We start from the raw sequence: 113,521 nt of genomic DNA on the forward strand, positions 1-113,521 counted from the left end.
CGCAACGCCGCCCAGACGGAGCTGGAGCCCGCGCTGTACAACGACACCAGCCCCACCGGCCTGCGGGCCCGCCTGGAGGCCATCGGGCACTCCTTCAAGCTGAACCCCGAGATCGGCGCGGCGACGGGCGTGCAGCGGCTGCCGAACGGCAAGTGGCTGGCCGCCGCCGAGACCGTACGGCGCGGTGGCGGCTCGGCGCAGGTGGTCCGCCCGGCGCCGTAGGGCTCAGAGCTCGGCGGTGGGGACGGGCGGCTGCGTACGGAACGCGAGCCGCCCGTCCTCGACGTCCACCGTGATCCGGTCGCCCTGCGCGACCCGCCCGTCGAGCAGCAGCCGGGAGAGCTGGTTGTCGACCTCGCGCTGGATCGTGCGGCGCAGCGGCCGGGCCCCGTACTCGGGCTGGTAGCCGCGCTCGGCGAGCCAGTCGACGGCCGCACCGGTGAACTCGGCCGTGATGCCCTGCGCCTGCACCAGCCGGCGCGTCCTCTCCAGCAACAGGTCGGTGATCTGCCGCAGTTGCTCGCTCGTGAGCTGGCGGAAGACGACGATCTCGTCGATCCGGTTGAGGAACTCCGGCCGGAAGTGCTCGCGCAACGGGCGCAGGATCTGCTCGCGCCGCGCCTCCTCGTCGGCGTCCGCGCCGCCCGGGCCGAAGCCGATGCCGGCGCCGCGCCGGGTGATCGCCTCCGAGCCCAGGTTGCTGGTCATCACGATGACCGTGTTGGTGAAGTCCACCGTGCGGCCCTGGGAGTCGGTGAGCCGCCCGTCGTCGAGGACCTGCAGCAGGATGTTGAAGACGTCCGGGTGCGCCTTCTCCACCTCGTCCAGCAGGAGCAGGGAGTAGGGGTGCCGGCGGACGACCTCCGTCAGCTGTCCCGCCTCCTCGTGGCCGACGTAGCCGGGCGGGGCGCCCACCAGGCGGCTGACGGTGTGCCGTTCCTGGTACTCGCTCATGTCGAGACGGACCATGCGCTCCTCGCTGCCGAACAGCACCTCGGCGAGCGCGCGGGCCAGTTCCGTCTTGCCCACGCCGGTCGGGCCGAGGAACAGGAAGCCGCCGATCGGCCGGTCCGGGCTGGCGAGCCCCGCACGCGAGCGCAGCACCGCGTCCGCGACGACCCGCACGGCCTCCTCCTGGCCGACGACCCGCTCGTGCAGGTGTTCCTCGAGGCCTAGCAGCCGGTCCTTCTCCTCCTGCGTGAGGCTCGCGACCGGGATGCCGGTCTGCCGGGACACCACCTCGGCGATCGCCTCCGCGGTGACCTCGAGATGCCGGCCCTCGTCGGCCGCCTCCTCGCCGCTCGCCTCCGCGATGCGCTGCCGCAACTCGACGATCCGGTCCCGCAGCCGGGTGGCCTCCTCGTACTGCTCGTCCGCGGCCGCCTGGTCCTTGTCACGCGCGAGCTGCTCCACCTCGCGCTCCATGGCCCGTACGTCGGTGCCCTTCGTGCGGGCGCCGAGCCGCACCCGGGCGCCCGCCTGGTCGATCAGGTCGATCGCCTTGTCGGGCAGGCGGCGGTCGGTGAGATAGCGGTCGGACAGTTCCACCGCCGCGTGGAGGGCCTCGTCGGTGTAGCGGACCTGGTGGTGGGCCTCGTACCGGTCGCGCAGTCCGCGCAGGATCTCCAGCGCGTCCGCGACGGACGGCTCCGGGACGAGGATCGGCTGGAAACGGCGGGCGAGCGCGGCGTCCTTCTCGATCCGCCGGTACTCCTCCAGCGTGGTCGCGCCCACCACGTGCAGCTCGCCGCGCGCCAGCGCCGGCTTGAGGATGTTGCCGGCGTCCATCGAGCCGCCTTCGCCGCCTCCGCCCGCGCCGACGACCGTGTGCAGTTCGTCGATGAAGACGATCAGCCGGTCGGAGTGGGAGCGGATCTCGTCGACGATGGTGTTCAGCCGCTCCTCGAAGTCGCCGCGGTAGCGGGTGCCCGCGACCACGCCCGTCAGGTCCAGGGCGACCACGCGCCGCGCGACGAGCACGTCGGGGACATCGCCGTCCGCGATCCGCTGGGCCAGTCCCTCCACGATGGCGGTCTTGCCGACCCCCGCGTCGCCGATCAGCACCGGGTTGTTCTTGCCGCGACGGGACAGGACCTCGATGGTCTGCTCGATCTCGTCGTCCCGCCCGATCACGGGGTCGATCCGGCCCTGGCGGGCCAGTTCGGTGAGATCGCGCCCGTAGTTGTCCAGAGTGGGCGTGCCGGTGGACCGCTGCCGGTCCGCCGCGCGGGCCCCCGCCGAGGTGTCCGCGGGCTCGGGCGGCATGCCCGTCGAGGCGAAGCGGGCCGCGTTGAGGATGTGCCCGGCCGCGGAGTCCGGGTTCGAGGCGAGGGCGCTGAGCACGTGCTCCGGGCCGATGTGCCCCGCGCCGCGGGAGCGGGCCAGGTCGTGCGCGTCCAGCAGGGCGCGTTTGGCGGCCGGTGTCAGCGACAGCGAGGTGGGCGGCGGCGTCTCGCCCGGCGGGTGCTGGACCGGCCCCGAGCGTTCGTCGATCTCCGTCGCCAGGGAGTCGGGGTCGGCGCCCGCCCGGCTGAGCAGGGTGCGGGTCGGCTCCGCCGTGAGAGCCGCGCGCAGCAGGTGCTCGGTGTCCAGGTCCCGGCTGCCGTGCTCGACCGCGTACTGGGCGGCGCCCCGCACGAGGTCCCTCGCGGGCTGACTGAGGAGCTGGCCTATGTTGATCTGCCGGGGGCCGGGACGGGGCCCGCCGAAGAAACGGGCCAGGAACTCGCCGAAGGGGTCTCCGTAGTCGCCGTAGCCCTCCGGGCCGTTGAAGCCGCTGGTCATGGCGTTCCGTTCGATGGACGTGCGTTGCGCTGCCGGGCGCCCTCGGCTGGGGCGGATACACCCACCTTCGCACGGTCGCTCACCGGGGGCATGCGCAGGAACGCCGCCGGGCCGGCGGCGGCCGCGGCCCGGCGGCTGCGCTCGCTCGCCCACCCCGCGTGGCGCGGCCGCGGATCGGTCCGGCCGCGCGCCCCGGGCCGGTCCGTCTACCGCCTCTGCGTCAGCACCCTCGGTCCGCTCTCGGTGATCGCCACCGTGTGCTCCGTGTGGGCCGCTCTCGAGCCGTCGTTCGTGCGCAGGGTCCAGCCGTCGGGAGCGACGTGGTAGTCGTCCTCGCCGCCCGCGATCAGCATCGGCTCGATCGCGATGACCATGCCGTGGCGCAGCGGCAGGCCCCGGCCGGGGCGGCCCTCGTTCGGGATCGCGGGGTCCTCGTGCATGTGGCGGCCCACGCCGTGGCCCCCGAAGTCGTCCATGATCCCGTAGCCGGCCGACCGGCACACCGTTCCGATGGCGTGCCCGATGTCGCCGACGCGGTTGCCGACGACCGCCGCCCCGACGCCGGCCGCGAGGGCGCGCTCGGCGGTCTCGATCAGCCGGACGTCCGCCGGCCGGGCCCGGCCCACGGTGAAGCTGATCGCGGAGTCGCCCACCCAGCCGTCGCGCTCCGCGCCGCAGTCGATCGAGACCAGGTCGCCGTCGCGCAGCCGGTAGCCGGTCGGGATGCCGTGCACGATCGCGTCGTTCACGGACGCGCAGATCACCGCGGGGAAGGGCGTCGGCGCGAAGGACGGGCGGTAGCCGAGGAAGGGCGACGTCGCCCCCGCCTCCCGCAGCACGTCGTGGGCCACCTCGTCCAGCTCCAGCAGGGAGACGCCCACCTCGGCGGCGTTGCGCACGGCCGTCAGGGCCCGTGCGACGACCTGGCCGGCCTCGTACATGGCGTCGATCGATGTGTCTGTCTTCAGCTCCACCATTCCAATTACTATACCGGTATTAGAATGGTCTCATGGTGCGTACCCCCTTGACCCCCGAAGAGCGCGAGCGCGGCGAGCGGCTCGGACGACTGCTGCGCGAGGCCCGCGGCGGCCGGAGCATGACCGAGATCGCGGCGAGCGCGGGCATCTCCGCCGAGACCCTTCGCAAGATCGAGACCGGACGCGCGCCGACCCCGGCGTTCTTCACCGTCGCCGCGCTCGCCCGCGTCCTCGGCCTGTCCATGGACGAGCTGGCGGGGCTGTGCGCGCTCGCCCCCGCCTGATCGTCGGGGCCCGCCGTGCGGGGGCCGGTCGAGATCTGGCCATCCTGTCACCGGGTCCGCTTCGAAAACTCCCCGTAGCCCCGCTGTAACACAACTGGTGTTTTCTACGAACCGGAGTGTTCCGGTCGGGGCGGGAGTCGAGGGATGACTGTGGATCAACTCCCGGGCCGGGTACGGGAGTTCTTGAACTACCTGAACGGACTTCTGGCGCGCCTCGACCAGGGGGCCGGCTGGTGTGCGGTGTTCTGGCAGCGCGACCCCGACGGTATGCAGGCCTGCCTCGACGGACGTGAGGTGCCGCCCTGGGACGTGGTGGAGGCGGTGCTCCAGGACCTCGCCGCCGACCACGGCGCCGAGGCCGCCGCACGGGAGGCGGACCGGGTCCGGCCCCTGCACGCCGCCGCACTCGCCGCCCACGACGCCCGGCCCGGCGGCCGCGACGCCCTCGGGGACCGGCTGGACGTCATGCTCCGCGAACAGCGCTACGCCGCCGAACGGCTGACCGACCTGGGCCGCCGGCTCACCTCCGCGACCACCCACGAGCAGGCCGACGCCATCCGCCTCGACCTCGCCTGGGCCCGCGACGACCACGAACGGGCCACCGCACGGTGCGCCGAACTCCGTTACCGCATGGCCCATTTGGACCGCCTCCCGGCCCCCGGCGCCGACCCCGGGCCCACCCGCCGGCCGACGACAGCCGCAACCGGACACCACGCCCCCGCGAGCCACGACACCCGGGCCGGACACGGGACTCCGGAGTCCCCGACGGGCCCCGGTGACGACGTCTTCGGCGCCGGGCCCGGCCCCGGTGCCACCTCTGGACACTCCCGACAGCCGAGCGCAGGGACCGCACACGACACGGGTCGTCCTCGGGCCGGGTACGGGGATGCGGGGTCCGGGACGGGTTCCCGGAGTGACACCTTCGGCGGGGGGTCCGGGGGCGACTTCTTCAACCATGGGGGCGGTGGCGGGGGCGGTGCGGGCTCCGGGCGCGCCGGGCAGCCGGCCGCCGGATTCGACGCCGGGGCCGGGTTCCAGGCTGCGGAGGCCGGGGCGGGGCGGCACACGGTCGACGTGTTCGCCGTGGAGGTCCCCTCGGCCGCCGAGTCCGCCTCTCGACCGGCGCCGGAGGAGGCCGCACCCGCCCCGGCGCCCGTGTCCAAGCAGCGCAAGCGCCGCCGCGGCGGCGCCCGCTTCGCGGGCATGGCCGAGGAGGAGGACGCGACGCCCGTCGTCGTACCGCCCGTCGTCGAACCGTCGGCGCCCGCGCCGGCCGCGCCCGCGCGCCGCACCCTGCGCGGCGCCCGCTTCGCCGGAGCCGACGCCGAGCGCGTGGAGCGGCCCGCCGAGCCGCAGCGCGAGCCGCTGGACCCCGCCGCCCGGCGGGAGACCGTCGAGGCGGTGGAGCACCTGGTGCGGCTGCGTGCCGAGGGCCGCAGCGGTGAGGCGCACGCCCTGCTGGTGGAACTCGCCTACTGGCCCGCGGCCCGCATCCCGCTGCTCGCGGCCGAACTGCAGCGCACAGGGCTCAGCGCCGACTGGACCACCCTGCTCTGGGAGGCCGCCTCCCTCCCCTCCGACCGGTTGGTCGCCGCGGCCGACGCCCTGGTCGCCGTGGGCCGCACCGCCGACGGCGAGCAGATCCTGCGCCAGGGCGTCGCCCGGCCCGCCGCCGAGATCGGGCAGGCCGTCCTCGCCCTGGTGGGGGACGGCAGGCTGCGCGAGGCCCGCGCGCTGCTCGACGCCTACGTCCGGGTCCGCACCCCGGAGGAGGCCGCCCGCAGCGCCGCCCCGGACCCGCAGACCCTCGTCCCGCTGCTGCTGCAGGCGGCCCGCACCGTCTCCGAGGAACGCCGCTGGGACCTGGTGCACGCGCTCAGGGTCGCCGGCTTCACCGCCTGAGCCGGACCGCGCCCCATTACGCCGGACGCGTGCGACTCACCCACAGGAGTGTGAAACGCGATCGACTCCGCGGGTTAACGACGATGGTCTTGGCAAGCCCGTCCCGGAGGCTTACGTTCGTCCCTCTACGACCTTCGTCTACGGGCGTAGAGGCTCTGACGTCCCGTCGAAGGAGCAGCTCATGGCCAACGTCGTACGTGCCGCACTGGTCCAGGCCACCTGGACCGGCGACACCGAGTCCATGGTGGCGAAACACGAGGAGCACGCCCGCGAGGCGGCCCGCCGGGGCGCGAAGATCATCGGTTTCCAGGAGGTCTTCAACGCTCCCTACTTCTGCCAGGTCCAGGAGCCGGAGCACTACCGCTGGGCCGAGCCCGTCCCCGACGGGCCCACCGTGCGTCGTATGCAGGCGCTCGCGCGCGAGACGGGCATGGTGGTCGTCGTGCCGGTCTTCGAGGTCGAGCAGTCCGGCTTCTACTACAACACCGCCGCCGTGATCGACGCGGACGGTTCCTACCTCGGCAAGTACCGCAAGCACCACATCCCGCAGGTGAAGGGTTTCTGGGAGAAGTACTACTTCAAGCCCGGCAACATCGGCTGGCCCGTCTTCGAGACGGCCGTCGGCAGGGTCGGCGTCTACATCTGCTACGACCGCCACTTCCCGGAGGGCTGGCGGCAACTCGGTCTCAACGGCGCCCAGCTGGTCTACAACCCGTCCGCCACCCACCGCGGCCTCTCCGCCCACCTCTGGCAGCTGGAGCAGCCCGCCGCCGCGGTCGCCAACGAGTACTTCGTCGCCGCGATCAACCGGGTCGGCGTCGAGGAGTACGGCGACAACGACTTCTACGGCACGTCCTACTTCGTGGACCCGCGCGGGCAGTTCGTCGGCGACGTCGCGAGCGACAAGGACGAGGAACTCGTGGTCCGCGACCTGGACTTCGACCTGGTCGATCAGGTCCGTCAGCAGTGGGCCTTCTACCGGGACCGCCGCCCCGACGCCTACGACGGGCTGGTGCAGCCGTGAGCGAACTCCACGCCCGCCATCGCAGGGTCCTGCCGGACTGGCTCGCCCTCTACTACCAGGACCCGCTGGAGATCACCCACGGCGAGGGCCGCCACGTGTGGGACGCCGAGGGCAACAAGTACCTCGACTTCTTCGGCGGCATCCTCACCACGATGACCGCGCACGCGCTGCCCGAGGTGACCAAGGCGGTGAGCGAGCAGGCCGGACGGATCATCCACTCGTCGACGCTCTACCTGAACCGGCCCATGGTGGAGCTCGCCGAGCGCATCGCCCACGTCAGCGGCATCCCCGACGCGCGCGTCTTCTTCACCACCTCCGGCACCGAGGCCAACGACACGGCGCTGCTGCTCGCCACGACCTACCGGCGCAGCAACACCGTCCTGGCGATGCGCAACAGTTACCACGGCCGTTCCTTCAGCGCGGTGGGGATCACCGGCAACCGCGGCTGGTCGCCCACCTCGCTGTCCCCGCTGCAGACGCTGTACGTGCACGGCGGGGTGCGGGGACGCGGTCCCTTCGCCGACCTCGACGACGCCGCCTTCGTCGAGGCCTGCGTCGCCGACCTGAAGGACCTGCTCGGACACACCCGGGCGCCCGCCGCCCTGATCGCCGAGCCCGTCCAGGGCGTCGGCGGCTTCACCTCGCCGCCGGACGGGCTGTACGCGGCGTTCCGCGAGGTGCTGGACGCGCACGGGATCCTGTGGATCGCCGACGAGGTGCAGACCGGCTGGGGCCGCACCGGCGAGCACTTCTGGGGCTGGCAGGCGCACGCGCGCAACGGTCCGCCGGACATCGTCACCTTCGCCAAGGGCATCGGCAACGGCATGTCCATCGGCGGTGTCATCGCCCGCTCCGAGATCATGAACTGCCTGGACGCCAACAGCATCTCCACCTTCGGCGGCACCCAGGTCACCATGGCGGCCGGCCTGGCCAACCTGTCCTACCTGCTGGAACACGATCTCCAGGGCAACGCCCGGCGGGTCGGCGGGCTGCTCATCGAGCGACTGCGGGCCGTCGCCGCGCAGGACCGGGGGGTACGGGAGGTACGCGGGCGCGGGCTGATGATCGGCGTCGAGATGACCCGGCCCGGCACCGACCTGGCCGACCCGGACCGTGCGGCCGCCGTCCTGGAGGCCGCCCGCACCGAGGGTCTGCTGATCGGCAAGGGCGGCGGCCACGACACCAGCGCCCTGCGCATCGCCCCGCCGCTGTCCCTGACCGTGGCGGAGGCCGAGGAGGGCGCCGCGATCCTCGAAAGCGCGCTGAGGAGCACGCAGTAGCGCAGGCCTGAGCAAGGGAACACATCGCCATGACCATCGCCTTGGAGCCCTGGGGGCCCGTGGAGCCGCTGGAACCCGCCCTGTCGGTCCGTCAGGTCCTGTCCCTGGAAAGGGTGCTGGCCGGCGAGCCGGAGGTGGTGGCCGGCGCGGGCCACCTCGACCGGCCGGTGCGCTGGGTGCACGTCGCCGAGGCGCCCGACGTCGGCGTGATGCTCAGCGGCGGTGAGATGGTCCTCACCACCGGAGTCCTGCTCGCCGGGGACGAGGACGCGCAGACCGAGTACATCCAGTCCCTGCACCGGGCGGAGGCCGCCGCCGTGGTGCTGGGCCTGGGCCGGGCCTTCCCCGCCCCGCCGGACGTCATGCGGCGCGCTGCCGAGCGGTGCGGGCTGCCCATGGTGGTGCTCCATCGGCCGTTCCCCTTCGCCGAGTTGACCGAGGAGGTCCAGTCCCGGCTGGTACGGCGCAAGTTCGCCGCCGTCAGCCTGTCCGAGGCCGTGCGGACCGCGCTGACGGGACTGATCACCGCGGGCGCCCCCCTGCAGCTGCTGCTCGACGTGATCGCCCAGCACGCCGCCTGTCCCGTCGTCGTCACCAACCTCGCCCACCGGGTCCTGGCGACGGCGGGGGAGCGGTCGGCGGTCGACGACGTGCTGCGGGACTGGGAGCGCATCGCCCGCCAGGCCGGCGGCAGCGAGGGCGACGGCTGGATCCGCGCCGAGCTCGGCGGACGCGGCGAACGGTGGGGGCAGATCATGCTCTGCGGTCATCGCGGCGACACCGCGGGCGGGCGGCTGCTCGCCGACCGGGCCGCCGAGGCCCTCGTCCTGCACCGCATGCTCGGCGGCGCCTCCGCCCACACCTGGGAGGAGCAGTCCGCGCAGAGTCTGCTCACCGACCTGATCTCCGGCGTCGTGCCGGCCCGCCAGCTGCTGCCCCGGGCCCGGGCGGCGGGCCTGCCCGTCAACCGGCGCACCTTCGTGCCGCTCGTCGTGCGGGACGGCGATCCGGCCCGCCTCGACCGGGTGCTCAGGCTGCTGGGGCTTCCGGGACTGGTCGCCGAGCTCGCCGACGGGGCCACCGCCGTGCTGCTCAGCCTCGCCCGGGACCAGGACGCCGAGGCGCTCGCCGCCCACTTCGCCGCGCGGCTGCGCACCGAGTCGGGGCAGACCCGCACCGCGGTCGCGGCGGCCGACCCGCGCATCGTCTGGGACGACGTGCCCGCCGGGCTGCGCGAGGCCCAGCACGTCGCGGACGCCGTGGCCGACTCCTCCGCCGCCCTCGACCTCCCGGCCGTCGTCCGTCTCAAGGACGTCCACCTGCGCGGCCTGATCCGGCTGCTGCGGGACGACCCGCATGTGCAGTCGTTCGCGGAGCGGGAGCTCGACGGACTGCTGTGCGCGGCCGGCGACGACCTGCTCGCCGTTCTGCGCACCTACCTGGCCACCGGCCGCAACAAGTCCCGCACCGCGCAGCTCCACCACGTCTCGCGGCCCGCGCTGTACCGGCGGCTGGAGGCCATAGAGGGCCGCCTGGGCGTGGACCTCGACGACTTCGAGCAGGCCGCCTCGGTGCACATAGCGCTCCTCGCGCACGACGCGCAACAGGGCTGACGGCGCGGGCCGGGCAACCGCCCGGAAACATGGAACGACCTGGGAAAACGGTGGTGAAACATGGGTCGGCGAAGACGTGACACGGTGGCACGCCGGACGGCCTCAGGCGTGACAGCGTGCAACTCTAAGCGGGCCGGTCGGCTTCCTAGGCTCCTCGTACACCGAGCGACCGGAGGTCCCGATGAGCAGAGTGATCCGTGCCGCCGTCTTCCAGACGGCCTGGACCGGCGACAAGGAATCGATGATCCAGGTGCACGAGCAGGCGGTCCGCGACGCGGCCGCCCAGGGTGCTCAGGTCCTGTGTTTCCAGGAGCTGTTCTACGGACCGTACTTCTGCCAGGTCCAGGACCCGCAGTTCTACGAGTACGCCGAGCAGATCCCCGACGGGCCGATCGTCAGGCGTTTCCAGGCGCTCGCCGCGGAGCACGGCATCGTCCTGGTGCTGCCGATGTACGAGGAGGAGCAGCCGGGCGTCCTCTACAACACCGCCGCCGTCATCGACGCGGACGGCTCGTACCTCGGCAAGTACCGCAAGCACCACATCCCGCAGGTGAAGGGCTTCTGGGAGAAGTTCTACTTCCGCCCGGGGAACGTCGGCTGGCCGGTGTTCGACACGGCCGTCGGCAGGATCGGCGTCTACATCTGTTACGACCGCCACTTCCCGGAAGGGTGGCGGGCGCTGGGGCTGGAGGGCGCCGAGATCGTCTTCAACCCCTCGGCGACCTCGCGCGGGCTGTCGGCCTACCTGTGGCAGCTGGAGCAGCCGGCGGCCGCCGTCGCCAACGAGTACTTCGTCGGTGCGATCAACCGCGTGGGCGTCGAGGAACTCGGCGACAACGACTTCTACGGGACCTCGTACTTCGTGGACCCGGAGGCCCAGTTCGTCGGCGAGGTGGCCAGCGACAAGGAGAGCGAACTCGTCGTCCGCGACCTGGACATGGCCAAGCTGCGCGAGGTCCGCGACCGCTGGCAGTTCTACCGGGACCGCCGTCCCGACGCCTACCCCCCGCTGACCGCTCCGTAGCCGGCCGCAGCCGACGCCGGTCCGGTGCACGGGGGCCGGACCGGCGGCACCCCCCAGGCACGACCTCAGTGTTGAACACGGCAGGAGAGGGAGTATGAGCAGCCGTACCGTCATCCGGGGTGGCCTCGTCATCACCGCGTCCGACGAGATCCATGCCGACGTCCTGATCGAGGACGGCCGTGTCGCCGCCCTCGCCGCTACCGGCACCACGGCCGCCGAGGCCTGGAGTGCCGAGCGGGTCATCGACGCGACCGGGAAGTACGTCATCCCGGGCGGGGTCGACGTCCACACCCACATGGAGCTGCCGTTCGGCGGCACCTTCGCCTCCGACACCTTCGAGACCGGCACCCGGGCCGCCGCCTGGGGCGGCACGACGACCATCGTCGACTTCGCCGTGCAGAGCGTGGGGCACAGCCTGCGCGAGGGCCTGGACGCCTGGCACGCCAAGGCCGAGGGCAACTGCGCGATCGACTACGGCTTCCACATGATCGTCTCCGACGTGAACCAGGACACGCTCAAGGAGATGGACCTGCTGGTGGAGGAGGGCGTCACCTCCTTCAAGCAGTTCATGGCCTATCCGGGCGTCTTCTACAGCGACGACGGCCAGATCCTGCGGGCCATGCAGCGCTCCGCCGAGAACGGCGGACTGATCATGATGCACGCGGAGAACGGCATCGCCATCGACGTCCTGGTCGAACAGGCCCTGGCGCGCGGCGAGACGGACCCGAGGTACCACGGCGAGGTCCGCAAGGCCCTCCTGGAGGCCGAGGCCACCCACCGCGCCATCAGGCTCGCGCAGGTCGCCGGGGCGCCGCTGTACGTGGTCCACGTATCGGCGATGGAAGCGGTCGCGGAACTGGCCCGGGCGCGCGACGAGGGACTGAACGTCTTCGGTGAGACGTGTCCGCAGTATCTGTTCCTGTCGACGGACAACCTCGCCGAGCCCGACTTCGAGGGCTCCAAGTACGTGTGCAGCACACCGCTGCGGCCCAGGGAGCACCAGGCCAAACTGTGGCAGGGGCTGCGCACGAACGACCTCCAGGTCGTCTCCACCGACCACTGCCCCTTCTGCTTCGTGGGCCAGAAGGAGCTCGGCCGGGGCGACTTCTCGAAGATCCCCAACGGTCTGCCGGGCGTCGAGAACCGCATGGACCTGCTCCACCAGGCCGTCGTCGACGGTCACATCAGCCGCCGCCGCTGGATCGAGATCGCCTGCGCCACCCCGGCCCGGATGTTCGGCATGTACCCCAAGAAGGGCACCATCGCCCCGGGCGCCGACGCCGACGTCGTGATCTACGACCCGCACGCCGAGCAGATCGTCTCCGCCGAGACCCACCACATGAACGTCGACTACTCGGCGTACGAGGGCAAGCGCCTCACCGGCCGCGTCGAGACGGTCCTGTCGCGCGGCGAACTCGTCATCACCGAGCGGGAGTACACCGGACACGCCGGTCACGGCGTCTACACCCCGCGCTCCACCTGCCAGTACCTCAACTAGGAGCAGCGCACATGGACTTCGGACTCGTCCTGCAGACCGACCCGCCGGCCTCGAAGGTCGTCAGCCTGATGCAGCGCGCCGAGCGCAACGGCTTCACCCACGGCTGGACCTTCGACTCCGCCGTGCTCTGGCAGGAACCGTTCGTGATCTACAGTCAGATCCTGGCGAACACCAGCACGTTGACCATCGGTCCGATGGTGACGAACCCCGGGACCCGCACCTGGGAGGTCACCGCCTCCACCTTCGCCACCCTCAACGACATGTTCGGCAACCGCACCGTGTGCGGCATCGGCCGCGGCGACTCCGCGATGCGCGTCGCGGGCCGCCCCCCGAACACGCTCGCCCGGATCAGCCAGGCCATGAAGGTCATCCGCGCGCTCGGCTCCGGCCAGGAGGCCGACCTCGGCGGCACGGTCGTCAGGTTCCCCTGGATCAAGGAGGACGCGCGGCTGCCGGTCTGGATGGCCGCCTACGGGCCCAAGGCGCTGAAGATGACCGGCGAGGAGGCCGACGGATTCATCCTCCAGCTGGCCGACCTCTACCTCACCGAGTTCATGGTGAAGTCCGTCAAGGACGCCGCCGTGGCGGCCGGCCGCGACCCCGCCGAGGTGAAGATCTGCGTCGCGGCCCCGGCGTACGTCACCGAGGACGACTCGCCCGAGGCGCTCGCCCACGCCCGTGAGCAGTGCCGCTGGTTCGGCGGCATGGTCGGCAACCACGTCGCCGACCTCGTGTCCAAGTACGGCGAGCACTCCGCCGCGGTGCCGGACGAGCTCACCGACTACATCAAGGCCCGCGAGGGCTACGACTACTCCCACCACGGGCGCGCCGACAACCCCGACACCGCCTTCGTGCCCGACGAGATCGTCGACCGGTTCTGCCTCATCGGACCGGCCGAGAAGCACATCGAGAAGCTGACCGCGCTGCGTGAGCTGGGCGTCGACCAGTTCGCCGTCTACGACATGCACGACGCGCAGGAGGCCACCATCGACGCGTACGGCACGACGGTGATCCCGGCCCTCAACGGCTGACGCGCGGCCGTCCCAGGAAGGCCCGCCCCGCCCGTCCCAGGAGCAGCTCGACTCCCCATCCCCCCACTCCAGTTCTCCCCTCCTCCACCGTCCGGGGAGGAGGGGGCCCGGAGACCCGCACGGCCTTTCCGGATCCGCCCCTCGTTTGATTGGCCTGCCCATGACCGACACCGCTCCCACGGCCATATCGCCGACCTCTCAAGTCACCCTGGCCGACGGCCGGGTGGAGATCGCCCCCGGTTCGCCGCAGCCCAGCGGCCCCTACGCCAACGAGGACCTGCTGCCGGTCCCCGTGGAGAAGCGCACCTGGACCACGTACAACTTCTCCGCGCTGTGGGTCGGCATGGCCCACAACACGGCGTCGTGGACGCTGGCCTCCGGTCTGATCGCCGTCGGCATGGACTGGAAGCAGGCGGTGCTCACCATCGCCCTGGCCAACGTCATCGTGCTGGTGCCGATGCTGCTCACCGGCCACGCGGGACCGAAGTACGGCATCCCCTTCCCGGTCTTCGCCCGCGCCTCCTTCGGCATCCGCGGCGCCAACCTCCCCGCTGTCGTACGGGCGTTGGTGGCCTGCGGCTGGTTCGGCATCCAGACCTGGATCGGCGGCGAGGCGATCTACTTCCTCGCCGGGAAACTGATCGGCAACGGCTGGTCCGACGCCGGGAGGATCGGCGGCTACGCCTGGACCATGTGGCTGTCGTTCGCGATCTTCTGGGCGATCCAGGTCGCGATCATCTACCGGGGCATGGAGACGATCCGGCGCTTCGAGAACTGGGCGGCGCCCTTCGTCCTCGTCGGCGCGGTGGTAATGCTGATCTGGATGAGCAACAAGGCCGGCGGTTTCGGCCCGCTCCTCGACCAGCCCTCCAAGCTGGGCTGGGGCGGCGACTTCTGGAAGCTGTTCTGGCCGTCCCTGATGGGCATGATCGGCTTCTGGTCCACGCTGTCGCTGAACATCCCCGACTTCACCCGCTACGGCAGGTCGCAGAAGGCGCAGACCTGGGGACAGGCTCTTGGTCTTCCCACGACCATGACGCTGTTCGCGCTGCTGTCGGTGCTGGTCACCTCCGGTTCGCAGGCCGTGTACGGCGAGACGATCTGGGACCCGGTACAGCTCGCCGCCAAGACGGACAACGTCTTCGGTCTGCTCTTCGCGCTGGTGACCGTGCTGGTGGCGACCCTGTCGGTGAACATCGCGGCCAACCTGGTCTCCCCGGCCTTCGACTTCTCCAACATCGCGCCGCGGAGGATCAGTTTCCGCACCGGCGCGCTGGCCACCTGCGTCCTGGGCGTGCTGATCTTCCCGTGGAAGCTGTACTCCGACCCGCAGGGCTACATCTTCACCTGGCTCGGCCTGGTGGGCGGCCTGCTGGGCACCGTCGCCGGCATCCTCATCGCCGACTACTGGATCCTGCGCCGCGGCAAGCTCGACCTGACCGACCTGTACCGCGCGGGCGGCCGCTACTGGTACGACGGCGGCTGGAACTGGCGGGCCGTCGTCGCGTTCGTGGCGGGCGGTGTCCTCGCCGTCGGGGGCGCCAGCTTCAAGCCGCTGATCGACGGCCGGCCCGTCCCGGCGCTGGAGCCCCTCGCCGACTACGGCTGGGCGGTCGGCCTCGGCACCTCGACCGTCGTCTACCTGGCCCTGATGCTGCTGCGCGGACGTCAGGAGGAGACCGCCGCCTGACGCGTGGTGGAGGACGAGAAAAAGACAGCCGGAGGAGCGCTCGCGCCCCTCCGGCCGTTCCGTGTCGTGCTCGGCTCAGCTCTTGCGGCCGTTCTGCAGAGCGGCCACCGCTTCCTTGGCCGCCTTGATCGCACCCTTGTTGATCTCGTCGGTGCCGGGCGCCTTCTTCGACTCGAAGTCGCTGCCGTTGTAGTTGACGACGACCAGCGCGTTGGACACCTGGGCGATGACGACGCCCTCACGGGTCTGCTGCTTGTCCTCCGTCGTCAGATTGACCACGGAGTAGGCCGCGTTGCCGAGCCCCGGCACCGCCCCGCCGCCGCTCTTCTCACCGATCCGCTGCTTGTACGAACTCTGTGCCGCCTCGTCCGAATCCGTGATCTCGAAGGAGATGTCGAGCCAGCGGTAGTCGTACCCCTTGAGCGCGTTCCACGAACAGGTGCGGCGCAGCGCGGTGTCGGTGGAGGGGATCTCCTTGCCCGCCGTCTTCGCCCCCGGCACGAGCGAGGAGACCGTCTTCACGGCCACGCTGGTGCAGGGTGCGGGCGCGGCGGAGTACGTCTTGGACACCGCCGTGGAGGACGGGCCGGACGCCTTCTCGGACTGGGTCTTCTGCGTGTCCTTGGCCGCGGTGTCCTGCTTTTCGGTGGGCGGGCCGGACGACATCGCCCAGCCCGCGCAGGCGAGCACGACCACGGGGGTCAGGCGCGCGGTGAGGGCGAGCGGCAGTGGGAGAGAGCGCACGGCGCACTTTCGTGGGGGACGGTGCGGACGGAGTCCGCAGTGCGGACAGGGAAGCCAGTGTCACACGACTCCCTGTGGGGCGGAAGTGCGAACTCGCTCCGTGCCCGTGCGGTGACGAAGGGGCTTGCTCCTACCGGGACATCGCCTGCCGGTATGGGACAAAGCGGCGGCGAGTTCGAGGGCGCCGACGGCGCTCCGGAGGGCGGACCGTCCGATCGGTAGCCTGCTGTGCGATCGAGGTCGACCGGAAACGAGCCGAGACTCCCCGGAAACTCCCGGGCGCGGCCGCGGAGCACTGGTGGGAACGGCTGCCGCACGCACACACCGAGGTGAGACATGCAGTTCACCACCCGCCCGACCCTCCAGGGCACCTTCGGCATGGTGTCCGCCACGCACTGGCTGGCCTCGCAGTCGGCGATGGCCGTCCTGGAGGACGGCGGCAACGCCTACGACGCGGCCGTGGCCGGCGCCTTCGTGCTGCACGTCGTCGAACCGCACCTCAACGGGCCCGCCGGAGAGGCGCCGATCCTCCTCGCCCCGGCGGGCGGCGAGGTGCGGGTGCTGTGCGGGCAGGGCGTGGCGCCCGCCGGCGCCACGGTCGCGCACTACCGGGAACTGGGCCTGGACCTCGTGCCCGGAACGGGACCGCTCGCCGCCGCGGTCCCCGGCGCGTTCGACGCGTGGATGCTCCTGCTGCGCGACCACGGCACCAAGTCCCTCGACGACGTCCTGAAGTACGCCATCGGGTACGCCGAGCACGGCCACGCGCCGGTGGAGAACGTCGGCGCGACCGTCGAGACGGTACGAGAGCTCTTCGAGACGGAGTGGACCTCGTCGGCAGAGGTCTACCTGCCGGGCGGCCGCCCTCCGCTCCCCGGTCGGCTGCTGCGCAACCCCGCCCTCGCCGCCACCTGGAAGCGGCTGCTCGCCGAGACCGCGGGAACGGGCTGCCGGGAGGCCCGGATCGACGCCGCCCGGCAGGTGTGGCGGACCGGGTTCGTCGCGGAGGCACTCGTGCGGCAGGCCGCCCGCCCCACCCTCGACACCAGCGGCGAGCGCCACACCGGAACTCTCACGGCCGCCGATCTGGCCGCCTGGTCCGCGACGTACGAGGCGCCGGCGACCTACGAGTGGAACGGCTGGACCGTCTGCAAGGCCGGCCCCTGGAGCCAGGGCCCGGCCCTTCTCCAGCAGCTCGCCCTGCTCCCGCCCGAACTGCCGGCGTACGGCTCGGCCGACTACGTCCACCTTCTGATCGAGGGCTGCAAACTCGCCATGGCCGACCGCGAGGCCTGGTACGGCGACGCGGCCGAGGTCCCGCTGGCCGACCTGCTCGACGACGGCTACAACGCGCGGCGACGGCAGCTGATCGGGGACGAGGCGTCGTACGAGCTGCGGCCCGGCAGCCCCGGCGGACGCGCCCCGCGGCTGAGCGGACACGCGCACGTGGTGGCCTGCGACGACCCCGGCTTCAGTCCCCTGGGCGCCGGCGAGCCGACGTTCGCCAAGGGCCCGACGTCCCCCGTGCCGGGCGAGCCCGAGGTCACCGCGCGCGGAGCCACCCGCGGGGACACCTGTCACCTCGACGTCGTCGACCGCTGGGGCAACATGGTCGCCGCCACGCCCAGCGGCGGCTGGCTGCAGTCCAACCCGGTCGTGCCCGAGCTGGGCTTCCCGCTCGGCACCCGGCTGCAGATGACCTGGCTGGAGGAGGGCCTGCCGAACTCGCTGACGCCCGGCCGCCGGCCCCGCACCACGCTCACCCCCTCGATCGCCCTGCGCGACGGGGTGCCGGTGCTGGCCTTCGGCACGCCGGGCGGCGACCAGCAGGACCAGTGGCAACTGCACTTCCTGCTGGCCGTCGCCCTGCGCGCACGGGTGCGGGGCGGCCTGGACCTCCAGGGCGCGATAGACGCCCCGAACTGGCACAACGACGGCTTCCCCGGCTCCTTCTACCCGCGCGGGATGCGGCCGGGCAGCGTCACCGTGGAGTCCCGCATGCCGGCGTCGGTGGTGGAGGAGCTGCGGCGGCGCGGCCACGACGTGAGGCTCGGCGACCCGTGGTCCGAGGGCCGGCTGTGCGCGGTCGCCCGCGACCCGGAGACCGGGATCCTGTCGGCGGCCGCGAACCCGCGCGGGATGCAGGGGTACGCGGTGGGCCGCTGACCCGGCCCGGCGGGGCGGCAGGAGGGAGTACGAGATCGGAGCGAACGGGGGGAAAAATCGGAGCCTGCGGGGCAAAAGGGGTGCGGGATCGAGGGTGGCGGGGAGTGCGGGGGCGCGGGCGACGGGCGGCGCGTCCTCGTTCTTCATCCCGATTCCACCCGTGATGCACCGGGCGGGTGGGGATTGTCAGTGGGCCGTGCTCTCATGGAGGCATGATCGAAGACACGGAAACCATCGACGAGTTTCTCGTTCGCCACTCGGCCGACGTGGAGGAAGCGGTCCGCAAGGCCGCCGCGGCCGAGATCATGCCTCGCTTCCGGCAGCTCGAGGCGCACGAGGTCGTCCAGAAGAACGGCCCGCACGACCTGGTGACGGACGCCGACCGCAACGCCGAGCTGTTCCTCACCAAGGCCCTCGGCGCCCTGCTGCCCGGCTCGGTCGTCGTCGGCGAAGAGGCGGTGCACGCCAACCCGGCCACGTACGCGGCGATACAGGGCGACGCACCCGTGTGGATCGTCGACCCGGTCGACGGAACACGCCAGTTCGTGCACGGCGACGACGGCTTCTGCACGCTGGTCGCGCTCGTCCGGCACGGCGTCCTGCACGCCTCCTGGACCTACGCCCCGGCCCGCGACCAGCTGGCCACGGCCGTCCGCGGCGGCGGTGCCTTCCTCGACGGAGAACGGCTGTTCGCCGGGCCGCCCGCGCCCGGCCGCGACCTGACGGTGGCCACCTCGCACCCCGACTACACGACCGACCAGGAAAAGCGCGCCCTGCTGTCCCTGTGGACGGACGGCGTCGCCCCCCGGCCGTGCGGCTCGGCCGGCCTCGAGTACCTCGCCGTCGCCCGGGGCGAGTTGGACGCCACCGCCTTCTCCTGGGAGGCGGCATGGGACCACGCGGCCGGACTGCTCCTGGTCGAGGAGGCCGGCGGCGCCCACCTCACCCTCACCGGCGAGCCGTTCCGCGTCACCGGCGGCAACTCCCTGCCGTTCACGGCGGCCCGGGACGCGGCGACGGCCCGGCGCGTGGCCGCACTGCTCTCCGGCGGCGGGACCGGCCGGAACTCCGCCTGAACGCGCCCTGCCCGCAGCCGGCGCCCTGGCCGGGTGCGGGGCCGGTGCCCCGGATCCGGGGCGTGCCCGAGCCCCGTGCCGCGGATGGCCTGGCCGGGCCGGGCCGGGGATGCCCCGGCCGGTTGCTGGGCCGGTGCCCCGGATCCGGGCCGTGCCCGAGCCCCGCGCCGCGGATGGCCTGGCCGGGCCGGGTCTCCGAGCCGGGCCGCGGATGCCCCGGCCGGTTGCTGGGCCGGTGCCCCAGGTCCGGGCCGTGCCCGAGCCCCGTGCCGCGGATGGCCTGGCCGGGCCGGGTCTCCGAGCCGGGCCGCGGATGCCCCGGCCGGTTGCTGGGCCGGTGCCCCAGGTCCGGGCCGTGCCCGAGCCCCGCGCCGCGGATGCCCAAGCCGGGCCGGGCCCACGGATCTGCGAGCCGCGCCGCGCATCTCCCGGCCGGGTCGGGGCCCCGCGCCGCAGGGGTTGTCGTACCCCCGGCATATCCTGATTGCGGGGGCCACCAATCTACGGGGGCCACCGGCTGACGAAGGGGTCGAAGTGCCGTCGATGCTCGATGCGGTCGTGGTGGGAGCGGGGCCCAACGGGCTGACCGCGGCGGTGGAGCTGGCCAGGCGCGGCTTCTCCGTGGCGCTGTTCGAGGCGCAGGGCACCGTGGGCGGGGGAGCGCGCACCGAGGAACTCACCTTGCCCGGCTTCCTGCACGACCCGTGCTCCGCCGCGCACCCCCTGGGCGTCAACTCGCCCGCTTTCCGTGCCCTGCCCCTGGAGCGTTACGGCCTGGAGTGGCTGCACGCCGAGCTGCCCATGGCACACCCCTTCCTCGACGGCAGCGCCGCCGTGTTGTCCCGGTCGGTCGCCGAGACGGCCGCCTCCTTCGGGCCGCGTGACGCGGGCGCGTACCGCCGCCTGGTCGAACCCTTCCTCTCCAAGTGGGACACCCTGGCCCGCGACTTCATGTCGTTGCCGCTGACCGCGCTCCCGCGCGACCCGGTCACCCTGGCCCGGTTCGGCCTGGTCGGCCTGCCCCCGTCCAGCTGGCTGACGCGCCGTTTCCGCGACGAGCCGGCCAAGACCCTCTTCGCCGGCCTCGTCGCCCATGTCATGGCCCCGCTGAGCGGGTTCGCCACCGGCGCCGTCGGCCTGGTCTTCGCCCTCGCCGCGCACGCCCGCGGCTGGCCGGTGGCCCGCGGCGGCTCCCAGTCCATCTCGGACGCGCTGGCCGCATACCTGCGGGACCTCGGCGGCAGCATCCACACCGACTACGAGGTCAAACGCCTGGACGACCTGCCGCCGGCCCGCGCCTACGTCTTCGACACCTCGCCCACCGCCCTGGCCCGCATCGCGGGCTTCGGCAACTACTACGACGGCTACAAGTACGGACCCGGCGTCTTCAAGATCGACTATGCGCTGGACGGCCCGGTCCCGTGGACCGCGAAGGAGGCCCGGGCCGCCGGCACCGTGCAGATCGGCGCGGACAGCGCGGAGATCGGCGCCGCCCTGCGAGCGCCCTCCCGCGAGGGCCGGGCGCCCGACCGGCCCTTCCTGATCACGGTGCAGCCCAGCGTGGTGGACCCCACCCGCGCTCCGGCCGGCAAACACGTCTTCTGGGCCTACGGCCATGTGCCCAGCGGCTGGAACGGCGACCTCACCGAGACCATGGAACGTCAACTGGAGCGCTTCGCGCCGGGGTTCCGCGACCGCGTCCTCGCCCGCGCCACGGCCGGTCCCGCCGAACTCTTCGCCCGCAACGCCAACTACGTCGGCGGGGACATCGCCTCCGGAGCGGTCTCCGGGCTCCAGATCCTGCTGCGCCCCAAGCTGACCGCCTTCCCCTACGCCACCCCGCATCCGGCCGTCTTCCTCTGTTCGTCGGCCACTCCTCCCGGCCCGGGCGTGCACGGCATGTCGGGCCACAACGCGGCGAAGGCCGTGTGGCGGAGGCTGCGCCGGCAAATCTGACGGGCCGACCGGTTCCGCTTGGTATACACAGACATGACCACGATCACCCTCGTCCTGGGCGACATCACCCGGCAGTCCGTGGACGCCATCGTCAACGCGGCCAACTCCTCGCTTCTCGGCGGAGGGGGCGTCGACGGCGCCGTCCACCGCCGGGGCGGCCCGGCGATCCTCGCCGACTGCCGCCGTCTGCGGGCCTCCAGGTACGGCAAGGGCCTGCCCACCGGCCGCGCGGTCGCCACGACCGCGGGCGACCTGGACGCGCGCTGGGTGATCCACACCGTGGGGCCCGTGTACAGCGCGAACGAGGACCGTTCGGAGCTGCTGGAGTCCTGCTACCGGGAGTCGTTGCGCGTGGCGGACGAACTGGGCGCCCGTACCGTCGCCTTCCCGGCGGTGTCCGCGGGCATCTACGGCTGGCCGATGGACGACGCCGCCCGCGTCGCGGTGCGGACCGTGCGGGCGACGCGCACGGACGTGGAGGAGGTCAGGTTCGTGCTCTTCGACGAGCAGGCGTACGCGGCCTTCGCCGCGCAGACCGGCTGACGGCGGCGCCGCGCGGGTGACGCCGGACGCCGTCGGGCGACGTCGCCCGCCGTGAACCCGCGCACCGGTGAACCGATGCCTCCGCATCGGCGCACCGGTGCGCGGTGGCCGCGACGGATCAGCCGTCGATGCGGTGCGTGGTCCAGAAGGACGTCAGGTCCGTGGTCGTGGCGGCCTGGGCGGCCGCCTTGAACTCGGCCGTGGTCGAGACGCCGTACCAGTGCGCGGTGGCGTAGTCCTTCAGCAGCTTGGCCATCGCCGTGTCGCCGATGAGCCGACGCAGGTCGTGCAGGGCGCACTTGCCGTAGCCGTAGACCACCGTGGAGTACCGGGAGGAGTGGGCGTCCCAGTAGGCCATCGAGTTGGTGATCTTCTCCGCCGACGACGCCCAGGAGACGCTGCTCCAGCAGCTCGCGCCGGTCTTGCCCAGCGCCAGGTCGGTGGCGTAGTCGGTGAACGACTCGTCCAGCCACGGGTTGTTGTACTCGTCGTCGCCGACGATCCCGTACCACCACTGGTGGCCGATCTCATGGGTCAGCGCCGTGGTGCTGACCAGGTCGAGGACGAACCCGGGGTACTCCATGCCGCCGAACCAGAAGTTGTTGTCGATGACGGCGTCCAGTTCGCCGTACGGATAGGCGCCGAAGCGGGCGGAGTGGGCGTCCACGGCGGTCTTGGCGGTGGTGAGCATCGACTGGGCGTTGGCCGAGCTGATGCCGGAGACGGAGTACACGTTGATCGGGGTCCCGGCCGCCGAGGTGCCGGAGATCTTGCTGAACGGGCCCGCCGCCCAGGCGAAGTCACGGACCTTGGAAGCGGTCGCCGTGGTGACGGTGCGTCCGCTGGAGCCGGCGGTGTCGACCGAGGCGCCGGTGGCCGGTACCAGCAGCCCCGTCGGGTGGTCGAGGGTCACCCGGAAGTCGGCGGCCAGCGAGTAGAAGGACTCGCCGTTGTTCGTGTACGGGTCCAGGTGCCAGCCGGTCCCGTCCCTGACCGCCAGTACGGGCAGCGCGTTGCCGATGAAACTGAACGCCCCGTCATGGCCGAAGCGGTCGGCGCCGCTGGGCACGGTGATGCCCAGGTCGAAGCCGATCGTGGTGCTCTGCCCCTGGGCGAGGGGGGCGGCGAGGGTGATCTGGAGGGCCGTGCAGCCGACCGAGAGGGCGCCCGCGGCGCCGCCGGTGACGTTGCCGACCGTGATCGGCATCGACGTGCAGGTGCCGTGGTAGTTGTCCCACAGCCGCAGGTACACCTCGGTGAGCGCGGTCGCGGACGCGTTGGTGAACGTCGCGCTCTCGTGCCCGGTCCAGACCGTGCCGGCCGTGTCGCTGGTGAGGCTGACGGTGTACGACGGCGCGGCAGGGGTGCGGGTGGAGTCGGCGGGCGGCGGGGTGTCACCCGACGTATCGAGGGCGATGTCGTCGAGGACGAAGCTCGTCCGGAGACTGGAGTCCTCGGTTCCGGTGAAGGCGAGGGTCACGGTCTGGCCCGCGAAGGCCGACACGTCGAACGATTTGCGCAGGTAGCCGGTGTTCTTGTCGAGGTTCGAGTACGTGGCCAGCGTCGTCGTGCCGATCTTGGCCGTCAGCTTGTCGTACGCGGTGGACGAGGTCGTCTCGGCGGTGTCGATGTGCAGCCAGAACGTGAGGGTGGCGGCCGCGCACCCGGAGGGGATCGTGACGCTCTGCGAGAGCGTGTCGGTGTGGGTGCTGCCGACGCCGTCCAGCCAGGCGAAGGCGGTGCCGCCGTGAGCGGTCTGACCCGTGCGGCTGGTGATCACGCCGGTCGAGGACTGGGTCCACGGCGAGACGCCGCTCTCGAAGCCTCCGTTGACCACCGCCTGGGCCGGCGTGCAGGCGGCGGCCGCCGAGGCCGCCTTCCGGGACGCCCGGCCGCCCGCGGCGGCGGGGACGGCGTCCGCGGGCGCGGCGGCTGCCGCGGACATGTCCTTCCCGTGCGTGGTGGCAGTGCCCGGCGCGGCTGCCACGGGGCCTGCGGGAAGCGAGACGGCGGCCATCGCGGCGAGGGCGAGTGCGCTCGCGGCGAGGGTCTTGCGGGGCGTGGGTCTCACACATGGCTCCTTTGCGGCGGCCGGGTTTCCGGCCTGCTCGGTTGCTGTCCCTGACGGCGGGGGTGTGCCGGAGGGCGGTGCGCGACGGCTGTCGGAAGCGTGACAGATTTGACGCGGCCATGCCATCAGGGGTTGGCAAAGGAGCTCCCCGGAAGAAGCGGCCGGGCGGGGGTTCGGGTTCCGCTTCTGGGGCGGCCGGGCACGCGGGGAGCGGGCCCGAAAGGGTGGTGCTCGGCGCGGACGGTCTGCCCGGCCGTGGGGGCGGAATCCGGCGCTCACATCCGCCCGCCCTGCGCTGTGCGCCGGGCTTAACCCCCGGCTGCCGGTCCGGGAGACACCTGTGTAATGCACTCTTCGTACGGTCACAGAGGCTTGCAGAGGCTCTCACCAGGCCGATCGTCAGAAGGAAAGGGGCGCCCGTGACCGTGCCGGACCCGCGGACCGACAGCGCGACGGACACAAAGGTGCGCACGGTCTGCTCGTACTGCGGTGTCGGCTGCGGCATGGTCCTCGACATCGGCTTCGGACCGGACGGCCGCCGTACGGTCCTGAAGGCGTCCGGCGACAAGCAGCACCCGGCGAACTTCGGCCGGCTGTGCACCAAGGGCGCCACCACCGCCGACATGCTCGCCGCGCCCGGCCGGCTGACCACCGCCCTCGTCCGCCCGGACCGCGGCGAGGAGCCCGAGCCCGCCCCCGTGGAGGCCGCGATCGCCGAGACGGCGCGCCGGCTGCGGAAGATCGTCGACGAGCACGGGCCGGACGCGGTCGCCCTCTACGTGTCGGGCCAGATGAGCCTCGAAGCGCAGTACCTGGCGAACAAGCTCGCGAAGGGCTACCTGCGCACCAACCAGATCGAGTCGAATTCCCGGCTGTGCATGGCCAGCGCCGGAACCGGCTACAAGCTGTCCCTCGGCGCGGACGGCCCGCCCGGCTCCTACGACGACCTCGACAAGGCGGACGTCTTCCTGGTCATCGGCTCCAACATGGCCGACTGCCACCCCATCCTCTTCCTGCGGATGATGGACCGGGTGAAGGCGGGCGCGAAACTGATCGTCGTCGACCCGCGCCGCACCGCCACCGCCGCGAAGGCGGACCTGTTCCTCCAGGTCAGGCCGGGCGCCGACCTCGCCCTCCTCAACGGTCTGCTCCACCTTCTGCACGAGAACGGCCACACCGACCCCGAGTTCGTCGCCGCGTACACCGAGGGCTGGGAGGCGATGCCGGAGTTCCTCGCCGACTACCCGCCCGCCACCGTCGCGGAGCTCACCGGCGTCCCCGAGGCCGACCTGCGCGAGGCCGCCCGGCTGATCGGCGAGGCGGGGGAGTGGACGAGTTGCTGGACCATGGGCCTCAACCAGTCCACGCACGGCACCTGGAACACCAACGCCCTGGTGAACCTGCATCTCGCGACCGGTGCGATCTGCCGCCCGGGCAGCGGGCCCTTCTCCCTCACCGGTCAGCCCAACGCCATGGGCGGGCGGGAAATGGGCTACATGGGTCCGGGGCTGCCCGGCCAGCGCTCCGTCCTGGTCGACGCCGACCGGGCCTTCGTCGAGGAGATGTGGGGGCTCGAGCCGGGCACGATCAGGGCCGACGGCGTCGGCAAGGGCACCGTCGAGATGTTCCGCAGGATGGCCGACGGCGACATCAAGGCCTGCTGGATCATCTGCACCAACCCGGTCGCCTCCGTCGCCAACCGCAGGACGGTCATCGAAGGACTGGAGGCCGCCGAGTTCGTCGTCACACAGGACGTCTTCGCCGACACCGAGACCAATGCCTACGCCGACGTCGTCCTGCCCGGCGCGCTGTGGACCGAGACCGAGGGCGTCCTCATCAACAGCGAGCGCAACCTCACCCTGGCCCGGGCCGCCGCCGACGCGCCCGGTGAGGCCATGGCCGACTGGCGGCTCATCGCGGCCGTGGCCCGCGCGATGGGCTACGAGAGCGGCTTCACCTACGACAGCGCCGAGCAGATCTTCGAGGAGATCAAGCAGGCCCACAACCCGGGAACCGGTTACGACCTGCGCGGAGTGACGTACGACCGGCTGCGTTCCGCCCCCGTGCAGTGGCCGGCCGCCACCGCGGACGGCCCCGACCGCAATCCGGTCCGGTACGTGAACGGCGACGGCACGCTCACCTTCCCGACCGTTTCCGGCCGTGCCGTCTTCCACCCGCGTCCGCACGTCCCGCCGGCCGAGATGCCCGACGACGACTACCCGTTCGTCCTGAACACCGGCCGCCTCCAGCACCAGTGGCACACCCTGACCAAGACCGCGAAGGTGGCCAAGCTCAACAAGCTCGATCCCGGCCCTTTCGTCGAGGTGCACCCCGAGGACGCGGCCGCGCTCGGCCTCGCCGACGGCGACTCCGTCGAGGTCGCCTCGCGGCGCGGGCGGGCCGTGCTGCCGGCCGTCGTCACCGACCGGGTGCTGCCCGGCTCCTGCTTCGCGCCGTTCCACTGGAACGACCTGTTCGGCGAGTACCTCAGCGTCAACGCGGTCACCAGCGACGCCGTCGACCCGCTGTCCTTCCAGCCCGAGCTGAAGGTGTGCGCGGTGTCCCTGACGAAGGTGTCGACACCGGTCGCCGTGCAGTTCCCGGCGACCGAGGCGCCGGCCGCCGACACCTCGACGCTTCCCACGGGCACGGGGGCTCCCGCCCACGGCGCGGCCCCCGCTCCCGCCCACGACGGCGGTCCGACGCCGGTCCCCGGCGGGGCCCTCGTGCCGGCCGCGGTCCAGCCCTCCGCGGCCGCCGTCTTCGGTCTGGATCCCGCCCCGCCGCCCGTCCTGACCGAGCTGGAACGGCGTTACCTGGTCGGGTTCCTCGCGGGCATCCCGGCCGGCGCCCCGGGCGTACCGGTCCTGCCGCCGGACGCGCCCTTCAGTCCCGAACACGCGGTGTGGGTCAACGGCACGCTCGCCGGCATGTACTCGCGCACCGCCGCGGCGCCCCCGCCCGCCCCGGTGCGGCAGGTCGTGATCCTGTGGGCCTCGCAGACCGGCAACGCCGAGGACTTCGCCGCCGCCACCGCCGCACGGCTGAGCGAGGGCGGTCACGCCGCCTCCCTGCTCGCCATGGACGAGGCCGATCCCGCGGCCCTGCCCTCCGACGCGGACCTGCTGCTGATCACCAGCACCTTCGGCGACGGCGACGCCCCCGACAACGGCGCCGGGTTCTGGGACGGCCTCGCCGCGCTGGGCACCGGCCGCCTGGAGGGCCGCCGCTACGCCGTCCTCGCCTTCGGGGACTCCTCCTACGACGACTTCTGCGGGCACGGGCGACGCCTGGACCGCCGGATGGACGAGCTCGGCGCGGTCCGGCTGGCCCCGCGCACCGACTGCGAACCGGACTACGAGACGGAGGCGGAGGCCTGGCTGGACGAGGTGGTCACCGCCCTGAAGGAGGCCACGGAACCGCGGCCCCCGACCCTCGACGAGACCCCCTCCCCGGGGCCGGCAACGAGGGTGAAGGCCCTTCCCGCCGCCGTTGCCGCGCCCCCGCCCACCGCCGTCGCGTCCACCGCCCCCCGGCCCGCCGACGCCCCGGCCGCCCCCGCGCCCCGCTCCCGGCGGCCCGCCCCCGTGATCGCCCGTCTGACCGGCAACCGCCTGCTGAGCCTTCCGGGCTCCGGCAAGGAGGTCCGGCGCTTCACCTTCGACACCCGCGACAGCGAGACCCCCCTTCTCTACGAGGCGGGCGACGCGCTCGGCGTACGGCCCCTCAACTCACCCGACCTGGTGTCGGAGTGGCTGACCGTCACCGGTCTCGACCCGCACACGAGCGTGCGGGTGAACGGCGTCGGCGAGGCACCGCTCGGCGAGGCGCTGCTGCGCCATCTCGACATCACCCGGATCACCCCGGCCCTGCTCCGGTTCACCGCCGACCGCACCCGTGACCCGCGCGAGCTGCGCAAGCTGCTGCGCCCCGACAACAAGGACGAGCTCGCCAAGTGGTCCTGGGGCCGCCAAGCCGTGGACGTGGCGGCCGAGTTCGGGGTCCGCGCCGACGCCCAGGAGTGGGCCGAGCTGCTCGGACGGCTGCAACCGCGGCTGTACTCCATATCCTCCAGCCCGCTCACCGACCCCCACCTGGTCTCGCTCACCGTGTCCGTCGTGCGGTACGAGAACCTGGCCGGCCGCCCCCGGCAGGGCGTCTGCTCGCCCTTCCTCGCCGACGCCGAACCCGGCGCCGAGGTCCCGGTGCACGTGCAGCGCTCCCCGCACTTCCGGCCGCCCGCCGACCCGGCGACCCCGATGGTGATGGTCGGACCGGGCACGGGCGTCGCGCCCTTCGTCGGATTTCTCGAGGAGCGCCGGGCGCGCGGGCACCGGGCTCCCAACTGGCTGTTCTTCGGCGAGCAGCGCCGGGCGACGGACTTCTACTACGAGGAGGAGCTGACCGCTCTGCTGGCCGACGGCGCCCTCGCCCGTCTCGACACGGCCTTCTCCCGCGACCAGCGCGCCAAGGTCTACGTCCAGGACCGGATCCGCGAGCACGGCTCCCACCTGTGGTCGTGGCTCCAGGACGGCGCCCACTTCTACGTCTGCGGCGACGCCTCCCGCATGGCGAAGGACGTGGACCAGGCCCTGCGCGACGTCGCGGTCGTCCACGGCGGCCTGAGCGAGGCGGAGGCGGCGGCCTATGTGAAGCAACTCGCCTCCGACAAGAGGTACGTGCGGGACGTCTACTGACGGGAATTCACCAGAGAAACCCGTGGCGACCGAGTGCACCAAGTGGCGTTGCGCCGAAGAGAGTTGATATCAGGCCATCGCGGCGAGTCTATGTTCGTTTTTTCAACAGGAGTGGACAAGATCTGACGCACCCCTCCGTCCGTGCAGAGCCGCACGGTTCGCCTTGAGGAAGGTCGTGGTCATGACCCACCCGCACGAGTCGTCCATGGACCGGCCGGACCGCCCCCAGTGGGCGGCGCCGCACATTCCGCAGCGCACCCTCGTCAGCCGCCGCCGTCTGCTCGAAGGATCGGCCGCCCTCCTCGGCGCGCTCACCCTGTCCGCGCCGTCCGTCGCCCACCGGGCCGCCGCGGCCGACGCCGCCCCCGAGTGGAACGGCCGCATCGACGTCTTCCGCCTCGGCGCCGAGGCCCCGCACACCACCCTCATGCCGTACGCGGACCTCGCCCAGGCCCTCGCCGCCGACCGGACCCGCTCTCCGTACCGGCTGAGCCTCGACGGGGCCTGGCGGTTCGCGTACGCCGACCGCCCCGACGACCGCGACGTCGACTTCCACCGCACCGACCTCGACGACAGCGACTGGGACACCATCCCCGTCCCCTCCGTCTGGCAGCTGCACGGGTACGACCGCCCGATCTACATCAACATCACCTACCCGTGGTGGGGCCCCAACGGCCTGGGCGAGGAGGCGCAGCCGCCGGGCGCCCCCACCCGCTACAACCCCGTGGGCCAGTACCGCCGCACCTTCACGGTCCCGCGCGGCTGGACGGGGCGGCGCACGTTCCTCCACTTCGAGGGGGTCAAGTCGGCCCACTACGTGTGGATCAACGGCGAGTTGGTCGGTTACCACGAGGACTCCTACGACCCCGCCGAGTACGACATCACCGAGCACCTCAGGCCGGGCGCCAACCAGATCGCGGTGGAGGTCTACCGCTACTCCGACGGCGACTGGCTGGAGGACCAGGACATGATCCGGCTGAGCGGCATCTTCCGCTCGGTCTACCTGTACTCCACGCCGTCCGTACACCTGCGCGACTTCCGGCTGGACACCCCGCTGAGCGAGGACTACCGGGCGGCCGAGCTGTCGGTCACCGCGAGCGTGCGCGACTACGGTGGACACGGCGCCGGCCGGTACTCCGTCGAGACCCAGCTCTACGACGCCGACGGACACCCGGTGTGGCCCCGGCCGCTGCAGCAACCCGTGACACTCGGCGCCGGCGAGGAGAGGACCGTCGAGGCCGCCAGGGCCGTGCCCGAGCCACGCCTGTGGTCGGCCGAACGCCCCGAGCTCTACACCGCCGTCCTGCGCCTGCGGGACCCGGCCGGAAGGGTGACCGAAACCCTGTCCCACCGGGTCGGTCTGCGCGAGTTCGCGCTCAGGGACGGGCTGATGCGGATCAACGGCAGGCCGGTCTCGCTGCGGGGGACCAACCGCCACGAGATGCACCCCACCCGGGGCTCGGCCCTCAGCCGCGCCGACCTGGTGGAGGACATCGGCATCATCAAGCGGCTGAACATCAACACCGTCCGCACCTCGCACTACCCCAACAACCCGCTGTGGCTCGAGCTCGCCGACGAGTACGGCCTGTACCTGGTGGACGAGACCAACCTCGAGACCCACGGCATCCGGAGCGAGTACCCCGGCGACCACGCAGAGTGGACGGCGGCGTGCGTGGCGCGCGCCCAGAGCATGGTCCACCGCGACAAGAACCACGCCTCGGTCGTCATCTGGTCCCTCGGCAACGAGGCCGGCGGCGGCAGCACCTTCAACGCCATGCACGACTGGATCCGCTCCTACGACACCACCCGCGTCATCCAGTACGAGGGCGACGACCGCCCCGGGATCAGCGACATCCGCTCCGAGATGTACGACAGCCCCGCCCGCGTCGAGGCACGCGCGAAGGACACGGCCGACACCCGGCCGTACGTGATGATCGAGTACTCCCACGCCATGGGGAACTCCAGCGGAAACTTCAAGAAGTACTGGGACCTCGTCCGCCGCCACGACGTGCTCCAGGGCGGCTGGATCTGGGACTTCGTCGACCAGGCACTCGACTGGCCCACCCCCACCCGCAAGCTGTTCACCGAGACCGGACCGGGCGCGCTGCACGGTGAGATCATGGCCCCCAGCGGCGCGTTCACCCGTGGCGAGGGCGTCTCCGGCGGCACCGTCTTCGCCCGCGACGCGCGCCTCGACCTCACCGGCTCCCTCACTCTGGAAGCCTGGGTAACCCCGCACGTCACCGGATACCACCAGCCCATCCTCGCCAAGGGCGACACCCAGTACGCCCTGAAACAGACCAACAGGACCCTGGAGTTCTTCATCTACGGCAGCGGCCAGTGGGCCGCCGTGAGCTGGGCGCTGCCGGACGGCTGGACCGGCACGGAACACCACGTCGCGGGTGTCTTCGACGCGGCCGCGGGCACCCTGACCCTCCACGTCGACGGCGTGGTCCGGGCCACCCGGACCACCGCCGTGCGCCCCGCCGTCAACACCGCCCCCCTGTCGCTGGCCACCGACGTCGACAACCCGACCCGGGAGTTCAGCGGCACCGTACGGCGGGCGCGCGTCTACGCCCGCGCGCTGAGCGCCGCGGAACTGGCCTCGCCCGGCCGCGGCCCCGGCGACGACGGCGTGCGGTTCTGGTTCGACGCGGCCACCGTCGGCTTCACCCGGAAACGGCCCCGCGACGAGACGTTCTACGCCTACGGCGGCGACTGGGGCGACAACCCCAACGACGGCGCCTTCTCCGGCGACGGCATCGTCACCGCCGACCGCGGGCCGACCGGCAAGTCCGCCGAGGTGAAGCGGATCTACCAGGCGATCGGCGCCGCACCCGCGGCCGGCCGCCCGCTCACCCCCGGAGTGCCGATCACCCTCACCAACGAGTACCTCTTCACCGGCCTCAAGGAGTTCGACGCACGGTGGGAACTCGTCGCCGACGGCACAACGGTGCAGCGCGGCCGGCTGACCCGAGCCCAGCTGGACGTGGCGCCGCTGTCGAGCAAGGACGTCACCGTGCCGTTCGGGCTGCCGCGCGACCTCGCGCCGGGCGCGGAGTACTTCCTGCAGCTGTCGTTCACCCTCAAGGAGAGCACGAAGTGGGCGAAGGCCGGCCACGAGGTGGCCCGGCATCAGCTCGCCGTCGACGCCGGCAGCCCCGCCGTCACCCCCGTGCCGCTGGCTGCCGTCCCGGCGCTCGGCCATGAGGACGGCGAGGCCGCGGTCACGGTCACGGGCAGGGACTTCTCGGTCACCGTCGACAAGAAGACCGGCGTCATCACCTCGTACCGGGCCGCCGGCGTCCGGCTGCTCTCCTCCGGGCCCGCCCCGAACTTCTGGCGCGCCCCCACCGACAACGACCGGGGCAACGGCCAGCACACCCGCAACCAGACCTGGCGCGACGCCGGCGCGAACCGCACGGTCACCGAGGTGGGCGTACGGGCGCTGGGCGACCGCGCCGTCGAGGTCAAGGTCGCCGGCACCCTGCCCACCACGACGCCGTCGGCGTACACCACCACCTACACCGTTTTCGGAAACGGCGAGATCAAGGTCGACAACACGCTGCACCCGGGCGCCCCGAACCTGCCGTACATCCCGGAGGTGGGCACGCTGCTGTTCCTGCCCGCGCGCCTGGAGCACCTGCACTACTACGGCCGCGGCCCCGAGGAGAACCACTGGGACCGCAACGACGCCACCGACGTGGGCCTGTACTCCGGCACCGTCACCGGCCAGTGGACCTCCTACCTGCGCCCACAGGAGAACGGCAACAAGACCGACGTCCGCTGGGCAGCCCTGACCGACGACGACGGCGTCGGCCTGCTCGTGGCCGGCGAGCCGCTCCTTGAGGTCAACGCCTCGCACTTCACCCCCGAGGACCTGTCGGTAGGGGCCCGCCACGACTATCAGCTCACCCCACGCAAGGAGGTCGTACTGCGCCTGAACCACCGGCAGATGGGCGTCGGCGGCGACAACAGCTGGGGCGCGCACACCCACGACGAGTACAAGCTCTTCGCCGACCGCGACTACGCCTACACCTACCGGCTGCGGCCGCTGAAGGACGTCACCGAGGCGACGAAGGCCTCACGACGGCCCACGGCGACGTCGTAGCAATCGCTTTCGGCGAGGGAACGCGGGCACGGTCGGCGCTCGGGCGGCGACCGTGCCCGCACCGCCGTTCCGTGTGCCTCTTCCTCGCGTCACACCGGTGTTCGATCACTCGTGCATTCTCCCCGTCGGCACGGAACAATCGGACGGGAACGACGCATCACCCGTCACGCACTCCACGGAAAAGGAAACCTCCCATGCCCGAGCAGGACGAACGCTTCGACGTCGTGGTCCTCGGTGCCGGACCCGGCGGCTATGTCGCCGCGGTCCGCGCCGCCCAGCTGGGCAAGCGCGTCGCCGTCGTCGAGGAGAAGTACTGGGGCGGCGTCTGCCTCAACGTGGGCTGCATCCCCACCAAGGCACTGCTGCGCAACGCCGAACTCGCCCATATCTTCACCCGCGAGGCGAAGACCTTCGGCATCAAGGCCGACGGCCAGGTGACGTTCGACTACGGCGAGGCGTACCGCCGCAGCCGCAAGGTCGCCGACGGCCGGGTCAAGGGCGTCCACTACCTGATGAAGAAGAACAAGATCACCGAGTTCGACGGCCGCGGCGACTTCGTCGACGACCACACCCTGCGGGTGACCGGTTACGACGGGGAGACCCGCACCCTCGGCTTCGACCACTGCATCATCGCCACCGGCGCCACTCCCAAGCTGCTCCCCGGCACCAAGCGCACCGCGCGCGTGGTGACGTACGAGGAGCAGATCCTCGCCGAGGACCTCCCGCAGTCGATCATCGTCGCGGGCGCCGGCGCCATCGGCATCGAGTTCGCGTACGTCCTGCACAACTACGGCGTGAAGGTGACGATCGTCGAGTTCCTGGACCGGGTCGCGCCCCTGGAGGACGCCGAGGTCTCCGCCGAACTGGCCAAGCAGTACCGGAAGCTGGGCATCGACGTGCTCACCTCCACCCGGGTGGAGTCCATCGACGAGTCCGGCCCGCAGGTACGCGTCACCGTCACCGGCAAGGACGGCGCCCAGCAGGTCCTGGAGGCGGACAAGGTCCTGCAGGCGATCGGCTTCGCCCCGAACGTGACCGGTTACGGCCTGGAGAACACCGGCGTGGCGGTCACCGAGCGCGGCGCGATCGACGTCGACGGCCGCTGCCGCACCTCCGTGCCGCACATCTACGCCATCGGCGACGTCACCGCGAAGCTCATGCTCGCGCACACCGCCGAGGCGATGGGCGTGATCGCCGCGGAGACGATCGCGGACGCGGAGACCATGGAGCTGGACTACGTGATGATCCCGCGCGCGACCTACTGCCAGCCCCAGATCGCCAGCTTCGGCTACACCGAGGCCCAGGCCCGCGAGCTCGGCCACGACGTCAAGGTCGCCAAGTTCCCCTTCACCGCGAACGGCAAGGCGCACGGCCTCGGCGACGCCACCGGCTTCGTGAAGCTGATCAGCGACGCCAAGTACGGCGAACTCCTCGGCGGCCATCTCATCGGCCCCGACGTCACCGAGCTCCTCCCCGAACTGACCCTCGCCCAGCAGTGGGACCTCACCGTCCACGAGGTCGCCCGCAACGTGCACGCCCACCCCACCCTGGGCGAGGCCGTCAAGGAGGCCGTGCACGGTCTGGCCGGCCACATGATCAACATGTAGTTCCCGCACACCGCGCCCGGCGGGGCCGCCGTTCACCCGGACGGCCCCGCCGGGCGCGCCGTCGTCGTGGCTCCGGGATGTGCTGGCATCCACCGGACCGAAATCCGGGCCGGACCGGACCGACGGCGAGGGAGCCTCATGCCGGACAGCGGTGGCCCCGTCGGCGGCGCCCTCGACGGCGGCACACCCGACGAGGGGCGTCCGGTCGGCGGGAAGGCGGGCGACGGGCAGGACGAGGGGCGTCCGGGCGGCGGGAAGGCGGGCGACGGGCAGGACGACGGGCGATCGGGTGGCGGGAAGGCGGGCGACGGGACGTCGGGCGGCGCCGAGGTGGACGCCCTGCGGGCCCGTGTCGCGGAACTGGAGGCCGAGCGCGCCCGGCTCCGCCCCGCCCACCACCGGATCCGCTCGCTCGTGGCGGTCGTCCTCATCGTCCTCGGCTGCGTCCTGGCCCCGCCGGGCGTGCTCGCCGCCTGGACCGCCGACATCGTGGGCGACACCGACCGCTACGTCGACACCGTCCGCCCGCTCGCCTCCGATCGAGACGTGCAGAACGCCGCCGCGAGCCGTGTCACCGCCGCCGTGATGGACCACCTCGACCTGAAGGCACTGCTGCAGGACGTGGCGCCGGCGCAACGCCCGCTGGTCCAGCAGGCGTTGCGCCGGCTCGGGCCCTCCATCGAGGGCGCCGTGCGCAGCTTCGTGCACGACAAGGCGCAGGCCGTGGTGGCCTCCGACGCCTTCCGGCGGATCTGGGCCGACGCCAACCGCCGTGTCCACAGCACCATGGTCAAGGCCCTCACCGGCAGCGGCGGCGGCGCCGTGAAGATCGAGAACGACACGGTGACCGTGGACCTCGCCCCGGTCGTCGACGAGGTCAAGCAGCGGCTGGTCGACTCCGGCATGACGGCCGCCGACAGGATCCCCGAGGTCCACACCGATCTGACGGTCGTCGAATCCGAGGACATCGGCCGGGTCAGGACCTACTTCCGGCTGCTGCAGCTGGCCGGCCTCTGGCTGCCCGTCGTCGCGGTGCTGCTGCTGGCGTCCGGTGTGCTGCTGTCGACCCACCGCCGGCGCGTCCTGATCGTCTCCGCGCTCTGCTTCGCGTTCGCCGCCTTCCTGCTGAGCGTCGCGCTGACCGTGTTCCGGGTCGTCTATCTGGACGCTCTCCCGGCCGGCATCTCCCAGCCAGCCGCCGGATCCGTCTACGACACGCTCACCCGCTTCCTGCGCACCTCCGTGCGTGCGGTGGTGGCCCTCGGCGTGGTGGTCGCCCTGGCCGCCTGGCTGACCGGGCCGGGGCGCCGGGCCGCCCTCGTCCGGGGGCTGTGGCACTCGGGCATCGGGGCGGTGCGCACCACCGCCGACCACGCCGGACTGCGCACCGGGCCCGTCGGCCCGTTCGTGCACCGCTCTCGCACCGCGATCACCTGGATCCTGGCGGCGGCGGCCGTCCTGGCCTACCTGCTGTGGCCCTACCCGACCGGCTGGGTCGTCGTCGGCCTCGCCCTCGCCCTGCTCTTCGCGCTGGGCGTCGTCGACTTCCTCGCGGTCCGGCCCCGCCGAAAGGACACCCCCGCATGAGCTCGACCTCCCGGCCCGGCGACCCGCCCGGCGAGATCGGCACCGCCTGGTCCGTCCCGCGCGGGGGACCGCGGCGGACCGCCCCACCCCAGGGCGACGGCGTCCTCTTCGCCGGCGTCCTGATGCTGTGCGGCGGGGTGCTCGCCGTCCTCCAGGGCATCGCGGCCGTCGCCGGGGACGACGTCCACGCCCGCGTCGGCTCCTACGTCTACGCGTTCAGTCTCACCGGCTGGGGCTGGATCCACCTCGTCCTCGGCGCCCTCGCGGCCGCGACCGGCGCGGCCCTGCTCAAGGGCATGACCGGGGCCCGCTACCCGGGCGTCCTCCTCGCCGCCCTGAGCCTCGTCGCCCAGTTCCTGTTCCTGCCGTACGAGCCGCTCCGGTCGGTCGTCGTCATGGCGATCGACACGTTCGTGATCCTCTCCCTGGCGGTGTGGCGCCAGCGGACGGTCTGAAACCTCGTTCGGCGCGGACCGCCCCCGTCCCGCAGGGACGACCGGGCCCGGCCCCCGGGGGTGTGGCAGGCTTGCGCGCATGGGGGAACAGCCAGCGGCGCAGGTCGAGTTCGGCACGACGGCGGGCCGGGTCCGCGGCCGGCGATCATCCGACGGCGTCGTCGCCGTCCTCGGGATCCCCTACGCCGCCGCCCCCTTCGGCCCCCGCCGGTTCCGCGCCCCGCAACCGGTTCCCGGCTGGAGCGCGTGGCGCGACTGCACGGCGTTCGGACCCGTCGCACCGCAGTCCGCGAAGCTGCCCGGCGCGCCGGTATGGCGCCCCGGCGACGAGGACGTGCTCACCGTCAACGTGTGGGTGCGGCCCGAGCCGGACCGCGGCTCGCTGCCGGTGCTCCTGTGGATCCACGGCGGCGCCTACACCTTCGGCTCCTCCGCCCAGCCCGACTTCGACGGCGCGGCGCTGGCCCGCGGCGGACTGGTCGTCGTCAGCTGCAACTACCGGGTCGGGTTCGAGGGCTTCGGCCATGTGCCGGGCTTTCCCGACAACCGCGGGCTGCTCGACCAGGCGGCCGCTCTGCGCTGGGTGCGCGAGAACATCGCCGCGTTCGGCGGCGATCCCGGCAACGTCACGGTCGCCGGGCATTCCGCCGGAGCGGGCTCCGCCGTCTGCCTGATGGCCGTGGAAGCGGCGCGTGGCGCGTTCCGGAGAGTCGTCGCGCACAGCGTGCCCGACGCCTTCTGCACCGTCGGCGCCGCCGCCGCGACCACGGCGCGGATCGCGGCCGCGACCGGCGTCGCCGCGACGGGCGACGGGCTGCTCTCCGCCTCGCCCCAGGAACTGGTGGCCGCCTCCGACAAGGTCGCCGAAGAGTGCGCCGACGATCCCGTGACGGCGCTCCAGGCATTCGAACCGGTGCTCTTCCAGCCCGTCGTCGACGGCGACGTGCTGCCCACGGATCCGCTCTCCGCGCTGGCCCGGGGCGGCTCCCGCGACGTGGACCTGCTGGTGTGCCACACCCTGGAGGAGTACTGGTTCCTGCACGAGGTCGGCGCGGTGCGCGGGGCCGCCGCCGAGTCGGACCTCGTGGAGCTCGCCGCTGCCCTCGGCCTGCCCGCCCGTCTGGTCGACGGATACCGCGCGCTGATGCCCGGCGCTCCGGTGCTCGACCGGTATCTGGCGATGTTCGGCGACGCGCAGTTCGGCGAGTACGGCAGCCGGCTCGCCGAGCAGCACGCACGTGCCGGCGGCAGGGCGTTCCTGTCGCGTTTCGCCCGCCGGCGCGGGCCCGCGGGCGGCCCGGTCCGGCCCTGGCACACCGCCGACATCCCTTTCGCGTTCGGCAACCTGGACGCGGTGGGAGCCGAGTTCCTCATCGGCGGCGCGCCCGACGCACAGGACCGGGCCCTGTCCCGGCGCATGCTCCGCGCCTGGCGCGACTTCGCCGCCTGCGGCGATCCCGGATGGCCCGCGGTCACCGCCGGGGCCACCACCGCGAAGATCTGGGCCGTCCCCGAGGACTCACTGTCCGACGCCGACTCCGCCCTCCGCGCGCTGTGGCGGGACGTCGTCCCCATGCAGGACACGCGAGGTTGATGTCGGATTCTCGCCAGCGACGGGAGGGCCGCTGGCCGATGCTGGACGCATGCAGAACGGGATGTACACCGATCGAGAGCGTTGTGTGCGCGCCGTGCAGTCCAAGGACGCCCGGTTCGACGGCTGGTTCTTCACGGCGGTCCTGACCACCGGCATCTACTGCCGGCCCAGCTGCCCGGTCGTGCCGCCCAAGCCGCAGAACATGGTCTTCCACCCGAGCGCCGCCGCCTGCCAGCAGGCCGGCTTCCGCGCCTGCAAGCGCTGCCGGCCCGACACCACCCCCGGCTCGCCGGAGTGGAACCAGCGCGCCGACCTGGTCGCCCGCGCCATGCGGCTGATCGCGGACGGCGTCGTCGACCGCGACGGCGTGCCCGGCCTCGCCGCCCGCCTCGGCTACAGCACCCGTCAGGTGGAACGCCAACTCCTCGCCGAACTCGGTGCGGGACCCCTGGCGCTGGCCCGCGCCCAGCGCGCCCAGGCCGCCCGCCTCCTCATCGAGACGACCGAACTGCCCATGGCCGAAGCGGCGTTCGCCGCCGGGTTCGCCTCCATCCGCACCTTCAACGACACCGTCCGCGAGGTCTTCGCCCTCTCGCCGAGCGAACTGCGCGCCCGCGTCCCGCGCAAGAGCCCCTCGAACCATCCGGCCACCCCGGGCACGCTCGTCCTGCGCCTGCCCTTCCGCGTCCCCCTCAACCCGGACAACCTCTTCGGGCACCTGGCCGCGACCGGCGTCCCGGGAGTGGAGGAGTGGCGGGACGGCGCGTTCCGGCGCACACTGCGGCTGCCCTACGGGCACGGCATCGTGGCGCTCACCCCGCACCCCGACCACATCGGCTGCCGCATCACCCTCAGCGACCTGCGCGACCTCACCGTCGCGATCAGCCGCTGCCGGCGCATGCTCGACCTGGACGCCGACCCGGTCGCCGTCGACGACCGGCTGCGCGCGGACCCGCTGCTCGCGCCGCTCGTGGACAAGGCCCCCGGCCGCCGCGTGCCGCGCACCGTCGACGAGGCGGAGTTCGCCGTACGCGCCGTGCTGGGCCAGCAGGTCTCCACCGCGGCCGCCCGCACCCACGCGGCGCGCCTGGTCACCGCCCACGGCGACCCGGTCGACGATCCGGAAGGCGGCCTCACCCACCTCTTCCCCACCCCCGAGGCGCTCGCCGCCGTCGACCCCGAGTCCCTGGCGATGCCCCGCACCCGGCGCACCACCTTCACCGGCCTCGTCGCTCAACTGGCCGACGGCACACTCCACCTGGGGGTGGACAGCGACTGGTCGCACGCCCGCGACCGGCTCCTGGCGCTGCCCGGCTTCGGGCCGTGGACGGTGGACGTCATCGCGATGCGCGCCCTCGGCGACCCCGACGCGTTCCTCCCCACCGACCTCGGCATCCGCCGCGTCGCACGGGAGTTGGGGCTGCCCTCCACCCCGGCGGCGCTCACCTCCCGTGCGGCCGCCTGGCGGCCCTGGCGCGCGTACGCCGTCCAGTACCTCTGGGCCACCGACAGCCACCCGGTCAACTTCCTTCCGGTGTGAGCCCCGTACCAAGCCCGTACACGCCCGTACCCGCCCACACACGCCTGCAAAGGACTTCAGTGAAGCAGCACACCGTCATCGACAGCCCCTACGGCGCCCTGACCCTCGTCGCCGACGACGGCGTCCTGTGCGGCCTCTACATGACCGGACAGCGCCACCGCCCGCCCGAGGAGAACTTCGGCCCCCGGGACGACACCCTCCTCACGGACGCCTCGGACCAGCTGAAGGCCTATTTCGCAGGGAAGTCGACGGAGTTCACCCTCGAACTCCGCCTGCACGGAACGCCGTTCCAGCGCAGTGTCTGGGCCGAGCTGCGGAAGATCCCGTACGGCGAGACCCGCTCCTACGGAGAGCTCGCGGACGCCGTCGGCAACCCGGGCGCCTCCCGCGCGGTGGGCCTGGCCAACGGCAAGAACCCCATCGGGATCATCGTGCCCTGCCATCGCGTGATCGGCGCCGGCGGCAGCCTCACCGGCTACGGCGGCGGCCTGGACCGCAAGCAACGCCTGCTGGCGTTCGAGAGCGGCGCCGCCCCCGGCGGGACGACCCTCTTCTAGGCCGGGCCCGCGAGGAGCCCGGCCCTCCGGCTCAGACCGCGCCGGAGACGGCGAGCTCCCGCAGCAGCCTCGGCAGTGACGTCCCGATCGGCTCCCGGACGACCTCGTCGGCCATCTCGTCGTACGGCGTCGGCTCGGCGTTGACGACGACCAGCCGGGCCCCGTGCTCGGCGGCGACGCCGGCCAGCCCGGCGGCGGGCTGCACCTGGAGGCTGGTGCCGACCGCCAGGAACACCTGGCACGCCTTGGCGACGGCGACGGCCCGGCCCAGCACCACCGGGTCGAGGCGCTCGCCGAACATCACGGTCGCCGACTTCAGGATCCCGCCGCACACCCGGCACGGCGGGTCCTCCTCACCGGCCTCGACCCGCGCCAGCGCGTCCTGCATCGGACCCCTGGCGTGGCACTTCGTGCACACCACGGTCCGGACGGTGCCGTGCAGTTCGAGCACCTTGCGCGCCGGCAGCCCGGCGAGCTGGTGCAGCCCGTCCACGTTCTGCGTGATCACCCGCACCGGCACCCCGGAACGCTCCAGGTCGACGACGGCCCGATGCGCCGCGTTCGGCTCGGCCGCCAGGGCCTGGGTGCGGCGGCGCATCTGCCAGGACCGCCGCCGGATCTCCGGGTCGCCCATGTAGTACTCGTACGTGACGAGCTTCTCCGCCTCCGGATCGCGCCGCCACAGCCCGTTGGGGCCGCGGTAGTCGGGAATGCCGGAGTCGGTGGAGACACCGGCCCCGGTGAGGATGGCGACAAGGGGCTTGCTCATGTGTTCGAGCGTAGGGCGGGGCATCAGCCGGCCGCGAGCGGATAAACGCCCGCCGCCGGCCGGTCGGTGCTACCTTCCCCGCATGGCCAAGGCAGCTCTCTCGCTCGACGCCGAACTCGTCGTCGAGGTCATGGTGCTCACCGGCGTGGGCAGCCCCCAGGACGCCGTCGAGGTCGTCCTGCGCGACTACATCGAGCGCGGCCACCGCACGGAGGCCCGCACGGCCGTCCGCGACGAGGCGCTGCGCGAGGTCGACGCCAAGCCGCGCGACGTGGAGGGCTGACCGCCCGGCCCGACGGATCCCCGGCGGAGCGCTCGGCCCACCCGACCGCCCGGCTCACCGGGACCGGTCAGCGCACCGGACGGCCGTTCTCCAGCTCGGCCGTCACCGAGCCGTCCGCCAGGGCGTCCAGCGCGGCCAGCACCCGGTGGCCCAGTGCGCCCAGCAGATAGTCGGTGATCTCCTCGGGCGCGACCAGCCGCCAGGACAGCAGCTCCTCCTCCTGCAGCCGGATCGCCCCCAGGGTGTCCTCGTCGAGGACACCGCCGTCGTAGACGTACGCCACGAGCGGCGGACGGTCCGGTCCGAGCACCCAGTCCACCGCGAGCAGCCGACCGAGCTCACGGTCGAGACCGATCTCCTCCAGCGTCTCGCGGCGCGCCCCCTGCCGGGGGCTCTCGCCCCCGTCGGACTCGATGGTGCCGCCCGGAAGGGCCCAGCCCGCGCGGTAGTTGGGCTCGACGAGCAGAACGCGTCCCTCGGCGTCACGGAAGAGCGCGGCGGCGCCGGCCAGGACACGGGGCAGGGAGGCGACATACGCGGCGAAGTCGGGTTTGCTGGAAGTGGTCACCAAGGCAGGGTAGTCGGCGCTTCGCCGACGGTTTCCTCATCCGGCCGGATCTGCTCGGAGCGCCCCCGTTCCTCGGCCAGCCGTACGGTTCGCCGCGCCAGCTCGCTGATGCGCGCGCCGTCGAAACCGAACACCGCGCTGCGCACGGTGTCCTCCAACGGCAGAGTCCATTGCGGCGGGATCGCGGCGGCGCCGGTCAGGACGCCGGCCACCGAACCGGCCGTCGCCCCGTTCGAGTCGGTGTCCAGGCCGCCGCGCACGGTGAGCGCGACGGTGCGGGTGAAGTCGCCGTCGCCGTACAGCAGGCCCGCGGTGAGGACGGCGACGTTCGGGACGGTGTGGATCCAGCCCAGGCCCGCCGTCTCCTGCGTCACCGTCGCGAGGGTGTCCTCCCAGGTCATCCGAGTGGCGTGGAGGGAGGCGACCCGGCGCACGGTGCGCGCGAGGCGGCTGCTCGCCGGGACGACGGTCAACGCTTCCTCCAGCGCGCGGCGCACCGTGGGCGCGGTGAACGCCGACGAGATCAGCGCCGCCGCGAACATCGCGCCGTACACGCCGTTGCCGGTGTGCGAGAGCACCGCGTCCCGGCGGGCCAGCAGGGCGGCGCGGCGGGGGAGGCCCGGGCAGGTCCAGCCGTAGACGTCGGCGCGGATCAGGGCGCCGATCCACTCCTGGTAGGGGTTGTCGTACGTCGCCGTCAGCGGCGGTTTCATACCTGCCGTGAGGTTGCGGTAGACGGCCCGTTCGGCGGTGAACGTCTGCAGATAGGGCAGCCGCAGCAGCCACAGGTCGCCGACCTGCTCGGTGGTGAAGCCGAAGCCGTGGGTCTCCAGCAGGTCGAGGCCGAGGATCGCGTAGTCCACGTCGTCGTCGCGGCAGCTGCCGTGCACGCGGCCACGCACACAGCTTCGCCACTCCGGGCGCAGCTGCCGTGCCTCCTCCGTGTCGGCGGGCTCGGGCAGGTAGTCGGTGAGCGGCAGGGCGTCGGCCCGCCGCAGATAGCGGTCGATGCGTTCGCGCGTCCACAGATCGCCCTGCTCGACCGGTTTGCCGAGCATGTTGCCCGCGATCCGGCCCAGCCAGCCTCCGAGGACGCGGTCGGCGAGCTCCGGTCCGCCGCCCACAGCAGTCATGCCTCCGGTCTACCCGATCCGGGGCGCCCCCGCGCGGGCTTCGACGCGCCGGGGGCGACGGTGCCACGGCGCCGGGGGCCGGACAGCGCATGACGGCGGGGGCGTCCGGCGGTTAAGGTCGCAGCGGCGCGACTGGCCCTGACGTGCGACGCGGGGCCCGGAGAGCAAGGGGATCGCAAGGTGGCGGACGCTGCAGCGCAGGGCACCCGACGGGTGCTCGTGGCCGCGGACAAGTTCAAGGGCTCGCTGACGGCCGTGGAGGTCGCCGAGCGGGTGACGGCGGGACTGCGCCGGGCCGTACCGGACGTCGAGGTTGCGGCCCTGCCCGTCGCCGACGGCGGTGACGGCACCGTGGCCGCGGCGGTCGCCGCCGGCTTCGAACGCCGTGAGGTGCGGGTCGCCGGGCCCCTCGGGCACGAGGTCACCGCGGCGTTCGCGGTGCGCGGCGACACGGCGGTCGTGGAGATGGCCGAGGCGAGCGGGCTGCAACGGCTCCCGGCCGGCGTCTTCGCACCGCTCACGGCGTCGACGTACGGCTCCGGGGAGCTGCTGCGTGCCGCGCTGGACGAGGGCGTGCGGACGATCGTGTTCGGGGTCGGCGGCAGCGCGACCACCGACGGCGGCGCGGGCATGCTGTCCGCGCTGGGCGCGCGGTTCCTCGACGAGGACGGCGAGCCCGTGGCGCCGGGCGGCGGCGGCCTCGCGGGAGTGGCGCGCGTAAACCTGTCGGGGCTGGACCCTCGCCTCGCGACCGTGGAACTGGTCCTGGCGAGCGACGTCGACAACCCGCTGACCGGCCCGAAGGGCGCGCCGGCGGTGTACGGGCCGCAGAAGGGCGCCTCACCGGACGACGTCGAGGCCCTGGACGCGGCGCTCGCGCACTTCGCGACGGTGCTGGAGACGGCGGTCGGCCCGAAGGCGGCCGAGTACGCCGGCGCGCCGGGCGCGGGGGCCGCCGGCGGCATCGGCTTCGGCGCGCTGCTCCTCGGCGCCCGCTTCCGCGCCGGCATCGACGTCATGCTCGACGTGCTGGGCTTCGCACCGGCGCTCGAACGGGCGGAGCTGGTGATCACCGGCGAGGGCTCGCTGGACGAGCAGACCCTGCACGGCAAGGCCCCCGCGGGAGTCGCCGCGGCGGCCCGGGCGGCCGGCAAGGAGGTCGTCGCGGTCTGCGGGCGGCTGGCGCTTCCGCCCGAGGCGCTGGGACGGGCCGGGATCCGCCGGGCGTACCCGCTGACGGAGGTCGAGCCGGACGTGGCGACCTGCATCTCGGACGCCGGCCCGATCCTGGAACGGGTCGCGGAGCAGATCGGCCGGGACTTCCTGCTGTAGGCAAGGTCCGACCCCGCACGGCAGACGAGCGGACCTGACCCGCGGACGCGTCCTGGCGGACGTGGGCTGGCAGACGTGGGCCGGCGGACCTGGCCTGCGGATGTGGGCTGGCGGATGTGGGCCGGTTTCGGACCTGGCCTGCGGACGTGGGCCGGCAGACGTGGGCCGGCGGACCCGGCCCGGCGGACGTGGCCTGGCAGACGCGGCCTGGCGGACGTGGCCTGGCAAACGTGGGCCCGGCGGACCCGGCCTGGCGGACCTGGGCTGGCAAACCTGGCCCAGCGACCCTGGCCTACCGGTCCCGGCCCGTCGGCCTTGGCCCAGCTGGACGCGAAAACGGGCGTGGCCCGAGCCTTGAGGGGCTCGGGCCACGCCCGTCGGCGTGCGGAGGGATCAGGGCAGCTGTGCTGCCCGCGCCTCGCGCCGGTTGTCGCGGAAGTTGTTCACCCGGCGCGCCGTGGCGAACAGCGGGATGACCGCGCCCATGACCAGCTGCAGCGCGCAGCCCGTCTGCAGGAGCAGCTGACCGCCGGGCGCGTCGAACGCCCAGGCCGCCAGCAGGCCCATCGACAGGACGATCCACGCGAGCATCGCGCCGGCGAGGCGGCCTCGGGGCTTCGGGTACTCGACCCGGCTCACCATCAGCCAGGCGGTGCCCAGGATGGCCATCAGCGTCGCCTCGAAGGGCAGCTCCAGCAGCACGATCGAGACGACGGTCAGCGCGCCGAACGGCGACGGCATGCCCTGGAAGGTGCCGTCCTTCACCGTCACGCACGAGAACCGGGCAAGCCTCAGCACCACCGCCAGCAGCACCATGATCGCCCCGACCGCCGCCACCCGCTGGTGGGCGTCGTTGGCGACCATGCCGTAGACGAGGACGAAGTACGCCGGGGCCAGACCGAAGCTGATGAGGTCCGAGAGGTTGTCCAGCTCCGCGCCCATCGGGGAGGAGCGCAGCTTGCGCGCGACCAGGCCGTCGAAGAGGTCGAAGACCGCCGCGCAGAGCATCAGGATGACCGCCGTGGCCGCGCTGTGGCGGGCCATGCCGGATTCCTGGCTGCCGGTGAGGTGCGGGATCAGGATGCCGGTGGTGGTGAAGTACACCGCCATGAAGCCGCACGTGGCGTTGCCGAGGGTGAGGGTGTCCGCTATCGACAGACGCAGAGAGAGGGGCATCTCCTCCTCGTCGTCCACCTCGTCCGCCTCGGGCACCCAGCCCGCCTGGGTCTCCGGGTCAATCACGGTCAATGCGAGTCACCCCTGCCACGGTCTTCTGCCCCACCTCGACCGCGACGTCCACGCCCTCGGGCAGGTAGATGTCGACGCGCGAGCCGAAGCGGATCAGGCCGATGCGCTCGCCCTGCTCGACCTTCGTGCCCTCGGGGATGTAGGGGACGATGCGGCGGGCGACGGCTCCGGCGATCTGGATCATCTCGATGTCACCGAGCTCGGTGTCGAAGTGCCAGACGACGCGCTCGTTGTTCTCGCTCTCCTTGTTGAACGCCGGCACGAACCCGCCGGGGATGTGCTCGACCGACGTCACGGTGCCGGCCAGCGGCGCGCGGTTGACGTGGACGTTGAGCGGGCTCATGAAGATCGCGACCCGGGTGCGCCCGTCCTTCCACGGCATGATGCTCTGCACCACACCGTCGGCGGGGGAGATGACCCGGCCCGGGGCGATCTCACGCTCGGGGTCGCGGAAGAACCACAGCATGCCCGCCGCGAGAGCGGTGGCGGGCACGGCGACGGCCTTGGCGGCACCCGAGCGGCGGGCCCGCAGCAGGCTGACGGCTGCGGTGGCGACGGTCGGCAGGAGCCACGGCGATGCTCCGCGCGCGAGGCGTGCGCCTACCAGGCTGTCGCGGTGTGCAGAGGTTTGGCTGTGGGGCATGGATGACCTTCGTAGCGGATGATGCCGCGCTTCGACGGGGGGACGGCGGCTTTCCGCGATCGTAGCGGTTCGGGGCCACAACTGGGTAAGCAAGGAAGCCGAGTCGACAGGCGACAGAAGTTGACGGGGTGTGATCTTCTTCTCGAAGAAAACACCCCCAACTCGGACAATCAGCCCTGGAACCGGTACTCCTCGAGCAACCTGCGCCCGATGATCATTTTCTGGATTTCGGCGGTGCCTTCACCGATCAGCAACATCGGGGCCTCACGGTAGAGGCGCTCGATCTCGTACTCCTTGGAGAACCCGTAGCCGCCATGGATACGGAAGGAGTCCTCCACGACCTCCTTGCAGTACTCGGATGCGAGGTACTTCGCCATCCCTGCCTCGAGGTCGTTTCGTTCTCCGGAGTCCTTTTTGCGTGCGGCGTTCACCATCATCGCATGGGCGGCCTCGACCTTGGTAGCCATCTCGGCCAGCTTGAACTGGATCGCCTGGTGCTGGGCGATCGGCTTGCCGAACGTGTGGCGCTGCTGGGCGTACTGCACGCCCAGCTCGAAGGCACGCTGGGCGACGCCGCAACCACGCGCCGCGACATTCACGCGGCCCACCTCGACGCCGTCCATCATTTGGTAAAAACCTCGGCCGGTGACCCCGCCGAGCACCCGGTCGGCGGAAAGCCGCAGGCCATCCATGATGAGCTCGGTGGTGTCGACACCCTTGTAGCCCATCTTGTCGATCTTGCCCGGGATGGTCAGGCCGGGGCGGACCTCGCCGAAGCCGGGCTCCTTCTCGATCAGGAACGTCGTCATCGACTTGTGGGGCGCCGTGCCCTCGGGGTGTCCTTCGTCACTTCGCACCAGAACGGCCACCAGAGACGACGTTCCGCCGTTCGTCAGCCACATCTTCTGGCCGTTGAGGACGTACTCGTCGCCGTCCCTGACGGCCTTGGACGTGATGGCCGACACGTCCGAGCCCAGGCCCGGCTCCGACATCGAGAACGCGCCCCGGATGTCGCCGGCCGCCATGCGCGGCAGGTAGTGGTCCTTCTGCTCCTGCGTGCCGTGCTGCTTGAGCATGTACGCCACGATGAAGTGGGTGTTGATGATGCCCGAGACGGACATCCAGCCGCGGGCGATCTCCTCCACGCACAGCGCGTAGGTGAGGAGCGACTCGCCCAGACCGCCGTACTCCTCGGGGATCATCAGACCGAACAGGCCCAACTCCTTGAGGCCGTCGACGATCTGCTGCGGGTACTCGTCGCGGTGCTCCAGCTCGGTCGCGACCGGGATGATCTCCTTGTCCACGAAGCCGCGGACGGTGGAGAGGATCTCCTGCTGGACATCGGTCAGACCGGCGGTCTGGGCGAGGCGCGCCATGGCTACTTCTCCGTCTTTTCCGAAGGGTCGTTCAGCTCCGGGCGGCCGGGCTGCTCGCCGCCGCGCTCCTTGATGTACGTCTCGGTCGGCACCATCACCTTGCGGCGGAACACGCAGACCAGCGTGCCGTCCTGCTTGTAGCCCTTGGTCTCGACGTGGACGATGCCGCGGTCGTTCTTCGACTTCGACGGCCACTTGTCGAGCACGGTCGTCTGACCGTAGATCGTGTCGCCGTGGAAGGTCGGCGCGACATGCCTGAGCGACTCGATCTCCAGGTTGGCGATCGCCTTGCCGGACACGTCCGGCACCGACATGCCGAGCAGGAGCGAGTAGACGTAGTTGCCCACGACGACGTTCTTGCCGAAGTCGGTCGTCTTCTCCGCATAGTTCGTGTCCATGTGGAGGGGGTGGTGGTTCATGGTGAGGAGACAGAACAGGTGGTCGTCGTACTCCGTGACCGTCTTTCCCGGCCAGTGCTTGTACGTCGCCCCGACCTCGAACTCCTCGTACGTGCGCCCGAACTGCATCGCCTCAGGCCTCCGGGATCTCGAACTTGCTGGTGCGCTGCATGCCGGCGGCGCGTCCCTTGCCGGAGATGACCAGGGCCATCTTGCGGCTGGCCTCGTCGATCATCTCGTCGCCGAGCATCGCCGAGCCCTTCTTGCCGCCCGCCTCGGACGTGTAGTAGTCGTACGCGTCCAGGATCAGCTCGGCGTGGTCGTAGTCCTCCTGGGAGGGCGAGAAGATCTCGTTCGACGCCTCGACCTGACCCGGGTGCAACACCCACTTGCCGTCGAAGCCGAGCGCGGCGGCGCGCTGCGCGACCGCGCGGTAGCCCTCGACGTTGCGGATCTGCAGGTAGGGGCCGTCGATCGCCTGGAGGTCGTTGGCGCGGGCCGCCATCAGGATCTTCATCAGGATGTAGTGGTAGGCGTCCGCCGGGTAACCGGGCGGCTGCTCGCCCACGACCAGCGACTTCATGTTGATCGACGCCATGAAGTCGGCCGGGCCGAAGATGATCGTCTCGACGCGCGGCGAGGCCTGCGCGATCTCGTTGACGTTGTTCAGGCCCTGCGCGTTCTCGATCTGCGCCTCGATGCCGATACGGCCGACCTCGAAGCCCATGGTCTTCTCGATCTGCGTCAGCAGCAGGTCCAGGGCGACGACCTGCTGGGCGCTCTGCACCTTGGGCAGCATGATGCAGTCGAGGTTCGGGCCGGCTCCCTCGACCACCGTCACGACGTCGCGGTACGTCCACTCGGTCGTCCAGTCGTTGACGCGCACGACCCTGGTCTTGCCGGTCCAGTCGCCCTCGTTGAGGAACTTGACGATGGTGTGCCGCGCCTCGGGCTTGGCGAGCGGCGCGCACGCGTCCTCGAGGTCGAGGAAGACCTGGTCCGCCGGGAGTCCCTGCGCCTTCTCCAGGAAGCGGGGGTTGCTGCCCGGGACCGCGAGACACGAGCGGCGCGGACGCAGACGGTTGACGGTCATGCGGGGACCTCCAGGGGGTCGAGCTTGTTCGCTTTGCGGATCTCGTCGACGATGCGGCCGATGATTCCGGTGATGTCGAAGTCCTTCGGGGTGAAGACCGCGGCCACGCCCGCAGCCCTGAGCTGCTCCGCGTCACCATTCGGGATGATGCCACCGGCGATCACCGGGATGTCTGTGGCACCGGCCACACGGAGCCGTTCGAGGACGTCCGGCACCAGTTGGGCGTGCGAGCCGGAGAGGATGGACAGGCCCACGGCGTGCACGTCCTCCTCCAGCGCGGCGTCCACGATCTGCTCGGGCGTCAGCCGTATGCCCTGGTAGACCACCTCGAAGCCGGCGTCGCGGGCCCGCACGGCGATCTGCTCGGCGCCGTTGGAGTGCCCGTCCAGGCCCGGCTTGCCGACCAGGAAGCGCAGCTTGCCCACGCCCATGTCCTTCGCGGTCACGTCGACCCTGCGGCGGACGTCGGCCATGGCCGAGCCCTCCTCCGCGGGGACCGCGACCGGCGCCGAGGAGACGCCGGTCGGCGCGCGGAACTCGCCGAACACCTCGCGCAGCGCCCCGGCCCACTCGCCGGTCGTGACCCCGGCGCGGGCGCACTCCAGGGTGGCCTCCATGAGGTTGGCGGTGCCCTTGGCGGCCTCCTTCAGCTTCTCCAGCGCCTTGCACGGACGCGGGTGGTTGAAGGGCGGCTGGTACCGCGTGTCGCGCCAGTTCTGCAGGGAGGCGATGACACGGGCCTCGACCGCCGGGTCGACCGTCTGGATCGCCGTGTCGAGGTCGGCGGTCAGCGGGTTGGGCTCGGTCGTCTCGAAGATGTTGACCCCGACGATCTTCTCCTGCCCGGACTCGATGCGGGCGCGGCGCTCGGCGTGCGAGGACACCAGCTGCGACTTGAGGTAGCCGGACTCGACGGCGGCCATCGCGCCGCCCATCTCCTGGATGCGCTCGATCTCCGCGAGGGACGCCTCGACCAGCTCCGCCACCTTCGCCTCGACGACGTGCGAGCCCTCGAAGATGTCCTCGTACTCCAGCAGGTCGCTCTCGTGGGCGAGGACCTGCTGGATGCGCAGGCTCCACTGCTGGTCCCAGGGCCGGGGCAGACCCAGCGCCTCGTTCCAGGCGGGCAGCTGCACGGCACGCGCGCGTGCGTCCTTCGACAGCGTGACGGCGAGCATCTCCAGCACGATCCGCTGGACGTTGTTCTCCGGCTGTGCCTCCGTCAGGCCCAGGGAGTTGACCTGGACGCCGTAGCGGAAGCGGCGCTGCTTGGGGTTCTCGATGCCGTAGCGCTCGCGGGTGACCTGGTCCCAGATGCGGCCGAAGGCGCGCATCTTGCACATCTCCTCGACGAAGCGGACGCCCGCGTTCACGAAGAAGGAGATGCGCGCGACGACGTCGCCGAACTTCTCGGCCGGCACCTGCCCGGAGTCGCGGACGGCGTCCAGCACGGCGATCGCCGTGGACATCGCGTACGCGATCTCCTGCACCGGCGTGGCCCCGGCCTCCTGCAGGTGGTAGCTGCAGATGTTGATCGGGTTCCACTTCGGGATGTGGGACACCGTGTACGCGATCATGTCCGTCGTCAGCCGGAGGCTGGGCCCCGGGGGAAAGACGTGCGTCCCCCGGGACAGGTACTCCTTGACGATGTCGTTCTGGGTCGTGCCCTGGAGCCGGGTGACGTCAGCGCCCTGCTCCTCGGCGACGACCTGGTAGAGCGCCAGCAGCCACATGGCGGTGGCGTTGATCGTCATCGAGGTGTTCATCTGCTCCAGGGGGATGTCCTGGAACAGCCTGCGCATGTCGCCGAGATGGGCCACCGGGACGCCGACCCGGCCGACCTCGCCGCGGGCGAGGACATGGTCGGAGTCGTAGCCGGTCTGGGTGGGCAGGTCGAACGCGACCGACAGACCCGTCTGGCCCTTGGCGAGGTTGCGCCGGTACAGCTCGTTGGACGCCTCGGCCGTGGAGTGACCGGCGTACGTGCGCATGAGCCACGGCCGGTCCTTCTCCCGCTTTCCTTCGGCGGACTGACGCTCAGTCATCTATGACCTCGGGTGTCTCAGATGTTGCGGAAGCGGTTGATGGCGTCGATGTGCTGGGCGCGCTTCTCGTGGTCGCGCACGCCGAGGCCCTCCTCGGGGGCCAGCGCGAGGACGCCGACCTTGCCCTGGTGGAGGTTGCGGTGCACGTCGTAGGCGGCCTGGCCGGTCTCCTCCAGGGAGTAGACCTTCGACAGCGTCGGGTGGATCTTGCCCTTCGCGATGAGCCGGTTGGCCTCCCAGGCCTCGCGGTAGTTGGCGAAGTGCGAGCCGATGATCCGCTTCAGCGACATCCACAGGTAGCGGTTGTCGTACTGGTGCATGTAGCCCGAGGTCGAGGCGCAGGTGGTGATGGTGCCGCCCTTGCGGGTGACGTACACGGAGGCGCCGAAGGTCTCGCGGCCGGGGTGCTCGAAGACGATGTCGATGTCCTCGCCGCCGGTGAGCTCGCGGATGCGCTTGCCGAAGCGCTTCCACTCCTTGGGGTCCTGGGTGTTCTCGTCCTTCCAGAACTTGTAGTCCTCGGCGTTGCGGTCGATGATCGCCTCGGCGCCCATGGCCCGGCAGATCTCCGCCTTCTGCGGCGAGGAGACGACGCAGATCGGGTTGGCGCCGCCGGCCAGCGCGAACTGCGTGGCGTAGCTGCCCAGACCGCCGCTCGCGCCCCAGATCAGGACGTTGTCGCCCTGCTTCATGCCGGCGCCGTTGCGGGAGACCAGCTGACGGTAGGCGGTGGAGTTGACGAGGCCGGGGGCCGCCGCCTCCTCCCAGCTCAGGTGGTCCGGCTTCGGCATCAGCTGGTTGGACTTGACCAGAGCGATCTCCGCCAGGCCGCCGAAGTTGGTCTCGAAGCCCCAGATGCGCTGCTCGGGGTCGAGCATCGTGTCGTTGTGGCCGTCCGAGGACTCCAGCTCGACGGACAGGCAGTGCGCGACGACCTCGTCGCCCGGCTTCCAGGAGTTGACGCCCGGGCCGGTGCGCAGGACGACGCCCGCGAGGTCGGAGCCGATGATGTGGTACGGCAGGTCGTGCCGCTTGGTGAGCTCGCTGAGGCGGCCGTAGCGCTCCAGGAAGGAGAACGTCGACACCGGCTCGAAGATCGACGTCCACACGGAGTTGTAGTTGACCGAGGAGGCCATGACGGCCACCAGGGCCTCGCCCGGGCCGAGCTCGGGCAGTGCCACCTCGTCCAGGTGGAGCGACTTGCGCGGGTCCTTGTCGCGGGTCTCCAGGCCCGCGAACATCTCCGTCTCGTCCTTGTGCACGGTGATCGCGCGGTACGACTCGGGGAGCTGAAGAGCGGCGAAGTCGGCCGGCGTCGAGTCCGGCGACTGGATCGCGTCGAGGATGTCCTTCACGGTCACGGTGTTGCCTCCGGCGGTGTGCGCCCTGAGGGAGGGGCGCTGAGGGTTACGTCGGTGCTGCTGAGGGTTGGGTGGGAAATGCCGTCGGTTCGGCGGCGGTGCTGTTCGGCAGCGCTTTGTGGCGCGGGAGGTTGCCTGTGACGCAGGCGTCCGGGCGCGCAGACCTGGAGGTTGCGGGGACAGCCGACGTACGAGAGGTCTCTGCACGCCGGCCGCCCGGACTCCTTCAACGTATGACACCGCGTGTCACCTCGCAAGGCACTGAGTGCCAGAACTTCCACTCAGCTGAAATCTTTACGTAACAAATGAGCGATGATCGATCGAACGGGCTCTGAAATCCGCGCGAAAAGGTGCTCTGACATGCCAAAACGGCCACCCGGTGGGGTGGCCGTCATCACAGCGCGGAAGGGGACCGCGGAGGGTCTCAGCGCTCCTTGAGCGCCTGTTCGATGGTGCGCATGACCTCGTCCAGCGAGGCGTCGGTCCGGGCGACCGTGACCAGGACCTCGCCCTGCGCGGAGATCGCCGCCGGGGCCGGCCGCGGGCCGTCGGCGCCGCTGCGGCCGGCTCCGATGCCCGTCCCGAAGGTCTTGCGGACGATCGCGAAGGCGTGGTCGAGCTGGGCCTCCACGTCGCCCTGACCGCCGGCTCTCAGCCAGCGCCGCAGGACGTGGTTGTGGGCGGTGACCACGGCGGAGGCGGCGACCTCGGCGAGCAGCGGGTCGTCGTTGGCGTCGTCGTCGTGCGCGTGCTCGTCGAAGTGACCGAGGAGGTAGCGGGTGAAGAGGCGCTCGTAGCGGGCCACCGAAGCGATCTCGGCCTCGCGCAGGGTGGGCACCTCGCGCGTCAGCTTGTAGCGGGCGACCGAGATCTCCGGCCGGGCCGCGTACATCTTCATGACCTCCTTGATGCCGCGGCACACCGTGTCGAGCGGATGCTCGTGCGCCGGGGCCGCGTTGAGCACCGCCTCCGCCCGGATCAACGTGTCGTCGTGGTCGGGGAAGATCGCCTCTTCCTTGGAGCGGAAGTGACGGAAGAAGGTGCGGCGGGCGACCCCCGCCGCGGCCGCGATCTCGTCGACGGTGGTCGCCTCGTACCCCTTGGTCGAGAACAGCTCCATGGCCGCGGCCGCCAGTTCTCGGCGCATCTTGAGTCGCTGGGCGGCCGCGCGGCTGCCTGCGGTGCTCTCGGGCGCGTCGGGCGCGGCTGGTGTACGTGAGGACCTGGCGGGCTGGGACATGACCCGAACGTACTGCATGTGCGCAGCTCGGTGCGCGTGCCCGGGGTTTCCCCCGCCCTGGGCGGGCGGGGGCGCGCCGGCGGGGTCGAGCAGCCCGCCCCAGTCCTCGTTCGCTCCGAACCAGTCGCCGACGCCGTCAGCGGCGGGCATATTCGCGGAAGCCGCGGCCGGTCTTGCGGCCGAGGCAGCCCGCGGCCACCAGGTGCTCCAGGAGCGGGGCCGGAGCCAGGCCCGGGTCGCGGAACTCGCGGTGCAGGACCTTCTCGATCGCGAGGGAGACGTCGAGTCCGACGACGTCCAGCAGCTCGAAGGGGCCCATCGGGTAGCCGCCGCCCAGCTTCATCGCCGCGTCGATGTCGTCGAGGGTCGCGTAGTGCTCCTGCACCATCTTGATCGCGTTGTTGAGGTACGGGAACAGCAGCGCGTTCACGATGAACCCGGCCCGGTCCCCGCAGTCGACGGCGTGCTTCTTGATGCGGGCGCACACCTCGCGGACCGTGGCGTGGACGTCCTCGGCCGTCAGCACCGTGCGGACGACCTCGACCAGCTTCATCGCCGGCGCCGGGTTGAAGAAGTGCATCCCGATCACGTCCTGCGGGCGCGAGGTGGCGCGGGCGCAGGCGACGACGGGCAGCGAGGAGGTCGTCGTGGCGAGGACCGCGCCGGGCTTGCAGACCTTGTCCAGGGTCGCGAACAGCTGCTGCTTGATCTCCAGGTCCTCGGCGACCGCCTCGAGCGCCAGATCGACGTCGGCGAAGGCTTCGTAGGAGCCGGCCGGGGTGATCCGGTCCAGGATCTGGGCGGCGGCCTCCGCGGTCAGCCGGCCCTTGTCGACGGAGCGGGAGAGCGACTTGCCGATCCGGGCCTTGGCGACCTGCGCCTTCTCCTCGCTGCGGGCGGCGAGGACGACGTCGTAGCCGGCCTTGGCGAACACCTCGGCGATGCCGGAGGCCATGGTGCCGGAGCCGGCGACGCCGACCGAACTCACCGTGCGGCCGGGGATCCCGGCCGTGCCGGAGAGGGGCGTCAGCGCGTCCGGGACGACCGTCGCGCTGCCGGGGGCCTCGTAGGTGTAGAAGCCGCGGCCCGACTTACGGCCCGTCAGACCGGCCTCGCTGAGCTGCTTGAGGATCGGGGCGGGGGCGTGCAGCCGGTCGTGGGACTCGGCGTACATGGCCTCCAGGACGGTACGGGCGGTGTCGACGCCGATCAGGTCGAGCAGCGCGAGCGGGCCCATCGGCAGTCCGCAGCCCAGCCGCATCGCGGCGTCGATGTCCTCGCGGGAGGCGTAGCGCGCCTCGTACATCGCGGCGGCCTGGTTGAGGTAGCCGAACAGCAGGCCGTCGGCGACGAAGCCGGGCCGGTCGCCGACCGCGACGGGCTCCTTGCCCAGGTCGAGCGCGAGGTCGGTGACGGCGGTGACGGCGGCCGGCGCGGTCAGCACCGAGGAGACGACCTCGACCAGCTTCATCGCCGGCGCCGGGTTGAAGAAGTGCAGTCCCAGCACCCGCTCGGGGTGGGCCGAGTCGGCGGCGAGGCGTGTGACGGAGAGCGCGTTGGTGCCGGTCGCGAGGATGGTCCCGGGGCGCACGATCCCGTCCAGCTCGCGGAAGATCTGCTGCTTGATCTCGTACGACTCCGGCGCCACCTCGATCACGAGGTCGGCGTCGGCGGCCGTGCGCAGGTCGGTGGAGACCTGGACGCGGGCCAGGACGGCCGTGCGCTCCTGCTCGGTGAGCCGGCCGCGCTGCACGGCGCGGGCGGTGGAGGCCTCCAGCGCGGCGAGGGACCGCGCGGTCTGGGCCTCGCTGACGTCGACGCCGATCACCTTGCGGCCGGCCTTGGCCAGGACCTCGGCGATGCCGGTGCCCATGGTGCCGAGGCCGATGACGGCGATCGTGTCGAGGGGGGACAGAGGGGTGTCGGACAGGGGAGCGGCCATCGCGGGACTCCAGGAATGAGGGTGACGACTGGGAACGCGCCCGGGTGCGCCGGAGGGACCTCTGCGAGGCCCGGGCGCACCGGGTGCCGAAATGGAGTGCGGGTGTTGCCGGGCTACTGGCGCACACGCCCGGTGCGGTCGTCACGGGCGTGCACACGCCCGAGGACGAACGGCAGATCCGACCGGCCCTGTCCCGTGGCCGGGTCGTACAGCGGCACACGTGGTGCCGAACCGACTTCTCGCGGCGACTGCGTCACCAGGCCGCCACGAGAGGGTGAAGCGAGTGGGTGACTCGCTCGTATGAGCTTAACCGGTGGGTAACGAGCGCGCCAGCCCCCATTTCTGTGACGTGTCCGGCGTCAGCCGGCCTCGCCTCGGGCGACGTCGCGGCGCAGGTGCAGATACACCGTCACGCAGACCCCGAGGCCGGCCACGCACACCGAGGCCAGCCCGACGTACACGCCCGCGAGGACGGGACGGGCGGGCAACTGCCACACGGCCACGCCGACGGAGGCGAGGCAGCCGGCGACGAGGGCGTGGATGACCGTCCTCAGGACGAGGAGCCGTCGGCGTTCCGCCCGGCCGTCGCGGGCCTCGTGCGCGGAGCTCTCCTCCGCAGGGGTGCCGTGAGTCGCCATCGTCGTGCGTGTTCCGTTCTCGGGCGGGTGCGGGTGCGGGGCGTGCGTCGGGTGTCGGGTGCCGCCGCTCCCCGGGCCGGGGCCGGGAAGCGGCGGCGGTCGTCAGGGCGTCAGCGGGCCAGCGCCTCCGCGCCCTCCAACTGCGCGACGATGGGCCGGCCGCCGCGAGCGGGCGGGCTGACGCTGCCCTCCTTGCGGCGGACGCGCCCGTCCTGTGCGTGCCGCTCGTTCTCCTGCTGCCGTTCCGCCGCGGACGCGGTCCCGTGGCGGCTGCTCTCCCCGTGGAGCGTCCGGCCCAGCAGGACCAGGCGGGCTACCGCCTCGTCGGACAGGTGCCGCAGGGCGAGCAGGGCGCGTCCGGTGGCGGACCCGGCACGGGACGTCGCGTCGAAATAGAGCGGCGACGCCCAGGGGGCCGCGTCGGGATCGCCGCCCGAGGCCCGCCGGCCGATCTCGGCCGTGATGTCGTCCAAGTACCGGGCATCGTGCTCCGCCCACTCCTGGGGAGTGGGCGGAGCGGCATGGTCGATCAGACGCGCCTTGCGGCGGTACGCCGTCGGATGGGTCATGGCTTCTCCTTCCTTCTGTGGATCTCCACGTCGAAGAAGCCCCTCTGGAGCTCCTCCACACAGACGCCGGCGGAAGTCAGGCGGACCCTGGCCCGGCTCATGAGCTTGCTGGTCCAGCCCTCCGAGCGACCCAGCACCTCGGCGGTCCTGGCGTTGGTCCACCCGTGGAAGGCGATGAGTCGGTAGACCGCCCGCTCGGGCAGCGGGAGGTCGTCGACCGCGGCCAGCCACGGCCGGAACTCGTCGTCCACCTCGCCGATCCTGAAGCCGTACAGGGAGACGAGCGGGATCAGGTGCACCTCGCACGGGCCGCAGCCGTTCCGACGGCTCCTCAGGCAGTCGGCCGCGAGCTGCATGCTCACGTCCATCAGCCGCTCGTACGCCTCCTCCACGCCGACGCCGGGAGGCAGGAGGGGCAGTGTCCTGGTGAACGCCTCCTGGGTGACGGCCTTGACGTTGCAGCGAGGGTCGTCGTAGGCCTCGAACGTGTCGAACTGCACCTTGTGGAACAGGCTTCGTATCAGTTCCGCGTGGTGGGACGGATCGAGTGTCAAAGTAGGACTCATTTTGTTCAGGGCCCTTCGGACAAAACGATGGCGCCGCCGGCGCCTCGGTGCAGGAGCTCATCGGCTCGCATCGATGGGTCACATCATCAGGGGGGTGGCCGAAGACCCTTTCCTGGCGGGTCCGGCGTCACCTGACGACGCGTTACTTATCAGTAGCAACGTTCGCCGCCGCACTGTTGAACGGGGATAGTACTGACGCTCGGGGACACCCCTTTCCGCCGCCGAGATTCGCCAGTGCGAACGAACTTGATTCGAAACCGGCCGAACCCGCCCTTCGGTGACCGCAGTTGTGCGGCGGGGCAGCCCCAAGCGACCGCGACACGGGCCGTCGCCGCACGTCATGGGTCGCGAAGCGAACGGCGCGGGGTCCCAAGGACGCGCCTGCGGGCCGAACCAGGAGCGGGTTTGCGCGGGTTTTCGAACGCCGTCGCCGTCACGGGGCATGCGCCCGGTTGTGCTCCCGTGCGCCGCTGCGCGCCGTACGCCGCCGGAGCCTGTCCTAGGCTCGGCACATGGACGAAGAGTTGCGATCCCTCACGGAGCGCTTACGGCGCGAGTCCGGCGCGAGTCCGGTGTACGAGCGGCTGGCGGCCACCGCGGACCACGACGCACTGGCGGACGTGCTCACCGAGCCGGGCCGGCCCCTGTGGGCCCGCGAGCTGGCCGCGTTCCGGCTGGGGCTCGCCGGGGACCGGCGCGCCTTCGAGACGCTCGTCCTGCTGCTCAACCACCGGGACCCGCCGCGCTGCGCCTCCGCCGCCCACGCGCTGGCCCGCCTCAAGGACCCCCGCACCGCCCGGGCGGCGGCCGCCCTGGCCACCAACGAACTGCGCGTCGCCTACGCCCTGCATCCCGTCCGGCTGCTGGTGGAACTGCGCGCGCCCGAGTCCGTGCCCGCGCTGATCACGACGCTGCAGCGGCGACTGCGGCCGCACGACCCCTACCGGCGGGTGGCCCTCGCCTGTGTGGAGGGCCTCGGCAGCCTCGGGGACGGCCGCGCCCGCCCGGTGTTGAACGACGCCCTCGCCCACCCGGTGCTCGCGCAGGCGGCCGTGCACGCGCTGGCGCGGATCCCCCGGCAGCGCTGAGGCAGCGTCATGAGGAACCCTCACAGGGGCAGGTGTCCGACGTGGCGCACCTCGGGCACCGCGACGCCCGCCACCTCGAAGGGCTCCTCGGCGCCGTCCGCGTGGAACCCGGCCCGCTCGTAGAAACGGCGGGCCGGGACGTTGTCCCTGAGGACCCAGAGGTACATGCGGGCGTGTCCGAGATCCCCGGCCCGCCGTGCGGCCTCCTGCAGCAGGGCGCGTCCGACGCCCGTGCCGAGGTGCTCGGCGGTCACGTAGAGCGCGTACAACTCGGCGTCGCCGGTGCGCACTTCGCCGTCCCGGTAGGCACCGTGGGCGGCCCATCCCACCACCTGCCCGGCCGCTCCGCGACCAGGTCGACCACGTCGGAGCCGCCGTGCCCGAAGCGGGCGCGGCGGCGCCCGGCGTCCTCGGCGACGCACAGCGCGTCCAGGTACGACTGCGGCATCATGCCCCGGTAGGCCCGCTGCCAGCCGCGGACGCGGATCTCGGAGACACGGTCGACATCGGCGAGTGTCATCTCCCGTACGAGCAGGGCCGGCGCGCCCGTCACCCGCCCACCACGGCGAACGCCTCGATCTCCATCAGGAACTCCGGGCGGACCAGCGCGGCGACCTGCACGGCCGAGGCGGCGGGCAGGCGGTCGTCGGGTATGTGCGCGGCCCGGGCCTCGCGGATCGCGGGCAGGTGGGCCATGTCCGTGACGAAGTAGGTGAGTTTGACGACGTCGTCGAAGCCGGCCCCGGCAGCGGCCAGGCAGCGCCGCAGGTTCTCGAAGACCTGACGGGCCTGCGCCCGCGGGTCGTCCTCGCCGACCACCCCGCCGTGCTCGTCGAGCGGCAGCTGGCCGGAGACGGCCACGAAACGGCCGGCGGCCGTCACCACGTGCGCGTACTGGGCCGCCGGGGCGACTCCGTCGGGGGCGGGGATCCTGGTCGGTTCGCTCATGCGTCCATGGTGGACCACGGGTCCGACGGCGCCCCCGACGGACCTGCGGTCAGCCGCGGAAGCCCAGCAGCCCGTGCAGCGCCGAGCCGCGCGCCGCAGCCGGTCCGGTCTTCGCGCCCAGCGGCTCGGGGTCGGGCTGCGCGGGGCACACCGCGTCGGCCCCGCCGCTTCCGCGCGGCACGGCCCCGTCGGTCAGATACGCGGCCAGGTGCTTGTCCAGACAGGCGTTCCCGCTCAGCGTGACGCCGTGGTTCTGTCCGCCCTCCTCGACCACCAGGCTGGAACCGCGCAGCAGCGCGTGGACCGTGGCGCCGCCTTCGTACGGGGTGGCCGCGTCGTCCGTCGCCTGGAACAGCAGGGCCGGCGGCAGCTCGCCGTTGAGGAGGTTCACCGGCGGCAGCGGCCGGGTCGGCCAGAACGCGCACGGCGCGTTGTACCAGGCGTTGCTCCAGGTCATGAAGGGCGCCTTGGCGTACGTCGACCAGTTGTCCGTCCGCCACTCGTCCCAGTCGCCGGGCCAGGAGGCGTCCCGGCACTGCACCGCGGTGTAGACGCTGTAGCCGTTGTCCCCCGCGGCGTCGACCGCGACGAAGTTCTCGTACGCCTCGACCAGCGGGGCGGGGTCCGACTCGTTCACGTACGCCGCGAACGCCTTGGCGAGGCGGGGCCAGTAACCGTTGTAGTAACCGCCGGGCAGGAAGGTGTCCTCCACTTCCGAGGCGCCCACCTTGCCGCCGGCCGGCTTCTTCGCGAGCGCCGCCCGCATCGCGTACCACTTCGCCTCGATCCGTTCCGGGTCGGCACCCAGCCGGTAGGTCTTGTCGTACTTGGCGATCCAGGCCATGAGGGCGCGATGGCGGTCGTTGAACGCGAGGTCCTGCGTGAGGTTGTCCTCGTACCAGACGCCGGTGGGGTCGACGATCGAGTCGAGCACCAGACGGCGCACCCGCTGAGGGTAGAGCTTGGCGTACACCGCGCCCAGATAGGTGCCGTACGAGTAGCCGAAGTAGTTCAGCTTCGGCGCGCCGACCGCGGCGCGGATGGCGTCCATGTCCCGGACGACGCTGAGCGTGTCGATGTACGGCAGGACGTCGGCGTACTTCTTGCCGCAGGCCTCGGCGAAGGACCGGGCACGGTCCAGGTTCGCCCGCTCGACCGCCTCGGTGAGCGGCACCGAGTCCGGGCGGACCGGTGCGAAGTGGCCGGGCCTGCAGTTCAGGGCCGGGGTGCTCTTGCCCACCCCGCGCGGGTCGAAGCCGATGACGTCGTACTGCGCCGAGACCGCCTTGGGCAGCGCCGAGGCGACGAACCCGGCGAGGCTCAGGCCCCCGCCGCCCGGGCCGCCGGGGTTGACCAGCAGAGGGCCCTGATAGGCCTTCGCGGTGTGCGGGACGCGGGAGAGCGCCAGCGTGATCTGCTTCCCGCTCGGCCGGGCGTGGTCGAGCGGCACCTTCAGGGACGCGCACTGCAGCGTCGGCCGGCCGGTGGTGCCGCACTTCTTCCAGGCGAGCTTCGCCGCGGGGGCGGGCGCCGCTGAGGGCGACGGGCTGGCGCCGGCGGGCACGGCCGTGACCGTCCCGGCCACGACTGCGGCGGCGGCGCACAGCACGGCTGCGCGTTTGTTCATGGAGTGCTCCCGGGACGAAGGGGCCAGGCGTCGGACCGTGCAGGTCACGGCCCTGGCCGCATCGTCCCGGAAAGATCGTCCGGAAATACCTGTTCTGGGGTCGATTGACCCGTTCGGGTAGCCGGATGCGCTCGAACGCGCTCAGATCAGCGTGAGTTGGGTGGGCCCGGACCCGGCGGGCTCCTCGGCCGGTTCGGGCTGCGGGATCCGGCGGGGCATGCCCGCGCGCGTGGGGCCGATGCCGTACTCCTCGGCCAGTTCGTGCACCTGGCGGGTGATCCGGCGCTGGTACCACTTCGGGGCGTAGGCGCCGTCCGCGTACAGCCGCTCGTAGCGGCGCACCAGATGGGGATGGTGCTGGGCGAGCCAGGCCATGAACCACTCGCGGGCGCCGGGGCGCAGATGCAGTGCGAGCGGGGTGACGGAGGTGGCCCCGGCGGCGGCGATCGCCCGCACGGTGGCCCGCAGTTGGGCCGGCTCGTCGCCCAGGAAGGGGATCACCGGCGCCATGAGCACCCCGCAGCCGATGCCGTGGTCGGTGAGGGTCCGCACGACGTCCAGGCGGCGCTGCGGCGCCGGGGTGCCCGGCTCCACGGTGCGCCACAGTTCGGTGTCGGTGAAGCCGACCGAGACCGAGACGCCGACGTCGGTCACCTCGGCGGCCTGCCGCAACAGGTCGAGGTCGCGCAGGATCAGGGTGCCCTTCGTCAGGATCGAGAAGGGGTTCGCCCGGTCGCGCAGGGCGGACAGGATGCCCGGCATCAGCCGGTAGCGGCCCTCGGCGCGCTGATAGCAGTCGACGTTCGTGCCCATCGCGACGTGATCCCCGTGCCAGCGGGGTGAGGCCAGTTGCCGGCGCAGCAGTTCCGGCGCGTTCACCTTGACGACGATCTGGGTGTCGAAGCCGATCCCGGTGTCGAGATCGAGATAGCTGTGCGTCTTGCGGGCGAAGCAGTAGACGCACGCGTGCGTGCAGCCGCGGTAGGGGTTCACCGTCCATTCGAACGGCATCCGGGAGGCGCCCGGCACCCGGTTGAGGATGGAGCGGGCCCGGATCTCGTGGAAGGTGATGCCGGCGAACTCGGGCGTGTCGAACGTCCTGGTCGTGACCGCGTCCGCGCCGAACAGCGCGGCGTCCGCCGGCCGGTCGTGGCGGGTCTCCACGGTGAGGTTCTCCCAGCGCATGACACCTCCTCGGTAGCACTGCCCCCACAATAGAACACATGTTCCCATGATCGTGCGACGGACCTTTCGGGCGCTCTTTTCGATCGCCCGGCGATCGCTTCGGCGACCCCGATTTGGGCGGCCGCGGACCGGGGTGGTTGGCTTGCCCCGAACGTGAGGCACCCTGAGCAACCCTGAGCAACACGGACCTGGAGGAACCCCCATGGCGCAGGTCGAGGCCACCACCGAGCGGGTCGTCGCTGCGGACCCGGAGCAGGTGTTCGACACGATCGCCGACTACAGCGGCACGCGCGGGAAGCTGCTGACCGAGCACTTCAGCGAGTACGAGGTGCGCGAGGGCGGCGACGGCGAGGGCAGCCTCGTCCACTGGAAGCTCCAGGCCACCAGCAAGCGCGTCCGCGACTGCCTCCTGGAGGTCGCCGAACCGACCGACGGCGAACTCGTCGAGAAGGACCGCAACTCCTCGATGGTCACCGTCTGGCGCGTCACCCCGGCCGGCGAGGGCGCCTCCCGCGTGGTGGTCACCACCACGTGGAACGGAGCCGGCGGCATCGGCGGCTTCTTCGAGAGGACCTTCGCCCCCAAGGGGCTCGGCCGGATCTACGACCAGGTCCTCGCCAACCTCGCCGCCGAGGTCGAGAAGTAGTCCGACTCCCGCACGCTCCCCAGGTGCCGATCACCGTCACCGGAACGGGTGGTTCTCCCGTGTGACCGGGACGGCGCCGTGACGCGTCGCGCCTGCCCGTGGTTGTCGCTTCTGCGCGGCAACCGCGAAGCAGGTGCGACGAGGGGAGCGGCACATGGGCGGGACCACTGTGATGCAGGGCGAGCCGGTCACGGCGACCGCCCCGCAAGCCCCGTCTCCGGCGCCGGCCGACGGGAGCGGACCGGCCGGACGCCGGGTGCGTCCGGTCCTCTCCGTCCTCGTGCTCGCGCTGCTCCTCGCGGCGCTGGAGCAGATGACCGCCGCCACCGCCCTGCCGAGGACCGCGGGACCCGACGCCGGGTTCCGCCTCGCCGACCTGTCCCGGGGCGAGCACACCGTCGTAGCCCCCGGCCGTCCGCCGGTCGTGACCGTCCGTCAGGGGGCGGGCGGCGGTCGTACGGAGCCCGAACCGCAGCTCCGTCACGAGGACTGACACCCCCGCGCAACGACTCCGGAGGTGCGGCGTACCCCGGCGCACCCCGGTGAAACCAATTCCGTCATTGCGGCACATGCCGACGGTGTGCGCCGTACGGTGGTGGCTGCGGGACAGATCTTGCACAGCTCTGGGGAGAGAGGGTCTGGGCCATGGACCGTGGCACCGAGAGGGACGCACCTCCCAGCCGCGGAACGAGCGAGGCGGCGAGCGCAGCGGGAGAGGGGTCTGCCGGTCCGGCGGCCGGGGAAGGGCTCGCCGACGCCGGGCGCGTTCCCCTGGCCGTGATCGTGGTCGACCGCGAGGGTCTCGTCTCCCACTGGAGCGCCGGCGCACGCCGTATCTTCGGCGTCGCCAAGAACGAGGCGATCGGACAGCCTGCGATCGACCTGCTTCCCGTCTCCGGCGCGCTCCCCGAACTCGACGACGACTTCACCGCGGACGCATACGGCGCATACGCCCCCTGCGACGGCCTCGGGCCCGGGCTGGGCTCCTCCCTGGACCGCGGGCTCGGCTATCCGGCCGCCGGACGGGCCCGGCTGACCGCGCCCGGCGGGGACCGCGGCCGCGTCGACGTGCTGTGGTGGGCCTACCCGCTGGTCGGGCCCGGGGCGGAACGGCTGCTGGTGCTGGCCGCCGACGCGACGGTCCTGTGCCGGGAGCAGCCGTCGGACCCGTCGGCCGTCGAGCGCATCGCACCCGGCTTCGCGCTGCACACCGACTTCCCCGGCGCCGAGGAACTCGCCGGCCGGCTGCCCGAGATCCTGCCCAGCATGAGCGTCGGCGAAAGCGCCCGCATCGTCGCGCAGGTCCTCGAACTCGGCTATCCGGTCCTGGAGTTCAGCCAGAACGACCGGGTCCCCGTCACCCCCGACTGGGGCGTGGCCCGGCGCGTCGAACGCAGAGCGCGCCGGGAGCGGGCCGCCCGCGCCGCCGCCGAAGGGCGGCCCGCGCCACAGGAACCGGACGACGAGGGCGAGGACCTCGAATACGTCGCCGTCCGCGAACGGCTGGAGTTCCTCAACGAGGTCAGCGGGAAGATCGGCACCTCCCTCGACCTCTCCCGCACCATCGTCGAGGTCAGCAGAGCGGTCGTCCCGCGCTTCACCGACGTCGCCGGCACCTATCTGCGCGAACAGGTCGTCGCCGGCGAGGGCTTCCCCGAGGGCGTGCCGGACACGACGACCATGTGGCACCGGGTCGCCGTCGAGCACACCGACGAACCCGGCCGCTGGGACGACGTCGTGCCCGTGGGCGAGGCCATGCCCTTCCCCGCGCACACCCCGTTCTTCCAGTGCATGACCACGGGCGAGCCGGTCCTGGTGCCCCGCATCAGCGAGCAGATGGGCCACGCCATCGCCTCGCAGTTCGAAAAGCGCGACATCCGGCCCCTGATCACCGGCCGCTCCATGCTCGTCGTCCCGCTCAAGGCCCGTAACGTCGTCCTCGGCTTCATGATCCTGCTGCGCCACCCCGAGCGCGCCGTCTTCAACGACATGGACCGGGTCACCGGCGCCGAACTCGCCGCCCGCGCAGGTCTCGTGCTCGACAACGCGCGCATGTACACCTACCAGGAGAGCGTCGCCGAGACCCTCCAGGACAGCATGCTGCCGCACATCCCGCGGCGCATGGCGGGCTGCGACATCGCCACCCGCTACCTTCCGGGCACGCTGCTCGGGCGGGTCGGCGGGGACTGGTTCGACTCGGTGAAACTGCCCGGCGCCCGCACCGCGCTCGTCGTCGGCGACGTCATGGGCCACGGTCTGCACTCCGCCGCCATGATGGGCCAGTTGCGCACGGCCGTGCAGACCATGGCCGCCCTCGACCTGCCGCCCGCGCGACTCCTGCGCAATCTCGACGACCTGGCGCAGCGGCTGGGCGACACCTACCTGGCGACCTGCCTGTACGCCGTCTACGACCCGATCGGGGGCGAGCTGCACCTCGCCAACGCGGGCCACATCCCGCCCGTGCTGGTGCGGGCCGCCGACGGCCGCAGCGAGCTGCTCGACCTGCCCACCGGCGCGCCCGTCGGCGTCGGCGGGGTGCCCTTCGAGGCGGTCCGCGTGCGTGTGGAGCCGGGGGACCGGCTGGTGATGTGCACCGACGGGCTGGTGGAGATGCGCGGCGAGGACATCGGCGTGGGCCTGGCGACCCTGTGCGAGTCCGCCGCCCACCCGGCCGCGTCCATGGACGACGCCTGCGACACCATCATCCGCGCGCTCGCCGCGACCTTCTCGGAAACGGGCCGGGGCGGCCGCAAGGACGACGTCGCCCTGCTCATGGCCCGCCTCGGCGGCATCGAACCCGACGACGTCGCCGAATGGCGCCTGGCGCTCGACCCGGCCGAGGCCCGCCGGGCGCGCGCCGCGGTCCGCGAACAGCTCCACACATGGGGGCTGGCGGACCTCGCCGACACCGCCGAGCTCATGGTGAGCGAGCTCGTCACCAACGCCGTACGGCACTCCCACCGGCGCCCCGTGGCCCTGCGTCTCGTACGCGGCGACACGCTGCTGTGCGAGGTCGAGGACGACGATCACGAACTGCCGACGCTGCTGAGCGCCGGACCCGGCGACGAGGCCGGCCGGGGGCTGCGCGTGGTGAGCACCCTGGCCCGCGAGTGGGGCGCCAGCCGCAGCGGCGAGGGGAAGTCGGTGTGGTTCGAGCTGACGTCGCCACGCCGCTGAGCACCGTGGACCGCCGGTGTGGAACGGCGTGCGGATCGCGCACGCGGCGTGAAGGAAACCGCGCCGCGCTTGTAGCGGCAACCGGGGAGCGATAGACCGTACTCGCCCGTCACTTACGGCGGATCGGCCTTGCATCCTGGGGAGTTGGGCATGAGCGTGGCGAGTCGGTACCGCGAGGCGTGGGAAGGCTTCTGGCGGGAGGCTCCGCAGGAGCCCGGCGGTGTGTTCTGGGACGCGGACCCGAAGGTGACCGCCGCCCTCCACCTCGCCCTCTTCGAACCCCATCTCACCGATCCAGGGCTGGCGTTGGTCGACCTCGGCTGCGGCAACGGCACCCAGACCCGGTACTTCGCCGAGCGCTTCCCGCACGTCGTCGGCGCCGATCTGTCCGCCGCGGCCCTCGACCACGCCCGCCGCGCCGACCGCGCCGGACAGGCCGCGTACCGGCTGCTGGACGCGGCGGACAAGGGCGAGGCCGAGGCGCTGCACGCCGAACTGGGCGACGCCAACGTCTACATGAGGGGCGTCCTGCACCAGTGCGAGCCCGCGGACCGGCAGTCGCTGGTGAACGGGATCGCCGCGCTGGTGGGCCGGCACGGGCGGGCCTTCCTCGTCGAACTGTCGGAGGCCGCCCGGCCCGTCCTCGGCTCTCTGGCGCAGAGTCCTGCCGGCCCGCCGCCGAAGCTCGCGCCGATCTTCCGGCACGGCATCGCGCCCGGCGAGGTCGCCGACGACGCGGTGCCCGGATATCTGCGGGCCGCCGGGCTCACGGTCCTCGCCTCCGGCGAACTGCCCCTCACCACCACCGAGTTCACTGGCGACGGCATCCGGATCGAGCTGCCGTCGAAGTGGTTCGTGACCACCGGGGCGGCCATGTGACCGCCCTCACATCGGAGGGAGCGCCGTCGGCTGTCACACTTCCGCGCCGGGGCGTGTCAGGGGGGTGAAGCAACGCACGGAACCCCCTGATGAGGAGCTGCCGGCATGTCCACTACCTACGTCGTCGTCACCGTGATCGGAGCCGTCATGGCGGCCTTCTCGGCCGCCTCGGTCTTCCTCCGCGCCGAGTGGACGGTGAAGCCGCTCGCCGACTACGGAGTGCCGCGCTCGTGGTGGCCGTGGCTCGGCGCCGCGAAGGCCGCCGGCGCGGCCGGTCTGCTGGCCGGGCTGTTCGTCCCCGTGATCGGCGTGCTCGCCGCGGTCGGTCTGATCCTGTACTTCCTGGGGGCCGCCGTCACCGTGCTGCGGGCCCGCTGGTTCTCGCACGTGCCGTTCCCGCTGGTCTACGCGGCGCCGGTGGTGGCCTCGCTGGTGCTGGCGCTCTGACGAGGCGACGGGTGGGGGTGGGGGGACGACCGGAACGCTCCGGCCGTCCCCCCACCCGTCGTGTCCGCAGTCGGCGCCTCGCGTCAGTCGCCGGTCCCGGCCGTGCCGCCCTCGGCGTCGCCGGTCCCGACGGCGTCGAGCACGGCCACCTCGATCCGGTCCAGCCGTTCGCGATCCGCGACGACGTCGATCCCGGTGACCGCGCCCTCCGCGACCGTGAAGAGGAGGACCAGCCGCAGACGGCCCTGCGGCGCCATCGCGAGGCCGACCCGGCCGTCGAGCAGGGCGAGGCCGGTGAAGCGCGCCCGGCCGGTCGCCGCCATCGCGCCCTCGGCCACGGGGCGTGCGCCGCTGACCGTGACCGGCTCCGCAGTGGGAATGACGAACCGGTCGGCGGTGAGCACCACGTCCGGATGCAGCAGCGAGAGCAACGCCTCGAAGTCGCCGCCGCGCGTCGCGGCCAGGAACGCGTCGACGACCTCGCGCTGCCGGGCCCGGTCGGCGGCGGGCACGGGCGCCGCGGAGCCGGGGACGCCGGGACGGCCGCAGCCGTCGGAGCCGCCCGCCGCGCCGCCGCCCCGAACGCGGCGGCGGGCCCGGCTGGCCAGTTGGCGGGCGGCGGCCGGGGTGCGCTCGATCATCGGGGCGATGTCGTCGAACGGCACGGCGAACAGGTCGTGCAGGACGAACGCCAGCCGCTCCGCCGGGGCGAGGGCGTCCAGGACGACCAGAAGCGCCACCCCGACCGAGTCGGCGAGCAGTGCCTCCTCCTCGGGGTCGCCGCCCTCCCGCGGGCCGACGGCGGGTTCGGCGATCCGGTCGTCGAGCGGCACCTCGGGCCGCGTTCTGCGGGAACGCAGCATGTTGAGGCAGACCCGGCCCACCACCGTGGTCAGCCAGCCGCTGAGGTTGTCCACCTCGGTGACGTCCGCCCGGCTCGCCCTGAGCCAGGTCTCCTGCACGGCGTCCTCGGCCTCGCTGAGCGAACCGAGCATGCGGTAGGCGACGGCGCGCAGATGAGGCCGGTCGGCCTCGAAGCGTTCCGGTGGCAGGGTGGTGCAAGTGGTCATGACAGGTCCCCGTTCGTGTCGCCGCTGTGCCGACGTGTGCGCTGAGATCACAACACGCCCCCGGTCGGGGGCGCCATCGTCCGGCGCCCGAAGTCGCCGTCGGCGGCGGCCGGTTGCGCGGGAGCCGGGCCGGCGGCGCGGCCCCGCCCCGGGCGCCGGGCGCTCCGAAAGGGGCGCCGCCCCTGCCTGCCGCCCGCCCTCGTGGCCGCCGCGACACCCCGGGCGCTCCGGGGCGCGCGGCGGGGCAGGTCCCCCGTGCGTCGCTTCCGAGGGGCGGGGGCCACGGCCGGTTAGGCTCGGGCCTCCTGGAGAGGACGAGGGGGCCGGACGTGAAAATCCTCATCAGCGCCGACATGGAGGGCGCCACGGGCGTCACCTGGCCCGCCGACGTGCTGCCCGGCACCCCGCAGTGGGAGCGCTGCCGCTCGATGTTCACCTCGGACGTCAACGCCGCCGCGCTGGGCTTCTTCGACGGCGGGGCGGACGAGGTCCTGATCAACGAGGCCCACTGGACCATGCGCAATCTGCTGCTCGAACAGCTGGACGAGCGGACGGAGATGCTCACCGGCCGGCACAAGGCCCTCTCCATGGTGGAAGGCGTCCAGCACGGCGACGTGGACGGCATCGCGTTCGTCGGCTACCACGCGGGCGCCGGGTCGGAGGGCGTCCTCGCCCACACCTACCTCGCCAACTCGATCACCGGCGTCTGGCTGAACGACAGACGGGCCAGCGAGGGGCTGCTCAACGCGCACGTCGTCGCGGAGTACGGCGTGCCGGTCGTTCTGGTCACCGGCGACGACGTGGCCTGCGAGGACGCGCTCGGCTACGCGCCGGAGGCGCTGAAGGTCGCGGTGAAGGACCACGTCTCGCGGTACGCCGCCGTGTGCCGCACGCCCGCCCGCACCGCCGCCGACATCCGGGCCGCGGCGAAGGCGGCGGCACGTCTGGCGGTGCGTCAGGAGCCCGTGCAGGCAGGTCCGTTCACCATTGCGGTGGAGTTCGACGCCGAGCACCTCGCGCTGGCGGCCACCGTCGTGCCGGGCGTCTCCCGCATCGGCGAGCGGAAGGTGGCGTACACCGGCGGCACCATGTACGAGGGCATCCGCACGTTCAAGGCGGTCACCACGATCGTCTCGGCCGCGATCGAGGAGCAGTATGGGTGAGCGGCAGGGGCAGCGGGAGCGGCAGGGACGGGGGCGGCATGGCTGACGCGCAGGCGCGGGACGAGGTCGTCCGGTTCACCTCCGACCTCATCCGCATCGACACCACCAACCGGGGCGGCGGCGACTGCCGGGAGCGGCCCGCCGCCGAGTACGCCGCCGCGCTGCTGGCCGAGGCGGGCATCGAGCCCACGCTGCTCGAACGCGCCCCGGGCCGCACCAACGTCGTCGCCCGCGTCGAGGGCGACGACCCGAGCGCCGACGCGCTGCTCGTCCACGGCCACCTGGACGTCGTCCCCGCCGAGGCCGCCGACTGGAGCGTGCACCCGTTCTCCGGGGAGGTGCGCGACGGGGTGGTGTGGGGGCGCGGCGCGGTCGACATGAAGAACATGGACGCGATGATCCTTGCCGTGCTGCGGGCCTGGGCCCGCCAGGGCGTACGGCCCCGGCGCGATCTCGTCATCGCCCTCACCGCGGACGAGGAGGCCAGCGCCGAGGACGGCTCCGGGTTCCTCGCCGACCGGCACCCGGGGCTGTTCGAGGGCTGCACCGAGGCCATCGGCGAATCGGGCGCGTTCACCTTCCACGACGGCTCCGGACGCGAGCTCTACCCCGTCGCCGCCGGCGAGCGCGGCACCGGCTGGCTGAAGCTCACCGCGCGCGGCCGCGCCGGACACGGCTCCAAGGTCAACCGGCAGAATGCGGTGACCCGGCTGGCGGCGGCGGTCACCCGTATCGGCGAGCACACCTGGCCGGTGCGGCTCACCCCGACCGTCCGCGCCGCCCTCACCGAACTCGCCGCCCTGTACGGCGTCGAGACCGACCTGCGTGACGTGGACGGCCTGCTGGAGAAGCTCGGGCCGGCCGCCGCCCTCGTCGAGGCGACCGTGCGCAACAGCGCCAACCCCACCATGCTGGACGCCGGTTACAAGGTCAACGTGATCCCGGGCGAGGCCGTGGCGCATGTCGACGGCCGGTTTCTGGCGGGCTGCGAGGACGAGTTCCGCGCCACCCTCGACGAACTCACCGGCCCCGACGTCGACTGGGAGTTCCAGCACCGCGAAGTCGCCCTCCAGGCACCGGTGGACGCGCCCCTCTTCGCCCGGATGCGTGCCGCCGTCGAGGAGTTCGCCCCCGACGGACACGTGGTGCCGTACTGCATGTCCGGCGGCACGGACGCCAAGCAGTTCTCGCGGATCGGGATCACCGGCTACGGGTTCGCGCCGCTGAAGCTCCCCGAGGGCTTCGACTACCAGGCGCTGTTCCACGGCGTGGACGAACGCGTTCCGGTCGAGGCGCTGCACTTCGGCGTCCGCGTGCTGGACCGGTTCCTGCGGACGGCCTAGCCCGGGAGGGGAAGAACGTGCAGGTCCTGCCGTACGGTTCGTGGCCGTCGCCGATCGACGCGGCCCTCGCCGCCGCCCACGACGGGCGCCCCGAGTACGTCGGCTTCGTCGGCGACGAGGTGTGGTGGACCGCGCCCCGGCCCACCGAGGACGGCCGTCGCACCCTGATGAGGCGACGCGCGGACGGCACGCAGGAGTCCGTCCTGCCCGCACCCTGGAACGTGCGCAGCAGAGTCGTCGAGTACGGCGGGCAGCCCTGGGCCGGCGCCGTCCGGGGAGGCCGGGTCCTGGTGGTCTTCGCGCACTTCCCCGACCAGCGGCTGTACGTGTACGAGCCCGACGGCGGTGAGCCGCGCCCGATCACTCCCGTGTCGCCCGTGGGCGGCGGACTGCGCTGGGCGGAGCCGCAGTTGCTGCCGGACCGGGGCGACGCGGGCGAAGTCTGGTGCGTGCTGGAGGAGTTCACCGGCGAGGCGCCCACCGACGTCCGCCGGGTCCTGGCCGCCGTGCCGCTGGACGGCTCCGCCGCCCGCGACCGCGCAGCCGTACGCGAACTCACCGACGACTCCCGCCGGTTCGTCACCGGACCCCGCCTCTCGCCCGACGGCCGCCGGGCGGCCTGGCTGGCCTGGGACCATCCGCTGATGCCCTGGGAGGGGACGGACGTCGTCGTCGCCGACGTCACGCCCGACGGCGCCCTGAGCGGCGCGCGCGTGGTGGCCGGGGGGCCGGGGGAGTCGATCGCGCAGGTCGACTGGATGCGACCGGCCGGCGCCCGGGCACGGCCGGCGGACCACGGGACACGGTCCCCGGCCGACGGGACGCGGTCGGCGGGCGACGGGGCAGGGGCGGCCGACGGTGACGGAGGGCGGCTGGGAGGAGGCGACCGACTGCTGTACGCGAGCGACCGCAGCGGCTGGTGGAACCTCTACCGCGACCACGAACCGCTCTGCCCGCGCGCCGAGGAGTTCGGCGGCGCCCTGTGGAAGCTCGGGCACCGCTGGTTCGCGCCGCTGGAGAACGGTCTCGTCGCCGTCGTCCACGGCCGGGGAGCCACGGCGCTCGGCGTCCTCGATCCGGAGACCGGCGAACTCGTGGACGCGGCGGGACCGTGGACCGAGTTCGCGTCCACCCTCGCGGTGCACGGCGACCGGGTCGTAGCCGTCGCGGCCAGTCCACGCAGCGCCTACGAGGTGGTGGAACTCGACGCCCGCACCGGCCGGGCCCGGGTGATCGGCGCCGCCCACGACGACGTGGTGGACCCGGCCCACTACCCCGAGCCCCGGATCCGCACCTTCACCGGCCCCGACGGCCGTGACGTCCACGCGCACGTCTACCCGCCCCACCACCCCGGCGTCGCCGCCCCCGGCCACGAACTGCCGCCGTACGTCGTGTGGGCGCACGGCGGGCCCACCGACCGCGCGCCGCTGGTCCTGGATCTGGAGATCGCCTACTTCACCTCCCGGGGCATCGGGGTCGCCGAGGTCGACTACGGCGGCTCGACCGGGTACGGGAGGGAGTACCGGGAGCGGCTGCGCGAGCAGTGGGGCGTGGTCGACGTCGAGGACTGCGCCGCCGTCGCCCTGGCCCTCGCCGACGAGGGCACCGCCGACCGCGGACGGCTCGCGATCCGGGGCGGCAGCGCGGGCGGCTGGACCGCCGCCGCCTCGCTGGCCGGCACCGACGTCTACGCTTGCGGCACGATGCGCTATCCCGTGCTGGACCTGGTGGGCTGGGCCACGGGGGAGACCCACGACTTCGAGTCGCGCTACCCGGACACTCTCGTCGGTCCCCTCGCCGACGTGCCCGCCCGCTACGCGCAGCGCTCGCCCCTCGAGCACGCCGACCGGATCACCGTGCCGTTCCTGCTTCTGCAGGGCCTGGACGACGTGATCTGCCCGCCGGCCCAGTGCGAACGGTTCCTCGCCCGGCTCGCCGGGAGACCGGTGCCGCACGCCTGTCTCGCGTTCGAAGGGGAGGGACACGGGTTCCGTCAGGCGGCGACGGTGGCGCGCGCCCTGGAGGCCGAGCTCTCGCTGTACGCTCAGGTGTTCGGGCTGCGTCCGCCCGGCGTCCCCAGGTTGGAGCTCGTGCAGTGAAGGAACTCGTGCGGCCGTCCCGGCTGGCCGCAGGCGCCCGGGTGGCGATCGTCGCGCCCAGCGGGCCGGTGGCGGAGGAGCGGCTGCAGGCCGGTCTCGACCTGCTGCGCGGCTGGGACCTCGACCCGGTGGTGGCGCCCCACGTGCTGGACCGGCACGGTCGCCTGCCCCATCTGGCGGGGGCCGACGCCGACCGGGCGGCCGATCTGCAGGGCGCGTGGTGCGATCCGGCCGTCGACGCCGTCCTGTGCGCACGGGGCGGATACGGCGCCCAGCGCGTCGTCGACCTGCTCGACTGGGACGCGATGCGGGCGGCCGGGCCGAAGGTGTTCGTCGGCTTCAGCGACTCCACCACCCTGCACGAGGCGTTCGCCGTCCGCCTGGGCCTGGTCACGCTGTACGGGCCGGTGGCCGCGGGCATCGACTTCATCAAGAACGCCCGCGCCCAGGACCACCTGCGGGCCACCCTGTTCGCCCCCGAGACCGTGCGTACGCTCGCCTCCGCCGGCGTTGCGCTGGCGCCGGGACGGGCGCGGGGCGTCACTCTGGGCGGCTGTCTGACGCTGCTCGCCACCGGCTACGGCACGCCGCACACCCGGACGGGCGCACGCGGCGGGCTCCTGCTGATCGAGGACGTGGGCGAGCCGCCGTACAGCGTCGACCGGGCGCTGACCCAACTCCTGCGCACCGGCTGGCTGGACGGCGTCGCGGGCGTGGCGCTCGGCTCCTGGGACAGGTGCGGCCCCTACGAGGAGCTGCGTCCGGTCCTCGCCGACCGGCTCGGCGGTCTCGGCGTCCCCGTCGTCGAGGAGCTCGGCTTCGGGCACTGCGAGGGGGCGTCGACCGTGCCCTTCGGCGTGCGCGCCGCACTCGACGCGGACGAGGGCACACTCACCCTCGACGCCCCGGCCCTGCGCTGACGCCCGCCCCCGCGGCCGCGTCACCCGCGGAGCAGCCCTCACCGTGCGTGAGGAGGGCGACGGCCGCACGCTGGTCGCATGAGCCCGAAGACCTCGAAGACCTCGAAGACCCCCGCGAGCGGCGGGAAGGGCGGCGGCCGGGCGCCGATGACGCCCGGCCGGATCGCCGTCCTGGTGCTCGCCGTCCTCGCCCTGATCTTCATCTTCGAGAACACCCAAGACACCAGGATCCGGCTGCTGGTCCCCGTGGTGACCATGCCGCTGTGGACGGCCCTGCTCGCCACGGGGATCATCGGCGCGCTCTGCGGGGCGTACGCCATGAGAAGACGCCCGTAGCTGCCCCGGGGCCCGGCGGTCGTCGTACGCTGGCCTGATGCCGCACACCGCATCCCCCTACCTCGCCGAAGGGCCCCGCGTGGGGCTGCGCCACTTCACCTACGAGGACGGGCCGGAGTTCACCGCCAGGGTGCGCGAGAGCAAGGACCTGCACCACCCGTGGCTGTTCCCGCCGGCCACCGCCGACGCGTACACGTCCTACGCGAGCCGGCTGATCGAGGACCCGTCGAAGGCCGGCTTCCTGGTGTGCACCCGCGAGGACGGGGACGTCGCCGGGTTCGTCAACATCAACAACATCGTGGAGGGCGCGTTCCAGTGCGGCGCGCTCGGTTACGGCGCCTTCGCGCACGCGGCCGGGCGCGGGCTGATGCGCGAGGCGCTCGGCCTGGTGGTGGGCCACGCCTTCGGGCCGCTGCGGCTGCACCGGCTGGAGATCAACGTGCAGCCCGGCAACACGGCCTCGATCGCCCTCGCCCGCGCCTGCGGTTTCCGGCTGGAGGGGTTCTCCCCGAAGATGATCTACATCGACGGGGAGTGGCGGGACCACGAGCGGTGGGCGATCACCGCCGAGATGCGGGCTTCCGGTTGATCTTCATGGTGTCGAGGTCGGTGACCGTCGACCGCAGTCCGGTGAAGCCGTGGCCCAGCTTCCGCAGCGTCGCCTCGGCGCGCTCCTCGGCGAGCGCGCCGGCCATCTCCTCGCCGTCCGCCGCGTCCGAGACCACCACGTAGCGCATGGAGAAGTGCTTCAGCGGCGACGGCTCGTAGGTCAGCGTCCCCTCCTCGGTGAACCGCATGCTCGTCAGGCCGTGGCCGGCCGCTTCGGCGAGCAGCCGGGCACGGCCCTCCTCGGTGAGGCCGTCCCACGTGCCCCGGACGATCACCCGGTAGGTGTGCTGCTCACTCACTGTCGCTCCCTCAGGCCTGTGGTCTCGAAGGCGCCGACTCTACGTGCGGGGGCCGCCGCGCACCCGGAATTTCCGTCGTGCGCCCAGTGCTTCACTGCCCGCGCCGGTCCGCGTACTCGTACACCGCACCGTCCGGGTGCCGGACGATCAGGTTGCGGCCCACCGGCGTCGGCACCGGGCCGGCGATGACGTCCGCGCCCAGCTCCGTGAGGATCTTGAGGGCCTCGTCGACGTCCGAGACGGCGATCGTCGCCGCCACCTTGCGCAGCACCTCGAGCTCGGCCGGCGGCCCGCTCATCAACAGGAAGCAGCCCACCGCGGCCACCCGCACCCCGCCCCGCTCGAAGCGGAGCGCGGGGGTGCCCGCCAAGCGCTCGTAGAAGGCGACCGAGGCGTCCAGATCGTCGACGCAGACACGCAGTGTGGCTCCCAGAATGTCCATGCGCACGAGCCTAGTTGGGGCGGCCGCGGCCGGCTGATCCTTCACCCGATCCCTCCACGGTCCGCTCGCCGGCCCCGCCTCGCGCGCCGCGGCCCGGCGTTCGGACGCCGGCCGGGCGGGTACCCGCAGGCCATGGAGCGCATGGAGCACCTGGAGCATCTGGACAAGCATCTCGTCGATGAACTGGCGCAGGTGGCGCGCGAGACGATCCGCGAGGAACTGCGGGAGCAGACCCGCAAGCAGCGCCGCACGGCGATGCTGTACGCAGCCTCCGGCGCCGTCGCCCTCTACGCCGGCGCCGCCGTCGCCCTCGCGGTCGGCCTGGCCCTCGACATCGGCCTGCCGGACTGGGCCGCGGCCCTGATCACCGCCGCGATCCTCGGCGTCGCGGCGTACCTGCTGCGCAACGCGGCCAAGCCGCACGGCGCCCGGCAGGGCGGCGTCCACGGACAGGCCGTCGGCGGCCCGCCGCCTGCCGCGCCGCCCTACCCGCCGATGCCGCCGGTCGCGCCCGGCGCCCGCGTACCGGAGCCGGGCGAGGCGCCGCGTGCGGAGGGCATCGACCCCGAGAACCCGCACCACCGGGGGTGACCCGGGGTGTTCGCCCGGCCGGGGAGAAACCGGGCCCCGGGCGGGGTGACCCGCACGCGAGCGGTCCAGGCCCCGCGGCACACACTGCCGCGGGGCCGCTCGCAGGTCCGGGCCGTACATCGGGAGGGGGACCGGTCCCGGTCTGCGGGGGACGCGTCTCACGGCAGGCGGGGCAGCACCTTCGTCCGGTAGAAGTCGAAGAAGCCGCGCTGGTCGGGTCCGATCTGGTTGACGTAGACCCGGTCGAAGCCGGCGTCGGCGAACGCGGTGAGGGCGGCGACGTGCTCGTCCACGTCGTCCCCGCAGACCGTGTTCTCGCCGACCATCTCCTCGCTGACCAGCGGCTCCAACTGCTCGAAGTGGCTCGGCGTGGGCAGGATCTGGCCCATTTCGCCGGGCAGCAGCTGGTTCGACCACAGCCGGTGGACCGTACGCACGGCTTCGTCGCGGTCGGCGCCGTAGCAGACCTTCGTGCCTCCGCTGACGAGCTTGGAGCCGCCGCCGCCCTTGCGGAACTGCTCGACCATCGGCTCCTCGGGCATCATCGTGATGTAGCCGTCGCCCACGCGGGACGCCAGCGAGGTCGCCTTGGGCCCGAAGCCGGAGATGTCGATCGGGACCGGTTCGTCGGGGACGGTGTACAGGCGGGCGTTCTCCACCTTGTAGTGCGTGCCGTAGTGGCTGACCTCCTCGCCGGTGAACAGCCGGCGCATGACCTGGACCGCCTCCTCCAGCATCTCCAGGCGTACGCTCGCGGGCGGCCACGCGTCGCCGAGGATGTGCTCGTTCAGCGCCTCGCCCGAACCGACGCCGAGCCGGAAGCGGCCGTTCGTCATCACCGCGGCCGTGGCTGCGGCCTGCGCCACCACGGCCGGATGCATCCGCACGGTCGGACACGTCACGGCCGTCTCGATCGGCAGCGACACCGCTTCCGACAGCGCGCCGATCACCGACCAGACGAACGGGCTCTGGCCCTGTGCGTCGTTCCACGGGTGGTAGTGGTCGGAAATCCACAGGGCCTGGAAACCTGCCTGCTCGGCCATGCGCGCCTGTTCCACCAGGTCCGCTGGGCCGAACTCCTCGCAGGACAGGAAGTAGCCGTACTCGGGCATGGGGGTACCTCCAGGACGGGGCGGCTCACGTTCGCGCACCGAGTACCCGGGGCCCGGGCCGGAAACCGGCGCACGTTTGGCCGCCCCTGCCAGGGGGACGCGGAAACCCTCGTACGACAACCGTCCGCACCCCGCCGGAGGCCAACCGTGAGTCGACCCCGCATCGTGATCGTCGGAGCCGGCTTCGCCGGTTACCGGGCGGCCCGCACCCTTGCCGGGGCGGCTCGGGGCCGGGTCGACATCACCGTCCTCAACCCGACCGACTACTTCCTGTACCTGCCCCTGCTGCCCCAGGTGGCGGCGGGCATCCTCGAACCGCGCCGGGTCACGGTGTCGCTGTCCGGCACCCTGCGCGAGGTGCGGCTGGTGCTCGGTGAGGCCGACCGCGTGGACCTCGACGCCCGCACCGTCCACTACACCAACCCCGAGGGCGACAGGGGCGTGCTCGCCTACGACCGGCTGGTGCTCGCCGCCGGCAGCGTCAACAAGCTGCTGCCCATCCCCGGGGTCGCCGAGCACGCGCACGGCTTCCGCGGCCTGCCCGAGGCGCTCTATCTGCGCGATCACATCACCCGGCAGGTGGAGTTGGCCGCGTCCGGCGACAACGCGCCCGACTGCGTGGCGCGTTGCACGTTCGTCGTGGTCGGCGCGGGATACACGGGCACCGAAGTCGCCGCGCAGGGGCAGCTGTTCACCGACGCCCTGGTGCGGTCCCATCCGCTGCGCAAGGGCATGCGGCCGCGCTGGCTGCTCCTCGACGTCGCCGAGCGCGTCCTGCCCGAACTGGACGAGCGGCTCTCCCGCACCGCCGACCGGGTCCTGCGCGACCGGGGCGTCGAGGTGCGCATGGGGACCTCCGTGAAGGAGGCCACGCGTGAGGGCGTCCTGCTGACCGACGGCGAGTTCGTCGACAGCCGCACCCTGGTGTGGTGCGTGGGCGTCCGGCCGGATCCGCTCGCGGAGTCGCTCGGACTGCCCCTGGAACGAGGTCGGCTGCTCGTCGAACCCACGCTCCAGGTGCCGGGCCGGCCCGAAGTGTTCGCCTGCGGTGACGCGGCCGCCGTACCCGATCTGGAGAAGCCCGGCGAGTACACCCCGATGACCGCCCAGCACGCCTGGCGGCAGGGAAAGGTGGCCGGGCGCAACATCGCCGCCTCACTCGGCGGCCGAGGCGCACTGCGGCCGTACCGGCACAAGGACATGGGGTTCGTCGTCGACCTGGGCGGGGTCCAGGCGGCCGCCAACCCGCTCGGCGTCCACCTCTCCGGCCCCGCGGCCGGCGCGGTGACCCGCGGCTACCACCTCGCCGCCATGCCCGGCAACCGTGTCCGCGTCGCCGCCGACTGGCTGCTGGACGCCGTGCTCCCGCGCCAGTCGGTCCAGCTGGGCCTCGTCCGGTCCTGGTCGGTGCCGCTGGACACGGCGTCGCCCGAGCTGGCCCGGCTGCCGGACGGCCGGAAACGCGCGTCGGCGGCCTCCGGTCCCGGCGCGGCCACCTCGGCGGACGTGGACGCCGGCGACGGCGCGGACGACTCACACGACGACAACACGGACGACAGGAATGAGAGGGACGACGTGAACGACGTCAACCAGACGGCCGGCGGATCCGGCGAGCGGCACCCCTCCCCGGAGGACGGCTCCCAGTCGATCACCTCGCCGACACCGGAGGTGGGACAGCACTCGGGCGACGAGGACGAGGCGCACACGGAGGGCCGGTCGTCGCCGGAGGACGGCTCCCAGTCGATCACCTCGCCGACACCGGAGGTCGGGCAGCACAGTTCCGGACCGGCGGCCCCGCACGGCGGCAGCACCACCGCCGAGCCCGCCGAGGCCCGGCCGGGCGGCGAGCCCGCGAGGAACCAGCCCGGGGGTGAGCCCGCGAGGAACCAGCCCGGCGGCGAGCCCGCGAGGAACCAGCCCGGCGGCGAGCCCGCAAGGAACCAGCCCGGGCCGGCCCCCGGCCCCGTCAAGCGCGGCGACGACCGCGCAGAAGGAGACCAGTAGCTCGATGGACACCGCCGAACTCACCGAACTCGGACAGCAGTTGAGGGTCGACAGCGTGCGTGCCGCCGCGGCCGCGGGGTCGGGGCATCCGACGTCCTCGATGTCGGCCGCGGACCTGATGGCCGTGCTGCTCGCGAACCACCTCCGCTACGACTTCGACCGCCCCGCCCACCCGGGCAACGACCGCTTCGTCCTCTCCAAGGGCCACGCCTCCCCGCTGCTGTACTCCGCCTACAAGGCCGCCGGGGCCGTCGACGACGAGGAACTCCTGACCTTCCGCAAGCTCGGCAGCCGGCTCGAGGGGCACCCCACCCCGCGGCGGCTGCCGTGGGTCGAGACGGCCACCGGTTCGCTCGGTCAGGGGCTCCCGGTGGGCGTCGGCATCGCGCTGGCCGGGAAGCGGCTGGACCGCACCGGCTACCGGGTGTGGGTGCTGTGCGGGGACAGCGAGCTCGCCGAGGGCTCGGTGTGGGAGGCCGCCGAGCACGCGGGCCACGAGCACCTCGACAACCTCACGGCGATCGTCGACGTCAACCGGCTCGGCCAGCGCGGCCCCACCCGGCACGGCCACGACCTCGACGCCTACGCCCGCCGCTTCCAGGCCTTCGGCTGGCACACGGTCGAGATCGACGGGCACGACGTGGACGCGATCGACCGCGCCTACGGTGAGGCGATCTCCACCAAGGGGCAGCCCACCGCCATCCTCGCCCGCACCCTCAAGGGGCGGGGCGTTGAGTCCGTCCAGGACCGCGAGGGGCTGCACGGCAAGCCGCTGCCCGACGCCGACGAGGCGATCGAGGAACTGGGGGGCGTCCGTGACCTGCGGGTCCGGGTCCACGAACCGGCCGACACCCGCATGCTGCACTCCGTCCCGACCGGCCGTCTCGACCTCCCGCGCTGGGACGAGGGCGAGGAGGCGGCGACCAGGGACGCCTACGGCCAGGCGCTCGCCGCGCTCGGCGCCGCCCGCGCCGACGTCGTCGCCCTCGACGGCGAGGTGAGCGACTCCACCCGCGCCGAGGTCTTCGCCAAGCAGCACCCCGACCGGTTCTTCGAGTGCTACATCGCCGAACAGCAGCTCGTCGCCGCCGCGGTCGGCCTCGCGACGCGCGGCTGGGTCCCCTACGCCTCCACCTTCGCGGCCTTCCTGACCCGGGCGCACGACTTCGTCCGCATGGCCTCGATCAGCGGCGCCGGGATCAACCTGGTCGGCTCGCACGCCGGGTCGGCCATCGGGCAGGACGGACCCTCGCAGATGGGCCTGGAGGACCTGGCGATGTTCCGGGCCGTGCACGACTCCACCGTGCTCTACCCCTGCGACCCCAACCAGACCGCGCGGCTCGTCGCCGCCATGGCCGGCCTCGACGGCATCCGCTACCTGCGCACCTCTCGCGGTGCGGCCCCGGCGCTCTACGGACCGGACGAGGAGTTCCCGGTCGGCGGCAGCAAGGTGCTGCGCTCCTCCGACCGGGACCGGATGACGATCGTCGCGGCCGGTGTCACCGTGCACGAGGCGCTGAAGGCCGCCGAGGCGCTCGACGGCGAGGGCATCGCGGTGCGGGTGATCGACCTGTACTCGGTCAAGCCCGTGGACCGGGCCACACTGCGGCGGGCCGCCGAGGAGACCGGCTGTCTGCTGACCGTGGAGGACCACCACGAACAGGGCGGCATCGGGGACGCGGTCCTCGACGCCTTCCTCGACGGGCGGCCGGTGCCCCGTCTGGTGCGGCTCGCCGTCCGCACGATGCCCGGTTCGGCGAGCCCGGCCGAGCAGCTGCACGCCGCCGGCATCGACGCCGAGTCGATCGCCGCGTCCGCCCGCCTGCTGGTGGAGCAGGCGATCGCGCCGTGAGCGCCGGCGCGGGCGGCGGCGACGTGCGGACGGTGCGCGCGGGCCGCCGTGGCGTCGAGGTCCACCGGCCGGACAAGGTGCTCTTCCCGGGCGGTGAGGGGGCGAAGGAGTACACGAAGGCCGACCTCGTCGCGTACTACCGGTCGGTAGCCCCGTTCATGCTGCCGCAGCTGCGCGGCCGCCCGCTGATGCTGGAACGGCATCCGGACGGGATCGACGGCCCCCGCTTCATGCAGAAGAACACCCCCGAGCACTATCCGGAGTGGATCACGCGGGTGGAGGTGGCCAAGGAGGACGGCACGGTGTGCCACACCGTCTGCGACGACACCGCCACCCTCGTCCACCTGGCCGACCAGGCCTGCCTCACCCTGCACCGCTGGCTGTCGCGGGCGGACCGGATCGACCGCCCGGACCTGATGGTGTTCGACCTCGACCCGGCCGACGGATCGCCCTTCGCGGCCGTCCGCGAGGCCGCCGCATGGCTGGGCGAGCTCCTCGGCGAGCTGCGGCTGCCCTCGGGACTGATGACCACCGGCTCGCGCGGCCTGCACGTCGTCGTCCCCGTCGACGGACGCCACGACTTCGACGAGGTGCGCGGCTTCGCCAGGAACGTCGCCGAGCTGCTCGCCGCCGACCACCCCGACCGGCTCACCACCGCCGCCCGCAAGAAGGACCGCGGCGACCGGCTCTACCTGGACGTGCAGCGCAACGCCTACGCGCAGACCGCCGTCGCCCCCTTCACGGTGCGGGCGCTGCCCGGCGCGCCCGTCGCCGTCCCGATCACCTGGGAGCAGCTCGACGATCCGGAGCTCGGCCCGCGTCGCTGGAGCATCGCCGACGCCGTGGAACAGGCCCGTGCCCGACCGTGGTCCGCGATGACCGGCCGTGGGCGTTCTCTGGACGCGGCCCGGCGCCGGCTCGACGCACTCGGCGGCTCGTGAAGGTTTGGCCAAGAGCCTTCAGGCCACACGGAAGAAGAGGTGGCCATGTCGAACACAAGAAGCACATCGGATTCCACAGAGAACACATCGGATGCGCGTCCTTCACCAAATGCCCGGAAGAGCAGGCCCGAGCATCGCAGGCCGCGGCGCGACAGGCCCGAGCCCTCCAGGGACGAGCACGACAGCGACGAGAAAGGCAGGGACCACACCGTGGCGGACGACCGGCCGAGCCCCATGGCGGTGCTGCGCGAGGCGCGTGCCCAGCTGGCCGAGCTCACCGGCATGACCGCCGAGAGCGTCTCGTCCTTCGCGCAGACGGAGGACGGCTGGTCCCTCGAGGTCGAAGTCCTCGAACTGGAACGGGTCCCCGACACCATGAGCCTCATGGCGACCTATGAGGTCGAACTCGATCCGGAGGGCCAGCTCACCGGCTACCGGCGCGTTCGCCGCTACGAGCGCGGGCGGGCCGACGCACACAGGGCCGGCGGCCGCTAGGCCGCCCGGCGACAGAACTTCTCGATCATCATCCACGAGGCAAGGAGGTGCGGTCGGCATGACCGTAGTCCCGACACAGCAGTCCGGTGGCGGAGGCGGTTCCAGCGGTCTCTACGACGTCCTGGAACTCGTCCTCGACAGGGGGCTCGTCATCGACGCGTTCGTGCGGGTCTCCCTGGTCGGCATCGAGATCCTCAAGATCGACGTGCGTGTCGTCGTGGCCAGCGTCGACACGTATCTGCGCTTCGCCGAGGCGTGCAACCGCCTCGACCTGGAGGCAGGGCCCCGCAAGAGCCCGGGCCTGCCCGAGATCGTCGGCGAGGTCACGGAGTCCGGCGCGCGCGGCAAGTCCAAGGGCGCGCTCTCCGGCGCCGCCGAAACCATCTCCGACGCCTTCAAGCAGGCTCGTGACGACGGTTCCACGGAGGAGCGGGCGTCCCGGCCGCGTGCCCGCAAGAGCACGGCTTCGCGTCGGAAGGAGGAGCAGGAGTGAGCACCTACGTCTACGGCATCACCGCGAGTTCACACCCCGACCTTCCGGAGGGTCTGGGCGGCGTCGGCGACCCGCCGATGCCGGTGCGGGTGCTGAAGGAGGGGGAACTCGCGGCGGTCGTGAGCGACGCGCCCGAGGGGCTGCGCCCCAAGCGCCGCGAGCTCCTGGCCCACCAGACCGTGCTCGCCGAGGCGGGCGCCGGGGGCTGTGTGCTGCCGATGCGGTTCGGCAGCGTCGCCCCCGAGGACAGCGCCGTCACCGGCGTGCTCGCCGAGCGCGCCGAGCACTACAAGGAGCGGCTGAGGGCCCTCGACGGCAAGGTCGAGTACAACGTCAAGGCCACGCACATCGAGGAAGCCGTCCTGCACCACGTGATGGCCGGCAACCCCGAGCTGCGTGCCCTCGCCGAGGCCAACCGGAAGGCGGGTGGCGGCAGTTACGAACAGAAGCTGCAGCTCGGCGAGATGGTCGCCGCCGCCGTCAAGGCCCAGGAGGCCGAGGACGCGGGTCTCGTGCAGCAGGCTCTGGAGCCGCTCGCCGCCGCCGTCGGCGTGGGCCCGGAGTCCACCGGGTGGCTGGCCAACGTGTCGTTCCTGGTCGACCGGGACTCGGCCGCGGGCTTCGCCGAGGCGGTGGATCAGCTCCGCCAGGAGCATCCGCACCTCGACGTGCGCCTCAACGGGCCGCTTCCGCCGTACAGCTTCGTCGAGCCCGGACCGTCCGAGCCCGCGGAGACGATCACCGGGGAGTAGGTGCGCCGTGGGACTCATCGGAGAAGTGCTGCTGTTGCCGTTCGCACCCGTGCGCGGCAGCGGATGGGTGATCAAGCAGGTGGTGAAGGAAGCCGAGCGGATCTATTACGACCCATCCACGATCCGGGCCGAACTCTCCCGTCTCGAGCAGCAGTTGGAGGCCGGTGAGATCACGGAGGAGGAGTTCGACCGACAGGAGGACGAACTCCTCGACCGGCTGGAGATCGCGAACCGCGGCAACACGCAATCGGACGACGGGACAGCAAGATGAACCGAATGGGACTGGGCCTCGCGGTCGGGGCCGGATACCTTCTCGGCCGCACCAAGAAACTGAAGATGGCGATGGCCATCGGCTCGCTGGTGGCCGGCAAGCGGCTCAACCTGACCCCCAAGGGCATCGCTGACCTGGTCTCCCAGCAACTGCGGGACAATCCGCAGTTCAAGGAGATCGGCGACCAGCTGCGCCAGGATCTGCGCGGGGTCGGCAAGGCCGCCTCCGGCGCCATGGTCGAGCGGCAGATGGACGCGCTCGCCGACCGGCTGCACGGCCGCACCTCCCAGGTGCGCGACCAGCTCGAAGGCGTCGTGCCCGGCAAGGGCGAGGACCGCGACGAGGAGCCGGAGGACGAGGCCGAAGAGGAGTACGAGGAGCCTCAGGACGCCTCGGAGGAGGAAGAGGACGAAGAGGAGCCCCAGGGCGCCTCCGACGAGGACGAGGAAGAGGACGAAGAAGAGCCTCAGGCCGCCTCCGACGAGGACGAGGAAGAGGACGAAGAGGAGCCTCAGGACGCGTCCGAGGAGGAAGAGGAGGAAGAGGAGGAAGAGGAGCCGCCGAGGAAGACGGCGGCGAAGAAGGCGCCGGCGAAGAAGGCGGCCAAGAAGGCCCCCGCACAGAAGGCTCCCGCGAGGAAGGCCCCCGCCAAGAAGGCGCCCGCCAAGAAGGCCCCGGCCCGCAAGACGGCCGCGAAGAAGACCGCGTCGGCCGGGAAGCCGGCCGCGAGGACGTCGTCCAGGTCCGCTTCCGGCGGTGGCTCCGGCGCCCGGCGCCAGAAGGGAGGCGGTGACCGATGACCGAGACCCTCGGATCCGCCAAGTCCGCGACCTCCGCCGCAGGAAAGTCGAACGGCGGAAACCCCCTCTCGGGCCTGGCCCAGAGCGAGGCCGCCGACCGGCTCAAGGGAGAGGTGCAGGAGTACCTCACCGCACAGGCCACGCGGCTGCTGACCGGCGTCGGCAACAAGCTCGGCGAGACCACGAACAAGCTCAACGACATCGCCGAGGGCAACAGCCCGGGATTCGCCAAGCTGGCCCTCGACGGCGGCAGGAAGATAGCTGAGGGCAAGGGGCCGCTGCGCACCGCCCTGGAGCTCGGTGCCTCGCGCGCCAAGGACAAGGTGACCGGGGCCTTCAAGAACCTCGGCGGCGGGAAGGGCGGCAAGGGCAAGAAGAGCTCGGGCAACAAGCCGACCGTGATCATGGAGTCGATCGACGTCGGCGTGCCGCTGCGCACCGCCTACGACCAGTGGACGCAGTACAAGGACTTCAGCACCTTCGCCAAGGGCGTCAAGAGCGCGAATCGCGCCGACGACACCACCAGCGACTGGCAGGCGAAGATCTTCTGGTCCAGCCGCAGCTGGAAGGGCAAGACCACCGAACAGGTGCCGGACGACCGGATCGCCTGGACGTCGGAGGGCGCCAAGGGCACCACGAAGGGCGTCGTCTCCTTCCACGAGCTGGCCGAGAACCTCACCCGTGTCGTGCTGGTCATCGAGTACTACCCCTCGGGCCTGTTCGAGAAGACCGGCAACATCTGGCGCGCCCAGGGCCGCCGCGTCCGCCTCGACCTGAAGAACTTCGCCCGCTTCGTCACCATCAAGGGGGAGGCGGAGGACAGCTGGCGCGGTGAGATCCGCGACGGCGAGGTCGTCCGCTCCCACGACGACGCGGTCGCCGAAGAGGAAGAGGAGAACGAGGAGAACGGCGAGCCCGAGGAGGACGCCGAGGCGCGGGATGCCGGAAACGGTGGCCGGGAGGACGATGAGGAGTACGAGGCCGAGGACGAGGAAGACGGCCCGTATGCCGAGGACACCGAGGAAGAGGAGCCCGCGGAAGAGGAGCCCGAGGGCGAGTACGAGGACGAAGAGGAGGAGGGTGAGCCGGAGGACGCCGAGGGCGAGTACGAGGAGTACGACGAGGAGGAGCCCGAGGACGAGGACGCGAAGGGCGGGAGCCGGCGATGAGCATGTCGAGCAGGATGCCGGAGCCGTACGGCCGCGACAGCAGTGCCAACCTTGCCGACATTCTGGAACGCGTCCTCGACAAGGGCATCGTCATCGCGGGCGACATCCGGATCAACCTGCTCGACATCGAACTGCTCACCATCAAGCTCCGCCTCATCGTGGCCTCCGTCGACAAGGCGAAGGAGATGGGCATCGACTGGTGGGAGACCGACCCGGCGCTGTCCTCCGGTGCCCGCCGCGACGAACTCGCGCGTGAGAACGCCGAGTTGCGGGAGCGGCTGGCCCGGCTGGAGGAACTGGAAGCGGGCCGGACCGGGAAGGACGTCCTGGAGCCGGAACCTCGTGACGTGAGGAAGGAGTCGCCATGACGGGACTGCGGTACGTCTACGCCGTCTGCCGGCCCCTCGGTGCGCCTCTGCAGACCTCCCTGCAGGGGGTGGCTGGCGATCCGCCCAGGCTGCTCAGCCACCACGGGCTGATCGCCGTCGTCAGTCACGTCCCCGAGCGGGACTTCGCCGAGGCGCCCCTGCACCGGCACCTGGAGGACCTCGACTGGCTTTCCGAGACCGCCCGCGCCCATCAGCAGGTGATCGACGCGCTCACGGCCGTCACCACCCCGCTGCCGCTCCGGCTCGCCACGGTGTTCCGGGACGACAGCGGCGTGCGCGTGATGATGGAGGAGCGCGAGGCGGACTTCCGGCGCACCCTGGACCGGCTCGAGGGCCGGGTCGAGTGGGGTGTGAAGGTCTACGTCGAGCCCGAGCCCGCCGCCGGCCCCGAGGTGACGAAGCCCGCCTCGGGCCGGGACTACCTGCGCCAGCGGCGGATGCAGAGCAGGGCGCACGAGGACAGCTGGCAGCGGGCGGAGCGGTTCGCCGGCCGGCTGCACGCCACGCTGTCCGCGCACGCCGACGCGGCCCGTCTGCACGCGCCGCAGAACTCCGCCCTTTCCAAGGCGCCCGGGCAGAACGTTCTGAACGCCGCTTATCTGGTGCCGCGCGCGGAATCCGAGGAATTCGTGGAACTCGTGGACCGAACCAAGGGCGAGGAGCCCGGAATGCGTGTCGAACTCACCGGTCCCTGGGCGGCCTATTCCTTCGTGGAGAACGCCGTCGACACGGTCGGGGAGTCCGCACCGCCACGGGCCGGCGTGGAAATCGGCGAGGGGGGTAAATGACCGTCGTGGAGCGTCGTGAGGTCGCTCTCGTGGACCTGCTCGACCGGCTGCTGGCCGGGGGAGTCGTCATCACGGGGGACATCACGCTGCGCATCGCGGACGTCGACCTCGTCCGCATCGACCTGAACGCTTTGATCAGCTCCGTGAACGCGCAGGTGCCGTCGCCCTGGCCCTTGGGGGAATCGCTGTGACCGCCGCCCGACGCAAGCGTCTCGATCTCGAGCCCGACACCGTCGAGCGCGACCTGGTCAAACTCGTCCTGACCGTCGTGGAGTTGCTGCGGCAGCTGATGGAACGGCAGGCGCTGCGCCGCTTCGACCAGGGTGACCTGAGCGAGGAGCAGGAGGAGCGGATCGGGCTCACCCTGATGCTGCTCGACGACCGGATGACCGAACTGCGCGAGCGCTACGGACTGCGGCCCGAGGACCTGAATCTGGACCTCGGGCCGCTCGGACCGCTGCTTCCCCGGGAGTGAGTCCCGCCCGGGGGAGCCGTCGTCCCTTCCCGGCTCGGCCGGGCATCACCTCGTCACTACTCGGGTCACCACCTGTACCAGCGGCCCCTGCCTCCCGAGGCGGTGGTTCCGCGCGCCAGGAATCCGATGAGCCAGAGGACCAGAACCGCGAGTGCGATCCACCAGAGCAACTTCACCGCGAATCCGGCACCGAAAAGAATCAGCACCAGCAGCAGTACCAGCAGGACGGGAACCATAGTCTCAACCTCCTGCTGTGCGAGTTTCCCGGATTCCGTGAATCATTCGCGCTTCAATCTCATTTAGGTCACGGATCAGGCGCCCTTTCGGCACAGAATCTCTCCGTGCAGGACGCTGAACCAGCCGTCCTCGCACCGCCCCCACTCCCGCCAGGCCTCCGACACGGCGCCCAGCCGCTCCGCCGTGGCGTGTCCGCCCCGCGTGGCGACCTCCGCGTACGCCGAGGCCAGGGTGCGGTCGGCCCACAGGCCGCTCCACCAGGCCCGCTCCTCGGGCGTGCTGAAGGTCCAGGTGGCGGAGGTCGCCGTGATGTCGGTGAACCCGGCGGCCAGCGCCCAGGACTTCAGCCGTCGCCCGGCGTCCGGCTCGCCGCCGTTGGCGCGGGCGACCCGCCGGTACAGGTCCAGCCACTCGTCCATGCCGGTTGAGGCCGGGTACCAGGTCATGGCCGCGTAGTCCGAGTCGCGGACCGCCACGTAGCCGCCGGGCCTGGTCACTCGCAGCATCTCGCGCAGTGCCTGTACGGGGTCGCCGACGTGCTGGAGCACCTGGTGGGCGTGGACGACGCAGAACGTGTCGTCGGGATGATCCAGGGCGTGCACGTCGGCGACCGCGAAGTCGACGTTGGCCAGCCCTCGCGCCCCGGCCGTGGCCCGGGCCTGTTCCAGGACGTCCGGCGCGTGGTCGACGCCGGTGACGTGGCCGTCGGGCACCAGGGCGGCCAGGTCGGCGGTGATGGTGCCCGGCCCGCAGCCGATGTCGAGGATCTTCATGTGGGGCTTGAGAGAACCGAGCAGGTAGGCCGCGGAGTTGGCCGCGGTCCGCCAGGTGTGCGAACGCAGCACCGACTCGTGGTGTCCGTGCGTGTAGACGGCGGTCTCCCGCGCTTTCGGCATGGCTCTGCCCCTTCTCGACGGACCGGGTACGAACCGGTCTTCGGTGTCCCCACGGTACGCCCCCCGCCGTATGGTGAGACAGATCGTCCTGAAATATGGACTGACGGTCTCTCAGTTCCAATGGATTTCGGGTGTCGTCTCGGCTGCCGTCCCGTCCGGCAGGGGCCGGTACACCGTCAGCGCCGTGGGCAGCTTCTCCAGCGTCACCTCGCCCTGGACCTCGGTGACTTCGCCGTCGTGGGCGAGGAGCGTGCCGGGGGCGACGCCGGACAGGCGCAGCCGGCCGACCTGGACCGCCGCGTGCGCGGGCGACCGGGTCAGCGGCCCCGCCACCGCGGCGCCGAGCAGTCGCAGGGCGGGCCTGCGGCCCCCGTGCACGATCCGCACGTCCAGGCGCCCGTCGGCCAGGTCGACGCGGCGGCCCGAGGCGACGCCCATCCGGTGATAGGTGCCGTTGCCCGCGAACAGCAGCCACAACGGGTGCGGCCGGCCGCCGAGTTCGGCCTCCAGCGGATGCCGGTCCGCGCGCAGCACCCGCCAGGCCGCCAGCACCCCGGCCGGCCAGGTGCCGATCCGGGGCGCGAAGCGCTCCCGCTCGCGCACCAGCTCCGGATAGACCCCCAGACTGCACGTGTTGAGGAAGACGCCCTCCCGGTCGCCGCAGACGAACCGCCCCACGTCCACCCGCACGGCCTCGCCGCCGCGCACCGCCCGGCTCAGACCGCGGGCGTCCTCCACGCCCAGGTCGTACGCGAAATGGTTGAGCGTGCCGCCCGGAAGCACCGCCAGGGGCAGCCCGTGCCGCAGCGCGACCTCGGCGGCCGTGTTCACGGTGCCGTCGCCGCCGCACACGCCGAGAACCCGGGCGCGGGCCGCAGCCTTCTCCAACTCCCCGCGCACATCACCCGGTTCGCACAGGACGACGTCCGCCTGCGGCAGCGCCTCCCGCAGCGCCCGGACCCGGTCGGAGCTGCCGGAGGCCGTGTTGGCCACCACCACCAGCCCCGCCCCGTCGGGCAGCGCCGGAGCGGCGGTGCGCGGCCTGGCCGGCACCACGACCTGCGCGCGGGTGGGCACCAGGGCCCGGACGGCGAACGCGGCGCCCACCCCGAGCGCCACGCCCGCGACCACGTCGCTGGGGAAGTGGACACCGGTGTAGACGCGGGACATCACCACCGAGAACGCCGGCGGAGCCACCGCCGCGCCCCACCCCGGCGACTCCAGCGCGACCCCGGCCGCGAAGGCCGCGGCCGACGCGGCGTGCCCCGACGGGAAGGACGTCGTGATCGGCTGCCGCTTCAGCCGCCGCACCAGCGGCACCGGATCCAGCTCGGGCCGGGTCCGGCGCACCGAGCGCTTGCCGAGCGTGTTGATCGCGAGCGAGGCCAGGCTGAGCGAGACGAGCCCGCGTGCCGCGGCGCGACGGGCCCGGGGCGTACGGCTCGCCGCCAGCGCCGCCGCCGTCGCGAACCACAGCACGCCGTGGTTGGCGCTGCGGCTCAGCCGCGGCAGCACCGGCTCGGCGGCCGGCCAATGGCGCTCCGCGGCGAACTCGAACAGCCGGTGGTCGAGGGAGAGCAGCCGGTCGCGCAGGCCGTGACGACCGGGCCTCAAGACGGTGAGATCGACATCTGCAATCATGCGCTGCGGGTACCCTGAAGTGGCCGTTTCCTGTGCGGAGACGGCTTTCGACACACCGGAGGGTCACCGTATGCGCCTGCTGCTCGTCCGCCACGGCCAGACCCCCGCGAACGTGAACTACCTCCTCGACACCGCCGTCCCCGGTCCCGGTCTCACCGAACTCGGCGAGCGGCAGGCCGCCGCCCTGCCGCAGGCCCTCGCCGACGAGGACGTCGAGGCGCTGTACGCCTCCACGCTCGTGCGCACCCAGCTCACGGCCGCCCCGCTGGCCGCCGCCCGCGGCCTCGACGTCCTCGTCCGCGACGGGATCAGGGAGATCTCCGCGGGCGACCTGGAGATGCTGCCCGGCGACTCGCCGCACGGCGAGCTGTACATGCGGACGGTCTTCGCGTGGGCGGCGGGCGAGGTGGACCTGCGCGTGCCGGGCGGGGAGAACGGCGTCGAGTTCCTCGCGCGTTACGACGCCGTGGTCGCCGAGGCCGCGGCGAGCGGCGCGCAGACCGTCGCCCTGGTCAGCCACGGCGCCGCGATCCGCACCTGGGCGGCCGCCCGCGTCGGCAACGTCGACGTCCCCTTCGCCGCTTCCCACCGTCTCGCCAACACCGGCACGGTCGTCCTGGAGGGCTCGCCCACGGACGGCTGGAAGGCCCTGTCCTGGGCCGGCGCGACGGTCGTGCCCGCCGGTGAGGGCGGGCCGGCCGGGCAGCCGGTCACCGGCGGATGACCGGAGCGACCGGCCGCCTCCCCGGCCTGCGCCGATAACGGTTTGCCGCATCCCGCGGGCGGCCCGCACAATGCGTCCTCATGGGACATCTGGAAGCCGCACACCTCGAGTACTACCTCCCCGACGGGAGGGCGCTGCTCGGCGACGTGTCCTTCCGGGTGGGCGAAGGGGCCGTGGTGGCGCTGGTCGGGCCCAACGGCGCCGGCAAGACGACCCTGCTGCGGCTGATCTCGGGCGAGCTGAAGCCGCACGGCGGGACCGTCACCGTGAGCGGGGGCCTGGGCGTGATGCGCCAGTTCGTCGGTTCCGTACGCGACGAGACCACCGTCCGCGACCTGCTGGTGTCCGTCGCCCCGCCCCGCATCCGCGAGGTGGCGCGGGCCGTCGACAAGGCCGAGCACGCGATCATGACCGTCGACGACGAGGCGGCACAGCTCCAGTACGCGCAGGCCCTGTCCGACTGGGCGGAGGTGCGCGGCTACGAGGCCGAGACGCTGTGGGACATGTGCACCACGGCCGCCCTCGGCGTTCCGTACGACAAGGCCCAGTTCCGCCTCGTGCGCACGCTGTCCGGCGGCGAGCAGAAGCGGCTCGTGCTGGAGGCGCTGCTGCGCGGCAACGACGAGGTGCTGCTGCTCGACGAGCCGGACAACTACCTCGACGTCCCCGGCAAGCGGTGGCTGGAGGAGCGGCTGAAGGAGACCCGCAAGACGGTCCTGTTCGTCTCCCACGACCGTGAACTCCTCTCCCGCGCCGCGGAGAAGATCGTCTCCGTCGAGCCCTCGCCCACCGGGGCCGACGCCTGGGTGCACGGCGGCGGGTTCGCCACTTATCACGAGGCCCGGCGCGAGCGCTTCGCCCGCTTCGAGGAACTGCGCCGCCGCTGGGACGAGAAGCACGCCCAGCTGAAGAAGCTCGTCCTGAACCTCCGTCAGGCCGCCTCCATCAGCCATGAGCTGGCCTCCCGCTACCAGGCGGCCCAGACCAGGCTGCGCAAGTTCGAGGAGGCCGGACCGCCGCCGGAGCCGCCGCGCGAGCAGGACATCACGATGCGCCTCAAGGGCGGCCGCACCGGGGTGAGGGCCGTCACCTGTCAGGGACTCGAACTCACGGGCCTGATGAAACCCTTCGACCTGGAGGTCTTCTACGGCGAGCGGGTCGCCGTGCTCGGCTCCAACGGCTCGGGCAAGTCGCACTTCCTGCGGCTGCTGGCCGGTGACACCGTGGCGCACACGGGGGAGTGGAAGCTCGGCGCGCGCGTGGTGCCCGGGCACTTCGCCCAGACCCACGCCCACCCCGAGCTGCTCGGCCGCACCCTCCTGGACATCCTGTGGAGCGAACACTCCCAGGACCGCGGCGCGGCCATGTCCCGGCTGCGCCGCTACGAGCTGACCCAGCAGGCCGAGCAGACCTTCGACCGGCTCTCCGGCGGCCAGCAGGCCCGCTTCCAGATCCTGCTGCTCGAACTGGAAGGCGTCACGGCCCTGCTCCTCGACGAGCCGACCGACAACCTCGACCTGGAGTCCGCCGAAGCCCTCCAGGAGGGCCTGGAGGCCTTCGAGGGTACGGTCCTCGCCGTCACCCACGACCGCTGGTTCGCCCGCGCCTTCGACCGGTACCTGGTCTTCGGCAGCGACGGCCGGGTCCGGGAGACCGCGGAGCCGGTCTGGGACGAAAGGCGAGTGGAGCGGGCCAGGTAACCCCGCTCCCGGACGCCGTGGGGGCGGGCGGCCGGGGGCCGGCAGCTCCGCAGCGGGGCTGCCGGCCGCGCCCGGCCGGTCACTTCCAGCGCAGCAGGGCGCCGAGTCCGCCCACCGGTGCGTCCTCCTCGGCCGGGGGCACCACGAGCGCGGGCGCGTCCGTGGCGACGGCCGACCGGATCAGCGCGTCGTCCGCGCGGGCCGCCCACGAGTTCTGCTCGCCGAGCGTCTTCAGCTCCGTACGGCGCACCGCCACCTGGTCGGCGTCCTCGCCGATCCACACCTCGCGGTGGGCGTCCGGGCCGTCGGTGCGGATCAGCAGCTCGTCGATGCGGTGCTCGCGCGCCGCCTCGACCAGCGCGGGCACGCCCTCCACGGCCGCGGCGCGCCCCTCGGCGTCCGGCGCGAGAGCGGCGAGGAAGCGTTCGAGTTCGGCCTCGGTCCGCCGACGCGAGTGCTCGGCGCGGGCCGCCTCCACGTCCTCGTCCAGCAGCCGGCTGCCCTTGCCGTGCGGCGCCTCGACCACGCGGTCGCGCAGACGCTGCGGCAGCCGGTCGTGCACGGCCCGCCGCTCCCGGTCGTCGCCGACCAGGACCACCAGATCGGCACGGGTCTCCTCCTGGCAGCCGGCGAGCGCCTCGGCGATCTCCCCGGCGTTGTGCTCCCAGGTGTTCTCCACCTTCAGCTGGAAGTGCCGCTCGGACCAGTCCGCGGTCGACGTGCGGTGCATCGGATACTGCCGGCCGGCGACCGAGCCCGCCCCCTCCCGGCCCAGAGCGCTGCGCAGCTCGAACGCCGCGCCCTTGCGGTCGACGTACGCCACCACGCACACCGGGTCCTGACCGGCGAGCTCCAGCAGCGGCGCGACCCGCGGCAGGGGGGCCCACTCGGCCCGGTCGCCCTGCGGGGCGCGGGCCAGCGGCGGGTCGAGGACGACCTTCCCGGCGCGGGCGAACAGCGCCCGGCCGTGCGGCTCGGAGGAGTGCCGCAGATCGTCGACGGCCTGACCGACGGCCTGGCAGGTGGCGTCGTCGGCGCCCTGCCGGGCCAGCTCGCGGGCCATCGCGGCGGCCGTGAGGTGACGCTCGTGAGGCGTGTTCTCCGTGTGGCGGGAGGTGTCGACGTACACGGAGGCCCAGGGGCCGGAATGTTCGTACAGTGGATGCAGAAACGCGAGATCCATGGCTCCCTCCCGGATGCTGCTCGGGGGTAGTGCTGGTAGTGATTTCCCGGGCGGGTACCCGAACCGTATGAACGAACACGACGAGCGGGGCACCACCATGACCGGAGTCGACCCGGGCCGGCTGGACGACCAGCAGCTGATGAGAGAGCTGGAGACGATCCACCGCACGCGCCACGACACCCTGCTGCACGGCTCGAACGACGCCCTGCGCGCCCACAACGACCGCATGGCCCAGCTGGAGGGGGAGTACCTGCGCCGCAACCCCCGCCGTTTCGTCTCCCCGGGCCGCACCCGCGAGGGGGCCAGGGAGCGGGCGGCCGGGGAGAACGGGGGCCGGGCCCGTCAGAGTCCGGCCGGGCTGCGGACCGCGGGCGCGGAGGGCACGCCGGTCGGCAAGTGGGGGCCGGGAACGGCGAACGGCCCCGGCGGGGCGTGAGCCCACCGGAGCCGTGTCTGTCGTGGCCGTGCCTGCCGGAGCCGCGTCACCGGAGCCGAGCCTGCCGAAGAAGCACCTCAGGCGACCTCGGCGGCGAACACCTTCAGGTACGCCTCGCAGAACGCCGCCAGATCGTCCGGCTTGCGGCTGGTGACGAGCTTGTTGGGGCCGTGGTCGCAGATCCTCACCTGCTCGTCGACCCAGCTGCCGCCGGCGTTGCGGATGTCGGTCCGCAGACTGGGCCACGAGGTCAGCACGCGGCCCCGTACGACGTCCGCCTCGACGAGGGTCCACGGGGCGTGGCAGATCGCGGCGACCGGACGGCCCTGCTCGAAGAAAGCCCTGACGAACGCCACCGCCCGGTCGTCGGTGCGCAGGAAGTCGGGGTTCGCGACCCCGCCCGGCAGGACCAGCCCGCCGAACGACTCCGCGGACGCCTCGCCGACGACCTCGTCCACCACGAACGTGTCGGCCTTGTCGAGATGGTTGAAGGCCTGGATCTTGCCCGAGTCGGTCGAGACCAGGACGGGCTCGTGGCCCCCGTCCACCGCCGCCTGCCAGGGCTCGGTGAGCTCGACCTGTTCGACGCCTTCCGGCGCCGTCAGAAACGCGATGCGCATGCGGGTTCAACGTCCTTTCCGTGTCATCGGCGTGTGGGAGCCTCCCCGCGGTGACGCTGACCGGGGGAGGGCCTTCGGGTTCTGCTGCGCCGGCCATGTGCTCGCCGGCCCCGGGCCGCCACGACCGGCGGCCGCGTTCCCGGCGGCCAGGCCCGGCGCTCCAGGTCCGGCGGTCCAGGTCCGGCGGTCCGGCCCTGGCGTCCGGGCCGGGCGGTCCGGGGCCGGAGCGTCAGCCGCGACTGCCGACCAGCGCTTCGGCCAGTTCCTGGACGTTGGCGTAGCGGGCCTTGTGCGGCAGCTGCCGCACCGCCTCCACGAGCGCGTCCGACGCGTTCTTGCGGCGCAGGCCCAGGGCCAGGGCGCCCGGTCCGGCGGGGAAGGAGCTGCGCCCGAGGATGCGGGCGAGTTCCAGCCGCACCGTCGCCAGCGACGTCCGGGGGTTCCCCGGCACCACCGGCCCGCCCCACACCGCGGGATCGTCCTCGGCCGACGGCTCGGGGTCGTGCCACTCCTCCGTGCGCGTGGGGTGTCCGGACCTCAGCAGGCCCTGCAGTTCGTGCTTCATCTCGTCGTCCCGGTGCACGCTCAGCCGGTCACTGCCTCGCTGCATGTCTCTCCCTCCAGATCTTCGCGGTGGCCCCCGCGTACCCGAGGAGGGCAGGCCGACACGGGATCGACGCGAGCTCTTCCGGAAGCGGCCGTGACCTGCGCGCATCGGCGGCGGGGCCGCGCCTCGTAGGCCCGTGACGGGCCTACCTGCCGTCCACGCCCGGCAGGAACTCCTGCACCTTCGCCCGGAAGCCCTGCCGCAGCACGGAGGCCCCGTCGGCGTCGCCCCTGAGGGCCGACACGGCCGCGGCCTCGATCTGCTCCCAGGTGGCGTGCGCCGGGACCGGCGGCACGGTCGGGTCGGTGAGGAACTCCACGACCGCCGGCCCGTCCGCGGCCAGGGCCGTGCGCCAGCCGGTCTCCACGTCCTCGGGCCTCTCCACGCGCACCCCGGTCAGCCCCAGCGAACGGGCGAACGCCGCGTACGGCACGTCGGGCGACCGCCGCGCGGGCAGGAAGGACGGGTCGCCTGCCGCGGCACCCGTCTCCCGGGCCTCCCGGCCGTGGTCGCGGGCCTCCCGGCACCCGTCGCGGTCGTTCCAGACCGCGACGACCAGCCGCGGGTCCTGCCACAGATGGCTGTACCCCGCCGCGCTGATCAGCTCCTCGAGCCCGTTCGTCTGCATCGCCCCCTCCCCGACGAGGGCGATCACCGGCCGGTCGGGGTGGGCGAACTTCGCTCCGATCGCGTACGGCAGCGCGCAGCCCGTCGCCGCGAGGGCGCCGGAGAGGGAGGCGCGCATGCCGGGCCGCATCGTCAGGTGGCGGGCGTACCAGCTCGTCACCGGGCCCGAGTCGCAGGTGACGATCGCGTCCGGCGGCAGCAGCGCGTCCAGGGCGTGGGCCACCAGCTCCGGGTTGATCGGATCGGCCGACAGCCGCGCCCGGCGCTCCAGCACCTCGTGCCAGCGCCGTACGTTGTCGCACACGGTTTCGGACCACTCGCGGCCGCGTTCCTCGCCTCGGATCAACGGGATCAGCCGGCGCAACGTCTCCTTCGCGTCTCCGCCGAGGGTCGCCTCGTACGGATAATGCATCCCGGCCATCCGGGGATCGATGTCGATCTGCACACCCCGCGCACGACCGGACTCCGGCAGGAACTGCGGGTACGGGAACGAGGAACCGATCGTCAGCAGGGTGTCGCAGTCCCGCATCAGCTCGTAGGACGGGCGGGTGCCCAGCGGGCCGACCGAGCCGGTGACGTACGGGAGTTCGTCGCTGAGGACGTCCTTGCCGAGCAGCGCCTTGGCCACGCCCGCGCCGAGCAGCTCGGCGATCCGCTCGACCTCGGCGCGCGCCCCGGCAGCGCCCCGACCGGCCAGGATCGCCACCTTGTCCCCGGAGTTGAGGATCTCCGCGGCCCGCTCCAGCGACTCCTGGGACGGGACCGGCGTCCAGTCGCCGCGGTCCGCGCCGGCCGGCGCCGCACCGGACTCGTGCGGGGGCGCCGTGCACGCGAGTTCCTGCACGTCCGCGGGGATGACGACGACGGCGGGGCAGCGGCGGGCGTACGCGGTGCGGATCGCCCGGTCCAGAGCTCCCGACAGCTGCTGAGGGTCCGTCACCGTCTCCACGAACTCCGAGGCGACGTCCCTGAACAGCGTCTGCTCGTCGACCTCCTGAGGGTGCGGGTCGCCGCCCGCCGCCCGGTGCACCCGGCCGACGAGCGCCAGGACCGGCACACGGTCCAGCTTCGCGTCGTACAGGCCCTCGATGAGCTGGATCGCGCCGGGACCGGAGGACGCCGCGCACACCCCGAGACCTCCGCCGAACTTGGCGTGGCCGACCGCCTGCAACGCGGACGTCTTTGCGTGCCGCGACCGCACCAGACACGGTGCGTCCTTCGCGCGTTCCCACGCGGCGAGCAGCGGGTCGATGCCGTCGCCGGGAGATCCGAAGACGTGCTCCACCCCCCACTCGCGCAGCCGTCTGAGCACGTGGTCGGCGACCTTTGCGGTCATGAACGGGACCTCCCCGGGAGGAAATGCGCGGGACATGCGGACGTGAGCCGTGCACCCGCACGAGTGACCCCGGGGGCCGCCGGAAAACCTGGGCGTACCCCGGGGTTTGGGGACGGGGACCCGGGGCAGGCGCAGCCACAGTGCTTCGGACCGGAGGCACGTCCGTGGCGGCCCCGACTTCGAGGGCCCCGGCAGGCCCGATCGGGCTGCTGCCGCACCACGGTGACCGGCCAACCCAGAGCACTTGCAAGGGAGTTGCTACATCCCATGCCGAAGCGAGCGAACGCCCAACGCCATCCGCACGACGACGCCCCCGACACCGCCGACGCATTCCGCAGGCTCGCCACCCTGCCTCCGGGACCCCAGCGCGACACACTCCGAGCCCAGATCGTCGAGGCCTGGCTGCCCATGGCGAACCGCCTCGCCGGCCGCTTCCGCAGCCGCGGCGAGAGCCTCGACGACCTGCGTCAGGTCGCCGCCCTCGGCCTGGTCAAGGCCGTCGACCGCTACGACCCGGAACTCGGCAACGCCTTCGAGAGCTACGCGGTGCCCACCGTCACCGGCGAGATCAAGCGGCACTTCCGCGACCACATGTGGACCCTGCACGTCCCGCGCCGCGTCCAGGACCTGCGCAACCGGGTGCGCTTCGCCGGACAGGAGCTCGCCCAGACCGTCTCCGGCCGGCGGCCCACCGTCGCCGAGATCGCCGAGTTCGCGCAGCTCAGCGAGGAGGACGTCCGCACCGGGCTGGAGGCGCTGGAGAGCTTCACCGCGCTGTCGCTGGACGCGGAGCAGCCCGGCAGCGAGAGCGGGTACTCGCTCACCGACACGCTGGGCGCGGCGGACCCGGCACTGGACACCGTCATCGACCGGGAGTCCGTGAGGCCGCGGCTCGCCGCGCTGCCCGAGCGGGAGCGGGCGATCTTGTACATGAGGTTCTTCGGTGACATGACGCAGAGCCGGATCGCCGAGCAGCTGGGGATCTCGCAGATGCACGTGTCCCGGCTGATCAACCGGTGCTGTGACCGGTTGCGGGAACAGATCATGAACGACGCGGCCTAGGGCCTGTCCGGCGGATCAAGTCCGCGACAGATGAGTCCGGGCAGTGATCCACCGGACGCGACCAGCAAGGGGGCGTCAGGCCATGGAGAACTTGGCGACGTACTCGTCGAAGGGCTCGATGCCGATTGCCGCACGGAGTTCGTCCATGCGCTCGGGCTCTTCACAGGGCCACGGAACCGGCGCCCCGTCCTTCACGCCGGCGATCTGAGTGCCGTAGACCTGCTTGCGTCCCTCATTGACCAGCGTGCGGTCGCGCAGAAAGGCCAGCTCGCGCGGGCTGGCCGAGCCTGCCGACACCGCCTGCTGCATCAGATGGAGGGCGCGACGCTGAACGTCGAGCTGCCGGTCGGCATGCTGAGCGATGAGCCATGCCGCGCGTGCGGCCTCCTCGCCGACCAGTTCCGCCGTCGGCCAGCCGTACTCCTCCATGATCTCGTTGAGCCGGTCACCGTGCCGAGCGGTCAGCCGCCGCCACGCCAACTGCTCGGCGGGGTCATCGCTGTTCGCGCGGACTGCGGACCCGTGATCGGCCGCAGCCATCTCAGTGAGTTCCACCGCCAGCGCGGCAACGTCGTGCGCCACTCTCAACTCCCAGGTCAGATCCGTGGTTTGTATCCGCCCGTAAGCCTAGAGGTGCAAATCGGATGTAAAGATCATTCCGGAGAACGGTGACAGGCGCCCCGCCGCACCGGGATAATGGATCTACCCCCGGAGCCAGAGCCGGATCGCTGCGACGGTCACGGTGCCCTGGAAGACGTAGACACGCTTGTCGAACCTCGTGGCAACGGCCCGGAAGTTCTTGAGGGCGTTGATCGTGCGCTCGACTTCGTTTCTGCGCTTGTAGATCGTCTTGTCGAAGCCGGCGGGCCCGTCCGCCCTTGCTGCCGCGGCGTTGCCGGTTGGCCCGCTGGTGAGGAATAGGCCTTGTCGCCGCCGAGGTGGTCCGGCCGGGTGCGGGGGCGCCCGCCGCCGGGCCGGCCGACACGGATTCGTTCCATGACGGGGATGAGCTGCGGGGCGTCGCCCCACCGGCCCGGGGTGATCAGCAGGGCCAGGGGGCGGCGCCCGCCTTCTCCGGCCAGGTGAATCTTGCAGGTGAGGCCGCCCCGGGAGCGTCCGAGCTCCTCATCGAGGCGGTGCTGCCGGGGCGTGCGTCTTTTCCCGGCACTCGCGGTGGTTTCTTGCTTGCTCCGGCGGCGCTGGTGGGCCCGGCAAGTGGTGGAGTCCACGCTCACCATGGACCAGTCGATGCGGCCCTGGGCATCCGCGTCGACCAGGACGGCCGCGTAGACCTTGTCCCACGTGCCATCCGCCGACCAGTGCCTGTGCCTCTCATACACGGTCTTCCACTTGTCGAACCGCACAGGCAGATCCCGCCACGGCACCCCAGTGCGGTTCCGGTACAGAATCCCGTTAAAGATCCTGCGGTGGCCGGCCCAACGCCCACCGCGCTGCCCTGACATGGGCAGATGCGGCTTCAGCCGGGCCCATTCCTCGTTCGTGAGATCTCCCCGCCTCATGAGCATGCCAACGTGCCGGAGCGCGAGAAGTCACTTGATCCGCCGGACAGACCCCAGGGCGCCGCCGCGCGGCACGGGAGCGGCGGTGCCCCGTGCGCCACCCGCACGTCACCCGCATGGGGGCGCCCGTCCCGCCAATGGCGTCCGGCCGCGCGCGGCCCGCGCCCCCTGGGGCTGTGATGGCTGTGGGGCAGCAACGCCCCGCCCCGCAGCCACCGGCCGAAGGAGCCGTCCCATGGGTCGCACCGCCCATTTCCTCTCCGCCCTCGCCGTGGCCGGTGCCGTCCTGGTCGCCGTCGGTCCGGCCGCGTCCGCGGACCCGGCGGCGGAGGTCAGCCCGGGCAGCGTCGCCCCCGGCGGCAGCGTCACGGTGTCCGTCGCCTGCGGTCCCCTCGCCGACGCCGCGCCCGAGAGCCTCGACGCCACCTCGCAGGCCTTCGCCGAGGGCACCGTCAAGCTGAGCAGGGTTCCCGGCGACGACGCCCAGGCCGAGGCCGCCTACCAGGGCACCGCCCACATCGCGCCCGCCGCCGACCTGGAGGTGAGCCCGGACGCGGTCGGGGCGGACGCCGCCTGGACCGTCGACGGCACCTGCCCGGCCCCGGCCGGCGGGCAGGGCAAGCCCTGGAGCGCCACCCTGGAGGTCGCGCGCGGCCAGGCGCCGCCGTGCGCGCCCGTGACCCCGGGCGCGTCCTGCGCCACCGGCCGGCCCTGTCCGCCGGCCCCGGGCGCCGCCCAGCCGCACGCCGACGCCTGCCCCACGGCGCCGCCGTGCGATCGGCCCGAGCCCCAACCCCGCGGCGCCGCGTCCCCGGCCGCCTCCTGCCCACCGGCGACCGTCGAACACGGCGTCCGGGCAGGTGAGGGCGGCGCCTTCACCGACTCCGTGCCCGCGCTGGCCGCCGGCGGGCTGCTGATCGCCGGGGCGTTCGGCGCCGCCGTGCACCGGCTGCGCCGTCGCGAACGGCGCGGGTGACGCCCGAACCGGTCCCAGGGTCCGCACCGGCCCGCACCGGCCAGCGCTGTGACCGGCGCAACGCGAGCGGGCGGTCATGGAGCCCGGCACTCCTGGGTACTCGGGGCCCACCAGCACGGCCCGCCTCGTACGAGGGCCCGGTCGCGCAGGAGCGCCGAGCCCCGCACGGGACGTCACGCACCACACGCCCCGCGACGCCGTCCCCGCGGCCGGGGACGGCAGCGCACCAGGGACGGCACCGGGGACGGACAGCGCGGAGGACGGGATGCGGCGGACGGAACCTGAGGACCACCGGCCGGCCCAGGGCGACGGGCCCGCCCGGGAGCCCGGGTCCGTCCAGGGTCACGGGCCTGCCCGGGACTCCGGGCCTGCCCAGGGTCACGGGTCCGCACAGGACTCCGGGTCCGCCCAGGGGCACGGATCCGCACAGGACTCCGGGTCCGCCCAGGGGCACGGATCCGCACAGGACTCCGGGTCCGCCCAGGGGCACGGATCCGCACAGGACTCCAGGCCCGCCCAGAACCACGGGCCCGCCCCGGACCGCGCGCACGCCCCGGACCGCGCGCACGGCCCGGACCCTGCGCCCGTTCCCGATCACGGCCCCGTCCGCTACGGTCCGCCGCTCCCCCCGGACGCACTGCCGGTGCTGCCCGAACTCGCCTCGGTCCTCGCCGAGGCCGCCGGCCGCGCCCATGGCGAGCCGGTCGGCGGCGGTCCCGCCCTTCTCGACGCCGCACGCGGCTACTGGTCCCGGCGCGGCGCCCCCGCCGAGGCGGGCCGGTGCGTGGCCGGCCCCGGCGCCCCCGCCCTGCTGCTCGCGCTGACCGCCGCCCTCGGCGGCGACGTCCTGGTGCCCCGGCCCTGCGCGGCCTGGTGGGCGCCGTACGCGCGCCTGCTGGGAAGACCCGTGTTCCATGTGGCGACGCCCGCCGAGTGCGGCGGCGTTCCCGACCCCTACGCCCTCCTGGAGACCGTGCGTCGGGTGCGCGCCGAGGGCGGGGACCCGCGGCTGCTGGTGCTGTCCGTCGCCGACGACCCCACCGCCACCGTCGCTCCGCCCGAGGTGCTGCACGAGGCGGTGGAGGCCGCCGCGGGCGAGGGCCTGCACATGGTCAGCGACGAGACCTGGCGCGACACGCTGCACACCCCGCAGGAGACGGTGCTGGTCAGCCCCGCCGAGATGCTGCCCGAGCAGGTCACCGTCGTCAGCGACCTCGCCGGCGCCCTGCTGCCCGCCGGCTGGCCGGCGGCGATCGCCCGGCTGCCCGCCTCCGCCGTCGGCGACGGACTGCACGCGCGCGTGCTCGACGTGCTCACCGCCCTCGACGCCCGGGTGGCCGCCCCCGTGGCCGCCGCGGCCGCCTACGCACTGGGCGAGCCGGAGCCGGTCACCGCGCGCGTGGCCGCCGCCGTGCGTCTGCACGCGTGCGTGGCGGACGCCCTGCACGCCGCGGTGGTCGCCGCCGGCGGCCTGGCCCTGCCGCCCAGGGCCGGCCGCCACCTGTACGCCGACCTGAGCCCGCTGCGCGAGGCGCTGGCCGTGCACGGCGTCGGCGACGCCCAGGAACTGGAGGACTTCCTCTCCGCCCGGCTCGGCATGCCCGCGCCGGGCGGTCACCGCTTCGGGGACGATCTCGGGGCACTGCGCGTGCGGCTGTCCACCGGCATGCTGCTGGACGGCACGGACGCGCAGGCCGCGGAATGCCTCACCTCACCCACACCGTTGGAACTGCCGCACGTGCAACGCGCGTTGATGCTCTTGAGGTCCGTCTTCGACGATCTCCGTGACGACGCTCAGCGATGGGAGCCTCCTCGATGACGCAGCAGTCCGAGACCGCAGCCGGCACGGTCGCCGCCCGGGACGACCACGCCCCGATCCCCTCGTCCCCGCTCGCGCCGCCGCCGGCCGCGCCCCGACCGCCGGGGGAGCGGCGGGCATGGCCGCGCAGCTTCCACGACCGGCTCACCTCGCCGCTGCCCGGCCTCAAGGCCATCGCCCGGTTCGCCCGCGAGGGCGCGGTGCGGCCCGGCAAGGAAGGCCTCGCCGACCTCCCCCGACTGCCCGTCGCGCCCGCCCCGGTGCCCCGCGTGGACGCCCGCACGGTCGCCGTCACCTGGGCCGGACACGCCAGTTGGGTGGTGAGCATCGGTGGCCTGACCGTCCTGACCGACCCGGTCTGGTCCCGCCGCATCCTCGGCACCCCGGCCCGCATCACCCCCGTGGGCGTCCCCTGGGAGGAACTGCCCCGCGTGGACGCCGTCGTCATCAGCCACAACCACTACGACCACCTGGACGCGCCCACGCTGCGCCGACTCCCGCGCGACACGCCCGTGTTCGTGCCGGCCGGGCTCGGCCGCTGGTTCCTGCGCCGCCGGTTCACCCGCGTCACCGAGCTGGACTGGTGGGAGGCGGCCGAACTGTCCGGCGTGCGCTTCGACTTCGTGCCCGCGCACCACTGGTCCAAGCGCAGTCTCGTCGACACCTGTCGCACCCTGTGGGGCGGCTGGGTGCTCACCGACCCCGCCGGACAGCGTGTCTATTTCGCCGGCGACACCGGCTACGGCCACTGGTTCTCCCGCATCGGACAGCGGTATCAGGGCATCGACCTGGCTTTGCTGCCCATCGGCGCCTACGACCCCCGCTGGTGGCTCAGCGACGTCCACTGCGACCCGGAGGAGGCGGTCCGCGCCGCCCTCGACCTCGGCGCCCGGCGCATGGCGCCCATGCACTGGGGCACGTTCGTGCTGTCCGCGGAGCCCGTTCTCGAACCCCTCACACGCGTGCGCGCGGCCTGGGAGAAGGCAGGCCTGCAACGGGACGACCTGTGGGACCTCCCGATCGGAGGCTCCCGGATACTGGAGTGAACCCCACCCCCAGGGGACCGGCGGGGCAGGCCGCCACGGGGGCCCACGCGCCGCACCGAGGGCCCGGCTTGCGCGTCGGCCGGGGGCGGGGCGCTCCGTTCGCACGGTGGTTTTGCTCGTGCACTCAGGCGGTCCGGGTTCCCCTGAGCCGGCGCCACAGGCTCGGGGCCGCCCCGACCAGCACGGTCAGCGCGATCGCGGCGACCACGCCCTCCCAGGGCTCCGGGAACAGCGAGCCGCCCAGGATCCCGATCAGTTGATAGGTCACCGCCCACGCCAGACAGGCCGGGAGGTTCCCCCGCGCGAAGCGGCGCAGCGGCCACTTCGCCATCAGACAGGCCAGCATCACCGGTATCCGTCCGGCCGGCACCAGGCGGGACAGCACCAGGACGGCCACGTTGTGCTCGGCGAGCTTCTCCTGGGCCTGCGCCAGCCGTTCCTCGGGCGCCCGCGAGCGGATCGCCTCCAGCCAGCGCGAGCCGTTCTTCGACCGCATCCCGCGCCGTCCCAGCCAGTACAGCGCCGCGTCCCCGCAGAACGCGGCCAGCGACGCCGTCACGAACACCAGAGCCAGTGAGAACGGCGCCTTCTGGTGGAACGCCACCACGGCCGCCGTGCTCACCAGCGCCCCCGTGGGCACCACCGGCACCAGCGCCCCGATGAGCACCAGCAGGAACAGCGACGGGTAGCCGAGCGCCTGTTGCGTTGCCTCGGTCGGTATGACCGTGGCGGCCGCGCCCGTCGGAAGGATCACCGCGCGGCCTCGAGACGCACGCTCTCCCCGTGCGCGAGCCGGTGCACCGCGACCCCCGGCGCACGCTCCGCCGCGAGGCGCACGAACTCCTCGCCGGGAGCATGGAATTCATGGGGGCGCACGGCGTCCAGACCGATCGGCCAGTACGTCCCGTAGTGCACCGGCACGGCGCTGCGCGGCGCCAGCCGGAGCAGGGCCTCGGCCGCGCGCCCCGCGTCCAGGTGCCCGTCACCGAGATGCGGACCCCAGCCGCCCACGGGCAGCAACGCCACGTCGACCGGCCCGACCTCCTCGGCCATGTCCTCGAACAGGCCGGTGTCCCCGGCGAAGTACGTCCTGGCCTCGCCCTCGACGACGTACCCGAGCGCGGGGCAGCGGTGCCGGCCGACCGGCAGCCGCCGCCCGTCGTGGCGCGCGGGCACGGCCCGTATCCGCAGGTCGCCGACGGTCGTCTCGTCCCCCGGCGCCATCTCGGTCAGCCGCAGGTGGCGCAGGCGGCGAATCCCCGGCACGGCGCGCGGAGCGCCCCGGGGCACCAGCAGGCGCGTGCCCGGCGCGAGGCGCGCCAGCGAGGGCACGTGCAGATGGTCGGCGTGCAGGTGGGAGACCAGTGCCACGTCCGCCTGCCAGGCATCGGACGGCGGCAGGGCCCCCCGGCGGCGGCGCAGGTGGGCGAGGCGGCGGGCGAACAGGGGGTCGGTGAGCGCACGCACGTCCGAATCCTCGACCATGCAGGTCGCGTGACCCCACCACGTGATCTCCACCGGCACCCCTTTGCCTCCTTCGCGCGACTCCCCCGAAGCCTACGGGCAGGAGTAGGGTCGGCGGCGAAACCCGGAGGTGAGGGGGACGCCATGGGACCGGTGCGGGCCATGCGGGTCACGGCGATCGCGAGTCTGACGCCGCTCGAGGAACTGGACGACGATCCCTTCCTGGTGGACTCCCGCAGTCAGCACGCGATGTGCGCCCGGTGGGCCGCGGAGCGCGGCTACGTCGTCAGCCGCGAGCTGCTGGTGCGCGGACTGCGCGCCGACCACTGTGTGCTGTGGGACGGGGTGCGTCCCGGGGCCGACCTGTTCGTCGCGCCGAGCCGACGGGTGCTGGAGAGCGCGCTGTCGTCGGTCGAGGAGTTCTCCGAGGAGTGCGCGCGGCGCGGGGTGCGGGTGGAGACGGTCGGCAGCGCCGAGCCCGCCTATGACGCGCAGATGAAGGCCCGGGTGCACCGCAGGCTGTCGATGCCGACGGCCGGCTACGACGGGCGGTAGTCACGGGGTGCCCGACACCGCGATATGACAGGGTGGAGACGGCCCCACGGGCGTCGGGGCCGGAACGCGAGGTGTACGGGGCGTGCGTGGGGTGCGGTGGCGGCGGACCGTCAGTCAGGCCGGGCGGAGCGTCGCGGTGTGGGGCGTCTCGACGCTCACCATGTTGGTGCTCGCCGGGATCCTGCCGGACTTCCGGCTGCAGTCCCCCGACGGCGACAGCGCCACCACCATCGCCAGGACGGCGGCGGTCGGCGCCGGGGTGTTCGGTGTGCTGTCGGCCCTGCTCTGGCCGCTGCTGGTCCGCCTCCTGCTGCTCGTGCCGGCGCTGGTCCTCGGCCTGCTGGTGTTCTTCCTCAACGGCTCGCTGCTGCTGCTCGCGCTGCGGCTGAACCCGTCCGGGCAGAGCGAGGCGGCGCCCGAGACCGCCGTCATCGTCGCCGCCGTGATGTCCGCCGTCGCCTCCGCGACCGGCGGCGCCCTGGCCGTCCGCGACGACGACGCCTACCGCCGTCGCCTCTACCGGCTGGCCGACCGCCGGCGCAGGGGCGGCCCCGCCTGCCCCGCGACGCCCGGCACCGTCTTCCTCCAGTTCGACGGCGTCGGCCACGACGTCCTGGAGGCTGCCGTGCGCGACGGGCTGATGCCGACCGTCGCCAGGTGGCTGGGCAGATCGTCGCAGCAGGACCGCGCCCGGGGCGCCGGCCACCGCCCCACCCACCGCCTCACCCCGTGGCGCACCGACTGGTCCAGCCAGACGGGCGCCAGCCAGCTCGGCATCCTGCACGGCAGCAACCACGACGTGCCCGCCTTCCGCTGGTACGAGAAGGACAGCGGGGAGGTGATGGTCTGCAACCGACCCACCAGCGCCGCCGAACTCCAGCGCCGAGCCGTCGAACGCACCGGTGACGGCGGGCTGCTGGCCGCGGACGGCGCCAGCCGCGGCAACCTCTTCGGCGGCGGCGCCGACGAACAGGCGCTCGTGCTGTCCATCGCCACCCGCCGGCGCAGCCGGGAGACCCGGTCCAGGGCCGGCTACTTCGCCTACTTCTCCGACCCGGCCAACGCGGTGCGCACGGCGCTCTCATTCGTCGCCGAGGTGGTCCGCGAGACGGCCCAGTCCACCCGCGCCCGTCTGCGCAGGGAGCGCCCGCGCGTGGGACGCGGCGGCCTCTACCCCTTCGTCCGCGCCTTCGCGACCGTCGTCGAACACGACGTGGTGGTGGCCGCCGTGTCGGGCGACATGCTCGCCGGCCGCACCGCCGTCTACGCCGACCTGGTGGCCTACGACGAGGTCGCGCACCACTCCGGGCCGCTCGGGCGGGACACCGAGCAGGTACTCGGCCGGCTCGACCGGGCGCTCGCGCTGATCGAGAACGTCGCCGAACACGCCCCCCGCCCCTACCGGATCGTCGTCCTGTCCGACCACGGCCAGAGCCCCGGCGAAACGTTCCGTTCCCGCTACGGCCTCACCCTCGGCGACCTGGTGCGGGCCGGCTGCGGCCTGCCCGTGCCGCGCCGGGCCGAGCGCACCCACAGCGGCGCCGAGGCCCGCGCGGCCGTCCGCGCGGCGCTGCGCCGGCCCGTCGAGGAGGGCGGCGGACGCCACCGCCCGGCCGGGCGCCGCACGGAGCCGGTCGTGCTGGCCTCGGGCAACCTCGGACTGATCTCCTTCCCGGACGTGCCGCACCGGATGAGCAAGGAGGAGATCGACGCCCGCCACCCCGCGCTGCTGTCCACGCTCGCCAACCACCCGGGCATCGGCTTCCTCCTGGTGCGCAGCGAGGAACACGGCGGCGTCGTCCTCGGCGCGTACGGCGCGGAGATACCCCTCGACCGACTCGACGAGGATCCGGGCCCGTTGGCCGTCTTCGGACCGGGCGCGGCCGACGCCGTGCGCCGCACCCACTCCTTCCCGCACACCGCCGACATCATGGTCAACTCCTTCCACGACCCGGCCGACGGCGAGGTCCTCGCCTTCGAGGAGCAGATCGGCTCCCACGGCGGCCTCGGCGGGGCCCAGGCCAGGCCGTTCCTGCTGTCCCCGCTCGCCCTGTCCGCGCCGTCCGAGGACGGCGCCGAGCCGGTCGGAGCGGAGCAGGTCCATCGCGTCCTGCGGCGCTGGCTGCGCGAGTCGAACGGGCCCCAGGTGCCGCTGGACACGGCGCCGGAGGAGCACGTCGCCTGAAATTCGGCTGCGCCGGCGGGTCCGTACCCACACACTGTCCGTACCGATCCGCGCACGCGCGCGCCGTTCTCCGCATCCCCGAGGAGCCCCTGCCTTGCAGGCAGCCGTCACCGTCACGCCCTCCCGCATACCCGAACTGCTCCTCGGCCTCGCCACCGTGCGGCCGGTGTTCCTCTGGGGCGCCCCCGGCATCGGAAAGTCCTCCCTGGTGCGGGAGTTCGCCGAATCCCTCGGGCTGGAGTGCGTGAGCCTGCTCGGTACGCAGCTCGCCCCCGAGGACCTGATCGGCGTGCCCCAGATCCGCGACGGCCGGTCGGTGTTCTGCCCGCCGGAGTCCATCGCCCGTGACGAGCCCTACTGCCTGTTCCTCGACGAGCTCAACGCGGCCACGCCGGACGTGCAGAAGGCGTTCTACTCGCTGATCCTCGACCGCCGGATCGGCGACTACGAACTGCCCAAGGGGTCGATCGTCATCGGCGCGGGCAACCGGGCCACCGACAACGCGCTCGCCCGTCCCATCGCCTCCGCGCTCGTCAACCGTCTCACCCACGTGCACCTGGAGGCGTCCGCGAAGGACTGGCTGCGGTGGGCCGCGGGCAACGGCATCCACCCCTGGGTCCTGGACCACCTCACGGACCGGCCCGACCACCTGTGGTCCAAGCCGCCGAAGACCGAGGAACCGTTCTCCACCCCCCGCTCCTGGCACATGCTCTCCGACGCCCTGCACTCCTTTGGACGCGACCTCGACGACGACACCCTGAAGGTCCTCGCGCACGGCACGCTGACGCCCGCCCACGCCACGGCCTTCTGCGGCTACGTCAAGATCGTCCGCAGCCGGTACGGCATCGAGGCCATCCTCAAGGGCGAGGCCTCCTGGCCGCACCGCGTCGAGGACCGCGACCTGCTCTACTACCTCGCCGACTCGTTCCGCGGCCGGCTCGTCAAGGAGCTCCCCGCGGACAAGGAGCGCATGTCGGCGAACGGCCGGCAGACCGCCTACCGCGCCAAGTCGCTGCTCGTGCAGCTCGCCGAGATCTCCGTCGAGGTCGCCCAGACCGTCATCGCCTCCGACGCCGACGGCAACCCGGTGCTGCCCGCCTGGTTCCTCGTCGAGGCGGCCCGGGACATGCCCCGCCTGGTGGAGGCGCGGCGGTGAACCGCGACGCCCGCGAGAAGAAGAAGCGGGACGCCGCCAAGGAGGCGTTCGAGTCCGGGCTCGCGCTGCTGCGCATGAACCCGGCCCTGGCCGCCCTCGAGTTCGACACCTGCCGCCGCGAGGAGTGCACCATGGCTCCCCGCGACGGACTCGTCCGCGCCGACTCCAACGGCACCCTGCACGTCCACCCCACCCGGATCGCCGACCCCGGCCACTGGGCCTGGTCGCTCGCCCACGCCGCGCTCCACCTCGGCTTCGGGCACCTCCCGGCGTCCAGGGACGAACGCGCCCAGCCCGACCGGTACGAGCTCGCCGCCCGCTGCACGGTCGTCAACCGCTTTCTGCTGACGTTCCACGTCGGCGACGCCCCGGACGACCTTCCGCCGTCCTACCCCGGCGGCGACGAGGAGCAGCTCGCCGCCCGCTGGCGGCGCACCGGACTCCCGGCCGCGTACGAGCACTGCGGCACTGCGGGGACGGCGGCGGACCAGGTGCTCGTGCGATGGACCTCGTACGGGCGCCACATGCCGGACTGGCAGACGGCGTTCGCCGCGGCCCTGACCCGGACCGTGTCCGCCGCGATGGACATGGCGGGCGGCCGGCGCGACTCCCTCGACGGAGCGGCGCCCGACCGGCGCCCCTGGGAGCGCGCCCTGGGCTGGTTCGTCTCCTCCTACCCGCTGCTCGGCGGCCTCGCGGCCGGCATCAGGCTCGTCGCCGACGCAGAACTCGCCCGCGCGCACGGCATCCGGATCGCCGCGGTGAACGCCGAGGCCGGCGAGATCTACGTCAACCCGCTGCGCACCTTCGACGACGAGGAGTGGCGGTTCGTCCTCGCCCACGAGATGCTGCACGCCGCCCTGCGCCACGGCGACCGCTGCGGCGGCCGCGACCCCTACCTGTTCAACGTCGCCTGCGACTACGTCGTCAACGGCTGGCTGCGCGAGATGCAGGTCGGCGTCATGCCCGAAGGGCTGCTGTACGACGCCGAGTTGACCGGTCTGTCCGCCGAGGAGGTCTACGACCGCATCGCCGTCGACCTGCGGCGGATGCGGCGCCTGGCCACCCTGCGCGGCAAGGGCCTCGGCGACATTCTCGGGGCCCCGCTGGGTACGCCACGCGACTACGTCGACCTCGACGACTTCTACCGCAGGGGCCTCGCCCAGGGGTTCGACCTGCACCAGCGGCAGGAACGCGGCTTCCTGCCCGGCGGGTTGGTGGAGGAGATCCGCGCCCTGAGCCATCCTCCGCTGCCCTGGGACGCGCAACTGGCCCGCTGGTTCGACGAGTTCGTGCCGCGCCCCGAGCCGCTGCGGACGTACGCCCGCCCCGCGCGCCGCCAGGCCTCCACCCCCGACATCCCGCGCGCCGGCCGCTGGTTCCCGCCCGAGGAGATCGCCCGGTGCACCTTCGGCGTCGTCCTGGACACCTCCGGCTCGATGGACCGCACCCTGCTCGGCAAGGCGCTCGGCGCCATCGCGTCCTACGCGCAGGCCCGCGACGTGCCGGCGGCCCGGGTCGTGTTCTGCGACGCGGCCCCGCACGACGCCGGCTACCTGCCGGTCGCCGACATCGCCGGCCGGGTCCGGGTGCACGGACGCGGCGGCACCGTCCTGCAGCCCGGGATCGACCTGCTGCACCGCGCCGACGACTTCCCGCCCGGCGCGCCGCTCCTCGTCATCACCGACGGCTGGTGCGACGTCCTGCGGGTCCGGCGCGAGCACGCCTATCTGATCCCGCAGGGCAGCCGGTTGCCGTTCACGGCTCGGGGGCCGGTGTTCCGGGTGCGGTGAGCGAGAGTGTGATCGGATGGGGGTACGGAAACCCGTCCCCCGACGGGAAACCCACGCGAAAGGAAGAACCGTGGCCACCACGCGCTCCGCACACACCGTCTGGGAAGGCAACCTGATCGAGGGCAACGGGGTCGTGACCTTCGACTCCTCCGGCGCCATCGACCAGCAGCCCGTGACGTGGGCCGCCCGCACCCAGGAGGCGAACGGCAAGACCAGCCCCGAGGAGCTGATCGCGGCCGCCCACTCCAGCTGCTTCTCCATGGCCTTCTCGCACGCCCTCGCCGGCGCCGGCACGCCGCCCACCAAGCTGGTCACGTCGGCGGACGTCACGTTCCAGCCGGGTGAGGGCATCACGGGCATCCACCTGACCGTCGAGGGCACGGTCCCCGGCCTCGACGAGGACGGCTTCGTCGCCGCCGCCGAGCAGGCCAAGATCAACTGCCCGGTCAGCCAGGCCCTCAAGGCCGTCCCGATCACCCTGTCCGCCAAGCTCGCCTGAGCCGCCGCGCCCGCCGTCCGCCGTGCGCGCCGACCGCCGGCCGTGCCGAGGCCCGGGCCTCGCCACGGCCGCCGTGGGTACGGCGCGTGCGGCGCGGCGGCGCACGGGGCGGCGCGGGGCCCCTCGGCCTGAGGAGGGACGTCGCCCCGGCCTGCGCCGCCCGGACGGTTCGAGACGGCAGTGCCCCGGGTACAACGGTGTCCGCCGGGGCGAAGGACGACGGGAGGAGGACGACGGTGCCGGGAATCGCCGACGAGGTGACGGCGCTCGACCCCGTCGTACGTGAACGCGGCAGCGCCCCGGCTCCCCTCGGGCGAGTGCCGCGCCGGTCCCGGTCGAGCACCGGGGCCACGCCCCGCACACCCGGTGCCGCCCGCCTTCCCGGGAATTCCCCCACCGTCCCCGGCGCCGCCCGCACTCCCGTGCCCGCGCCCCGCCCGTCGTCCGGGAGCTGAGCGCGGTGTCGCCCCGCCCCGCCGTGTCCGCGCACCGAGGCGGCTCCGAGCGCTGTCGCGCCGCCACTGTGGAGGCCTACGAGGACGCCCTCGCCTCAGGAGCGGAGTACGTCGAGTTCGACGTCCGCCGGACCGCGGACGGCGTCCTCGTCGTCCATCACGATGCCCGGGCCGCTCACGGCGGACCGCCGCTCGCCGCGATCACGTACGCCGAGCTGTGCGCACGCGCCGGGTACGCCGTCCCCGTCGTCGAGGACGTGATGGCGCTGGTCGCCGGCAGGCTCGTGGGGCACCTGGACCTCAAGGAGACCGGCTACGAGCACGAGCTGATCGACCGGGCGGTGGCCCTGCTCGGCCGGGACGGGTTCGTCGCCACGACCCTGGAGGACGCCTCCGTCGCGGCGATCACCCGGACCTTCCCCGGCGTGCTCACGGCCCTGTCACTGGGCCGCGACCGCAAGGAGGTGGGCGCGGCACGGCTGGCGGTCACCCGGGCGAGCGAGCTGTTCCCGATGCGCCGGCTGCGAGCCTGCGGGGCGCACGGGGTGGCCGCGCACCGGTCGCTGGCCCGCGCCACCGTGCTGCGCCGGGCGATCGAGCAGCGGATGTTCACCATGGTCTGGACGGTCAACGACGACTCCGGCCTGCGGGATTTCCTGGCCGATCCGCGGGTGGACGTCCTGGTCACCGACCGGCCGCGGCGGGCCGTGGAGCTGCGTGGCGAGCCGCATCGAACGGCCGCGGCGGGGCACCTGTCCCATTGACAGCCGCTGCTTCGGGTTCTGTGCTGGAGGTGCGGGTGCTTCCCGCTGCTTCGGCGAGAGCCCTGGGCGGAAGGGGACAGCGATGGGACGTCCGGTCGGAATCGATCTCGGGACCACGAACTCGGTGGTGGCGGTGCTGGAGGGCGGCGAGCCCACCGTCATCGCCAACGCGGAGGGCGCGCGGACCACGCCGTCGGTGGTGGCCTTCGCCAAGAACGGAGAGGTGCTCGTCGGGGAGATCGCCAAGCGGCAGGCGGTCACGAACGTCGACCGCACCGCCCGCTCGGTGAAGCGCTACATGGGCGACGCGCACTGGCGCTTCCCGGAGCAGGAGAACGCCGACGCCATCGACGGCACCCGGTACCGCGCCCAGGAGCTGTCCGCGCGCGTCCTGCAGAAGCTGAAGCGGGACGCCGAGGCCTACCTCGGCGAGGACGTCACCGACGCGGTGATCACCGTCCCCGCCTACTTCGACGACGCCCAGCGGCAGGCCACCAAGGAGGCCGGGGAGATCGCGGGCCTGAAAGTGCTGCGGATCATCAACGAGCCGACCGCCGCCGCCCTCGCCTACGGCCTCGACCGCGGTGAGGAGCAGACGGTCCTGGTCTTCGACCTCGGCGGCGGCACCTTCGACGTGTCGCTGCTGGAGATCGGCGACGGCGTCATCGAGGTCAAGGCCACCAACGGCGACACGCACCTGGGCGGCGACGACTGGGACCAGCGGGTCGTCGAGTACCTCGTGAAGAAGTTCAAGGGCCAGTACGGCGTCGACCTCGGCAACGACAAGATGGCGCT

At 72.6% G+C, this 113,521-nt stretch carries 100 protein-coding genes and 2 pseudogenes (2 of these 102 running past the window's edge); 64 read left to right on the top strand and 38 right to left on the bottom strand.

What is annotated here, in order from left to right:
- A protein-coding gene (gene ggt, locus ACZ7DE_RS13285; RefSeq protein ID WP_470760517.1) for a gamma-glutamyltransferase crosses the window boundary here: on the top strand, positions 1-222 show its 3' end. It extends 1,590 nt beyond the left edge of the window; the window shows 222 of its 1,812 coding nt (coding positions 1,591-1,812); its start codon lies beyond the left edge, outside the window; it ends in the stop codon at positions 220-222.
- A gap of 3 nt (positions 223-225) precedes the next feature.
- Here ggt and ACZ7DE_RS13290 read toward each other — a convergent pair whose 3' ends face one another.
- The gene (locus tag ACZ7DE_RS13290) at positions 226-2,784 is read right to left on the bottom strand and encodes an ATP-dependent Clp protease ATP-binding subunit (protein WP_470760518.1); all 2,559 of its coding nucleotides are present in this window, start codon (positions 2,782-2,784) and stop codon (positions 226-228) included.
- Positions 2,785-2,990: 206 nt separating this feature from the next.
- A complete protein-coding gene (gene map, locus ACZ7DE_RS13295) occupies positions 2,991-3,761 on the bottom strand; it encodes a type I methionyl aminopeptidase (protein ID WP_470760519.1) in 771 nt (256 codons plus the stop codon).
- 32 nt (positions 3,762-3,793) lie between these two features.
- Here map and ACZ7DE_RS13300 point away from each other — a divergent pair, with 32 nt between their 5' ends.
- The 9 genes from ACZ7DE_RS13300 (at position 3,794) to ACZ7DE_RS13340 (ending at position 15,107) form a co-directional block, all read left to right on the top strand.
- A complete protein-coding gene (locus tag ACZ7DE_RS13300; protein ID WP_470760520.1) occupies positions 3,794-4,045 on the top strand; it encodes a helix-turn-helix domain-containing protein in 252 nt (83 codons plus the stop codon).
- Between the two features lie 144 nt (positions 4,046-4,189).
- Positions 4,190-5,947, top strand: coding sequence for a hypothetical protein (locus tag ACZ7DE_RS13305; protein WP_470760522.1), 1,758 nt, complete (start codon positions 4,190-4,192; stop codon positions 5,945-5,947).
- A gap of 181 nt (positions 5,948-6,128) precedes the next feature.
- On the top strand, positions 6,129-6,971 hold the full coding sequence (locus ACZ7DE_RS13310; protein ID WP_470760524.1) for a nitrilase-related carbon-nitrogen hydrolase: 843 nt from the start codon (positions 6,129-6,131) through the stop codon (positions 6,969-6,971).
- Positions 6,968-8,251: an aspartate aminotransferase family protein gene (locus tag ACZ7DE_RS13315; RefSeq protein ID WP_470760526.1), complete on the top strand. Its 1,284-nt coding sequence runs from the start codon at positions 6,968-6,970 to the stop codon at positions 8,249-8,251. Before ACZ7DE_RS13310 ends, ACZ7DE_RS13315 begins: the two co-directional genes overlap by 4 nt.
- A 29-nt stretch (positions 8,252-8,280) precedes the next feature.
- Positions 8,281-9,864, top strand: a complete 1,584-nt coding sequence (locus tag ACZ7DE_RS13320) for a PucR family transcriptional regulator (RefSeq protein ID WP_470760528.1) — start codon at positions 8,281-8,283, stop codon at positions 9,862-9,864.
- A 181-nt stretch (positions 9,865-10,045) separates the two neighbouring features.
- Positions 10,046-10,888, top strand: coding sequence for a nitrilase-related carbon-nitrogen hydrolase (locus ACZ7DE_RS13325; RefSeq protein WP_470760530.1), 843 nt, complete (start codon positions 10,046-10,048; stop codon positions 10,886-10,888).
- A gap of 94 nt (positions 10,889-10,982) precedes the next feature.
- Positions 10,983-12,386 carry a dihydropyrimidinase gene (hydA, locus tag ACZ7DE_RS13330; protein WP_470760532.1) on the top strand — a complete coding sequence of 468 codons (1,404 nt, stop codon included), beginning with the start codon at positions 10,983-10,985 and terminating at the stop codon, positions 12,384-12,386.
- An 11-nt stretch (positions 12,387-12,397) separates the two neighbouring features.
- Complete coding sequence (locus ACZ7DE_RS13335; RefSeq protein ID WP_470760534.1) at positions 12,398-13,417, top strand: TIGR03842 family LLM class F420-dependent oxidoreductase; 1,020 nt, start codon at positions 12,398-12,400, stop codon at positions 13,415-13,417.
- A gap of 160 nt (positions 13,418-13,577) precedes the next feature.
- Complete coding sequence (locus tag ACZ7DE_RS13340; protein ID WP_470760536.1) at positions 13,578-15,107, top strand: NCS1 family nucleobase:cation symporter-1; 1,530 nt, start codon at positions 13,578-13,580, stop codon at positions 15,105-15,107.
- Between the two features lie 75 nt (positions 15,108-15,182).
- Here ACZ7DE_RS13340 and ACZ7DE_RS13345 read toward each other — a convergent pair whose 3' ends face one another.
- Complete coding sequence (locus ACZ7DE_RS13345; protein WP_470760538.1) at positions 15,183-15,851, bottom strand: hypothetical protein; 669 nt, start codon at positions 15,849-15,851, stop codon at positions 15,183-15,185.
- A gap of 336 nt (positions 15,852-16,187) precedes the next feature.
- Here ACZ7DE_RS13345 and ACZ7DE_RS13350 point away from each other — a divergent pair, with 336 nt between their 5' ends.
- The 4 genes from ACZ7DE_RS13350 (at position 16,188) to ACZ7DE_RS13365 (ending at position 21,592) form a co-directional block, all read left to right on the top strand.
- Complete coding sequence (locus ACZ7DE_RS13350) at positions 16,188-18,017, top strand: gamma-glutamyltransferase family protein (protein ID WP_470760540.1); 1,830 nt, start codon at positions 16,188-16,190, stop codon at positions 18,015-18,017.
- A 212-nt stretch (positions 18,018-18,229) separates the two neighbouring features.
- Positions 18,230-19,093, top strand: coding sequence for an inositol monophosphatase family protein (locus ACZ7DE_RS13355; protein ID WP_470760542.1), 864 nt, complete (start codon positions 18,230-18,232; stop codon positions 19,091-19,093).
- Between the two features lie 543 nt (positions 19,094-19,636).
- On the top strand, positions 19,637-21,049 hold the full coding sequence (locus ACZ7DE_RS13360; protein WP_470760544.1) for a phytoene desaturase family protein: 1,413 nt from the start codon (positions 19,637-19,639) through the stop codon (positions 21,047-21,049).
- Positions 21,050-21,082: 33 nt separating this feature from the next.
- Positions 21,083-21,592, top strand: a complete 510-nt coding sequence (locus tag ACZ7DE_RS13365; protein ID WP_470760546.1) for an O-acetyl-ADP-ribose deacetylase — start codon at positions 21,083-21,085, stop codon at positions 21,590-21,592.
- Positions 21,593-21,710: 118 nt separating this feature from the next.
- Here the strand turns inward: ACZ7DE_RS13365 and ACZ7DE_RS13370 are convergent, their stop codons facing one another.
- A complete protein-coding gene (locus tag ACZ7DE_RS13370; protein ID WP_470760548.1) occupies positions 21,711-23,663 on the bottom strand; it encodes a M1 family metallopeptidase in 1,953 nt (650 codons plus the stop codon).
- Between the two features lie 503 nt (positions 23,664-24,166).
- On the opposite strand from ACZ7DE_RS13370, the gene ACZ7DE_RS13375 reads away from it, so the two are divergent.
- The 8 genes from ACZ7DE_RS13375 to ACZ7DE_RS13410 all read left to right on the top strand — a co-directional run bounded on the left by ACZ7DE_RS13375 (position 24,167) and on the right by ACZ7DE_RS13410 (position 39,811).
- Entirely contained in the window at positions 24,167-28,360 is a 4,194-nt protein-coding gene (locus tag ACZ7DE_RS13375; protein ID WP_470761085.1) for a molybdopterin-dependent oxidoreductase, read from the top strand.
- A 181-nt stretch (positions 28,361-28,541) separates the two neighbouring features.
- Positions 28,542-32,471 (top strand): glycoside hydrolase family 2 TIM barrel-domain containing protein, encoded by a 3,930-nt coding sequence (locus tag ACZ7DE_RS13380; RefSeq protein ID WP_470760550.1) that lies wholly within the window; start codon positions 28,542-28,544, stop codon positions 32,469-32,471.
- A gap of 194 nt (positions 32,472-32,665) precedes the next feature.
- The gene (gene lpdA / locus ACZ7DE_RS13385; RefSeq protein WP_470760551.1) at positions 32,666-34,078 is read left to right on the top strand and encodes a dihydrolipoyl dehydrogenase; all 1,413 of its coding nucleotides are present in this window, start codon (positions 32,666-32,668) and stop codon (positions 34,076-34,078) included.
- 138 nt (positions 34,079-34,216) lie between these two features.
- A complete protein-coding gene (locus ACZ7DE_RS13390; protein WP_470760553.1) occupies positions 34,217-35,665 on the top strand; it encodes a hypothetical protein in 1,449 nt (482 codons plus the stop codon).
- Positions 35,662-36,120 (top strand): DUF7144 family membrane protein, encoded by a 459-nt coding sequence (locus tag ACZ7DE_RS13395; protein WP_470760555.1) that lies wholly within the window; start codon positions 35,662-35,664, stop codon positions 36,118-36,120. The genes ACZ7DE_RS13390 and ACZ7DE_RS13395 overlap by 4 nt, the downstream gene beginning before the upstream one ends.
- Before the next feature lie 79 nt (positions 36,121-36,199).
- Positions 36,200-37,714, top strand: coding sequence for a carboxylesterase/lipase family protein (locus ACZ7DE_RS13400; protein WP_470760557.1), 1,515 nt, complete (start codon positions 36,200-36,202; stop codon positions 37,712-37,714).
- Between the two features lie 49 nt (positions 37,715-37,763).
- Positions 37,764-39,254, top strand: coding sequence for a DNA-3-methyladenine glycosylase 2 family protein (locus ACZ7DE_RS13405; protein ID WP_470760558.1), 1,491 nt, complete (start codon positions 37,764-37,766; stop codon positions 39,252-39,254).
- Positions 39,255-39,313: 59 nt separating this feature from the next.
- The gene (locus ACZ7DE_RS13410; protein WP_470760560.1) at positions 39,314-39,811 is read left to right on the top strand and encodes a methylated-DNA--[protein]-cysteine S-methyltransferase; all 498 of its coding nucleotides are present in this window, start codon (positions 39,314-39,316) and stop codon (positions 39,809-39,811) included.
- Between the two features lie 31 nt (positions 39,812-39,842).
- Here ACZ7DE_RS13410 and ACZ7DE_RS13415 read toward each other — a convergent pair whose 3' ends face one another.
- The gene (locus ACZ7DE_RS13415; RefSeq protein ID WP_470760562.1) at positions 39,843-40,580 is read right to left on the bottom strand and encodes an SIR2 family NAD-dependent protein deacylase; all 738 of its coding nucleotides are present in this window, start codon (positions 40,578-40,580) and stop codon (positions 39,843-39,845) included.
- Positions 40,581-40,662: 82 nt separating this feature from the next.
- Between ACZ7DE_RS13415 and ACZ7DE_RS13420 the strand changes: the two genes are divergently transcribed.
- Positions 40,663-40,863, top strand: coding sequence for a type II toxin-antitoxin system VapB family antitoxin (locus tag ACZ7DE_RS13420; RefSeq protein WP_470760564.1), 201 nt, complete (start codon positions 40,663-40,665; stop codon positions 40,861-40,863).
- A gap of 67 nt (positions 40,864-40,930) precedes the next feature.
- On the opposite strand, the gene ACZ7DE_RS13425 is transcribed toward ACZ7DE_RS13420, so the two are convergent.
- Positions 40,931-41,431, bottom strand: a complete 501-nt coding sequence (locus ACZ7DE_RS13425; protein WP_470760566.1) for an NUDIX domain-containing protein — start codon at positions 41,429-41,431, stop codon at positions 40,931-40,933.
- Entirely contained in the window at positions 41,428-42,564 is a 1,137-nt protein-coding gene (locus tag ACZ7DE_RS13430; RefSeq protein ID WP_470760568.1) for an ADP-ribosylglycohydrolase family protein, read from the bottom strand. Before ACZ7DE_RS13430 ends, ACZ7DE_RS13425 begins: the two co-directional genes overlap by 4 nt.
- 213 nt (positions 42,565-42,777) lie before the next feature.
- On the opposite strand from ACZ7DE_RS13430, the gene ACZ7DE_RS13435 reads away from it, so the two are divergent.
- On the top strand, positions 42,778-43,896 hold the full coding sequence (locus ACZ7DE_RS13435) for a glycerate kinase (RefSeq protein ID WP_470761087.1): 1,119 nt from the start codon (positions 42,778-42,780) through the stop codon (positions 43,894-43,896).
- 393 nt (positions 43,897-44,289) lie between these two features.
- Here the strand turns inward: ACZ7DE_RS13435 and pssA are convergent, their stop codons facing one another.
- The 12 genes from pssA to ACZ7DE_RS13495 all read right to left on the bottom strand — a co-directional run bounded on the left by pssA (position 44,290) and on the right by ACZ7DE_RS13495 (position 57,003).
- Entirely contained in the window at positions 44,290-45,108 is an 819-nt protein-coding gene (pssA, locus tag ACZ7DE_RS13440) for a CDP-diacylglycerol--serine O-phosphatidyltransferase (protein ID WP_470761089.1), read from the bottom strand.
- Between the two features lie 22 nt (positions 45,109-45,130).
- Positions 45,131-45,787, bottom strand: coding sequence for a phosphatidylserine decarboxylase (locus ACZ7DE_RS13445; RefSeq protein WP_189925758.1), 657 nt, complete (start codon positions 45,785-45,787; stop codon positions 45,131-45,133).
- Positions 45,788-45,957: 170 nt separating this feature from the next.
- Entirely contained in the window at positions 45,958-47,163 is a 1,206-nt protein-coding gene (locus ACZ7DE_RS13450) for an acyl-CoA dehydrogenase family protein (RefSeq protein ID WP_470760569.1), read from the bottom strand.
- A 2-nt stretch (positions 47,164-47,165) separates the two neighbouring features.
- Entirely contained in the window at positions 47,166-47,690 is a 525-nt protein-coding gene (locus ACZ7DE_RS13455) for a MaoC family dehydratase (RefSeq protein ID WP_470760571.1), read from the bottom strand.
- Positions 47,691-47,694: 4 nt separating this feature from the next.
- Positions 47,695-48,654: an HpcH/HpaI aldolase/citrate lyase family protein gene (locus tag ACZ7DE_RS13460; protein WP_470760573.1), complete on the bottom strand. Its 960-nt coding sequence runs from the start codon at positions 48,652-48,654 to the stop codon at positions 47,695-47,697.
- On the bottom strand, positions 48,651-50,699 hold the full coding sequence (locus ACZ7DE_RS13465; RefSeq protein WP_470760575.1) for a protein meaA: 2,049 nt from the start codon (positions 50,697-50,699) through the stop codon (positions 48,651-48,653). Before ACZ7DE_RS13465 ends, ACZ7DE_RS13460 begins: the two co-directional genes overlap by 4 nt.
- 17 nt (positions 50,700-50,716) lie before the next feature.
- Positions 50,717-52,054: a crotonyl-CoA carboxylase/reductase gene (gene ccrA / locus ACZ7DE_RS13470; RefSeq protein ID WP_470761091.1), complete on the bottom strand. Its 1,338-nt coding sequence runs from the start codon at positions 52,052-52,054 to the stop codon at positions 50,717-50,719.
- A gap of 430 nt (positions 52,055-52,484) precedes the next feature.
- A complete protein-coding gene (locus ACZ7DE_RS13475) occupies positions 52,485-53,300 on the bottom strand; it encodes a TetR family transcriptional regulator (RefSeq protein ID WP_470761093.1) in 816 nt (271 codons plus the stop codon).
- A 136-nt stretch (positions 53,301-53,436) separates the two neighbouring features.
- Entirely contained in the window at positions 53,437-55,242 is a 1,806-nt protein-coding gene (locus ACZ7DE_RS13480) for a 3-hydroxyacyl-CoA dehydrogenase family protein (RefSeq protein ID WP_470760577.1), read from the bottom strand.
- 359 nt (positions 55,243-55,601) lie between these two features.
- Positions 55,602-55,880: a hypothetical protein gene (locus ACZ7DE_RS13485; protein ID WP_470760579.1), complete on the bottom strand. Its 279-nt coding sequence runs from the start codon at positions 55,878-55,880 to the stop codon at positions 55,602-55,604.
- A 110-nt stretch (positions 55,881-55,990) separates the two neighbouring features.
- Positions 55,991-56,449 (bottom strand): hypothetical protein, encoded by a 459-nt coding sequence (locus ACZ7DE_RS13490; RefSeq protein ID WP_470760581.1) that lies wholly within the window; start codon positions 56,447-56,449, stop codon positions 55,991-55,993.
- Entirely contained in the window at positions 56,446-57,003 is a 558-nt protein-coding gene (locus tag ACZ7DE_RS13495) for a sigma factor-like helix-turn-helix DNA-binding protein (protein WP_470760582.1), read from the bottom strand. Before ACZ7DE_RS13495 ends, ACZ7DE_RS13490 begins: the two co-directional genes overlap by 4 nt.
- 524 nt (positions 57,004-57,527) lie before the next feature.
- Here ACZ7DE_RS13495 and ACZ7DE_RS13500 point away from each other — a divergent pair.
- Positions 57,528-58,103: an adenylosuccinate lyase gene (locus tag ACZ7DE_RS13500; RefSeq protein ID WP_470760584.1), complete on the top strand. Its 576-nt coding sequence runs from the start codon at positions 57,528-57,530 to the stop codon at positions 58,101-58,103.
- A 20-nt stretch (positions 58,104-58,123) separates the two neighbouring features.
- Here ACZ7DE_RS13500 and ACZ7DE_RS13505 read toward each other — a convergent pair.
- The 4 genes and pseudogenes from ACZ7DE_RS13505 to ACZ7DE_RS13520 form a co-directional block, all read right to left on the bottom strand.
- Positions 58,124-58,623, bottom strand: a pseudogene (locus ACZ7DE_RS13505) (GNAT family N-acetyltransferase).
- 29 nt (positions 58,624-58,652) lie between these two features.
- Positions 58,653-59,051: a RidA family protein gene (locus ACZ7DE_RS13510; protein WP_470760586.1), complete on the bottom strand. Its 399-nt coding sequence runs from the start codon at positions 59,049-59,051 to the stop codon at positions 58,653-58,655.
- A 49-nt stretch (positions 59,052-59,100) separates the two neighbouring features.
- Positions 59,101-60,678, bottom strand: coding sequence for an alpha/beta hydrolase (locus ACZ7DE_RS13515; protein WP_470760587.1), 1,578 nt, complete (start codon positions 60,676-60,678; stop codon positions 59,101-59,103).
- Between the two features lie 141 nt (positions 60,679-60,819).
- Positions 60,820-61,863, bottom strand: coding sequence for an Rv2578c family radical SAM protein (locus ACZ7DE_RS13520; RefSeq protein WP_470760589.1), 1,044 nt, complete (start codon positions 61,861-61,863; stop codon positions 60,820-60,822).
- A gap of 202 nt (positions 61,864-62,065) precedes the next feature.
- On the opposite strand from ACZ7DE_RS13520, the gene ACZ7DE_RS13525 reads away from it, so the two are divergent.
- From ACZ7DE_RS13525 to ACZ7DE_RS13545, 5 genes are all read left to right on the top strand, one after another.
- The gene (locus tag ACZ7DE_RS13525; protein WP_470760591.1) at positions 62,066-62,509 is read left to right on the top strand and encodes an SRPBCC family protein; all 444 of its coding nucleotides are present in this window, start codon (positions 62,066-62,068) and stop codon (positions 62,507-62,509) included.
- 154 nt (positions 62,510-62,663) lie between these two features.
- Positions 62,664-63,002, top strand: a complete 339-nt coding sequence (locus ACZ7DE_RS13530) for a hypothetical protein (protein ID WP_470760593.1) — start codon at positions 62,664-62,666, stop codon at positions 63,000-63,002.
- Positions 63,003-63,154: 152 nt separating this feature from the next.
- Positions 63,155-65,686: a SpoIIE family protein phosphatase gene (locus ACZ7DE_RS13535; RefSeq protein ID WP_470760595.1), complete on the top strand. Its 2,532-nt coding sequence runs from the start codon at positions 63,155-63,157 to the stop codon at positions 65,684-65,686.
- Between the two features lie 150 nt (positions 65,687-65,836).
- Positions 65,837-66,565 (top strand): class I SAM-dependent methyltransferase, encoded by a 729-nt coding sequence (locus ACZ7DE_RS13540; RefSeq protein WP_470760597.1) that lies wholly within the window; start codon positions 65,837-65,839, stop codon positions 66,563-66,565.
- 105 nt (positions 66,566-66,670) lie between these two features.
- Positions 66,671-67,012, top strand: coding sequence for a DoxX family protein (locus tag ACZ7DE_RS13545; protein WP_470760599.1), 342 nt, complete (start codon positions 66,671-66,673; stop codon positions 67,010-67,012).
- An 83-nt stretch (positions 67,013-67,095) separates the two neighbouring features.
- Here the strand turns inward: ACZ7DE_RS13545 and ACZ7DE_RS13550 are convergent, their stop codons facing one another.
- Positions 67,096-68,082, bottom strand: a complete 987-nt coding sequence (locus ACZ7DE_RS13550) for a sigma-70 family RNA polymerase sigma factor (RefSeq protein WP_470760601.1) — start codon at positions 68,080-68,082, stop codon at positions 67,096-67,098.
- A 329-nt stretch (positions 68,083-68,411) separates the two neighbouring features.
- Here ACZ7DE_RS13550 and ACZ7DE_RS13555 point away from each other — a divergent pair, with 329 nt between their 5' ends.
- The 6 genes from ACZ7DE_RS13555 (at position 68,412) to ACZ7DE_RS13580 (ending at position 74,532) form a co-directional block, all read left to right on the top strand.
- Positions 68,412-69,245 carry a M55 family metallopeptidase gene (locus ACZ7DE_RS13555; protein ID WP_470760603.1) on the top strand — a complete coding sequence of 278 codons (834 nt, stop codon included), beginning with the start codon at positions 68,412-68,414 and terminating at the stop codon, positions 69,243-69,245.
- 38 nt (positions 69,246-69,283) lie between these two features.
- Positions 69,284-70,588, top strand: a complete 1,305-nt coding sequence (locus tag ACZ7DE_RS13560; protein ID WP_470760605.1) for a M20/M25/M40 family metallo-hydrolase — start codon at positions 69,284-69,286, stop codon at positions 70,586-70,588.
- Positions 70,589-70,605: 17 nt separating this feature from the next.
- The gene (locus tag ACZ7DE_RS13565; protein ID WP_470760607.1) at positions 70,606-72,687 is read left to right on the top strand and encodes a S9 family peptidase; all 2,082 of its coding nucleotides are present in this window, start codon (positions 70,606-70,608) and stop codon (positions 72,685-72,687) included.
- A complete protein-coding gene (locus tag ACZ7DE_RS13570) occupies positions 72,684-73,607 on the top strand; it encodes a S66 peptidase family protein (protein ID WP_470760609.1) in 924 nt (307 codons plus the stop codon). Before ACZ7DE_RS13565 ends, ACZ7DE_RS13570 begins: the two co-directional genes overlap by 4 nt.
- Before the next feature lie 78 nt (positions 73,608-73,685).
- The gene (locus tag ACZ7DE_RS13575; protein WP_470760611.1) at positions 73,686-73,943 is read left to right on the top strand and encodes a LapA family protein; all 258 of its coding nucleotides are present in this window, start codon (positions 73,686-73,688) and stop codon (positions 73,941-73,943) included.
- A gap of 37 nt (positions 73,944-73,980) precedes the next feature.
- Positions 73,981-74,532, top strand: coding sequence for a GNAT family N-acetyltransferase (locus ACZ7DE_RS13580; protein ID WP_470760613.1), 552 nt, complete (start codon positions 73,981-73,983; stop codon positions 74,530-74,532).
- Here the strand turns inward: ACZ7DE_RS13580 and ACZ7DE_RS13585 are convergent.
- Both ACZ7DE_RS13585 and ACZ7DE_RS13590 read right to left on the bottom strand, forming a co-directional pair.
- On the bottom strand, positions 74,504-74,851 hold the full coding sequence (locus ACZ7DE_RS13585; protein WP_470760615.1) for a DUF6204 family protein: 348 nt from the start codon (positions 74,849-74,851) through the stop codon (positions 74,504-74,506). The genes ACZ7DE_RS13580 and ACZ7DE_RS13585 overlap by 29 nt on opposite strands.
- Positions 74,852-74,942: 91 nt before the next feature.
- Entirely contained in the window at positions 74,943-75,293 is a 351-nt protein-coding gene (locus ACZ7DE_RS13590) for a VOC family protein (protein WP_470760617.1), read from the bottom strand.
- Between the two features lie 132 nt (positions 75,294-75,425).
- Here ACZ7DE_RS13590 and ACZ7DE_RS13595 point away from each other — a divergent pair, with 132 nt between their 5' ends.
- On the top strand, positions 75,426-75,884 hold the full coding sequence (locus ACZ7DE_RS13595) for a phage holin family protein (RefSeq protein WP_470760619.1): 459 nt from the start codon (positions 75,426-75,428) through the stop codon (positions 75,882-75,884).
- A 158-nt stretch (positions 75,885-76,042) separates the two neighbouring features.
- On the opposite strand, the gene ACZ7DE_RS13600 is transcribed toward ACZ7DE_RS13595, so the two are convergent.
- Positions 76,043-76,996 (bottom strand): LLM class F420-dependent oxidoreductase, encoded by a 954-nt coding sequence (locus ACZ7DE_RS13600; protein WP_470760622.1) that lies wholly within the window; start codon positions 76,994-76,996, stop codon positions 76,043-76,045.
- Positions 76,997-77,143: 147 nt separating this feature from the next.
- Here ACZ7DE_RS13600 and ACZ7DE_RS13605 point away from each other — a divergent pair, with 147 nt between their 5' ends.
- Genes ACZ7DE_RS13605 through ACZ7DE_RS13665 form a run of 13 tightly spaced genes read left to right on the top strand, consistent with a single transcriptional unit; the run spans position 77,144 to position 87,425 of the window.
- A complete protein-coding gene (locus ACZ7DE_RS13605) occupies positions 77,144-79,000 on the top strand; it encodes an NAD(P)/FAD-dependent oxidoreductase (RefSeq protein ID WP_470760624.1) in 1,857 nt (618 codons plus the stop codon).
- A gap of 4 nt (positions 79,001-79,004) precedes the next feature.
- Entirely contained in the window at positions 79,005-80,852 is a 1,848-nt protein-coding gene (locus ACZ7DE_RS13610) for a transketolase (protein WP_470760625.1), read from the top strand.
- On the top strand, positions 80,849-81,793 hold the full coding sequence (gene ligD / locus ACZ7DE_RS13615) for a non-homologous end-joining DNA ligase (protein ID WP_470760628.1): 945 nt from the start codon (positions 80,849-80,851) through the stop codon (positions 81,791-81,793). The genes ACZ7DE_RS13610 and ligD overlap by 4 nt, the downstream gene beginning before the upstream one ends.
- A gap of 45 nt (positions 81,794-81,838) precedes the next feature.
- On the top strand, positions 81,839-82,288 hold the full coding sequence (locus ACZ7DE_RS13620; protein WP_470761094.1) for a gas vesicle protein GvpO: 450 nt from the start codon (positions 81,839-81,841) through the stop codon (positions 82,286-82,288).
- A gap of 58 nt (positions 82,289-82,346) precedes the next feature.
- On the top strand, positions 82,347-82,781 hold the full coding sequence (locus ACZ7DE_RS13625; protein ID WP_470760630.1) for a gas vesicle structural protein GvpA: 435 nt from the start codon (positions 82,347-82,349) through the stop codon (positions 82,779-82,781).
- Entirely contained in the window at positions 82,778-83,533 is a 756-nt protein-coding gene (locus ACZ7DE_RS13630; RefSeq protein WP_470760632.1) for a GvpL/GvpF family gas vesicle protein, read from the top strand. Before ACZ7DE_RS13625 ends, ACZ7DE_RS13630 begins: the two co-directional genes overlap by 4 nt.
- Positions 83,534-83,540: 7 nt before the next feature.
- Positions 83,541-83,804, top strand: a complete 264-nt coding sequence (locus ACZ7DE_RS13635; protein WP_470760634.1) for a gas vesicle protein GvpG — start codon at positions 83,541-83,543, stop codon at positions 83,802-83,804.
- On the top strand, positions 83,801-84,604 hold the full coding sequence (locus ACZ7DE_RS13640) for a DNA primase (RefSeq protein ID WP_470760637.1): 804 nt from the start codon (positions 83,801-83,803) through the stop codon (positions 84,602-84,604). Before ACZ7DE_RS13635 ends, ACZ7DE_RS13640 begins: the two co-directional genes overlap by 4 nt.
- Positions 84,601-85,773: an SRPBCC family protein gene (locus ACZ7DE_RS13645; RefSeq protein WP_470760639.1), complete on the top strand. Its 1,173-nt coding sequence runs from the start codon at positions 84,601-84,603 to the stop codon at positions 85,771-85,773. The genes ACZ7DE_RS13640 and ACZ7DE_RS13645 overlap by 4 nt, the downstream gene beginning before the upstream one ends.
- Positions 85,770-86,141, top strand: a complete 372-nt coding sequence (locus ACZ7DE_RS13650; RefSeq protein WP_470760641.1) for a gas vesicle protein — start codon at positions 85,770-85,772, stop codon at positions 86,139-86,141. The genes ACZ7DE_RS13645 and ACZ7DE_RS13650 overlap by 4 nt, the downstream gene beginning before the upstream one ends.
- Complete coding sequence (locus ACZ7DE_RS13655; RefSeq protein WP_470760643.1) at positions 86,138-86,950, top strand: GvpL/GvpF family gas vesicle protein; 813 nt, start codon at positions 86,138-86,140, stop codon at positions 86,948-86,950. The genes ACZ7DE_RS13650 and ACZ7DE_RS13655 overlap by 4 nt, the downstream gene beginning before the upstream one ends.
- Complete coding sequence (locus tag ACZ7DE_RS13660) at positions 86,947-87,141, top strand: gas vesicle protein (protein ID WP_470760645.1); 195 nt, start codon at positions 86,947-86,949, stop codon at positions 87,139-87,141. The genes ACZ7DE_RS13655 and ACZ7DE_RS13660 overlap by 4 nt, the downstream gene beginning before the upstream one ends.
- Positions 87,138-87,425: a gas vesicle protein K gene (locus ACZ7DE_RS13665; protein ID WP_470760647.1), complete on the top strand. Its 288-nt coding sequence runs from the start codon at positions 87,138-87,140 to the stop codon at positions 87,423-87,425. The genes ACZ7DE_RS13660 and ACZ7DE_RS13665 overlap by 4 nt, the downstream gene beginning before the upstream one ends.
- A gap of 65 nt (positions 87,426-87,490) precedes the next feature.
- On the opposite strand, the gene ACZ7DE_RS13670 is transcribed toward ACZ7DE_RS13665, so the two are convergent.
- The 3 genes from ACZ7DE_RS13670 to ACZ7DE_RS13680 form a co-directional block, all read right to left on the bottom strand.
- Entirely contained in the window at positions 87,491-87,661 is a 171-nt protein-coding gene (locus ACZ7DE_RS13670) for a hydrophobic protein (protein WP_470760649.1), read from the bottom strand.
- A 75-nt stretch (positions 87,662-87,736) separates the two neighbouring features.
- Complete coding sequence (locus ACZ7DE_RS13675) at positions 87,737-88,558, bottom strand: class I SAM-dependent methyltransferase (protein WP_470760651.1); 822 nt, start codon at positions 88,556-88,558, stop codon at positions 87,737-87,739.
- A gap of 111 nt (positions 88,559-88,669) precedes the next feature.
- A complete protein-coding gene (locus ACZ7DE_RS13680) occupies positions 88,670-90,199 on the bottom strand; it encodes a phosphatase PAP2 family protein (RefSeq protein ID WP_470760653.1) in 1,530 nt (509 codons plus the stop codon).
- A 70-nt stretch (positions 90,200-90,269) separates the two neighbouring features.
- Between ACZ7DE_RS13680 and ACZ7DE_RS13685 the strand changes: the two genes are divergently transcribed.
- Both ACZ7DE_RS13685 and ACZ7DE_RS13690 read left to right on the top strand, forming a co-directional pair.
- A complete protein-coding gene (locus ACZ7DE_RS13685; RefSeq protein ID WP_470760655.1) occupies positions 90,270-90,923 on the top strand; it encodes a histidine phosphatase family protein in 654 nt (217 codons plus the stop codon).
- Positions 90,924-91,003: 80 nt separating this feature from the next.
- Entirely contained in the window at positions 91,004-92,623 is a 1,620-nt protein-coding gene (locus ACZ7DE_RS13690) for an ABC-F family ATP-binding cassette domain-containing protein (RefSeq protein WP_470760657.1), read from the top strand.
- A 79-nt stretch (positions 92,624-92,702) separates the two neighbouring features.
- Here ACZ7DE_RS13690 and ACZ7DE_RS13695 read toward each other — a convergent pair whose 3' ends face one another.
- Positions 92,703-93,806: a baeRF2 domain-containing protein gene (locus ACZ7DE_RS13695; RefSeq protein WP_470760659.1), complete on the bottom strand. Its 1,104-nt coding sequence runs from the start codon at positions 93,804-93,806 to the stop codon at positions 92,703-92,705.
- A gap of 67 nt (positions 93,807-93,873) precedes the next feature.
- Here ACZ7DE_RS13695 and ACZ7DE_RS13700 point away from each other — a divergent pair.
- A pseudogene (locus ACZ7DE_RS13700) lies at positions 93,874-94,131 on the top strand (DUF6158 family protein); the annotation flags it as partial.
- 188 nt (positions 94,132-94,319) lie between these two features.
- Here the strand turns inward: ACZ7DE_RS13700 and ACZ7DE_RS13705 are convergent.
- The 3 genes from ACZ7DE_RS13705 to ACZ7DE_RS13715 form a co-directional block, all read right to left on the bottom strand.
- A complete protein-coding gene (locus tag ACZ7DE_RS13705; protein WP_470760661.1) occupies positions 94,320-94,862 on the bottom strand; it encodes a type 1 glutamine amidotransferase domain-containing protein in 543 nt (180 codons plus the stop codon).
- A 229-nt stretch (positions 94,863-95,091) separates the two neighbouring features.
- A complete protein-coding gene (locus ACZ7DE_RS13710) occupies positions 95,092-95,472 on the bottom strand; it encodes a DUF2795 domain-containing protein (protein ID WP_470760663.1) in 381 nt (126 codons plus the stop codon).
- Positions 95,473-95,614: 142 nt separating this feature from the next.
- Positions 95,615-97,432 carry a thiamine pyrophosphate-requiring protein gene (locus tag ACZ7DE_RS13715; protein ID WP_470760665.1) on the bottom strand — a complete coding sequence of 606 codons (1,818 nt, stop codon included), beginning with the start codon at positions 97,430-97,432 and terminating at the stop codon, positions 95,615-95,617.
- Between the two features lie 267 nt (positions 97,433-97,699).
- Between ACZ7DE_RS13715 and ACZ7DE_RS13720 the strand changes: the two genes are divergently transcribed.
- Positions 97,700-98,494 (top strand): RNA polymerase sigma factor SigF, encoded by a 795-nt coding sequence (locus ACZ7DE_RS13720; RefSeq protein WP_470760667.1) that lies wholly within the window; start codon positions 97,700-97,702, stop codon positions 98,492-98,494.
- Between the two features lie 75 nt (positions 98,495-98,569).
- Here ACZ7DE_RS13720 and ACZ7DE_RS13725 read toward each other — a convergent pair whose 3' ends face one another.
- Positions 98,570-99,076, bottom strand: a complete 507-nt coding sequence (locus ACZ7DE_RS13725; RefSeq protein WP_470760669.1) for a DUF6624 domain-containing protein — start codon at positions 99,074-99,076, stop codon at positions 98,570-98,572.
- 155 nt (positions 99,077-99,231) lie between these two features.
- Positions 99,232-100,020 (bottom strand): IS5 family transposase, encoded by a 789-nt coding sequence (locus ACZ7DE_RS13730; protein WP_470760671.1) that lies wholly within the window; start codon positions 100,018-100,020, stop codon positions 99,232-99,234.
- 229 nt (positions 100,021-100,249) lie between these two features.
- On the opposite strand from ACZ7DE_RS13730, the gene ACZ7DE_RS13735 reads away from it, so the two are divergent.
- The 3 genes from ACZ7DE_RS13735 (at position 100,250) to ACZ7DE_RS13745 (ending at position 103,855) form a co-directional block, all read left to right on the top strand.
- A complete protein-coding gene (locus tag ACZ7DE_RS13735) occupies positions 100,250-100,990 on the top strand; it encodes a hypothetical protein (protein WP_470760673.1) in 741 nt (246 codons plus the stop codon).
- Positions 100,991-101,633: 643 nt separating this feature from the next.
- Positions 101,634-102,809 (top strand): aminotransferase class I/II-fold pyridoxal phosphate-dependent enzyme, encoded by a 1,176-nt coding sequence (locus ACZ7DE_RS13740; protein WP_470760675.1) that lies wholly within the window; start codon positions 101,634-101,636, stop codon positions 102,807-102,809.
- The gene (locus ACZ7DE_RS13745) at positions 102,806-103,855 is read left to right on the top strand and encodes an MBL fold metallo-hydrolase (RefSeq protein ID WP_470760677.1); all 1,050 of its coding nucleotides are present in this window, start codon (positions 102,806-102,808) and stop codon (positions 103,853-103,855) included. The genes ACZ7DE_RS13740 and ACZ7DE_RS13745 overlap by 4 nt, the downstream gene beginning before the upstream one ends.
- A gap of 124 nt (positions 103,856-103,979) precedes the next feature.
- On the opposite strand, the gene ACZ7DE_RS13750 is transcribed toward ACZ7DE_RS13745, so the two are convergent.
- Positions 103,980-104,609, bottom strand: coding sequence for a DedA family protein (locus tag ACZ7DE_RS13750; protein ID WP_470760679.1), 630 nt, complete (start codon positions 104,607-104,609; stop codon positions 103,980-103,982).
- Positions 104,606-105,379 (bottom strand): MBL fold metallo-hydrolase, encoded by a 774-nt coding sequence (locus ACZ7DE_RS13755; RefSeq protein WP_470760681.1) that lies wholly within the window; start codon positions 105,377-105,379, stop codon positions 104,606-104,608. Before ACZ7DE_RS13755 ends, ACZ7DE_RS13750 begins: the two co-directional genes overlap by 4 nt.
- Positions 105,380-105,463: 84 nt before the next feature.
- Between ACZ7DE_RS13755 and ACZ7DE_RS13760 the strand changes: the two genes are divergently transcribed.
- The 7 genes from ACZ7DE_RS13760 to dnaK all read left to right on the top strand — a co-directional run.
- On the top strand, positions 105,464-105,874 hold the full coding sequence (locus ACZ7DE_RS13760) for a hypothetical protein (RefSeq protein ID WP_470760683.1): 411 nt from the start codon (positions 105,464-105,466) through the stop codon (positions 105,872-105,874).
- An 82-nt stretch (positions 105,875-105,956) separates the two neighbouring features.
- Positions 105,957-108,059, top strand: a complete 2,103-nt coding sequence (locus ACZ7DE_RS13765) for a phage holin family protein (RefSeq protein WP_470760685.1) — start codon at positions 105,957-105,959, stop codon at positions 108,057-108,059.
- Positions 108,060-108,153: 94 nt separating this feature from the next.
- Positions 108,154-109,215 carry an ATP-binding protein gene (locus ACZ7DE_RS13770; RefSeq protein ID WP_470760687.1) on the top strand — a complete coding sequence of 354 codons (1,062 nt, stop codon included), beginning with the start codon at positions 108,154-108,156 and terminating at the stop codon, positions 109,213-109,215.
- Positions 109,212-111,008: a vWA domain-containing protein gene (locus ACZ7DE_RS13775; RefSeq protein ID WP_470760689.1), complete on the top strand. Its 1,797-nt coding sequence runs from the start codon at positions 109,212-109,214 to the stop codon at positions 111,006-111,008. Before ACZ7DE_RS13770 ends, ACZ7DE_RS13775 begins: the two co-directional genes overlap by 4 nt.
- A gap of 70 nt (positions 111,009-111,078) precedes the next feature.
- Entirely contained in the window at positions 111,079-111,507 is a 429-nt protein-coding gene (locus tag ACZ7DE_RS13780; protein ID WP_470760691.1) for an OsmC family protein, read from the top strand.
- 460 nt (positions 111,508-111,967) lie between these two features.
- Positions 111,968-112,726: a glycerophosphodiester phosphodiesterase family protein gene (locus tag ACZ7DE_RS13785; RefSeq protein ID WP_470760693.1), complete on the top strand. Its 759-nt coding sequence runs from the start codon at positions 111,968-111,970 to the stop codon at positions 112,724-112,726.
- Positions 112,727-112,808: 82 nt separating this feature from the next.
- A protein-coding gene (dnaK, locus tag ACZ7DE_RS13790) for a molecular chaperone DnaK (RefSeq protein WP_470760695.1) crosses the window boundary here: on the top strand, positions 112,809-113,521 show its beginning. 1,189 nt of this gene lie beyond the right edge of the window; only the first 713 of its 1,902 coding nucleotides appear in the window; its start codon is at positions 112,809-112,811; its stop codon lies off the right edge, out of view.

Source organism: Streptomyces sp. NPDC037083 (assembly GCF_055606485.1).

Excerpts from the sequence above, each read along its gene's own strand:
- ACZ7DE_RS13290 (WP_470760518.1), bottom strand. The coding sequence starts at position 2,784 with ATGACCAGCGGCTTCAACGGCCCGGAGGGCTACGGCGACTACGGAGAC.
- map (WP_470760519.1), bottom strand. The coding sequence starts at position 3,761 with ATGGTGGAGCTGAAGACAGACACATCGATCGACGCCATGTACGAGGCC.
- ACZ7DE_RS13300 (WP_470760520.1), top strand. The coding sequence starts at position 3,794 with ATGGTGCGTACCCCCTTGACCCCCGAAGAGCGCGAGCGCGGCGAGCGG.
- ACZ7DE_RS13305 (WP_470760522.1), top strand. The coding sequence starts at position 4,190 with ATGACTGTGGATCAACTCCCGGGCCGGGTACGGGAGTTCTTGAACTAC.
- ACZ7DE_RS13310 (WP_470760524.1), top strand. The coding sequence starts at position 6,129 with ATGGCCAACGTCGTACGTGCCGCACTGGTCCAGGCCACCTGGACCGGC.
- ACZ7DE_RS13320 (WP_470760528.1), top strand. The coding sequence starts at position 8,281 with ATGACCATCGCCTTGGAGCCCTGGGGGCCCGTGGAGCCGCTGGAACCC.
- ACZ7DE_RS13325 (WP_470760530.1), top strand. The coding sequence starts at position 10,046 with ATGAGCAGAGTGATCCGTGCCGCCGTCTTCCAGACGGCCTGGACCGGC.
- hydA (WP_470760532.1), top strand. The coding sequence starts at position 10,983 with ATGAGCAGCCGTACCGTCATCCGGGGTGGCCTCGTCATCACCGCGTCC.
- ACZ7DE_RS13335 (WP_470760534.1), top strand. The coding sequence starts at position 12,398 with ATGGACTTCGGACTCGTCCTGCAGACCGACCCGCCGGCCTCGAAGGTC.
- ACZ7DE_RS13340 (WP_470760536.1), top strand. The coding sequence starts at position 13,578 with ATGACCGACACCGCTCCCACGGCCATATCGCCGACCTCTCAAGTCACC.
- ACZ7DE_RS13350 (WP_470760540.1), top strand. The coding sequence starts at position 16,188 with ATGCAGTTCACCACCCGCCCGACCCTCCAGGGCACCTTCGGCATGGTG.
- ACZ7DE_RS13355 (WP_470760542.1), top strand. The coding sequence starts at position 18,230 with ATGATCGAAGACACGGAAACCATCGACGAGTTTCTCGTTCGCCACTCG.
- ACZ7DE_RS13360 (WP_470760544.1), top strand. The coding sequence starts at position 19,637 with ATGCTCGATGCGGTCGTGGTGGGAGCGGGGCCCAACGGGCTGACCGCG.
- ACZ7DE_RS13365 (WP_470760546.1), top strand. The coding sequence starts at position 21,083 with ATGACCACGATCACCCTCGTCCTGGGCGACATCACCCGGCAGTCCGTG.
- ACZ7DE_RS13375 (WP_470761085.1), top strand. The coding sequence starts at position 24,167 with ATGGTCCTCGACATCGGCTTCGGACCGGACGGCCGCCGTACGGTCCTG.
- ACZ7DE_RS13380 (WP_470760550.1), top strand. The coding sequence starts at position 28,542 with ATGACCCACCCGCACGAGTCGTCCATGGACCGGCCGGACCGCCCCCAG.
- lpdA (WP_470760551.1), top strand. The coding sequence starts at position 32,666 with ATGCCCGAGCAGGACGAACGCTTCGACGTCGTGGTCCTCGGTGCCGGA.
- ACZ7DE_RS13390 (WP_470760553.1), top strand. The coding sequence starts at position 34,217 with ATGCCGGACAGCGGTGGCCCCGTCGGCGGCGCCCTCGACGGCGGCACA.
- ACZ7DE_RS13395 (WP_470760555.1), top strand. The coding sequence starts at position 35,662 with ATGAGCTCGACCTCCCGGCCCGGCGACCCGCCCGGCGAGATCGGCACC.
- ACZ7DE_RS13400 (WP_470760557.1), top strand. The coding sequence starts at position 36,200 with ATGGGGGAACAGCCAGCGGCGCAGGTCGAGTTCGGCACGACGGCGGGC.
- ACZ7DE_RS13405 (WP_470760558.1), top strand. The coding sequence starts at position 37,764 with ATGCAGAACGGGATGTACACCGATCGAGAGCGTTGTGTGCGCGCCGTG.
- ACZ7DE_RS13415 (WP_470760562.1), bottom strand. The coding sequence starts at position 40,580 with ATGAGCAAGCCCCTTGTCGCCATCCTCACCGGGGCCGGTGTCTCCACC.
- ACZ7DE_RS13420 (WP_470760564.1), top strand. The coding sequence starts at position 40,663 with ATGGCCAAGGCAGCTCTCTCGCTCGACGCCGAACTCGTCGTCGAGGTC.
- ACZ7DE_RS13430 (WP_470760568.1), bottom strand. The coding sequence starts at position 42,564 with ATGACTGCTGTGGGCGGCGGACCGGAGCTCGCCGACCGCGTCCTCGGA.
- ACZ7DE_RS13445 (WP_189925758.1), bottom strand. The coding sequence starts at position 45,787 with ATGCCCCACAGCCAAACCTCTGCACACCGCGACAGCCTGGTAGGCGCA.
- ACZ7DE_RS13450 (WP_470760569.1), bottom strand. The coding sequence starts at position 47,163 with ATGGCGCGCCTCGCCCAGACCGCCGGTCTGACCGATGTCCAGCAGGAG.
- ACZ7DE_RS13455 (WP_470760571.1), bottom strand. The coding sequence starts at position 47,690 with ATGCAGTTCGGGCGCACGTACGAGGAGTTCGAGGTCGGGGCGACGTAC.
- ACZ7DE_RS13460 (WP_470760573.1), bottom strand. The coding sequence starts at position 48,654 with ATGACCGTCAACCGTCTGCGTCCGCGCCGCTCGTGTCTCGCGGTCCCG.
- ACZ7DE_RS13465 (WP_470760575.1), bottom strand. The coding sequence starts at position 50,699 with ATGACTGAGCGTCAGTCCGCCGAAGGAAAGCGGGAGAAGGACCGGCCG.
- ACZ7DE_RS13475 (WP_470761093.1), bottom strand. The coding sequence starts at position 53,300 with ATGTCCCAGCCCGCCAGGTCCTCACGTACACCAGCCGCGCCCGACGCG.
- ACZ7DE_RS13480 (WP_470760577.1), bottom strand. The coding sequence starts at position 55,242 with ATGGCCGCTCCCCTGTCCGACACCCCTCTGTCCCCCCTCGACACGATC.
- ACZ7DE_RS13485 (WP_470760579.1), bottom strand. The coding sequence starts at position 55,880 with ATGGCGACTCACGGCACCCCTGCGGAGGAGAGCTCCGCGCACGAGGCC.
- ACZ7DE_RS13490 (WP_470760581.1), bottom strand. The coding sequence starts at position 56,449 with ATGACCCATCCGACGGCGTACCGCCGCAAGGCGCGTCTGATCGACCAT.
- ACZ7DE_RS13500 (WP_470760584.1), top strand. The coding sequence starts at position 57,528 with ATGGACGAAGAGTTGCGATCCCTCACGGAGCGCTTACGGCGCGAGTCC.
- ACZ7DE_RS13510 (WP_470760586.1), bottom strand. The coding sequence starts at position 59,051 with ATGAGCGAACCGACCAGGATCCCCGCCCCCGACGGAGTCGCCCCGGCG.
- ACZ7DE_RS13515 (WP_470760587.1), bottom strand. The coding sequence starts at position 60,678 with ATGAACAAACGCGCAGCCGTGCTGTGCGCCGCCGCCGCAGTCGTGGCC.
- ACZ7DE_RS13520 (WP_470760589.1), bottom strand. The coding sequence starts at position 61,863 with ATGCGCTGGGAGAACCTCACCGTGGAGACCCGCCACGACCGGCCGGCG.
- ACZ7DE_RS13525 (WP_470760591.1), top strand. The coding sequence starts at position 62,066 with ATGGCGCAGGTCGAGGCCACCACCGAGCGGGTCGTCGCTGCGGACCCG.
- ACZ7DE_RS13530 (WP_470760593.1), top strand. The coding sequence starts at position 62,664 with ATGGGCGGGACCACTGTGATGCAGGGCGAGCCGGTCACGGCGACCGCC.
- ACZ7DE_RS13535 (WP_470760595.1), top strand. The coding sequence starts at position 63,155 with ATGGACCGTGGCACCGAGAGGGACGCACCTCCCAGCCGCGGAACGAGC.
- ACZ7DE_RS13540 (WP_470760597.1), top strand. The coding sequence starts at position 65,837 with ATGAGCGTGGCGAGTCGGTACCGCGAGGCGTGGGAAGGCTTCTGGCGG.
- ACZ7DE_RS13545 (WP_470760599.1), top strand. The coding sequence starts at position 66,671 with ATGTCCACTACCTACGTCGTCGTCACCGTGATCGGAGCCGTCATGGCG.
- ACZ7DE_RS13550 (WP_470760601.1), bottom strand. The coding sequence starts at position 68,082 with ATGACCACTTGCACCACCCTGCCACCGGAACGCTTCGAGGCCGACCGG.
- ACZ7DE_RS13560 (WP_470760605.1), top strand. The coding sequence starts at position 69,284 with ATGGCTGACGCGCAGGCGCGGGACGAGGTCGTCCGGTTCACCTCCGAC.
- ACZ7DE_RS13575 (WP_470760611.1), top strand. The coding sequence starts at position 73,686 with ATGAGCCCGAAGACCTCGAAGACCTCGAAGACCCCCGCGAGCGGCGGG.
- ACZ7DE_RS13580 (WP_470760613.1), top strand. The coding sequence starts at position 73,981 with ATGCCGCACACCGCATCCCCCTACCTCGCCGAAGGGCCCCGCGTGGGG.
- ACZ7DE_RS13590 (WP_470760617.1), bottom strand. The coding sequence starts at position 75,293 with ATGGACATTCTGGGAGCCACACTGCGTGTCTGCGTCGACGATCTGGAC.
- ACZ7DE_RS13595 (WP_470760619.1), top strand. The coding sequence starts at position 75,426 with ATGGAGCGCATGGAGCACCTGGAGCATCTGGACAAGCATCTCGTCGAT.
- ACZ7DE_RS13600 (WP_470760622.1), bottom strand. The coding sequence starts at position 76,996 with ATGCCCGAGTACGGCTACTTCCTGTCCTGCGAGGAGTTCGGCCCAGCG.
- ACZ7DE_RS13610 (WP_470760625.1), top strand. The coding sequence starts at position 79,005 with ATGGACACCGCCGAACTCACCGAACTCGGACAGCAGTTGAGGGTCGAC.
- ACZ7DE_RS13620 (WP_470761094.1), top strand. The coding sequence starts at position 81,839 with ATGTCGAACACAAGAAGCACATCGGATTCCACAGAGAACACATCGGAT.
- ACZ7DE_RS13625 (WP_470760630.1), top strand. The coding sequence starts at position 82,347 with ATGACCGTAGTCCCGACACAGCAGTCCGGTGGCGGAGGCGGTTCCAGC.
- ACZ7DE_RS13640 (WP_470760637.1), top strand. The coding sequence starts at position 83,801 with ATGAACCGAATGGGACTGGGCCTCGCGGTCGGGGCCGGATACCTTCTC.
- ACZ7DE_RS13645 (WP_470760639.1), top strand. The coding sequence starts at position 84,601 with ATGACCGAGACCCTCGGATCCGCCAAGTCCGCGACCTCCGCCGCAGGA.
- ACZ7DE_RS13650 (WP_470760641.1), top strand. The coding sequence starts at position 85,770 with ATGAGCATGTCGAGCAGGATGCCGGAGCCGTACGGCCGCGACAGCAGT.
- ACZ7DE_RS13655 (WP_470760643.1), top strand. The coding sequence starts at position 86,138 with ATGACGGGACTGCGGTACGTCTACGCCGTCTGCCGGCCCCTCGGTGCG.
- ACZ7DE_RS13660 (WP_470760645.1), top strand. The coding sequence starts at position 86,947 with ATGACCGTCGTGGAGCGTCGTGAGGTCGCTCTCGTGGACCTGCTCGAC.
- ACZ7DE_RS13670 (WP_470760649.1), bottom strand. The coding sequence starts at position 87,661 with ATGGTTCCCGTCCTGCTGGTACTGCTGCTGGTGCTGATTCTTTTCGGT.
- ACZ7DE_RS13675 (WP_470760651.1), bottom strand. The coding sequence starts at position 88,558 with ATGCCGAAAGCGCGGGAGACCGCCGTCTACACGCACGGACACCACGAG.
- ACZ7DE_RS13680 (WP_470760653.1), bottom strand. The coding sequence starts at position 90,199 with ATGATTGCAGATGTCGATCTCACCGTCTTGAGGCCCGGTCGTCACGGC.
- ACZ7DE_RS13685 (WP_470760655.1), top strand. The coding sequence starts at position 90,270 with ATGCGCCTGCTGCTCGTCCGCCACGGCCAGACCCCCGCGAACGTGAAC.
- ACZ7DE_RS13690 (WP_470760657.1), top strand. The coding sequence starts at position 91,004 with ATGGGACATCTGGAAGCCGCACACCTCGAGTACTACCTCCCCGACGGG.
- ACZ7DE_RS13695 (WP_470760659.1), bottom strand. The coding sequence starts at position 93,806 with ATGGATCTCGCGTTTCTGCATCCACTGTACGAACATTCCGGCCCCTGG.
- ACZ7DE_RS13705 (WP_470760661.1), bottom strand. The coding sequence starts at position 94,862 with ATGCGCATCGCGTTTCTGACGGCGCCGGAAGGCGTCGAACAGGTCGAG.
- ACZ7DE_RS13710 (WP_470760663.1), bottom strand. The coding sequence starts at position 95,472 with ATGCAGCGAGGCAGTGACCGGCTGAGCGTGCACCGGGACGACGAGATG.
- ACZ7DE_RS13715 (WP_470760665.1), bottom strand. The coding sequence starts at position 97,432 with ATGACCGCAAAGGTCGCCGACCACGTGCTCAGACGGCTGCGCGAGTGG.
- ACZ7DE_RS13720 (WP_470760667.1), top strand. The coding sequence starts at position 97,700 with ATGCCGAAGCGAGCGAACGCCCAACGCCATCCGCACGACGACGCCCCC.
- ACZ7DE_RS13730 (WP_470760671.1), bottom strand. The coding sequence starts at position 100,020 with ATGCTCATGAGGCGGGGAGATCTCACGAACGAGGAATGGGCCCGGCTG.
- ACZ7DE_RS13735 (WP_470760673.1), top strand. The coding sequence starts at position 100,250 with ATGGGTCGCACCGCCCATTTCCTCTCCGCCCTCGCCGTGGCCGGTGCC.
- ACZ7DE_RS13745 (WP_470760677.1), top strand. The coding sequence starts at position 102,806 with ATGACGCAGCAGTCCGAGACCGCAGCCGGCACGGTCGCCGCCCGGGAC.
- ACZ7DE_RS13760 (WP_470760683.1), top strand. The coding sequence starts at position 105,464 with ATGGGACCGGTGCGGGCCATGCGGGTCACGGCGATCGCGAGTCTGACG.